This window comes from Mycobacterium sp. NPDC049093, assembly GCF_040704635.1.
Taxonomy (GTDB): Bacteria; Actinomycetota; Actinomycetes; order Mycobacteriales; family Mycobacteriaceae; genus Mycobacterium.
On the sequence record NZ_JBEZJS010000008.1, the window covers coordinates 115,344 to 224,936 of the forward strand.

Here is a 109,593-nt window from a genome sequence, read left to right on the forward strand (position 1 = left end):
ACACGGTTCAGACCCGATAGTCGGAGAGCAGCCGCTTGCTGATGATGTTCTTCTGGATCTCGCTGGTGCCCTCACCGATCAACAGGAACGGCGCGTCACGCATGAGCCGCTCGATCTCGTATTCCTTGGAATATCCATACCCGCCGTGGATCCGGAAGCTCTGCTGGGTGACCTCCGAACAGAACTCACTGGCGAGGTACTTGGCCATACCGGCGGCCACGTCGTTGCGTTCACCAGAGTCCTTGAGCCGGGCGGCGTTGACCATCATCAGATGTGCGGCCTCGACTTTGGTTGCCATCTCGGCCAATTGGAACGCCACCGCCTGGTGCTCGGCGATCGGCTTGCCGAAGGTCTCCCGCTGCTGCGCGTAGCGCACCGCCAGCTCGAACGCACGGATCCCCACACCGCAGGCACGCGCCGACACATTCACGCGACCGACCTCGACCCCGTCCATCATCTGGAAGAAACCCTGCCCGGTGACGCCGCCGAGAACGTCGTCGGCACTGGCCCGATAACCGTCGAAGACCAGCTCGGTGGTGTCGATCCCCTTGTAGCCGAGCTTGTCGAGCTTGCCCGGGATGGTCAGTCCCGGAACCACTTCACCGAAGCCGGTGGGCTTTTCGACCAGGAAGGCCGTCAAGTTGCGGTGCGGCTTGTCGGCACCCTCGTCGGTGCGCACCAGCGCGGCCACCAGGGTGGAACTACCGCCGTTGGTCAGCCACATCTTCTGACCGTCGATCGTGTACGTGCCGTCGTCGTTCTTCTTGGCCCGGGTCCGGATGGCCGCCACGTCCGAGCCGAGTTCGGGCTCGGACATCGAGAACGCCCCGCGAGTCTCGCCGGTGGCCATCCGCGGCAGGAAGTTCTGCTTCTGGGCGTCGGTTCCGTGCTGGCGGATCATGTACGCGACGATGAAGTGGGTGTTGATCACCCCGGACACGCTCATCCAGCCGCGGGCAAGTTCCTCGACGCACAACGCGTAGGTGAGTAGCGATTCCCCGAGCCCGCCGTACTCCTCGGGAATCATCAGCCCGAACAGGCCCATGTCCTTCATCTGGTCGACGATGGCCTGCGGATAGGTGTCGGAGTGTTCCAACTCCTGGGCAGTAGGAATGACCTCTTTGTCGACGAATTGCCGCACGGTCGAGACGATCTCGGTCTGGAACTCGGTAAGTCCCAGGGTCTGGGCAAGTCTGGTCACGATGCCACCCTCTCGAACACAGCGGCCAGCCCTTGGCCGCCGCCGATGCACATGGTCTCCAGGCCGTAGCGGGCCTGACGCCGATCCAGTTCCCGGGCCAGCGTGGCGAGCATCCGCCCGCCGGTCGCGCCGACCGGGTGTCCCAGCGAGATACCGGATCCCCGGACGTTGGTGCGCTCGAAGTCGGCCTCGCCGAACTTCCACTCCTTCATCACGGCCAGCGCCTGGGCGGCGAACGCCTCGTTCAGTTCAATGAGATCGATGTCGCTCAACTGCAGGTCGGCCTTGGCCAGGGCCGCCTCGGTGGCCGGGACCGGGCCGATGCCCATGACATTGGGCGCGACGCCCGCAGAACCCCACGACACCATGCGCACGAGTGGCCGCAGACCGAGCTCGGCAGCCTTCTCCGGGGTGGTCACGATACACATGGACGCGGCATCATTCTGGCCGCTGGAGTTGCCCGCGGTCACAGTCGACTCCGGATCCTGCTTGAGCAGAACGGGTTTGAGCTTGGCCAGGGCCTCGACCGTGGTGTCGGCACGCGGATGCTCATCGGTGTCGATGACGCTGTCGCCCTTACGTGAGCGGACCGTCACGGGAATGATCTCCTCGGCCAGAACGCCGGATTCCTGGGCCGCCACGGCGCTGCGATGCGAGCGCACCGCGAGTTCGTCCTGCTCGGTGCGGGTGATGCCGTATTCACGACGCAGGTTCTCGGCGGTCTCCAGCATTCCGCCCGGCACCGGGTAGAACTGCCCGCCGGCAGTCGTACGTCCGCGCGCGAGCCCGTCGTGAATCTGGACGCCGCTGCGGGCCCCGCCCCACCGCATATCGGTGGAGTAGAACGCGACGTTGCTCATGCTCTCGGCACCGCCCGCGACCACCAGGTCGTTGTCTCCGCTGCGCACCTGTAGGCAGGCCTGGATCACGGCCTGCAGCCCGGAGCCACAGCGGCGGTCGACCTGCATACCGGGAACCGTCACCGGCAGGCCGGCGTCGAGCGCCACCACGCGTCCGATGGCCGGCGCCTCACTGTTGGGATAGCAGTGGCCGAGAATCACGTCCTGCACCTGCTCGGGTGCCACACCGGTGCGCTCCAGCAGACCCTTGAGTGCGGCGACACCGAGTTCCACGGCGGTAAGGGACGCATACATGCCGCCGTAGCGGCCGATCGGGGTGCGGACCGGTTCGCAGATGACCGCGTCGCGGGTCATACGTGCCGACCCCCGGTCACCTCGAGCACGGTGCCCGTCATGTACGACGACAGATCGCTGGCCAAGAACAGCGCAACCTTGGCCACTTCGTCGGGTTCCCCGGCGCGACCCATCGGGATCTCGGCCAGCTTCTGATCCCAGATCCGTTGCGGCATGGCCTCGGTCATCGCCGACCGGATCAACCCGGGCTGGATGGCGTTGACGCGGACACCGAGGTGCGCGAGCTCCTTGGCCGACGCCTTGGTCATCCCGACGATTCCTGCCTTGGCGGCCGAATAGTTGGTCTGGCCGACCAGGCCGACCTTGCCCGAGATCGAGGACATGTTCACGATCGCGCCGCGCTTGTTCTCGCGCATGATCGCCGCGGCCGACTTGGTGCCGTTCCAGGTGCCCTTCAGGTGCACGGCGATGACCTGGTCGAACTGCTCCTCGGTCATCTTGCGCAGCGTCGCGTCGCGCGTGATGCCGGCGTTGTTGACCATGATGTCCAGCCCGCCGAACCGCTCGACGGCGGCCTGCACGAGAGCCTCGACCTCAGCACCCGAGGTCACGTCACAACGCACTGCGGTCGCCACCTCGGGGCCGCCGAGTTCCTGGGCGGCCGCCTCGGTGGCTTCCAGGTTGACGTCACCGAGGACCACCCGGGCGCCCTCGCCGATGAAGCGTTTCGCGATGGCCAGGCCCAGACCCTGGGCACCGCCTGTCACCACTGCAGTCTGACCGGTCAGCAACGACACCTGATCACCTAACTTTCGATCGCGGGGGCTCTGTCTGGCCCAGATCATATTTCATATACGATATTGGAGATTCATCGCCCCCGCGGATTCCGCGCGACGAAATGGAGCTCACCTGTGACCACGACCGCGGCCACTTCCGAAGTCAGCGACGAGGACTTCGCCGAGATCCTGGCGCAGACCCGCAGCTTCATCCGCTCCGCCGTGGTGCCCCGCGAGAACGAGATCCTGGCCACCGACCAGGTACCCGACGACCTGCGCGAGCAGGCCAAGAACATGGGGTTGTTCGGTTACGCGATCCCCCAGCAATGGGGTGGCCTCGGCCTGAACCTGGCCCAAGATGTCGAACTGGCAATGGAATTCGGCTACACGTCGCTGGCATTGCGGTCGATGTTCGGCACCAACAACGGCATCGCCGGCCAGGTGCTGGTGGGGTTCGGCACCGATGAGCAGAAGACCCGGTGGCTGGAGGGCATCGCCTCCGGCGACGTCGTCGCCTCGTTCGCCCTGACCGAGCCCGGCGCCGGATCCAACCCGGCGGGCTTGCGCACCAAGGCCGTTCGTGACGGCGACGACTGGGTGATCGACGGCCAGAAGCGGTTCATCACCAACGCGCCCACCGCGAACCTGTTCGTCGTGTTCGCTCGCACCCGCCCCGCCGACGAAAACGGAGCAGGTATCGCTGTCTTTCTCGTGCCGGCCGACGCTGCCGGCGTCGAAGTCGGAGCCAAGGACGCCAAGATGGGCCAGGAGGGTGCCTGGACCGCAGACGTCAACTTCACCGGCGTTCGGGTGCCGAACAGTGCACTCGTCGGCGGTAGCGAAGACGTCGGCTACCGCGCCGCGATGACCTCCCTCGCCCGCGGCCGGGTCCACATCGCGGCGCTCGCGGTCGGGTCCGCTCAACGTGCACTCGACGAGTCAGTGGCCTACGCCGCCGCGGCCACCCAGGGTGGCCAGCCGATCGGCAGCTTCCAGTTGGTGCAGGCGATGATCGCCGACCAGCAGACGGGCGTGATGGCCGGACGCGCTTTGGTGCGCGACGCCGCCGCCAAGTGGGTGTCCGGCGAGGACCGCCGCATCGCGCCCTCGGCGGCCAAGCTCTTCTGCACCGAAATGGCAGGTAACGTCGCCGATCTCGCGGTGCAGATCCACGGCGGCACCGGCTACATGCGCGAGGTCCCGGTCGAGCGCATCTACCGCGAGGTCCGGCTGCTGCGCCTGTATGAAGGCACCAGCGAGATCCAGCGACTCATCATCGGCGGCGGCCTGGTCAAGGCCGCCCAACGCCAGCTCTGAAACCACACACCCACAAGGAGAATCCATGACCGAGAGGCTCGCCGGAAAGGTCGCCTTCATCACCGGAGCTGCCCGCGGACAGGGACGCGCGCATGCGATCCGGATGGCCAACGAGGGCGCCGACATCATCGCGGTCGACATCGCCGCGCCGCTGCCCCCGAGCGTGCCCTATGACTCGGCGACTCCCGAGGATCTGGCCGAAACCGTGCGCCTGGTCGAGGCCACCGGCAAGCGGATCATCGCCACCGCCGCCGACACCCGCGATCACGACGCGCTGCGCACCATCGTCGGTAAGGGTGTCGCCGAGTTCGGCCGCCTCGATGTCATCGTCGCCAATGCGGGCATCACGGTGCCCGAGCCGTGGAACGAGACCACCCCCGAATCCTTCCGGGACGTCATGGACATCAACGTCACCGGCACCTGGAACACCGTGATGGCCGGTGCCCAGCACATCATCGACGGCGGCCGCGGCGGGTCGATCATCCTGATCAGCTCCGCTGCCGGGATCAAGATGCAGCCGTTCATGGTGCACTACACCGCCAGCAAGCACGCCGTCGCGGGTATGGCCCGGGCGTTCGCCGCCGAGTTGGGCAAGCACAAGATCCGGGTGAACAGCCTGCATCCAGGTGCGGTCAACACTCCGATGGGCACCGGCGACATGCTGGCCGCGCTCAACCGGGCCAACGACACCAACCCCGGCCTGATGCAGATGGTGACCCCGTTCCTGCCGGACTACATCGCCGAACCTGAGGACATCGCCGACGCGGCAATCTGGCTTGCAAGCGACGAGTCACGGTATGTCACGGCCAGCCGAGTCGCCGTCGATCTGGGCTCCACCCAGTTCTAGGCCGACATGTCCAGCCCGACAAGCACGGACTTCGCCGACAGGCTGGCCACCGGGCTGAAGGCGTACGGTGACCGGCCGTTCATCGAATTCGCCCGAAAGTGGTACTCGGGCAATGAGATCACGCAGTTCATCGAACAGATCTCGGCAGCATTGGACGAGGCCCGAGTGCTGCCGGGCGAACCGGTCGGCATCGTCGTGCGTAACCGGATTGCCCACGCGGCGACGATCCTCGGGTTCATCGCGACGCGACGCCCGGTGGTGATGATCTACTCCTACCAGTCCGCCACGGCGATCGCGCGGGACGTCGAGAGATTGGCGCTGCCGGCGGTTCTCGCCGATGTCGATGACTGGACACCGGAGTTGCATGGCGCGGTGGCCTCGTCGGGCTCGGCCGGGCTCGTGCTGTCCGGCGATCCGCTCCGCGTCGGTGTGACGGCGATGCGGCAGCCCGGCAGCCGACACGACCCGACGCTGGAAAAGTCCGGCCTGCACATCCTGACCAGTGGCACCACCGGTCCGCCCAAGCGAATACCGGTCGCCACCAACGTGCTTGAGCACACCGTCCTGAGCATGACGATCGGTGCGGGTACCGAAGTGGTCGGAGCGGACACCCCGCCGGCGTTGGTGTACTGGCCGTTCGGCAGCATCGGAGTCTGCCAGTTGCTGGCCGCGCCGTGCGCCGGTAAGCGCATGGTGTTGCTGGAGAAGTTCAGCGTCCCCGAATGGGTCGACGCGATCAAGACCTACCAAATCACCCGCGCGGGTGTGCAGCCCGCGATCCTGCGCATGCTGCTTCAGGCCGACGTTCCGCGCGAGGACCTGGCGTCGTTGGAGGGACTCTCGGGCGGTTCCGGGCCGTTGGAGCCGGAATTGCGGGCGGAGTTCGAAGGGCGTTACGGGATCCCCTTGTTGTGGGCCTACGGGGCAACCGAATTCGCCGGATCGGTGTGCAGCTGGACACCTGAGCTGCATCGCCGTTACGGCGCGGACAAACCAGACAGCGTCGGGCGACCGCTGCCCGGCGTGCGCGTCCGCATCGTCGACCCCGACACCGCCGCCGAAGTGCCTGCCGGGACCGTCGGTGTGCTCGAAGCCGCCGTCGCCGTCATCGGGCGGGACTGGATACGCACCACCGACCTGGCGTCGATGGACGAGGACGGGTTCGTCACGCTGCACGGGCGCGGCGACGGCGCCATCAACCGCGGCGGCTTCAAGATCCTGCCCGAAACGGTTCGGCGGGTTCTGATCTCACATCCCAGTGTGCTCGACGCCTGCGTCGTGGGAGTTCCGGATGCTCGCCTGGGCGCGGTTCCGTTCGCCGCGGTCGAGCTACGGCGGGATGCGGCGGCACCCACCGAGGCCGAGCTGAAGGACCTGGTGCGCGAGGAACTGCCCAGCCATCACGTGCCGGTGGCCGTGGCGGTGGTCGATGCACTCCCCCGCAATGCCGCCCTCAAGGTGCGGCCGGGCGACGTCGCGGCGCTGTACCGCACGTAACTTCTCCCCGCGAGCAGACAAAAACCGCCCATTTGGCAACGAAATTGGGCAGTTTTATGTCTGCTCGCCGGACGGCATCAAGCCGAACGCAGTGTCCGGTTCAGGAAGCTCAGCTGATCCTCGGCGGCGGTGTCGAACCAGTCGTGCCCCGACCACACGTCGAAGTGGTCGCACGGATAATGATGGACCTGGGCCCTGGCCTGGACGGCCGTCTTCATCACCGAGTTGGCCGGCACGAACCGGTCGAAGTCCGCGATCTGAATCAGCACAGGGCATTTCAGCGCCTTGGCCGCAGCACCGGTGCGGATCTGCACCAGCTCCATGCCGATGGCCGAATCGACCTCGTTGCGCCACGTCGGCCCGGCGATCGCACGGTAGCTTTCATAGGCCCCGTCGAGCGCGAGCGCTCCCGCCTCCCCTGGCTTGGCCGCCAGCGGCATCAGCGTCGGCTGCCGGCCCGCTGCCACGGCCACGCGACTCTTCACGCCGGCCACGGTCCAGCGCAATGCCGACGCGACGTCGCGGTGCGCCACGGCCGCGCGGCTGGCAGCCAGCCCGCTGGTCAACGGAGTCATGCCGATCACCGCAGCCACATCAGTGCACTGCGCGGCCACCCGCAGCACGTGGCTGCCCGAGAACGACGACCCCCACAGCACGACCCGCCGACGGTCCACACCCGGCAGTCGTTGGGCGGCCGCGATGGCCGCGCCGTAATCCGCCATCTGACGTTCGACCGAAACACTCTGCCGCGGTTGCCCTTCAGAGGCGCCGAAGCCCCGGTAATCGAAGGCCACCGCATCCAGGCCGGCGGCACTGAAGCGTTCCGCGAAGGGCTGCAGCCCGGAGTCCTTGGTGCCGCCGAAGCCGTGCGCCATCACCACGACCGGGCGGCCCTCCGGTCCGGCGAAGCCGTCGCCGGCAGCCTGGAAGTGCCACGCACTGCACCGGTCACCGGCCGAGTGGAACGTCAGCTCGGTGTAGGTCATGCGATCGCCCCCGCGGTCACGCCGGCACCATCTGCCGCACGCTTGGCGCCCGCGGGTAGTTCGCGCACCCGGATATCGTGCTCGTAGTAGAAGTAGTCCACCTGCTGGGTGTGTCGGGGCCGGTCCGTGCAGTGTCCGCCGTGCAGTTGCTGATCGGCGTCGATCACCCGCTCCATCTCGGTCGCCGACGGTAGGGCGTAACGGCCGACCGCGTAGGCCGCGAGCAGTCGCGACTGGCACTCGACGAACGGGAACAACGTCGGAATCGCCTGGGCGAAACCCATGAACACCAGATCATCGATACCCGGTTTGAACATCCGCTTGTAGAGGCGGATGTGGTTGCCGGGCGCATCGACGACGTCGGGGTCGAAGAAGGGGAAGGTGATGTTGTAGCCCGTCGCGTACACGATCACGTCGAAGACGTCGCTGGTCCCGTCCTCGAAGTGCACAGTGTCACCGTCCAAACGGGAAACGTTCGGCTTCGGAACGACATCGCCGGACCCGAGTCGTAACGGCAACTCGACCGACTGGGTCGGGTGCGCTTCGAACAGCTTGTGGTTCGGGGCCGGCAGCCCGTACACGGTCGGATCGGTGCCGAGCATCGGCCCGATCAACTGGACCATCTTGCGCTGCCACGACAACGGCAGGTAGGGATTGGTGCGGAAGTATTTGTCACCCGGTTGTCCCGCAATGTATTTCGGCACGATCCAGGCGCTCGACCGGGTGGACAACGTCACCTGGTTCTGCAGCGATTTGGACGACAACTCGACGGTGATGTCGGCGGCACTGTTCCCGATGCCCACCACCAGGATCCGTTTGCCGGTCAGCTCGAGTGGTTCTTTCGGGTCGATGTAGTGGTGCGAGTGGATCTGCTCACCGGTGAAGGTTCCGGGGAACTCCGGCAGTCGGGGGTCCCAGTGGTGGCCGTTGGCGACGACGAGCAGATCGAACTCGCGGCGGGCGCCGGCCTGATCCTCGATCTCCCAGCCGCCCCCGTCGACCCGTTTCGCGTGCACCACCCCGTTGCCGAACTCGATGTTCTCCAACAGCCCGAAGGCATTCGCATAGGCGTCCAGATAGGCCTTGATGTCGGAGTGGTGCGGAAACGACGGGAAGTGCTCGGGGATCGGAAAATCCTTGAACGACAACCGATGCTTGCTGGTGTCGATGTGCAGCGAGCGGTACGCGCTGCTGTGGCCGTTCGGATTGCCGAAGGCCCAGTTTCCACCGATGCGGTCCGACGTCTCGAACGTGGTGTACGGGACCCGATAGTCCTTGAGCATCTTTCCGGCGGTGAGCCCGCTGATACCCGAGCCGATGATCGCGGTCCGCGGCAGTGAACGCTGCAAGACAGTGCTCCTTCACATTGTGATGCAGAACACTAGCAGCGGCCTTTGACGGGCGTCAATGAATTCTGACAACTGTCAGAAACGCCACGAGCAGACGCTTATGTACCCGAAATAGCGAGTTGGCGGGTACGGCAGCGTCTGCTCGGCGAGGAAATGTCAGCGGCAGTAACTCAGCCGATGAAGCGGACGATCGACTCGGCGACCGCAGCGGGCTTCTCGGAGCCCTCGATCTCGACCGTCACCGTCATGGTGGCCTGCACCGCGCCGTCGAGCTGTGCGACGTCGGAGATCGCCGCACGTGCCCGCACGTTGGCCCCGACCCGCACCGGCGTGATGAACCGAACCTTGTTGTAGCCGTAGTTGACCGCCAACTTCACATTGTCGACGCGGTACAGCTGATGGGTGAAGTGCGGCAGCAACGACAGAGTCAGCAGGCCGTGCGCGATGGCGCCGCCGAACGGTCCACCGGCCGCCCGCTCCGGATCGACGTGAATCCACTGATGGTCGTCGGTCGCGTCGGCGAACAGATTCACCCGCTCCTGGGTGATCTCCATCCAGTCCGTCGGGCCGAGCTCGCTGCCCGCTGCCGCCACGAACTCGTCAAGACCATTGAAGATTTTCACGCTCACTCCTCCCGACGCGTGGTCAGAAGACCACGGTCTGATTCCCGAACCGGATTACGCGGTCCTCACAGTGCCACAGCACCGCCCGCGACAACACCAGGCGTTCGACATCGGCACCCAGGCGCCGTAGGTCACCGACCGAATGGCGGTGGTCCACCCGCACCACGTCCTGCTCGATGATCGGCCCTTCGTCGAGGTCACCGGTCACGTAATGCGCTGTCGCGCCGACCAACTTGACCCCGCGCTCCTTGGCCCTGCGGTAGGGCGCCGCACCGATGAATGCCGGGAGGAAGGAGTGGTGGATGTTGATCAGCGGGCAGCCCACGGCATCGAGGAAATCGGGCGTCAGGATCTGCATGTACCGCGCGAGCACCACCAGATCGACGTTGTCACGCAACAACTCCAGCAGCCGTTGCTCAGCCTCGGCGCGGTTCTCCCGGGTCGCCGGGACATAGAGGAACGGCACCCCGAACGCGCGGACCTGATCGGCGAGGTCGGGATGGTTCGAGATGACCATGACCACCGACATGTCGAGCTCACCGCGCCGGTTGCGCCACAACAAATCCAGCAGACAGTGGTCCTCGCGGGAGGCCATCAGTGCCACGCGCTTGGGTTTGGAGGCCTCCGTGAGACGGAAGTCCATCTCGAACGGCTCGGCCACCCGTTGCCGGAAGTCACGCTCGAGTTCGTCGCGCACCGCCGCCAGGCCGGGCAGATGGAAGATCGTGCGCTGGATGAAGGTGCCGCCGGTCTGCTCGGTGGAGTGCTGATCCAGCGACACGATGTTGGCGCCGGCACCGGTGAGGAAGCCGCTGATCGCCGAAACCAGACCGGGCCTGTCCGCGCAACGCAGCAACAGCCGGCCGACGTCCTGAGCCGGCAGAGCGGTGGTTTTCGGATACTCCTGTGTCATCGACACCAGAATCTCATCTCGGCTCACCGGGCCGACACACAACCCGCCAATGCGCGACCGAACCGAATGGCCCGGAGCCCGCCCAGTCGATCGACATTCACCCCCGATGGTCAATCGCACTAAGGGCTGGCTGTGAAGGGTTACAGCAAAAGTGTGCGCCGCCGCCCGGAGCTCACACATTCGGCGTCGACGTCAATTCAAGATTTTTGCCATGCGCGCCCGCAAGGCGCATATTCGGCATGAATGTCGATTGTTGAATTTGCCAAAATTGCATGTACCCGTGAGTTAATCGGTGCTGCCCCCGCAGAATTCACCCCTCGACTGGACAAGATTTCTCAGCTCGCTGGAATTCCACTACACAGCGGCGCAATACTCATCACACGTATTCGCAACACCGTGCCGCACAGACAAATCAGCCGTCCCGTCGGAAGGCACGGCTGACCGACGAAATGGATTCCAGATGACCGCTCCCAAACTCGATACCGTCGCCCGCCGCAGAGTGACGCTGGACGAAAGTCCGACCTGGTGGGACCCCGACAGCGAGTGCACGATCGTCGTGGCCCGCCCGCACGCCGAGCGCGAATTGTGGAACGAATATGTCCGGGGCGCCTGCTCCAACTACCGCAAACATGCAGTGGAGCAGGCGTTGGATCTGAAAGCCCTACGGACAGGCGACGATACGGCGCTGTTCTGTGTCGGGATCAACAGCTCCGGCCAGGTGGTCGGTGGTCTGCGGGCCAAGGGTCCGTATCGGAGCGTCGACGAAAGCCACGCCATCGTGGAATGGAGCGGACAGCCCGCACTCGACGCGGTGCGCAAGATGATTGCCGACCGCCTGCCGTTCGGAGTGGTCGAGATGAAGACCGCCTGGGTGTGTGACGACCCGGAGCAGAGCCGCGCACTCACCGATACGCTGGCGCGCATGCCGCTGCATGCCATGACGCTGTTGGACATTCAGTTCGGTATGGCCACCGCCGCCGCGTATGTGCTGAAACGCTGGCTGTCCTCCGGCGGCGTGCTGGCTGCGAAAATCCCGGCGACACCATATCCGGACGAGCGATACCAGACCAAGATGATGTGGTGGGACAGCACCACTTTCGCCAACCACGCCGATCCGGGGCAGCTGTCACGATTCTTCGCCGAAGCCCAGCGAATCGGCGCGCACCCCCGAACCGGCGGCATCGACGCCGTCACCGCCGCCGGGGCGAGACGATGACCCCCGAAAGTCCCCTGGAAAGCGCCTACACAGACATCGAGACTTCCGAATTGAGTGAATACAACGACCCCGATCAATATCGAGCGATCTTCGTCGAAGGCGAAGGCGAAGGCGAAGGCGAAGGCGACGACAATTCGGACAGCACGCTCGACCAGCTACGCCGGGACCCGCGAATCACGGTCATCGACGAATGCCGTCAGCAACAGGCAGCGCTCCGCACGCTCGTGCCTGCGGTCGACCCGGAAATGCTCGACGAGCCGACGAGGTGGGCGTACTACCCGTGGCGGCGGTCCCTGGTTCACCTTCTGGGACCGGCCGCGTTCAACCGCCTACGCCTGGACCGTAACCGCAACCTCATCAGTGCCGATGAGCAGCAGCGGTTGTCACGCCTGAAAATCGGCGTCGTCGGCCTCAGCGTCGGCCATGCCATCGCCTACAACCTCGCGGTCGAGGGCCTTTGCGGCGAGATTCGACTCACCGACTTCGACGAACTGGAGCTGGCGAACCTCAACCGGGTCCCTGGCACCGTGTTCGACCTGGGTTTGAACAAAGCCGTGGTGGCCGCGCGCCGGATCGCCGAGATCGACCCCTACATCAGGGTTCGGATCGATCGCAACGGCGCGGTGTCCGAGTCCATCGACGAGTATCTGCACGGCCTCGACGTCGTCGTCGAGGAATGCGACTCGCTGGACGCGAAAGTTCTTGTCCGCGAGGCAGCCCGGGCCCGGAGACTGCCCGTGCTGATGACCACCGGGGATCGTGGGCTGCTCGACGTCGAGCGGTTCGACCTGGAGCCCGCGCGGCCGATCCTGCACGGTCTGCTCGGCGACATCGCGGCGCGCGACCTGGCCGGGCTCAGCAGCAAGGACAAGGTGCCGCACGTTCTGCGAATCCTCGACGCGCCGGAGCTGTCGCCCCGGATGGCGGCGTCGCTGGTGGAGGTCGGCAAGACATTGAGCACCTGGCCCCAACTCGCCGCGGAAGTGGTACTCGGAGCGACCGTCGTCGCCAACGCCGTGCGACGCATCGGCCTGGGTGAGCCGATGCCGTCGGGGCGGGTGCGTGTCGATATCGCCGACGCGCTCGACCGCATCGGCGATCCGTTGCGCGACGCGTCAGCACCCCCGCCCGCGTCGGTCCCCGCGCAGACGCCGCCGCCACCGACGGGGATGGCGGACATCCTCACCGAGGCAGCGACGCGCGCCCCCTCGGGCGGCAACGTCCAACCGTGGCACATCGAAGCGAGCGACGACCGGATCAACCTCCGGCTGGCGACGAAATACACCACGGCGATGGACGTCGGGTACCGCGGCAGCGCGGTCGCACTGGGCGCCGCGGCCTTCAATGCCCGAGTCGCCGCGGCGGCTCACGGACTGGCCGGGCACGTGCGGTGGTCCCGCGGCGACGAGGGCACCCCCCTGTACGGGGTCGCGGAGTTCTCCCCCGGCAACGCACCTGAGTTGGCCGAACTCTACGAACCGATGCTGGCCCGCGAGACCAACCGGCTCCGCGGCACGTCGGCACCGATTTCCGTCGGGGTGCTCGACACGCTGCGGGCTGCCGCACGCAACGAAGGTGCCGAGCTGAAGGTCCTCGACACCCCGTCCGATATCGAAACCGCCGCAGGCATACTCGCCAAGGCCGACCGGATCCGCTATCTGACCCCCACACTGCACCGGGAGATGATGTCGGAACTGCGCTGGCCCGGCGATCCAGCGCCCGATACCGGCATCGAGGTCACGACGCTCGGGCTGGATCCGGCCGACATGGTGGTGCTGGACATCCTGCGTCGGCCCGAGGTCATGGCGAAGTTGTCGGACTGGAACGCCGGGGTGGCCCTCGGCGACGACACCTACGAACGGGTCACCTCGAGCTCGGCGCTGGTGGTCGTCTCGGTCCGCGGCCGGCGGCTGACCGATTACGCCCTGGCCGGGTCGGCGGTCGAGGCCGTCTGGGTCGGCGCCCAACGCTGCGGGCTCGCGGTCCAGCCGGTGTCGCCGGTGTTCCTCTACGCCCATGACGACGGGGATCGCCAGGCGCTCTCGCCCGCCCACGCCGACGACCTTCGCGACCTGCAGTACGCTTTTCGCAGGTTGACCAGCACCGAGCGCGACGAATCACAGGCGCTGGTGCTCAGGTTGTCCTACGCGCCGCGTCCGACCGTACGCAGCAGAAGGCGAGCCCGATCGGGTTCGGCGCCACAGTACGGCTGAGAGCCGGTGCAGAGGTATATGCGGAGGTATCTGGTGCCAGGCAGCCTCGAACTGCTCGTCACGTCGGTCGCCACGCAACTGATGGCGGTCGATGCCGCGACCTCGGTTTCGGTGAGCCAACAGGTTCTGGCCGAGCTGGTCTCGTTTTTCGATGTGGACGTGAGCTTCCTGCGTCACAACGATCACGAGGCACATGCGACCCGACTCGTGGCCGAGTGGCCGCCGCGCCCGCAGGACACACCGACCGACCCGATCGCGGTCATCCACTTCGCCGATGCCGACCCGGTGTTCGCGATGGCCGAGCACCTCAAGGAACCGGCGGTGTTCCGTCCCGAGCCGGCCACCGACGACTATCAGCGCACGATCGAGGCCGGACGCCACATCCCCAGCACATCCATGGCATGTGTGCCGCTGCTGTCCGGGGACATCACCACCGGTGTCCTGGGATTCGTCAAGTTCGGTGACCGCGAGTGGCTACCCGCAGAGCTCAATGCACTCAAAGCGATCGCCTCGCTGTTCGCCCAGGTGCAGGCCCGCATCGAGGCCGAGGACCGCCTACGGTACCTCGCAGATCACGACCACCTCACCGGGCTGCACAACCGCAGGGCGCTCATGGCCCACCTGGAAGCCCGGCTGGCTCCGGGCCAGCCCGGCCCCGTCGTGGTGATGTTCTTCGACCTGGACCGGTTGAAGGCGATCAACGACTACCTGGGCCATACCGCCGGTGACGCCTTCATCAGCATCCTGGCCGAGCGGTTACAGCGCGGCGACGACTCGCCCAAGCTCATCGCGCGCCTCGGCGGTGACGAATTCGTCGTCGTCCCCGCGGCGTCGATGACCGCCGAGGCCGCCACCGCGCTGGCCTACCGACTCCAGTCGGTGCTGCGCGAACGGGTAACCATCGACGGCGAGATGCTCACCCGTACCGTCAGCATCGGTTTGGCCGAAGGAATGCCCGGTCGGGACTCCACCTCCGATCTGCTCAACCGGGCCGATCACGCGGTGCTCACCGCGAAGAACTCCGGCGGCAATCGGGTCACGGTGTTCTCCGATGCGATGGCGATGGAGATCGACTTCCGCAACGACATCGAGTTGCACCTGCAGAGCGTGATCGAAAGCGGCGCGCTCGTTCTGCACTACCTGCCCGAGATCGACATGCGTACCGGCGAGGTGCTGGCTGCCGAGGCCCTGGTCCGCTGGCAGCACCCGACGCGCGGCCTACTGTCCCCCGACTCGTTCATCGGCGTGGCCGAATCCATAAATCTGGCAGGCGAACTGGGCCGCTGGGTGCTCCGCAATGCCTGTGCCGAGTTCGCGCGGTGGCGGTCCAACGGTGTCGGCCGCAACATCGTGTTGCGCATCAACGTGTCGCCGGTGCAGCTGGTGACCGACGGATTCGTCGATTCGGTGGCCGGCGTCATGAAAGAGTTCCGCCTGCCCCGCGGGTCGGTCTGCCTGGAGATCACCGAAAGCATCGTGGTGCAGGACATCGAAACCACCCGTTCGACGTTGTCCGGACTGCACAAGGTGGGCGTGCAGGTGGCCATCGATGACTTCGGCACCGGCTACAGCGCACTGTCGCTGTTGAAGTCCCTGCCGGTGGACACCCTCAAGATCGACCGCAGCTTTGTCGCCGGCCTGGGTTCGGACCCGGGCGACCTACCGATCGTGCGTGCGGTGATCGCCCTGGCCGGGGCTTTCGGCCTACAACTGGTGGCAGAGGGGGTGGAGACCGAACGGGCCGCGCTGACGCTGTTGCGCCACGGTTGCTACCGCGCGCAGGGCTTCCTGCTGTCCAAGCCGATCCTCGGCCACGAGATGGCTGCGCTACTGGCCAAAGGGCGGGTACCGGTGCATTTCTCGGCCGCGCCGCGCATGTGAGCGAGCCGACTCGCGCTTCGAGTCGTGCACCCGGCCGGAGTTGCAATAGCCCGATCCCGATCCGTCCAGCTCGAGCTCCAGCAGTTCCAAGCGGCCGAATCTGCTCGCGCTGTAGCCGACCAGACCTACCTGCACAGGCTTGCCCGGCTCGATGAGCTGATCGGCCGCCGAGTCCGAGGCACCATGAGGCTCGGTCGATACGGCAACTCCGTGGCGGGCCCGCAGGGCCAACGGACCGTCTGCGGTGTCGATCACTGCACCCAGTACCTCGCCCTCCTCGAACACGAGGCGCTGGAGCGTGCCGTTGTCCGCGGCCGGGATCTGCCGGTCGCGTGCTTGGGCCGACAACCAGTCACCGAGAACCGAGGTGGTGTCTGCGGCCGTCACGGTCTCCAGTGCGCCCAACAGCTTGACCTGAATCTCCTCACCGGTGCCGGAGCGCATCGAGGTGGTACCCCGGTCCGCCAACCGCGTGTAGAGCACGCCGTAGGGAGAAGTCAGGCAGCGCTGCGCCCAGTCCTGCAGCCGAGAACCGTAGAACGGCGCGATCCGGGCACGCCCGGAAACCGGCGTCCATTCACTGACCGCCCGGACCGTCAGCGCGCTGTCGCACTCGGCGTCGACGAGGGGCGTCAGGTCCGCCGCCAGGGCATCGAAGTACTCGCGGGTCTCGGCATCGTGGACGCCCACACCCAGCCAAGGTGTCTCCGGTCCGAGCATGACCGGTCGAGGATCTCCCGGACGCACGACATGCACGTCGAGCCCGGCATCCGCCGCGGCAACGGCCGCGGCCAACGCCCCGAAGCCCGAGCCACAGCAAACGACGTCGACTTCGTCATCCCACATCGGCTAGTGACACTCCGCCTGAACCACGGGGCGCCTCATCAAGATCGAATTATCTTGGTAGGCACCAGAAATTAAGGTCGCCATGGCCCGCACCGGGATTCGAGGGGGATTGCCGGTGCAGGCCATGGCAACGTTTCCAGGATAGCCCTTGGCTACTGCCGACCGCCAAATGGTGGCGCTCGCCACAGCGCCCGCGACCGTGGCATGCGCCACCGCCGGGCGGGCAGCCCGCGACGAACCAAGAGTTATCACCCTAAGCACGATACATACCTTTAGAATGTTATGCACGTACGGTGAAGACTTTGAGTCTGCTGGCGGTGAGATGAAATCACGAGCTGCCGCCGGCCGATCAGAGTCAGGAAGGCCCCGTGGTGACTGAGCAGCTCGACCGGCGAGCAGAGCTGACACGCCTCCAGATCCTGCAGGCGGCAGCGCGACAGTTCGCGGACACGCCCTACAGCCTGGTCAGCCTCGACGACATCCTCGCCGACGCCAACGTCACCAAGGGCGCGCTCTACTTCCATTTCCGGTCCAAGCACGCACTGGCGGTCTCCATCGTCGAACATCGGACACTGCGTGGCCAGAAGGCCGTCGAAGACGTCCTGGCCCGCAATCTGTCCGGAGCCGAAACCTTGATCGATCTGTCGGCCCTGGTTGCCGCCGAAGACATCGGCGACCCGGTGGCCCGGGCCTGCCTGAACCTCGTCGAATCCATCGGCCGGACCGACGACGTGGGTCCGCGGGTCCTGAACGAATGGGTGCAGGGCTTCGCCGGCATCGCCAAACGGGCCATCGGCGAAGGCGATTTCACGGCCGACACCGACCCCGAAGCGGTCGCCCGCTTGTTGGTGTCGATATACCTGGGCGTACGCCAGACCAGTGACCTCGACGATCCACCGCGGTTCCTCACCGACCTCGAACACAGCTGGCGGCTGGCGATGCCCGGGTTCGTCGAGCCAGAGCGGCTCGGCTACCTGCAACAGTTCATCCGGCGTCGCACCGCAGTGGGCATCAAAAAGGTGGCTCCACTGCACCCCCGCACCAAATGATAGGAACGCCACAATGGCACGCCAGGCTCGATCCGAGCTGACCCGGCAGAAGATCATCACCGCCGCGGTCGACCTGTTCAGCGAGCAGGGCTATCCCGCGACCGGTCTCGGCGACATCATCGCGCGGGCCGAGATGACCAAGGGCGCGCTGTACTACCACTTCGACTCCAAGGAGTCCCTGGCCGAGGCAATTATCGGTGACGGCGGCACCGCCATGCTGACCACATTCCGCGTCATCGCCGAATCCTCTTCGCCCGCTTTGGAAAACACCATCCACGGGTTGTTCGTCGTGGCCGACTTCACCCGTTCGGACAAAGTCGCCCAGATCGGCATGCAGCTGCTGCGAACGTTCAGCGGTATCCACGTCGCCGCCACCCGGGTGTACACCAGCTGGCTCGACGAACTCACTCGACAGTTGACCCAGGCCGCCGAGGAAGGCGATCTACGCGAGAACCTGGATGTCGCGAGCGCCGCCGAGGTGATCCTGGGGTCCATGCTGGGCGCCGAGGCACTCTCGCGCGCCACTGCGGGCACCGAACTCCGTGAACGCGTGGCCCGCACGTGGGATCTGCTGCTGCCCGCGATCGTCAGCCGGGAGTCGCTGGACTACTTCCGCGAGTTCCTGGCACGCGAGTCGCTGCGCCGGGCGAAGGCCGCGGGCTAGCCCTAGAACTCGTCGGCCCACAACTGCTCGGTGAGGTCCTCGAACGTCGCCAAGGCCACCGGATCATCGCCGCGCAACAGCGCCGATTTGCTCATCCGCGCCCGCACGATAGAGCCGTCGCGATGGACGAGCTCCACGAGCAGCCCAGCGTTGGCCCGCATCACCGAGACCGCGGACTCGTCGGCGGGCAGTGAATGGAACACCTCAGCAAACGGCATGTTCTTGACCGCATCGGCGTCGCGACCCACCATCTCGCCGAACGCACTGTTGGCGAACAGGATGGTGCCGTCTTCGGCGATCGCCAACACCGGCACCGGGAACCTCTCCAGCACCACCAGCGCAGGCAGGTTCTGCAGCAGTGCCATCGGAGATTGAGGGTCCTGACCGCTCTGGCGACGCTCCACGCCCTCGATTATCGCCTGTGACCTGGGCCGGGCACCACCGCCGGCCAGCAACATCTGGCGGCGGTGCCCCGGTGTCGGGGACCGAACGCTGAGCGGGGTGGTGTGCGTCACTTGATTAACTAGGTTTACTCTGTGGAGCGACACCAGCAGAAGGGGCAGGCATGGACCTGAAGTGGTCGACCAGCGACCAGGAATTCCGCGACGAAGTTCGCGATTTTCTCGCCAAGAATCTGACTCCCGAGCTCCGCCGCGCGGGCCAGTTGATGACCAGCGTGTATGCCGATCACGACGCCAGCATGGCCTGGCAGAAAATCCTCCACGAGCGGGGCTGGGCCGCCCCGGCTTGGCCGGTCGAACACGGCGGCTGCGATTGGAGTCTGACCCAGCACTACATCTTCAGCCGCGAATCGACCCTCGCCGGCGCCCCGTCGCTCTCGCCCATGGGTATCCGCATGGTGGCCCACGCCATCATCAAATTCGGCACGCAGGCCCAGAAGGAATTCTTCCTGCCCGGGATCCTGACCGGCGAGGTGTTCTTCTGCCAGGGCTACTCCGAGCCCGAGGCCGGCTCGGACCTGGCCGCCCTGTCGATGGCAGCGGTGTCCGATGGGGACGACCTCGTGTGCACCGGCAGCAAGATCTGGACCACCCACGCCCAGGAAGCCAACTGGATGTTCGCCCTGGTGCGCACCACCCGCGGCGCCAAGAAGCAGCAGGGCATCACGTTCGTGCTGATCGACATGACCTCACCCGGCATCGAAATCCGCCCGCTGGTCATGACTTCCGGCGAAGAGGTACAGAACCAGGTCTTCTTCGACGACGTTCGGGTGCCGAAGTCCAATGTGATCGGCACGATCGACGACGGCTGGACCGTGGCCAAATACCTGCTGGAGTTCGAGCGCGGCGGCGGCGCCAACGCGCCGGCATTGCAGGTGCTGGGTGATGAGATCTCAGCGGTCGCCACCGAAATGCCGGGACCGACCGGCGGTCGACTGATCGACGACCCGGCCTTCAGCCGCCGGCTGGCCGACGCCCGGCTCCGCACCGATGTGCTGGAAATCCTGGAGTACCAGGTACTGGCGGCGGTGGCCGAGGGCGGCCATCCCGGTACGGCGTCGTCGATGCTCAAGGTCCTGAGCACCGAGCTGAGCCAGACGCTGACCGAACTGTCGATGGAAGCTGCGGGCCCGCTTGCCCGCGCCTACCAACCGCACGCCACTTTCCCGGGCGGACCGGTGGCCGAATACGACCCGCCCGCCGACGGCTACCACAGCGGAGCCCCCTGGCAGGCGGTCGCCCCACTGCGTTACTTCAACGACCGGGCCGGCTCGATCTACGCCGGTAGCAACGAAATTCAGCGAAACATCCTCGCCAAGGCAGAACTGGGGCTCTAGATGGACTTCAACCTGACCAACGAACAGGAACTGCTGCGCGATGGGCTGACCAAGTTCCTGGGCAGCCGTTACGACCTGGCATCCAGCCGGGCCGCGGCCAAGACCGGCCCCGGCTGGCAGCCCGAGATCTGGCGGGGTTTTGCCGATGAGCTCGGCATCCTGGGCGCCACCCTGCCCGAACAAGCCGGTGGCATCGGTGGCGGCCCGGTCGAAACCATGGTCATCGCTGAGGCTTTGGGCCACGCCCTGGTGATCGAACCGTTCGTGGATACCGTGGTGGTGGCCGGTGGCCTGCTGCACCGGTCCGGCGACACGGCCGCCGCGGCCCTGCTCGAGGAGATCGTGTCGGGTTCGGCCATCGTCACGCTGGCCGCCACCGAGCAGGCCTCCGGGGACAACTGGCGCGACGTGTCCACCACCGCACAACGTGACGGCGACGAGTGGGTTCTCAACGGCGCCAAGGTGATGGCCGTCGACGCACCGCTGGCCACCCACCTCTTGGTGACCGCACGTACCTCGGGGGAACGTGCGGACACCGACGGAATCTCGCTCTTTTTGATCGATATCTCTTCCTTGACAACGGGATTCACCGCGCACCCGTACCGTACGGTGGACGATCGCCGGGCATCGGACCTCACATTTTCCGACGTCCGGTTGCCCGCCTCGGCATTGCTGGGAGCCGAGGGGCAGGCCTGGCCGTCACTGGACCTGGCCCGGGACGAGGGCGCGGCGGCGGTGTGCGCCGAGGCCGTCGGCGGAATGCGCAAGGTGCTGGCCGACACGGTCGAGTACTGCAAGCAACGCCAGCAGTTCGGTATTCCCATCGGGAGCTTCCAGGCGCTGCAGCACCGGATGGTCGACATGCACATGGAAGTCGAACAGGCTTCGGCGGCGGTCTATCTCGCCGTGCTGAACCTCGATGCCGAACCCGCGCAACGGGCCAAGGCGGTATCAGCAGCCAAGGCCACCATCGGACGGGCCGCCCGCTTCGTCGGGCAGAACGCGGTGCAACTCCACGGCGGCATGGGCATGACCGAGGAACTCGCGATCGGCCACTACTTCAAACGTCTCACCGCGGTCCAGTACGAGTTCGGATCGACCGACTACCACGTCGGCCGTTACGCGGAGCTGACCCGGAGCTGAGGGCTCGGCGGTCCGGCTGGACTGACCTGCACGCTGGACCCGCACCGAAATTGAAGCCAGGGACAGAATCGGCGCCGATCTTGTCCCTGGCTTCAGTTTCGGTGTTCTTCGGTATCCCAAACGCGGCCTACTTGGTGTTGATGAGGCGCGCGACTCCACGCATCACCGCCCGGGTGGCCTGATGCCGCACCTGATCCAGCGGTGACGGTGCCGGGGCCGCTGGGGCGGTACCCAGCCGCGGGAAGAGCGCCAGCGCATTGTCACGGTTGATCGCCTGACGGGCAAGGGAATCCAGCCCGCCGTACGTATCCAAGCCGGCGGCGAACAACTGCCCGGCTGCCAACGGCGCGAACGGCCAGTCGGAACCGAACGTGATGTGGCCGGGTTTGGCGAATGCGAGCAGCGTGGGTAGTGCGGCGGCGCTCGACGACAACGCGGTGTCGAAGTAGAAGCTCGCGAAATCGTCGAGGACGTCAGCCGGGCTGCGGCCGGTCTCCCCCGTGATGGCCACCGCCATACGGTGCGAGGCGTACGGCACGAAACCGCCGGCGTGGCTCAGGATGAATTTGATGTTCGAGTACTTGTGCCGGATCCCGTTGCGTACCAACAGGTAGGCAGCACGCGTGGTGTCGAGGAGAAAGTCCGTCGCGAACGGCGGCACACCGGGCACCGTCGGAGCGGGAAGGTCGGCCGGATGGATGAAGACCACGGCGGACCGGACGTCGAGCGCGGCCCACAGTTCGTCCTGTCCGTCCTGCCCTAGGTAGGTTCCGGCGTTGTTGGCCAGGAGCACCACTCCATCTGCACCGAGTGTGTCGAGGGCACGGATGGCCTCCGTTGTCGCCGCCTCGACGTGCGGCATCGGCAGCGTGGCGAAGAATCCGAACCGGTCCGACTGCGACGCGAACAGTTCGGCTCCGAAGTCGTTGAGATCGATGGCCAGTGCTGCCGCATCCGCCTGGTTCGGCAGGAAGGTGGTGCCCGGTGTCGACACCGACAGGATCGCGGTGGCTACCTCGAGCTCAGCCATGGTCTGCAACGAGCCCTCCGAACTCCACTCCGGCAGCGCACGTCCGCCGGCATCATCGATCCCGGCCTTCTGCAACGCCTTTCGATAGTCGGGCGGAATCATGTGGTGATGGGTATCGATTCGATTCATGATCGTCCTTCCCTAACTGTCGGCGATGCCGGCACCGGCCAGCGCCGGGACGCTGTCCTCGGCTCGCAGTAGCGAGCGGGCGCCGACCTTGAACTGGGCGAGTTTGTCGATGACGGTCTGTCCCTCCGGTGTGTGCCCCCAGATGCTGATGCCCTGGTGGGTGGTGGGTTCCCAGGTCGCCTCGTCGACAACCAACGGATTCCACCCCACCTCCCATTCAAACCCGGACGGGGTCATCGCGTAATAGGACAGTTCCCGGTCGTTGGTGTGCTGCCCAACCCCCAGCGCCATGCCGAAACCGAGTTCCCTGATCCGTTGGTATGACGTGGTCATGTCGTCGAGGTCGGCCACCTGGACGTTGAGGTGCTGGATGCGGGTGCGTATCGGGTTGATGGGTAGGCGGTTCACCGAGGCGATGGCCACCGAGTGGTGACGCTGATTGACCCGCAGGAACCGTATCTTGACCTTGACGCCGCTGATCGTCTCATCGATGTAGTCCGACAACCGGGCGTCGAACACGGTGCTGTAGTAACCGCGCACCTGCTGTGGCTTCTTGGTGGTGATCGCCACGTGCCCGATGCCGCAGTCACCCGTCACGAACCCGCCGCGCACCGTCATCTGCAGTGGCGTGACGGCGGGACGGGCCCGGGTGAAGATCTCCTGCGTCAATCCGTTGGGTCCCGGGAACCGCACGAGGCGCTCCACCCCGCGCAGAGCGGCTTCCTCTGCGCTTCCCTCGGTGACCGGCACACCGTGGCCCACGACGCGGCCGACGATGTCGTCGAACGTGGCGTGGTCATCGACTTGCCATCCGAGCGCCGCCACATCCTCGGACGGGCCACGCTGCAGCAGGAAGCGACATTCGTGGTCGTCGAGCCGGAACCGAAGGAAATCCGGCAGGACGTCGTCGAGGTGCATCCCGACCCCGTCGCGCCCGAAACGCCGCCAATCTGCGAACTTCTCGGTCTCGATGACGACGTAGCCGAGGTGGACGTTGCCGAACACGCTAGGCATGAGCGAGCTTCGAATCGGGACCGAGAAACTCGGTGACGAGTTCGTTGAACAATTCGGCGCGTTCCCACTGCATCCAGTGGCCGGTGTGCGAGGTCATCACCAATTCAGCGTTGGGCATGGCGTCGAGCAGCATCGGGCCGCCGGATGGCCGGTTCACCTTGTCGTCTCGGCCCCACAGGATCAGTGTGGGCGTCTGCAGCGTCTTGAGCCGGTTGTCGCGGGTGAGATCCATGCGCCACAGTGTGCGCAACGCTTTCGGTCCCGACGGCCTGGTCAGCGGCGGATCAGCCACCACCTCGGGATCAATGGAGGCCCGGTACCGCAGGTCGATCAGATCCTCCGGCACCGAACTACCTTCATACACAAGGTAATTACGAACGAAGGACGCGAGCTTGTCGCGACTGGGACCGTCGCCGGTGTAATAGGACAGCAGCCTGCCCAGCCCTGCGGTCGGCAGTGCGCGGGTAGTGCCGATTCCACCGGGGCCCATCAGCACCATCTTGTCGACCCGATGCGGAGTGTCCAGCGCCAACCGTAACGCTGCAGCGCCGCCGTAGGAGTTGCCGATCAGATGTGCGGTCTCGATGCCCAGTTCGTCGAGCAGGCCGCGGATCATGTCGGCGAGGAACCCGAACGGATCGCTCTTGTCGATGCCCTTCGCCGAGCGCCCATAGCCGGGCATATCGGGCACGATGACCCGGAAATGTGCTGCGACAGCGTCGATGTTGCGCGCGTAGTTGGACATCCCGGAGGCACCCGGTCCCCCACCGTGCAACATCACCACGGCGGGGCCGGTACCGGCCTCGGCGTAGAAGATCTCCCGACCCGCGACGGTCACTGTGTGTTCAGCAACTTCGGTGGTGGTCATGCGCGGGCTCCAGTCTTGGTCGGTGCCGGCCGGTAGCCGGCCGGAGGTGCGGGTAACGGCTGCCCAGATCGGGCTGCGGCATAGATGAATCCGTCGGGGCGCAACACCACCGTCGCCGCCTTCTTGCGCCGCAACCAGGTAACGAGCGTTCCGTCGAGGTCGCGGACCGCCCCGGGTCGCGTCGTGCCCCGCGGTCCGTCGAGCGCGATCACGGGCGCACCCAGATCGGTCCATGCATGTACGCCCGCCGGTGCCACACCGATGTGGAGCACCGCCCATCGTCCGGCGAGGACGTCATCGAGGCGGACCGTCGCGCCGGTGTCGTCGACGACCCATGGCTGCGGGATCTGCCAGCCCACGGCTCGATTGCCGGTCCGGGCGAACAGACCGCCGTCATACCGGGCATCTGGGATCCAATAGAGCTTCTGACCGCCGCGCAGCACCCCGGGAAGCTTGGTCAGTGCCCTCAGCGCATGGTTGCGCAGCGCGGCGATGACCCGGTTGCGCTCGGTGATCACACGACCGACGATGCAGGCTCGGCGGGTGACCTCGACGACGTGCGGTTTACGTTCGGCCTCATAGGAATCCAGGAGGGTGTCCGGCGCCCGACCGGCCAGCACCATGGCAAGCTTCCAGCACAAGTTCGCTGCGTCGCGCACTCCGGCCGACATGCCCTGACCGATCCATGGCGGCATGGCGTGTGCGGCGTCGCCGGCCAGGAAGATGCGGCCCACCCGCCAGCGATCAGCGACCCGGACATGGTGGCTGTATACCACCGCCCGGAGGATCTCGACGTCGTCGGATGTGATGCCCTGATCCCCCAACACCTTCCAGATTTCGGGCCCGGTGACCAGTTTCTGCTCGTCCTCACCGGCCCGCGCCGGGTACTCCCAGCGGTGGTGCCCCAGCGGCGTCGGACAGTCGACGGTGGGACGGTCCGGATTGCAGTGGAAACGGAGCCGATCGTGAGCATCCCATTCCCTGAGCACCTTGGTGTCGATGACAATCCATCGCTCGGCGTAGGTGTCACCCGCATACCCGATGCCGAGTTGTCCTCGCGTCGGAGAAGAACCGCCGTCAGCGGCGATGACATAGGAGGCCCGGAATCTCTTGAAGGTGTCGGTGCGAAGATCAGCCAGCATCAGCTCGACGTGGTCGGATTTGGCCAGCACGCGCAGACATTCGTGTTCGAGCAGCACGTCGACGTTGCCGAACCGATCCACTCCCTCACGCAGGACATGGTCGACCTCGGGCTGGTAGATGAACTGCTGGGGCGGGTGGCCCGAACCGCGCCCGAAGATCGTCGTCTCGATGAAAGGAACGCCGTCGGCGTCGACGAATGCCGCGGGCCGGTCGGGCAGCATGTCCTGCTGCAGTCGGTCCGCCATTCCGACCGACTGCCAGATGCGCAGCACCTCTTCATCGGTGCTGATGGCGCGGGCTCTGCCGTAGACGTCTGGATCCCGTTCGATCACCACAACAGTCAGGCCGAGCCGGCCGAGCAGGTTCGCCGCGGTGGCACCGGTTGGGCCGTAGCCGATGACCGCGACGTCATAGGTGTCCTGGATGTTCACTGCCGCCTCCGGTTGTTCTGTAGTGATCGATACGGTAATGTAGCGATCACTACAGAGTCAACATCCGGGAGCAGAAGATGTCGGAAGCACCGAAAACTCGCCGCAAGCGCGCCGACGGTGAACTGTCACGCGAACGAATCCTGGACGCCGCCACCGAGATCGCATCCGAGCGCGGTTACGAGGGCACCAGCATCGGGCTGGTCAGCAAGAAGTGCGGACTGCCGGCCAGCTCCATCTACTGGCATTTCAAAGACAAGGACGATCTGCTCGCCGCGGTCATCGAGCGCAGTTTCGGTTCGTGGCTGAACGCATGGCGCCTGCCCGAAGGGGGCGAGCCGCGGGACCGGATCAGCGCCCTGGCCACGCAGATCGCCAAGGCCCTCCTCGACTCCCCCGACTTCATCCGCCTCGGGCTCATGCTGGCCCTGGAACGGCGCCCGGTGGAACCTCGAGCCCGCGAGATGTTCATCCAGGCACGCGAGCAGGCCGCCGCATCACTGCACGAGGCGCTCGGCGAATTCACCGTGGGACTCGATGAAGCACAGATTCACCTGCTGGTGACCTACGCGATCGCCGGTGCCGACGGACTGTTCGTCGCCAAGGAGATCGGCGGCGACTCGATCGACCTGTTGGCGTTGTTCGAAATGCACGCCCAGGCGCTGTACGACACCGCCCTTCGGCTGATCGCCGCTAACTCCGGGGACAGCGCGTCGTGACCGGAACCACCTGGCCGGTGGCCATCATCGGCTCGGGCAACATCGGCACCGATCTCATGCTCAAGATCCTGCGCAGCGACGGCCAGCTGACGATGGGAGCGATGGTCGGGATCGACCCGGCATCCGACGGCCTGACCCGCGCCGCGCGGTTGGGTGTGCCGACTACCGCGGCCGGTGTCGACGGCTTGCTCGCCATGCCGAATTTCGGTGAGATCAAACTGGTTTTCGACGCCACCTCCGCCGAAGCGCATCGGGTGAACTGGGCCAGGCTCGAACCCACCGGGGTGCGGGTCCTCGATCTCACGCCCGCCGCCACCGGCCCGTACTGCGTGCCGGTGGTCAATCTCGATGATCACCTCGGGGCGCGCAACCTGAACATGGTCACCTGCGGCGGACAGGCGACCATCCCGATCGTGGCAGCGGTCGCACGGTCCGGGATGGTGTCGTACGCCGAGATCGTCTCGTCGATCTCCGCCAAGTCGGCGGGTCCCGGTACCCGGGCCAACATCGACGAATTCATCGAAACCACCTCGACGGCACTACAAGTCGTCGGTGGCGCACAGCGCGCCAAGGCGGTGATGATCCTGAACCCGGCCGATCCGCCGGTGATGATGCGCAACACCGTCTACTGCCTGGTCGAGGGCGAGGCTGACCACGCCGTCATCGACAACGACATCGCCGCCATGGTCAAGAAGGTCAGCGGTTACGTACCGGGCTATCGCCTCAAGCAGGCCGTGCAATTCGAGACGTTCGGTAGCCGGGATCCGCTGCGGATCCCGGAAACCGGCGACTTCACCGGCACCCGCGTCACCGTCATGCTCGAAGTCACCGGCGCCGCCCACTATCTTCCCGCCTATGCGGGCAACCTCGACATCATGACGTCAGCGGCCAAGGCGACTGCCGAGCACATCGCCACCATGGCCGAAACCGCCGGAGTGCCGGCATGATTCACAACCTGTATGTCAGCGATGTCACCCTGCGCGACGGTATGCACGCGGTGCGCCACCGGTACAGCATCGATCAGGCCGTCTCGATCGCCCGGGCGCTGGACACGGCGGGGGTGGACTCCATCGAGGTCGCCCACGGAGACGGGCTCGGCGGATCGAGCTGCATCTACGGCTTCGGCGCCCACACCGACCTGGAATGGATCGAAGCCGTTGCCGGCGTCGTCGTCCGGGCCGCGGTGGCGACACTGGTGCTTCCCGGGATCGGCACCGTGCGCAATCTCCGAGAGGCCCACCACGCGGGGGCCACCGTCGTACGTGTCGCCACCCACTGCACGGAGGCCGACATCTCCGCGCACCATCTGACCGCAGCGCGCGAGCTCGGCATGGACGCCGTCGGCTTCCTGATGATGAGCCACCTGGCCTCACCGGCCGGCCTGGCCGAGCAGGCTTCGTTGATGGAGAGTTACGGCGCAACGTGCGTGTACGTGGTCGACTCGGGCGGCGCGATGACCATGCGCGATATCGCCGATCGGGTCGATGCCCTACGCCAGACCCTGTTGCCGACAACCGAAATCGGTATCCACGCCTACCACAATCTGTCGTTGGGAGTGGCCAACTCCATCATCGCCGTCGAGCACGGTGCCACTCGGGTGGACGCCTCGCTGACCGGTATGGGAGCCGGCGCAGGCAATGCACCGCTGGAGGTATTCATCGCCGTGGCCGACAAGCTGGGCTGGGATCACCGTTGCGATCTGCACGGCCTGCAGGACGCCGCCGACGATATCGTGCGGCCACTGCAGGACCGGCCGGTCCGGGTCGACCGGGAGACCCTCACGCTGGGGTACGCCGGGGTGTACTCCAGCTTCCTGCGCCACGCGGAGGCTGCGGCCGCCCGCTACGACATCGACGCGCGCAGCCTGCTCGAAGAAGCCGGCCGCCGCGGCATGGTCGGTGGGCAAGAAGACATGCTCGCCGATATCGCACTGGATCTGACCACGTCGATCGAGCCTGCCGGCACGGGGCGCCCGTAGTCTGAACCGGTGAGCGTGCGGGGATGGCTGCTGCTGGGCGCCATGAGCCTCATCTGGGGCATCCCGTACCTGCTGATCAAGATCGCCGTCGAGGGCGTCTCGGTTCCGGTGCTGGTCCTGGCCCGCACAGCCGTCGGCGCGGCCGTCCTGCTGCCACTGGTGATGTCCCGCGCCGCCTGGGCTCCGGTGCTGCGGCACTGGCGGCCCGTGCTGGCCTTCGCATTCTTCGAGATCATCGCGGCGTGGTTCCTCCTCACCGACGCCGAACGCCACCTGAGCAGCTCGCTGACCGGCCTGCTGATCGCCACCGCCCCGATCGTCGCCGCGGTACTGGACCGGCTGACCGGTGGAGAACGGTTGAGCGCCAAGCGGATCACCGGCCTCGGGGTGGGCCTGGCCGGTGTGGCGGTGCTCGCCGGGCCGGGGCTGGCGGGCGGTCACGCCGGGCCCATCGCCGAAGTGCTGTTGGTGGCAACGTGTTACGCGATCGCTCCGCTGATCGCCGCCCGGTATCTGGGAGACGTGCCGACGCTCCCGTTGACCGCGGCGTGTCTGACGATCGCGGCGCTGATCTACACCACCCCAGCGATCCTGACCTGGCCTGACGAGACGCCGTCACGATCAGTGCTCATCGCACTGGCCGCACTCGCGGTGATCTGCACGGCGCTGGCATTCGTGGTGTTCTTCGCGCTGATCCGCGAGGTCGGCGGCGCGAGGGCGCTGGTGTTCACCTACGTCAACCCGGCCGTCGCGCTGGCCGCCGGCGTCATCGTGCTGGGCGAACCACTCACGGTGTACAACGTCGCCGGCCTGGCGTTGATCCTCGCCGGATCGATCCTGGCGACGCGTACCCCGCGTGATCCCGACCCACAGATCGAGGCCGAGGTCAGCCGCGCAGGCCCGCGCTGAGCATCTCCTCCACCGATACGAACTTCAACCGGGGTCGCGCTACCTGCACACCGCGGTCCCGCTCGGCAGCATCGATGGCACGCCACCCCGACCATCCGAGCGGTTCGGCACCCCGCGCGGCCAACAACGCATCGAGCGACTCGCGGCCCTCGACATCACGGCGCAGCAGGCCGGCATCGAAATCCGCCCACAGCTGAGCCACCGTCTGTTCGGCGCACAACCGGTTGGTGCCGATCACCCCACGAGGTCCACGTTTGATCCAGCCGGTCACGTATGTGCCGGGCACCGGTGAACCATTGACCACGCGGCCTGAATCGTTGGGCACAGTTCCGGAGTCCTCGTCGTAGGGCAGTCCGGCGACGGGCAGGCCGCGGTATCCGATCGAGCGCAGGATCAGCGACGTCTCGATCACTTCGGTGCCGCACCGGTCACTGCCGATCTCGAGTCCTTCGGCGCGTTCGGCGCCCAAGACGGCCGTCGGAGCGACGCCGAACCTGAAGACCACGCGCCGGTTCCCCGGCGCCGGGGTGCGCTGGGCATATTCACGGGCGATGGCGAGTTTGAACGAGGTTTCGACGTCGTCGTGCTCGTCATCGTCGGGAAGGTCCGCGGGATCCACGACGACGTCGACGCCGTCGAGGTGCCCTAGTGCCTGGAACTCCCCCGCCGAGAACGCCGCGTGCTCGATACCGCGCCGTGCCAGGATCACCACTTCCCGAATTGCACTGTCAGCCAAGGCATCCAGCGTGTGCTGTGCGATGTCGGTGGCGGCCAGCGTGTCGCGGTCCATCAACAACACCCGGGCCACATCTAGTGCGACGTTGCCATTGCCGACGATGACTGCGCGTTCGCCCGACAGGTCGAACTGATGGGCAGCGTGGTCGGGATGGCCGTTGTACCAACCGACGAACTCGGCGGCTGCGTGGTGGCCCATCAGATCCTCACCGTCGATGCCCAGTCGCCGGCTGGTCGCCGCGCCCACCGCGTAGATCACCGCGTGGTGATGGGCCAGGAGCTCGTCGTGGTTGACGGTACGGCCGACCTCGACGTTGAAATGGCTCGCAAACCGTGGGTTGGTGAACGCCCGCTCGAAGATGTCGACGACCGACTTGGTGTGTTGGTGATCCGGGGCCACCCCCGCGCGAATCAAACCGAACGGCGTGGGCAGCCGCTCGAACAGGTTGATCTCGACGCCGTCCACATCGATCAGCTCGGCAGCGGCGTAGCAGGCGGCCGGCCCGGATCCGACGATCGCCACCCGCAATGATCCCGCCTCGACCCGCGCGCGAGATGGTGCTGCCGACACGGTCACCGGCTCGAGCGGGTGGCGCTCGAAATAAGCAGCATTGAGGTCCTTGAACCGCTGTAGTTCGCCGGGCAGGTCCTCTTCGTAGTGGATTGCGCCGACCGGGCACTCCTCGAAGCAGGCCCCACAGTCGATGCACGATTCCGGATCGATGTAGAGCATCTCGGCCGACGCGGAATCCAGCCCGCCCTCGGCCGGGCGGATGCAGTCCACCCGGCATACCGGTACACAGCTGGCGTCCTTGCAGCAGTTCTGCGTGATCACGTAAGCCATCGGACCTCCCCTATCGATCTGGGCAGATCGTACTGGACACCTGTCCGGTTTATCGACTCGAAAGCCTCGCCTGCGTGTTGATCGGCGCTCAATCTGCACGAATGACAACCTAGAAAATGTGTAGATACCGGCAGTTTCACCGAACGATTGCCATTCGCGGCACGGCTCTATATCTTGGACACATGTCCAGGCCAGAGGTGGCTACCGTCACCCGCCTACACGACGCGCAGGGTCAGCGCACCCGCACGCAGCGCCGCGTCTTCGGAGCGGCGACACAACTTCTCGACGCGCACAACGACGTCTCGGTGCCGGCACTGGCGGCCCGCGCGAAGATGGCGCCCGCGGCGCTCTACGCGCATTTCCCATCCATCGAGGTGGTGTTCGCCGAGCTGTACCTCGACCGGGTGATTCAGCTGCCGCTCGACATCGATCCCACGGCCAGCACCACCAGTCGGGTCACCGAGCAGCTCACCGCTCTCACACTGCTGATGGCCGATGAGCCTCGCCTGGCGCGGGCCTGCACGCAGGCGCTGCTGAGCACCGACGACGAGGTTGTCGACGACGTGCGTGGGCGGATTGCCGTGGAGATCACTCGCCGGATCTCGACGGCATTGGGCGGCGGCGCGTGGCCCGAGGTACTTGCCACCTTGGAATCAGTGTTCTGGGGCGCACTGCTACAGGCACAGTCGGGCGCGATGAGCTACCGGCAGATGGCCCGCCAGCTAGAGACGATGGTCTCGCTGATCGTGCCTGGGAGCTGACCGCCAATCAGCTTGTCGCTCAATACTTTCCCGGCGCAGCCACCCATACTTGCTCGAAATCCAGTACGGATGCAGCAATCTCAAAATCCGCGTCATAGTGCACCACCGTCAACCGGTGGCAACTTGCGATCACCGAGGTCAACAGGTCGGAGATACCCACTGCGCGATGCCGGCCGGCTTGCGCCAAGCGAAACTGGGCATCGAAAGCCGACTGCCAATGCTCGTCGTCGGTCGGCAGATACTCGTACGCGGCTCGACGATCCGCGCGCAGCTGCGCATACTCCGCCGCCGACCGAGCACTGTAGAGCGCTTCGGCTTCCAGGACCGCGCAGGTGGCCCCCAATCCCGCCTCGATGAGTGGACGCAGCCGATCCGAGATCTCCGGGTGCGCCATCCGTGCCGCTGCGCTCGTGTCGATGAGAAACCGTGCCGTCAGCGCCATACCTCGTCCCTGTCACGCTTGTCCGCCAGCGACGCCAGACCGCCCGACGCGAGCCAATCCGCCTGTCGCACGCGGGCCGATCGCGTTGCCGCGAGCCGCAATGCCGATCGAACCGTGTCCGCAATCCCGGTGGTTTCGAGTTCACGCTGAGCAGCCGCCAGCAACTCGTCATCGATGTCGATCAGGCGCTTCGTCATGGGTACCTCCGATATATACATCAGGCACTTTGAGTATATAGACCGACGTCAGCGCACGCTTCCTCGAATCGCGACCACTCCGCGGTGTTTGGCTGTAACGAAGAATCGGCGATCGCGTCAGCGCCGACCTCGAAGCCGGGCGCCAGTGGTGAAACGAGGCTCGCGATCTGCAGGACCGCACCGGCCGGGGAATCCTCGAAACTCTCGAATACGCGCTTCCGGATCCAGTCTCGACCGATGACGACCCCTGTAGCGGGCTCCAATTCCGGCAAGCGCAGTGCCCCACCACAGTGTTCAACATGTTGCTCATAGCGGTCGTCCCAGCACTCCGTCTGCCAGCCCGCCCACAGCCGCGGCAACCGGTCGAACACATTCTGCGGATCATCGGTATACCAGACGCCAACACGGCGCCGACCGGTGTCAATATGCACCCCACCCACCGGAATCTGACCGAGGCGCAATCGCGCAAAGCCCTTGCCTGGAAGCAATTCCACGAGGGCTGATCCGTGCCGTGCGGAACTCACGCCCCACCACAATGGCCACAATCGAAGCTCGCCGTCGTTGTCGATCACCGACACCACGTGACACGGACCGGTGCCGTGGTTGCGCGCCAGCTTCATGTCAGGGCCGCGAAGATCTTCATCCCACTTGCAGTCGGAACCGACATAGCTCGCGAGTTCGTGCGTCCCACCGTAAGCCCAGCACACCTCGTAGTGCGGCCACATCGCGACCAGGACGACGAGCATCGCACGGCGGATCGGCATGTCGCACATGAGCTCATCGCCGAAGAACAGGAGTCTCTTTTGGTCGACGTCGATAACCGCCCCACCGTCAGCCCACAGCGGACACGTCCAGTCGGTGGGCGGGAGCGCCCTCAGCGCCTTGACGTACCGCAACGCATACTCAGGCCCGAATGCCAGCGCGTCAAGCATCCTGCAACCTGCCCAATGCGAGTAGTGCAGCTGCCACTGCCCGTTCTCGACGATGACGAAATTCGCCCGATTTCCCATGACGCGTTCCCTTTCTCGCAGGACAGTTGTCTCTGCGAGCGTCTAGATAGGGTCCGACAAACCGGAGCCCCATCGACGGGTTATCCCCAAGGCGTCATTCATCCACAGGTGCGCGGCCTCATTTGCTCACGCCATCGCCGCCAACCAACCCCGGTACTCCGTGATGTCACGACCATGAGTGGGAGCGGTGTGATCACAACCGAAGCCGGTGATCCACCGGCCGTCGTCGAGCTCAACCTTGCCGAGCAGCATCGGTGCGGGCAACTCAGCCAGGAACTCACCGAGCGCGGCCGGGGACAACAGCCACCGTTCACCCACGATCGGTGCCCCATCGTCCTCAACCCGCGTCAGACCCGGCTTGGGCGGAAAGGTATCGAGCGCGTAGAGACGGTAATGCGGTGCCGTGGTGATCGGTCCGGCCCAGCGAGCGCCTCGCCCGGTGAGCTGATGCTCCAATGGCTGCCCGCGCAGATGCGCACCGAACACCGCGAGCTCGGCCAGTGGCGCTCCGCCCGACTCGGGCCACGTCTCGGGTGACGGAACGTCGAGGAACCGGGCCGCCAGATCGGCGATGACGCCGTCGTGGAATCCCGGTGCCAGCAGGGTGATTCCGAACTGTGCCCCATCGGCTACCGCCCCTGCCGGAACCGAGATGGCGCACATGTCGAAGAGGTTGCAGAAGTTGGTGTATCGGCCCATCCGGGAGTTCACGACGACCGGGTCCGCCGCGACTTCCTCGATGCGCGGATGCTCGGGCGCGGTCGGCACCATCAGTGCGTGACACCTCTCAAGCTGCGCCAGCGCCTTGCCGCGTAGCTCGTCGACACGTCGCCGGTCACGCAGCAGGTCCGTGGCCGAATATGCGCCGGCCGCAGTGATGATCGCGGCCACGGTCGGATCCAACTCCACGTCGGCGCCCGCCGTGCTGACGAACTCCCCCACCGCATCCCACCGTTCGGCGACCAGGGCACCGTTGTAGAGAAGGCCGGCCGCGGCGAAGAAGTCGTCCATCGGGATCGGGACCGTCTCGAATCCGGCGTCCTTCGCCTGGCGTACGGCGGCGTCGAAGGCGGCCTGCCATTCGTCGTCGAGCCCATCCAGGGTGTCCGGTATCGCGATTCTGGGAGTCACCGGTGCGGCGTAGGGGACGTCGGCCGGCCACTGCCGTTGCGGCGCAACGGCACTCATCACGGCCATTGCCGACTGGGCCGTGGCCAGGTCAGCCGCGAAGATCGTCACACAGTCATAGCTCGCACACGCTGGGACGACACCCTCGGTGGAGACGAGGCCGACCGTGGCTTTGATGCCGACGATGCCCTGCAATCCGGCCGGAACCCGACCTGACCCCGCGGTGTCGGTGCCGATCGCGATGTCGGCGAACCCGAGCGCGACGGCGACCGCGGAACCAGAACTCGATCCGCCGGAGATGTAGTCCGGCCGACGGGAATCCCGCACGGCGCCATAGGGACTGCGGGTTCCCACCAATCCGGTGGCGAACTGATCGAGGTTGGTCTTCCCGATGACGACAGCACCGGCGGCCTTGAGAGCGGTCACCGCCGGTGCGTCGGCATCGGGAATATAGCTGAAATCTGGGCACGCTGCAGTGGTCGGGATCCCGGCGACGTCGACGTTGTCCTTGACCGCCAGCACCAGCCCGGCCAGTGGGCCGTCGGCGGCAAGCGCCGTGCGGTAATCGCTCTCCACCTCAGCCTGCGGACGTAGGTGGATGAACACCTCGTCGCGTCCGCTGGCTTCGATGTTCCGGTAGATCTCGGCGATCTTGCTCACGCAGACTCCTTCCGTACGAATTCTCCTGCCGCCGCCCAACGCTCGCGCTCCTCGGCCCGGGCCGCTTCCATCTTCGCGCGGGTTGCGGCGATGTCGTCGGCGTTCGCGGCCAGGAACTGCTCGTGCTCGGCCAGCGAGAACGTCCCATCGGTGATCTCGACGTGGCCTCGCCCGGCCGCCATGTCGGCGCGTAGATCCAGCAGTTCCTCGGCGGACACCGGGTACCACTGGATCCGGTCGAAAAAGCGCAACAGCCATGGGTGTTCGGGATCGAAACCCTGAGCGACCAGCGGGTGGCGGTGATTCCAGATCTGCGTGGTGCGGCCGACGAACTGGTACCCGCCGGGCCCCTCCATGCCGTAGATGCACAGGTATGCCCCGCCGATGCCGACCGCGTTCTCCGGAGTCCAGGTCCGGGCCGGGTTGTATTTCGTGGTCACCAGGCGGTGGCGCGGATCCAGCGGTGTGGCGACTGGAGCGCCCAGATACACATCGCCGAGCCCGAGCACCAGATATTCGGCGTCGTAGACGATTCGGTGCACATCGTCGACCGAGTCCAGGCCGTTCATTCGCCGGATGAACTCGATGTTCCACGGGCACCACGGCGCATCGGCGCGCACGCCGTGCATATAGCGTTCGATCGCCTCGCGGGTCGACGGATCGTCCCAGCTGAGCGGCAACCGGACGGTGCGACTGGGCACCACGAGATCCTGCGCGGCAGGCAACGAGGCTTCGAGCTCGGCGAGCAGAGGCACCAAAGCCGACTGCGGCAGCCGGGCCGGGTCCACCTTGACCTGCAGGGAACGAATCCCGGGCGTCAGGTCGATGAGTCCGTCGGGCCGGTGCTGCTCCAGCGCGTGGTGCAGGGCGTGGGCACGGGCCCGCAATGCCAGATCCAGCCGCATCTCGCCGTACTCGACCAGGACGTTGTCGTCCCCGATCCGGCGATAGGTGACGTTTGTCGTGCCATCCGATGAGGTTGTGCCGGCGATGATTCCGTCGTCCACGTCTCCACCGGCGGAGAACACCGCAGGGATCGATGCGCGGCGCGCGGGTCCGAAGGTGGCCGGCGCGGGAGCCGCCGTCGCCTTCACCGGGACGAACCGGATGGTGGCGCCGGGGGCGAGTTGGCCCAACTTCCATCGGTCGGCGGCGGTGACGGTGACCGGGCAGACGAAACCGCCAAGGCTCGGACCGTCCGGGCCGAGCAGGATCGGGGTGTCCCCGGTGAAGTCGAGCGAACCCACCGAATAGGCGTTGTCGTGGATGTTCGACGGGTGCAGCCCGGCTTCCCCGCCGTCGGGGCGGGCCCATTCCGGCTTCGGTCCGATCAACCGGACGCCGGTACGGTCGGAGTTGAAGTGCACCTCGTAGTCATGGTTGAGCAGCGTGTCGATGTCGTTGCGCGTGAAGAACTCCGGAGCCGAATGCGGGCCGACGGTCACCGCGATGTACCAGTGGCCGGCGATGGCCGGTTGTTCCTCGGACAGGATGCGCCGACGCGTACCAGCCGGCGTCTCCGCGGTTTCCAGCTTGTCTCCCACCGCCAGCACCCGGCCCTCGTGGCCGCCGAACCGGCCGAGGGTGAATGTCGAAGCGCTGCCCAGGTATTCATCGGCCTGTAGACCGCCGGCCATCGCGAGGTAGAGCCGCAGGCCTGGACCGTCCACCATTCCCACGTCGAGAACCTGACCGGCCTCGACCAGGACCGGCACCCACTGCGGTACGCGGGCGTCGCCGATGCTGACCGGTGCGGGTGCACCCGTCACACACACCCAGGTATCGGTGTCGAAGCGTAGAGCCGGTCCGCCCATGGTGGCTTCCAGACCGGGGGCGCCCTCGGCGTTGCCGACTGCGATGTTGGCCAGCCGGAAGGACACGTCGTCCATGGGTCCCGACGGCGGTACACCGATCTGCCAGTACCCGCTGCGCCCCGGCCAATCCTGGATCGTGGTGGCCATGCCGGGCCGGATCACCTCGATCGCGGTCATGGGCGCGTCACCACCATGCGCACTGCTGTCGGGTCGAATCCGTTGCACGGGTTGTTGATCTGTGGGCAGTTCGACACCAGTACCAGGGTGTCGATCTCGGCGCGCAGCGATACGGTCTTACCCGGTGCGGACAGGCCGTCGACGATGCCCAGCGAGCCATCGGGATCCACCGGGACGTTCATGAAGAAGTTGATGTTGCTGACGATGTCGGCCTTGGTCAGCCCCCACCGGGCGCCTTCGCCGACAAAGTTCTCCACGCAGGCGTGCTGGTGTTTGGTGTGGTGCCCGTAGCGCAGGGTGTTGGATTCCTGCGAGCAGGCCCCGCCGAGGGTGTCGTGGTTGCCGACCTCGTCGTCGATGATGGTCAGCATCGGTGCACCGTCGCTGTCGCGCAGCACCGACCCGGTGGTCAGGAAGATGTTGCCCTGCGCCGCGATCGTGGCGGGTGCGCTGTAGCGCACGGTGTGGTCGTCGGCCCCGTAGAACAGGGTGTCCACAGCCTGGTTTCCGTGCAGGTCGACGATGGTCAGCACGTCTCCGGCGCGCACGACCTTGGACCACGGAGCGCGGGGCGCGACGATCTCGTCGACGATGGTGTGGGTGGCGGTGAGGATCATCGGGCACTCCAGACGTCTTCGGAATTCAGGTAGGCGCGTTGGTATTCGGGGTCACGGTCAGCCACGCTGGCGCCGATCTCTGCCAGGTCGCCCGGTGCAGACCAGGCCAACACCTCCAGCGATCCGACGGTGAACTGTGCTGCCGGATCGAGTGGGTGGGCAGTGTTGGCGATCGCCACGATCAGTGGCAGATGGGTGATCAGTTCGACTGCCCTGCCGGCGCCGGCCGAACCGGTGGACACCAACGTGCCGTCGAGATCGACCCGCACGCCGTGGAAGAACGACACGCTGGGCGCGACGTCACGGCGCGTCAGCCCGTTCTTGAGGGCGGCGAGCGCGAGCAGTTCACGCCCGGCGGGACTGTCCGATTCCACTTCGCCCGCGCCGTATTTGGCCGTATTGCCGGTCAGGGTGCTGGTGCCGCACAGCGCGTCGTGGTGGCCGGACGTGTCCGACACCAGCGTGGCCAGCACCCGTCCCTGGTCGCTCAGCAGGGGATGACCTTCCGAAAGGTACGCCTGCCACGGCACTTTCACGGTGTCGGCGACGTTGAGCCGCTCCCATGGCGCGTCGGCCCGCCACAGCAGCAGGTGAGCGCATGCGGTGCCGTCCAGGTCGCGTAGGCGCAGCCGAGTGCCGCGGGCCAGCACCTTGCTGGTGTAGCGGCCACCCGGAACCGTTTCAGCCCAAGTCAATTGCTCGGGCGCCACGTTCTGCGGCGGTGTGGGCCACGCCGAGGCCGGCACGACCGGCATCGAATCGGTGATTGTCCCGGCCTGGGCCCGAGCATGGTTGCGGGCTCCGGCGGTGGTCGCTGTGGTCATCCTCAGGCTCCGATCGTGACGGGTTTGGGGTGGGTCTTGCCCCGCGGGAAGCACATTGCGCCGAGGACTATCGCGGCCGCGATGCTCAGGGGTCCCGCCCACTGCAGGATCGGCATGTCCCCGGCGGGATTGAAGATCTCGGCTCGGGGCCAGCCGAGGTTGACGATCATCACCGTGCCGTAGAGGACAGCCAGGACGTTGACCGCGATGCCGAACTTGCCGAGCGAGAACAGCGGCAAGCCTTCGGCGTCGACCTGATTGCGCTGGGCGGGCCAGCCTTTGATGCGGCGATACAGCAGCGGCGCGGTCACCATCAGGTAGGCCAGGTAGATCAGGATGATGCAGACACTGGCCAGCGTCGCGAAGATCGCCGAGTTGCCGACGTTGACCAGCAGCACTCCGATGCACAGCAGACCGATGAGCACCGACGGCCAGATCGGTGTGCCGGTGTGGCTGTTGACCCGGGACAGGATCGACGAGGCCGGCAGCCGCCCGTCACGGGCCATCGAGAACATCAGCCGTGAGGCGGCGGTCTGAATTGCCAAGGTACAGATGGTGATCGCGATGCAGACGTCGACCAGCAGCACCGTCCCCCACGGTGAGGACAACACGGTGTCGAGCACGTACGGGAGGCCTTCGGTCGCCAGGCGTCCGTCGGTCAGGCTGGGGGCCGCCATGAGGGCGCCCAGGATCATCAGACCACCGCCGAGTGCTGACACGGACAGCGCCATCCTGATGGTCCGGGGTGCGACGCGCCGGGGATTGCGGGTCTCCTCGGCAAGCTCACCGGCCGAGCCGAAGCCGACCATGACGTAGGCCGCCATCAGTCCGCTCATGATCCAGGCCCAGACGTAGCCGGGTTGTCCTCCGGCGTGCCCGGTGTCGAACACGACCTGCGGACCGCGCTGGGCATGGGTGAAGAACACCCCGATGACGGCGATGACGCCGACGATCTCGCAGATCACCCCCGCGCTGTTGACGCGCGACATCCATTTGACGCCAAGACAATTGATCGTCGTGGTGAGCACCAGCAGGACGGTGCCGAGCAGCACGGCGTTGGCCGCCCCGCTCGGTGAGGTCAACGCCGGGTCGTCGCCGATGATCTGGAAGCCGGACCAGATCGTGGGCAGCACCACCTGCAGCGCGATCGCCGCGGCCGAGGCGGTGACGATCTGCGCCAGGATCATGAACCAGCCGCCAAACCAGCCGATCACCTCGCCCCCCATCCGGCGGGACCACTGATAGATGGCCCCCGAGATCGGATAGCGCGCGGCCAGCTCGGCAAAGCACAGTGCGACGAGGAACTGTCCGAGGAACACCGCGGGCCAGGTCCAGAAGAAGGCGGGACCGCCGAAGCCGAACCCGAGTCCGAACAGCTGGAAGATCGTGGTCAGGATGGACACGAACGAGAAGCCCGCGGCGAAGGATTCGAACTTGCCGAGCCGACGGTGCAACTGCTGGTCATAACCGAACTCGGCGAGGTCGTCATGGTCGCCGAAACGGCCGGACACATCAGGTCCCGCGGTAGCGCTGCTGGTCATAGGCGTTTCTCTCAGGCTCTGGGGCGGTGCCGCCAGCTTCTTAACTGTCACTCGATAGATAAGCCTCTCGGCGTGACCGAGCTGTCACCCACGTGTTTCGTTCATGTAGCGAGCGGTAAGCATTGCGTTGCCGAAACCTCACTGAGCCGCTGTGCTGTCACAATCACCGACATGGCTGTGGCTGCGTTGGACGATGCCTGCCGGCGCATTGCGTCGGCGGACAACGAGCACGACCTGGTGACAGCCGGTGCCCAGGCCCGCGACGCGGTGCTCAAGGTGATCGAAGCGCGGGTCGGTGCGGCGTCGGTCGCCGCGGCGTGGTCGTCGGTCATCCGCGCGGCACTGTCCACCGCGGCGCGACTGGTCGCCCCCGGGCTCGACTGGTATGCCTCGGGCAGCGTCGGCCGCGGAGACGCACTACCCGGATCCGACCTGGAAACCCTCGTGGTCCGCGGCTCCGACGTCACGCCGGATTCCGCCCTGGCCCAGGCAGCGCACGTGCATGAACTGCTGGGTTGTTGCGGGTTCCGTGCCGACGACAACGGCGCGGTCGCCTCGCGGGTGCGGTTCAACCGCACCGCCCAGGACTGGGGTACAGGGATCGGCGGATGGGCCGCGGACCCGTCCGCCGACCGGGGTGTCGTGATGATCGGCCTGCTGGCCGACGCCGTCCCCGTCGGCCCAGCTGTCGGCGACAGCACCGACCTGCGCGAACAAGCGGGTATCGCGGTGCGGGCGCAGCCCACGGCGCTGGCGGCGATGCTGCAGGACGCCACCTTTGCCCGCGCCTACATCCCGTCCCGGTTGCGCACCCTGACGTCCGTCGACGTCCGGGTAGACATCAAACATGCCGCCGTCGACCCGGTGGTCCGGATCGCGCGCTGGGCCGCCCTCAGTTGCGGCTCGGACGCGCTGCTCACCGCCGATCGCATCGGCGCGGCCGCAGGTACCCGCTACCTCGATCCCGACGACGCCAGGGCACTGGCCAAATGTCACGCGATCGGGTCCAGCATCCGCTGGCGGGCGCGGGCCGCACGATGGGACCCCGCCGACTCCGACGACCGCATCGATGAACACGTCGAACTCTCGGATCTGTCACCCCAGGACCGCACCGCTCTGCGCAGCATCGGCCGCGAACTCACCGGCGTGCGACGCAAACTCGACTATCTGGCGTCGACGTCGACGTTCTCCGCATGGTGACTGAGCTCGGCGAGGCCGAGCGTCATGCGTTGGCCCAGACCGTCGCCGCCGAACGGCTCGAAGGCTGGCGGCCCACAGCCGAACAGATCGACTCCCTGACCGCGTTGCTCACCGGCGCAACGACGTACGGCGAGTACCTGGGACGGCATCTCCCCCATCCGCGTCCGCCTTCACGCCGGCGGGTGTTCGCGCGTCGCCGTCCATATTTCATTCCAGGAACATCGTTGCTGCGCAACAACTTCGGCGTGCACGACGCCGCTGTCCTGACGCAGCTGGAATTCGTGGCGACCGCAGGCCGGATCCTGCAGGTGCATCTTCGTTGCCAAGACTCAGATCTGGACGTGCGATCGTTGCACCGACAGGTGTTCGGCGACGTGTACGCCTGGGCCGGCGAGCCCCGAATCGTCGAACTCCGCAAGGGCGACAGCGCGTTCGGGCCGTGCTCACATATTCCGCGGGCACTGGCCGCGTTACAGGCCGAAATCGACCGGCTCGCCGGCGAGGGTGCCGACATCGACGACGGCACACTCTCCTACCGTCTGTCCCGGATCTATGCCGACTACAACCAGATTCATCCGTTCCGAGAAGGCAATGGACGCACCGGAACCCTGCTGCTGCATCTACTCGCCCGCCGGGCCGTACGCCGGCTCGTGCTCGATGGAATGTCCCGTTCGGAGTGGATCGACGCGTCCCGGGACTCGATGCCGTTCCGGCGCGACGGTCGCGCCGACCCTCGGCCGTTCGTGGCGGTGCTGCGCGGACGGCTGCAGCCGGCGAGGATAGTGGAAGCCGATGTCTGACGGTCTTCCCCCGCACGGCCGGGCGATCAGTGCCGACGAGGCCGACCGCCTTTGGGCCCCATGGACACCAACCGAGGTGACAAAGCGGTTGGCCGGCGTCGACGCACCGTGGTGTGTGGCCGCGGGCTGGGCGATCGACCTGTACCTCGGTGATCCACCGCGGCCACACGCCGACATCGAGATCGCCGTCCCCCGCCGCGACTTCTCGCAAATCGCCGATGCGCTAGCCGGATTCGAGTGGGACGTGGCCGGTGACGGCCGGCTGTGGTCGTTCAGCGACGTCGGCGATCATCCCGACCTGCACCAGACTTGGTGCCGCGACCCGGCCACCGGCCGATATCACCTCGATGTGTTCCGCGAACCCCACGACGGCGACCAGTGGGCGTGCCGGCGCGACCCGGCGATCACCCTGTCCTACGACGAACTCATCCGGGTTCGAGACGGGATACCGTACGTGATCCCCGAGGTCGCACTGCTCTTCAAAGCGCATCGCACGGCACCCAAGGATGAAGACGATTTCCGTCGCGTCGCACCGCGACTCGCAATCGACGCGCGGGCACGCCTCATCGGCTGGCTGGCCCGCATCTACCCGGACCACCCCTGGCTGAACCGGCTACGCGCCTGAGCGCCTAGGGATTCGGATCGGTCAGATACCGCTGCACCGTCGGCCCCATCCACGCGACCAGCTCATCGATACTCGCCGAGGCCATCGGTTCGATCTTGAGCTGATAGCGCGCGAACGCCAGACCAACCAGGTGCACGGTCACCAGCTCGACGCGCAACTCGGCATTGTCGACACCGAACTGATCCGCGATCTGCTGGGCCACCGGACCGGCAAGGGTGTCGTGTAAAAGCTTGCGCGCCAAGGGATGGATGTCCGCTGACCGGAACACCGTCAGCAAGAGATCGAACGACGCTCCCGCGTCCCACCGCTGAACGACATCGCGTACCAGCCGTGCGCCGATCTCACCGGGTCCGTCGTCGAGCAGATTCGCCAGTTGATGCAACGGATGCTGCGGGGTATCGAGCACCGAGGCATTGAACAAGCCTTCCTTGTTGCCGAAGTGGTAGTAGACCATCGCAACGTCCACGCCCGCCTCTGCGGCGATCCTGCGCACCGTCGCCTTCTCGTACCCGTCACGCATGAAGTGCTCGCGGGCCGCGTCGACGATCCGCTGCTTGTTCTGTTGGCCCGTGCGCCACCGGCCGCTGCGCCCGGTCTCCGACATGGCCCGAAGTTTAGTTCAACAACCGTTGACCTATGCGGAAGACGAGGCGTAGCGTTTTCTTCAACAGCAGTTGAAGAAAGGAGCTCGACATGGCACAACGGCGACTCTGGTGGCGGCACACCATCTCGGTGCTGATCGCCCCGGCGACGATGACGATCTTCATTCCGGCCTTGATCATCTGGCTCACCGGTGCACAAGCCCCTGACCTGGGCACCACGGCGGGCTGGCTGTGTGCCATCGCCGGCGGCGCGTTGATCGCGTTCGGGTTGTGGTTCCTGGTGTGGACGGTGATCCTGTTCGACCGCATCGGCAAGGGCGCCCTGGCCATCGGATCCCCGGTCAACCTGGTGGTCGAAGGCCCATACCGGCATGTCCGCAACCCGATGATGACGGCGGTGTTCTGTATCCAGCTCGGGACCGCGGTCGCCCTGGCCTCACCGTGGCTGTTCGGCTGGTTCGCCCTGTTCTGCACGCTGACCGTGATCGCGATTCCGGTCTTCGAGGAACCCCACCTCCGCAGACGGTTCGGTGCTCAGTACGACGACTTCCGGCGAAACGTTCCACGGTGGATTCCGCGCCCGACCGCGTGGGTTCCCGCGTACACCGGCCTGGACTCCACACCGGCGCACGGCCAGCCTCGATGACCGCAGAGGTAGTGATCGTCGGCGCCGGTCCGACCGGGCTCACGATGGCGATCGAACTGGCCCGGCGGGGCGTCGCAGTCCGCATCGTCGACGCTGCCGCCGCGCCGACGACCGAAACCCGCGCGCTCGGCGTCCAGCCGAGAACGCTCGAGCTGTTCGACAACTTGGGCCTGGCGGAAGCGGCCGTGGCCGGCGGTGTCCCGGTCACGGAGTTCAATGTCTTCAGTGAGGGAAAACGATTCCTGCACATCGACATCCACGATCTCGCCACGCCGCACCCCTATCTGCTGATGCTGCCGCAACCACAGGTGGAAGCACTGCTGACGGCCCGCCTGGCCGAGTACGGTGTCACGATCGAACACGGCGTCGAACTGACCGCCCTCAGCCAATCCCCCGGCCACGTCCGAGTCACTCTGCAGCACCGCACCGGCCTGGCCGAGCAGACCCACGCGCCGTGGGTCATCGGCTGCGACGGCGCCTACAGCACGGTGCGACACCAGATCCGAGTACCGTTCGTCGGCGCGGCATTCGAGGAGAACTTCGCCGTCGCCGACGTCCACATGGACTGGACCCTGCCGTACGACATCTTCTACTCGTTCCTCAACCGGGGCCGGTTCGTCGCCTACTTCCCGATGCCCGGCAACCAGCACCGGCTCACCATCGCGTACCGACCCGGCCAATCCCCCGTCGGCGACGTGACTTTCGAGGAGCTGCAGTCCGCAGTGGACCGGTGCGCGCCTGCCGGGGCCCGCGTCGCCGAGATCACCTATGCCGGCCGGTTTCGCATCAACCAACGCAAGGTGGCCAGGCATTCTGTCGGTCGGGTGTTCCTCGCCGGCGACGCCGCGCATGTGCATTCCGTGGTGGGCGGGCAGGGCATGAACACGGGTATCCAGGACGCGTTCAACCTCGGCTGGAAACTGGCTGCCGTGGTGCACGGACAGGCTGCGCCCGAGCTACTGGACAGTTACGCCGCCGAACGCTCCCCGGTGGCACACCGGCTGGTCAAGGGCACGCGAAGAGCAACCCGGATGACCCTGTTGCGCAACCCTGTTGCCACGTTCGGCCGCCGTCATCTGGCACCGCACGTCACCGCGCGGCCCGCCGTCCAGCGGGTCTTGGAGCGCGCACTGACCCAGCTCGACGTCTCGTACCGCGACGGAGCCGGCGGCACCAACGACACGCACCTGGCAGTCGGCGACCGCTTCCCGCGCATGGAGGTACTCGACTCAACCAGGTTCACGCTGCTGTACTCCGGTCCGAAGCCACGCGGACTCCACGCAGCCATCGGGGCTCATGCGGAGCTGATCGAAGTCCGGCACGACACCGCCACAGTGGGAGGCGCGGGCCTGACGCTGGTGCGTCCCGACGGCTACCTCGCACTGCTCGACGCCGATGTTCGCGAACTCCGTGACTATCTCGACGACACCTTCACCGCTCCCGCGGCCGGGGAGCACATCGCGTAGGCGGCATGACCCGATGCCGAAGGCCCCGACACCGTGGGCCGCGGCCTCAGTCTGACGGGTCGGAGTCGCGGTGCGCTTCCAGCAGCCGCAGCCACACCTCGCTGATGGTCGGGAAGCAGGGCACCGCATGCCAGAGCCGGTCGATGGGGACCTCGCCGGCGACCGCGATCGTGGCCGAGTGCAGCAATTCGACCACCCCGGGACCGACAAAGCTGGCCCCGACCAGGATTCCGCGTTCGAGGTCGACGACGAGCCGGGCCTGTCCGGTGTAGCCGTCCGCGTAGAAGTTCGCCCCGGGAACGGTTTGACCGATGTTGACATCGACGGCCTTCACACGGCTTCGCTGCTGGGCAGCCTGCGCGTAGGTCAGTCCCACCGAGCCGGCTTCGGGATCGGTGAAGAATGCCTGCGGCACCGCGAGGGTATCTGCCGTGGCGAGATGCGGACCCCAAGGTGATGTTTCGAGCGGAAGCCCTTGTGCGCGTGCGCCGATGACGTTGCCGACGATGCGCGCCTGATATTTACCCTGGTGGGTCAGCAACGCGCGATGGTTCGCATCGCCCAGTGCGTACAACCAGTCGCCTCCAACCTCACGGACAGTGCAGGTGTCGTCGACATCGAGCCATGATCCAGGCGACAGCCCGATCGTCTCCAGCCCGATATCGATCGTATTCGGCGCGCGCCCGGTGGCGAAGAGGATCTCGTCGACAACGAGACGGTCACCGTCACTCAGGATCACTTCCACCGGTTCGTCCGGCGACGGACGCCGCAGCTCGGTGACCGTCACCTCGGTGCGCACATCGACGCCGGAAGCCGAAAGGCCCTGACGGACATGGTCGCCGACGAAGGTCTCCATCTTGGGCAGGAGGCCAGGGGTGCGCACCAACAATGTGACTTCGGAACCGAGTCCCCGCCAGGCCGTCGCCATCTCTACTCCGACTCCCCCACCGCCGACCACCGCCAACCGTGGAGGAACGTCACTACTGTCGGTGGCTTTGCGGTTCGTCCAGGGGTGCGCGTCGGCCACGCCGGGTATGTCGGGTAGCGCCGCCGTGCTGCCGGTACACACCGCCACGGCCTCGCGGGCCGTCAACACTCGGGGCTCCCGGCCGGCCGAAGTCACTGTGACACGGCGTGGGCCGTCGAGACGTCCGTGGCCCCGAATCAGGTCGACACCCATGGCGGCGACCGTTTCGGCCTGGCCACCGTCATTCCACTCGGTCACGTACCGGTCCCGACGGCCGAACACGCCCTTCACGTCGATGGGGTCCGAAACTGCCTCGCGCGCACCGTCTATGCGCTGGGCGTCGGCGATCGCGAGTACCGGGCGCAAGAGCGCCTTGCTCGGAACGCAACCCCAGTAAGAACATTCACCGCCGACGAGTTCGCGCTCGATAACCGCAACGGTCAGGCCGGCGGCATGGGCCCGGGCGGCGACGTTCTGCCCGACCGGGCCGGCGCCCAGAACGATAACGTCGTAGATACCGGTGTCGGAGCCCTCGGCTGGTGTTGATTCGGAGTTCTGGATGGTCAATGGTCAATCCGTTCCGTGTGTAGTCGTTGGGTGGTGGTCACGTTCCTGTAGCACCCAGGAATTGCCGTCGGGATCAACGAAGTCCGCGAAGCTCGCGTAGTCCGATCGATTCGGCTCTACGCCGGGCAGAAACCCACCACGCCACCCGCCGTCGATGTCTTTGTGCCGGATACCGCCGACGGCAACGCCTCGCCCGGTGAGCTCGTCGCGGTAACTCTCGATATCAGACACCACCAGGTAGATGCCGCGCTGGCTGCCCGGCATCGCGTCGGTCAATCCGACTCCGAACTGGATTGAGGTGCCCGACCCGGGCGGCGTCAGTTGGATCACGCGAAATTCAGGCGTCGGTGCGTAGTCCACATCGAGTACGAATCCGAGCTGGTCCCGATAGAACCGCAACGACCGGTCCGGGTCGGACACCGGCACGGTGACGACTTCGAGCCTGGCTTGGATCGTCACCGTTCGTCTTCTGACCGGCCGAGAATCTCTGCGGGGTCCAACCCGCGGTCGACGCCGTGCGGCAGGACGTTCTGTCCGGGTTCCAGTTCCAGTTGCCGTCCGTCGAGGTGGACATCGACCTTGTCCGGCTCGAAAGAGATGAGGTTGCGCACTCTGGCAACCTCTGTCCAGGCCTGTGTATACGACCATGCAGCCCGGCGCCGGTCGCCGATGTCGTAGTAGCTGGCCAAACCTTTGTACGGGCAGAACGTCTGCCCCTCAACAGGTTTCAGGGCGGATTCGTCGATGTCCGCACGAGGCACGTACCAGCGGACCGCGAATCCCGATTCATACAGCGCCAGGGGGTGGCTCGTCTCGGCGATCACCCGGTCACCGTGACGCACGATCAGGTTCCGGGATGTCGAGCGGATGTCGATGCGGTGGTACGCATCTGCCGCGTGACCGACAACGCGTTCATCCTCTTCGAAGAACGCGTCCATCGCCCGCCAGGCGAATGCGAACCGATTCTCGAGTACACCGGCGTACGAAGGAAGAGAACTGAATCGCCAGGCGGCCCGTTTGACCGTGCGCTCTACTGACCGGGCACTGAACCATTGCACCGGCCCCAGCTCGGGGTGCTCGGTGACAACCCCTTCAGCATCAAGAACCTCTGGACTTAGGTCGTCAGCAGGAAAATAAGCGACCGGATAGCGCCCCGGCTCATGCAGCAGGACGACGTTCTGACTGTCGGCAATCCACTTGTCGCCCAACTTCACCCGCATTCGACGCCGTAGTGGCTCAGCGAACAGCAGTCGTTCCGGCAACGGTTGCGGAGTCAGAAACTGGCCGACGGACCCGGAGGCCAGTGGACCCTGTTGCCAAGCCAGTCCCATGGAATTTTCCCCGCTCTTCAAGTAACCGTCCGCATCGACCGATCGCAGTACGCAGACACCACAAGTTCGATCATTGGGTCTAGTAACCCAATATTCTGGGTCACATCACCCACTTTTGTCCAGAGGTATCCCCCATCCGGCCAAAACGCCGGGTCCGATCAGGACTTGGCGCTGCGCCGCGAGATCGCTCGCCTTGAACGCTTCTCAGGGGTCACCGCAAAGGACTCGACATAGTCGACCGCCGCTCCGACCACCGCACAGAATGGCTCCGGGTGACCTGTGGCGAAAGCCAGCATGGTGCCGCCCTGATGCGCAGCGACGAGCGCCACCGCCAGGTGATGCGGATCGGCCTGCTCCACGAGTTCACCCTTGCTACGCATGGCACTCAGCCCCGAGTAGAAAAGGCCGATCCACTTTTCGTAGCCGGCTGCCAGGTCATCGAGGACTTCGGTGTCTTCGAGAAGCTCGCCGGTCAATGAGCCGTAGATGCATCCACCGCGGAGGTAGACCGTCTCGAGTTGGCGCTCACAAGCTTTGGCCCAGGCACGAATCGCTGCGATGCTGCCGAGCTGCGAGAACTCCGGCCGCCGGTGAAACTCAAGGACGTCGTCTGCCCGTGCCGCGATCACCTGCCGGGTCAGATCCCGCTTGCCAGCGAAGTAGTGGGCGATCTGCGATCCGCTCACGCCGACGGCCCGGCGCACATCATCGAGACTGGTGCCGCCGACACCGTCACGGAACATCAGTTCAGCGGCACCGTCGATGATGCGAGCCCTGGTCGCCAGGCCTTTACGCGTGAATCGCTGCGACGCGTCATCAACCACAACCGTCGGCTTGCGCCGGTCGCGTCGCCGACGCGGAGGACGTGCGACCCGCTCGGCGGGATCAGCGGCAAACAGGCGCAGGTAATTGACCACAAACCTGAGCGTGTCACTCAGCGGCCACTCCTGGCGGTAGGCGAATGTGAGTGTGCCCGCACCCTGATGGCCGGCGACGACAACCATCGCCAGCGCCTTGGGGTCCGCCGATGTCACCAGCACCCCGCGATCCAGCATGCGCTGAAACGACTGCTCCAGCTGGGAGATCCATTGTTCATACCCGGCGGCCAGCGCCTGCCGAGTTTGCTCGTCGGACTTCATCAGCTGACCCGCCAGCGCGTGGTAGGTCGGCGTTCCGGTGTAGCCGATCTTGCGCAGGTAGCGCATGTTGAGGTCGAGCCAGCGCTCGAAGTCGTCGAAGGTGTCCAGCCCACCGAGCATCGGCTGGCGGTGGAAACCGAGCACGACCTCCATCTGCCGTTCCATCACCGCCCGGATCAACGCCTGCTTGTCGGCGTAGTAGTGACTGAGTTGCGAACCGCTGACCGCGGCGGCTTGCCGAACCTTGTCGAGGCTCAATCCGGACAGACCATCATCGAGGATGACCCGCGCCGCGGACTGCAGGATGCGTTCGCGGGTGGCACGGCCCTTGGCCGTAAATCCTGTGGAAGGGCCTGCGGTGTACATTTGCCGACCAGTCTACCGCCCTCCCACATTATGAGATTCATGATTAAGGCGGCACGCCGAAGCGCCGCCGCGAGCCCGCTGATCAACCAGCAATTGACGCCGCCCTCCCGCGGTGCAATATTGGGGTCAGAAACCCAAAATTGCCGACCGTCTGTCGTGGCCCTCTGGCGACTCGCCGAGCGCGCAGCACGTCATCGGGAAGGAGCGGCATGCCACGGCTGCTTTCTGTGAATGTCGGAATGCCCAAAGATATTTCGTGGCAGGGCAAGACGATCCATACCGCGATCTACAAAGAGCCCGTCGAGGGACCCGTTCAGGTCCGCCGCCTAAATGTCGACGGCGATGGACAGGGCGATCTCAACGGTCACGGCGGCGAGAACCGGGCGGTCATGGTTTATCAGGCCGAGTCGTATGACTACTGGCGGCGCGAGTTGGGGCGCGATGACCTGTCACCCGGGCACTTCGGCGAAAACTTCACCGTATCCGGACTGCCGGACGACACCGTGTGTATCGGAGATCGATATCGGATCGGCGATGCCGAATTCGAGGTGACTCAACCTCGCGTCACCTGTTTCAGAGTGGGTATGCGCCTCGGAATAGCGGACATGCCGCGACTTCTGGTCGCCCATCACCGCCCGGGGTTCTACTTCCGGGTCGTCACCGAAGGACGGGTCTGCGCCGGCGATCAGATCGTCCAAACCCATCAGGGCCGACACCGATTGTCGGTCGCGGCGGTCGACGCAATGCTCTACCTTCCAGATCCCGACAAACACGGCATGCGCCTGGCCGCCGAAATCCCTGCATTGAGCCCTGGATGGGCGCAGTCGTTCCATGAGCTGCTGTCGGCGGATCCCCCCGCCGAACCCCAACCGGCTTGGCGAGGTTTTCGTCCGATGCGCATCGGCGCCATCCGCCGCGAGACCAGCGACGTGGCGTCATTCGAGTTGCGAGCGGACGGCCTCCTCCCTGCTCCGCTGCCGGGCCAGTATGTGACTATCCGCATCGCTGCACCCGGGCAGCCCCCGGCCCTACGCAGCTATTCGCTATCGGGAGCCCCAACGGGTGACAGGTACCGAATCAGCGTGAAGCGAGAGCCTCACGGCTTGGTCAGCCAATGGTTCCATCACACGGCCACCGTCGGCACCTCTGTGGACGTCGGGGCCCCGCACGGGGATTTCCGGCTTGTCGATGCCCCGGGCCCGCTCATCCTGATGTCGGCCGGCATAGGTGTCACGCCAGTGCTGGCGATGCTGCATCACCTGGCGGCCACGTCCAGTTCCCGACGGGTCATCTGGGTTCACACCACGCATGACGAGTCCTCGCACGCGTTCCGCGACGAGATCGCCACGTTGTTGACGGCACTGCCGAATGCCGAATGGCATGACTTTTACAGTTCGGCGGCGGGCGGACGGCTCGACGACGTGCAGATCGCCGCGCTCGCGTTGCCGGTTGACGCCACCGCATTCCTCTGCGGACCGTCGGCTTTCATGGAAGACATGGCCGCTGCGCTGACCGCTGCCGGAATCACGCGCATCCACTCGGAATTGTTCGGTGCCCGGCAGGCGGTCAATCCAGGATCCCTGCCGACAGCGCAGGTACGTCGTCCGCACCCCCCAGTCGGCGAACCCGGAACCGGCGCTGCAGTGACATTCGCCCGTGCAGGACTGACCGTGCCCTGGTCGCCGCGATACCGCACCGTGTTGGTACTGGCCGAGGCCTGCGACGTCCCCACGCAGTACTCCTGCCGGAGCGGCGTATGCCATCTTTGTGCGACCGAGGTGGTCACCGGCAGCTTCGATTACGTGACCGACCCCCTTGACCCGCCTGCCCCCGGATCGGCCCTCATCTGTTGCGCTGCGCCCAGCGGTGAACTGGTACTGGACCTCTGATGCCCGCCGGTGGATAACCAGCGATCCGAAAGGGCGCTCTCACACTCGGTCGAGCACCTGCCGCTCCTCCTCCTGCACGGGGTCGGGACGCAGATACAGCACCAGGCAGGCACAGATGAGGATCATCGCCGTTAACGGAAACCAGATCGCCACGACAGCGGAAGCGCCGAACACCCCGATCGTGACGACCGAACGCATGCGGAGTAGGCGGCGCAGTCTGGTGGAGGCTGCCTCGTGCGAGGGTTGGTCAACCGCCTCCCAGCACAACCCCACGTATGTCACGTTGACGACAACAAAAATCAATGCGTAGAGAACGACCGGCGCCGACGCCAATCGAGTATCCGCGATCCACTCTGTGGCGAACGGGATCAACGACACCGCGAACAGGTGCAGGAAATTGGACCAGACCAACCGAGGCGTCGTTGACTGCGCATAGCTCAACAGATGGTGATGGTTCATCCACACAATCGCGATGAAAAGGTAACTCACTGCATAGCTGAGCGCTGTGGGCCACAACGGCAGCAGCGCTCCAAATGTGTCAGCGGGCGGGGGTTTCAACTCCAAAACCAGAATGGTGATGAGCACCGCGAACACGGCGTCGGAGAACAGTGCCACCCGCTCCGGGCGCGATCGCTGCACAGTCAATGAAGCACCTCCGCTCGCGTGGGGCGTGTGATGCCCGAATCATAACCCGATTGGGTCATCGACCCCAATACTTTCCGCATCCCGCGTCTTACACGCCGCGACCTAGGCGCATTCCCCCACATCGATGGCTCACAAGCCAGCTACGCCAGCCGCACCGAAGCATCGTATTGGGTTGCATAACCCATTTTCTGGGTTACATTGATCTACACCACCCCCGTGCACGGCCAACTCACAAGGAATCACCATGACGACATCTGCAAACCGGACGAAACTACTTGACACAGTCAATATTTCGACGATCGATGCAATCGCGGCCATCGTTGGCCGTTACGGCCTCGTAGTGGTCATCGGGTGGATCGGCGCCCTCAAGTTCGCGGACTTCGAGGCTCAACAGATTCAGCCGCTGGTTGCCCACAGCCCGTTCATGGGTTGGCTGTACAACTTTCTTCCGGTCTACCCGTTCTCCGCGCTGCTCGGCGTATTCGAGCTGACCGCGGCCGTGCTCATCGCGATCAAGCCGATCGCCCCGAAGCTGTCGATAGCCGGCAGCCTGTTGGCGATACTGCTGTTCCTCGCCACCGTCAGCTTTCTGTTCACCACTCCCGGTGTCACCGAACCCAAGGGCGGCGGGTTTCCCGCGTTGTCACTGACTGGCGAGTTCCTCTTGAAGGACATTCCACTACTCGGGCTTTCCTTCTGGACGCTGTCCGACTCCATCAAATCCGCACGTCAGCGGTCAACCCCTGCTGAGCAGTAGCTTGTTGCGCCCGAACGGCCGGGCCGATCCATCCTCGGCCCGGTCGTTCGCCGCCCGAGGTCCGTCGACAGCGGCCAATCGCACTTTCGCATCACCCTGCGTCGATCTCTTCAGGCAGGTCAGACTGGGTTGGACACTCGCGACGGCTCCCGCCCGGGATTACCCGGGTGTGAGCTCGCGTTGTCGCCAGAGACCGCGACTGAAAGTGAGAACCGTCGATGGGCACCCCACTGCACCTCGCCGTCGCACTCGATGGCACCGGCTGGCACCCGGCTTCCTGGCGCGAGCCGCTGGCCCGCCCTGCCGAAACACTCACCCCGCGGTACTGGACCGACCTGGTCAGCCAGGCCGAACGCGGCCTGCTCGATTTCGTCACCATCGAGGACGGGCTCACCCTGCAGTCCGACCATCCCTTCCGCCGCGATGACCGCACCGACCGGGTGCGCGGGCGCCTCGACGCCGTCCTGATCGCGTCCCGCGTCGCACCCCGTACCCGCCACATCGGCCTGGTGCCCACCGTCATCACCAGCTATACCGAGCCGTTCCACGCATCCAAGGCGATCGCCACCCTCGACTACGTCAGTACCGGCCGCGCCGGGGTGCGGGTCCAGGTGGCCTCCCGTCGGGATGCCGCAGCCCATTTCGGCCGACGCCGCCTGCCCGACGAACGTGCGGTACTGAGCGCAGAGTTGTTCGACGAGGCGGGCGACTACGTGGAGGTGTTGCGCCGGCTGTGGGACAGCTGGGAGGACGACGCCGAGATCCGCGACGTGGCCACCGGCCGATTCATCGATCGGAACAAGCTGCACTACATCGATTTCCAGGGCGCCTCGTTCTCCGTCAAGGGCCCCTCGATCACCCCGCGGCCGCCGCAGGGGCAGCCCATCGTCGCCGCTCTTGGCCACGTCGACCCCGCTTACCGGCTGATCGCCGGCAGCACCGACGTCGGTTTTGTCACCCCCCACAGCGTCGATGAGGTCACCGCCCTGGTTGACGCCATCGCCGCACCGCGAGCTTCCGATGCCGCTGCGGTGCGGGTGTTCGCCGACCTGGTGGTTTTTCTTGACGACACGCTCGACGCGGCACGCGCGCGACACGAACGCCTCGACGAGCTCGCAGGAGCCGAATACCGCAGCGATGCCGAGATTTTCGTCGGTACGCCCGCGCAGCTGGCCGATCTGCTGGATGCCTGGCATACCGCCGGAGCCACCGGCTTCCGGCTGCGTCCGGCCGCACTCCCGCACGACCTGCAGCAGATCACCGATGTGCTGGTCCCCGAGCTGCAGCGCCGCGGCCTGTTCCGCCAGTCTTACGAGGCATCCACCCTTCGCGGTCTGCTGGGTCTACCCCGCCCGGCCAACCGCTACACGACCGTCTGACATCGACAGGACACGCGCATGAGCAAGCCCGTCAAGCAGATTCACCTGGCCGCGCACTTCCCCGGGGTCAACAACACCACGGTCTGGAGTGACCCCGCATCCGGCAGTCATATCGAGTTCGATTCGTTCGTGAAGTTCGCGCAGACCGCCGAGCGCGGCAAGTTCGACTTCATGTTCCTGGCCGAGGGGCTGCGGCTTCGCGAACAGGGCGGCCAGATCTACGACCTCGACGTGGTGGGACGCCCCGATACCTTCACGGTGCTGGCCGCGCTGGCCGCGGTAACCGACCGGCTCGGCCTGACCGGCACGATCAACTCGACCTTCAACGAACCCTATGAGGTGGCAAGGCAATTCGCTTCGCTGGACCACCTCTCCGAAGGCCGGGCCGCGTGGAACGTCGTCACCTCGTGGGACGCCTTCACCGGAGAGAACTTCCGTCGCGGCGGCTTCCTGCCCGAGAACCAGCGCTACGAGCGAGCCGAGAGTTTCCTGGCCGCCGCCCACACCCTGTTCGACTCGTGGCGGGGCGACGAGATCGTCGCCGACAAGGACGGCGGTATCTTCCTGTCCGATGCCACCGCCGGCGAGTTCGCTTACCACAACGATCATTTCGACATCAGCGGTCGGTTCAACGTCCCGCGAAGCCCACAGGGACGCCCGGTGATCTTCCAGGCCGGGGACTCCGACCACGGACGCGAGTTCGCCGCCGCGGCCGCCGACGCCATCTTCTCGCGGTACGGGACGCTGGAAGACGGCCAGAAGTTCTATGCCGACGTCAAGGGTCGCCTGGCCAAATACGGCCGTCACCACGACCAGTTGCTGATCCTGCCCGCGGCCACCTTCGTGCTCGGCGACACCGACCTCGAAGCTGCTGAGTTGGCCCACGAGGTCCGTCTGGCCCAGGTATCCCCCGCCACCGCGATCAAGTTCCTCGAACAGCTGTGGAACCGCGACCTTTCCGATCATGACCCCGACGGGTCGCTACCCACCGTCGACCCGCTGGTCGGTGAGAACACCATCGCCAAGGGCCGCGCCAGTGTGCGTATCCACCGCGACCCGATCGCGGTCGCCAACGAGTGGCGCGCCAAGGCCGAAGCCGAGAACCTGACGACCCGCGAGCTCATCATCGAGGTCACCGGACGACAGAACTTCGTCGGCTCAGCGACCACCATTGCCGAATCCATCAACCATCTCGTGCAGTCGGATGCCAGCGACGGCTTCATCCTGGTCCCCCACGTCACGCCCGGCGGGCTCGACCCGTTCGTCGACCGCGTCGTGCCGCTACTGCAGGAGCGTGGTGTGTTCCGCACCGAATACGAGGGGACGACGCTGCGAGAACACCTCGGACTGGAGCTACCCCAGCCACGTCAGGATCGCACAGCCGCAACAGGATAGAGGCCTACTCGGGGGCGTCGGGCTCGGCGCGGCTCTTGTACTCCCAGCTCGCCCCCGCGGTCAGCGTGCCGGGTTCGAGCTCGGTACGTCCGGCGTCGCGGACATGCACCGTCTGCGCGAGGATCTCGTCGGGCTTGCCGCCGATCACGATGACCGGGTGCTCGTATTCGATGCCGTAGAGCTTGAGCGCGGCGTGCACGGCGTGTGCCGCGGCCTTGCCCCGCGACATCTTCGCGTTCGAGTTGACTCTGATCACCAGCCGGCGTTCCGGCGCTTCGGTTTCCTCGGCGTCTTCGGCATCCATGGCCATCAGCCTACGGCCGCCATGTTGCACGACCCGAACTTGATGCTCCTATTGATGTCAAGCGATTTGGAGCCAGTGTCTGTAGGTCTCGGCGAAGCTGTCGTCGCGCTGTAGGCCGCGTTCGATACGAGAGATGACGGTGGGCCAACCCCGAAGTGGTTGGCAGCGGCGGTGACGGTGATGTTTTTGGCTTGCCGTGCTGGGCGCAGGTCTGCGTAGTCGGGTACGGCGATCTGGCGGGTCAGCAGTTTGAAGATTTCTCGCGCTATGGCCCGCTTGAGTTTGCGCAGGACCTCCATCCGGCTCTTGCTGTCGCCGTTGTTCAGTTGACGCTGGGCATAGTCCTTGGTCGGCTGATGGTGGGACAGTCGCACCAACGCGACGCGATGCAATGCGTTGTTGGCGGCGCGGTCCCCGCCGCGGGAGAGTCGATGTCGGTTGGTCTTACCCGACGACGCAGGCACCGGCGCCACTCCACACAGCGCAGCGAACGCCGCCTCACTGTGCAGTCGGTGCGGGTTGGCCCCGGCGGTGATGAGAAGTTGGGCTGCGGTGTCCGCGCCGACGCCGTAGGCCGCGCGCAGCCCGGGATTCGCCTCTGTCACCAAGGCGTCGATCTGCGCTTCGAGTGCCTCGGCTTGGGTTTCGAGGAACTGCACCCGCTGGGCAAGCAACTTGGCCGCAACGAGCAGCGACTGCGCCCACGGTTCGACCTGTGCGTCAGGGCGGCACCGGGCGAGTGCCTCGATCAACTTCAATGCCGTTAAACCACGGTACTTTTCACGCACCACATCCGGCACCGAGACCAACATGGCCTTGAGCTGATTGATGACTGCGGTACGGTGTCTGACCGCCGAACGACGAGCAATATGCAAAGCCCGCAGCCCCGCGGTGGCATCGTCTTTGGGGATGGCCAGCCCATCGCCGGCCAACGCGGTACGGGCAGCACTGTAGGCGTCCAGCGGGTCGGACTTCCCTTTGAGCCGGCGGGTGGACTTGACCGCCCGGGTGACTTCTACGACCTCGATACCGGCAGCGGTCAGTACCCGGGTGAACCCGGCCCCGTAGCTGGCGGTGCCCTCGACGCCGATCCGCTCCACCTGTCCCAACGAGGTCAGGAATCGGATGGCCGCGGCATAACCGGTGCGCGTGGTCGGGAACTCGCGGTCACCGATCACCGCACCAGTCATCGAGATCGCGGCGACGTGCATGGTATCGGCGTCAGTATCCACACCGGCGACGACGAGCACAGATTCTGTCAAGATGATGGTGTCCCTTCTGACCAGCGTTAGGTGGGGCACACACCGGCCAGGGCGGGCAGACAAGACATTGATGAGGAACGGCCAGGCTCCTGATTAGGTCATGTCCGTCCTGTCCGGCGTGAACAAGACGCGCACCACACAGGCCGGACAAATCAAGCTAAAGACAACCCAGCAGGGCGTCAGTCAGACCCAGAGTCACGACCTGCGCGGTAACGCTCTTCCATCATCAATGTCGGACCCCTCTGCTTTGATGGTGTCATGTCTTCGGGCGCAGCTTCTTTCACTGGTGGGGTGAGCCCAGTGCAGCGGCTGGAGATGTTGTTCGACGAGGTCGCCGAGCTGACCGGCCAACGCAACGCGATCGACGCACGCATCGTGGAGATCGTCGCCGAGATGAATCGCGACGAGCTGTGCGGCGCCACCGGCGCCCGCTCGATTGAGGCGTTGGTGGCCTGGAAAACCGGAATCACTCCACGCAACGCCGACACCGTCGTGGCCGTCGCGCGCCGACTCGAAGAATTCCCCCGCTGCGCGCAAGGAATGCGTGAAGGCCGGCTGTCGCTGGATCAGGTCGGGGTCATCGCAGAGAAGGCCGCCGACGGCTCCGATGAGCACTACGCCGAGTTGGCCGCCGTCGCCACCGTCCGCCAGTTGCGTACCGCGGTCAAGCTGGAACCACGCCCCGAACCCGAGACCCGGCCCGAACCCGAGCGTTCGATCACCAAGATCGTCGAGGACGAGTACACCACCTGGCGGATCCGGTTGCCGTGGTTGGAAGCGGCGAAATTCGACACCGCCCTGCAGTCGCATCACGATGCGGTGATCGCCGACTGGAAACACGATCACGACATCGACGGTGAAGCCGAGCAGGCGCCGCCGTTCCCTGGCCTGGTGGACGCGTTCATGAGCCTGGTGGAGGCCAGCTGGGACGTCGAGGCGGCACGCCGCCCGCACGGGCAGCACACCACCGTGGCCGTGCATGTCAACCTCGACAAAGACGGCGACAAACCAGTTGCTGCACTGCATCTGGGGCCGCTGCTGACCGGGGATGACCGGCGCTACCTGCTCTGCGACGCCACCTGTGAGGCCTGGTTCGAGCGCCAGGGGCAGGTGATCGGCACGGGCCGCACCACCCGGACCATCAGCCGCCGCCTCCGCCGCGCCCTCGAGCACCGCGACCGGTGCTGTGTCGTCCCGGGCTGCGGATCCACCCGTGGATTGCACGCCCATCACATCGTGCATTGGGAAGACGGCGGACCCACCGAACTCCACAACCTCGTGCTGGTGTGTCCATTTCACCACCGGCTACACCACCGAGGCGGCATCACGATCACCGGCCCCGCCGACCGACTCGTGGTCACCGACAGCACCGGCAAACGGTTGCTGGACAGGTCGCTGGCCCGTCCACCCACCACGCCCCTACCCGATGTCCCGCCGTGCCCCGGACCTACCGGTGAGCGCGCGGACTGGTGGTGGTACACCCCGTTCCAACCCAAACCACCGCCTAAAGTCGCTTAGCCCGGCGGGCAGCACGGATGTACTCAGCCCTGGCGGGCAAACACGCTCTGCCGAATGTGCGCAGCAAGCATTTCCGGTGCACTGACCTGTGGGAAGTGTTTGCACATCAGCGGACTGATTGGACACCCCGCCTTGACCGCGAGCACCACGTTGTCGAGAAACGTGACGGCCGGAGTGAGGCCCCCAATGGTCCACGTGATCGGCTTGCCGACGAGGTCCTCCGGTGAGTGCGATGGCAATAATCCCGGCGCCAGGTATCGCCGGACCCACGTCACGTAGTTCTGCGCCAGCCGCGCGTGATACTCATCGCCCAGCGCTTCCCATGCCGCGACGTCGTCGTTCATCATGTTGGCGAACAGGAACTGACAGCGCTCGACGACGGCGGCATCGTCAAGTGTCAAAAGATCCGCCAAAAGTGCGGCTGCCCCGGCCATTGCCACTTCATGGACCACGACGTTCCTGACGAGGTCACCGTGGCCGACCACCAAGTCGAGCACTGCAACGCCGCCGGAGCTGCAGCCGAAAAAGGTAGCGGGATGAGTCCCCAAAGAGTTGACGAGACAAGCGATCTGGTCACCAAGTTTCGATACCGACACATCGTCGGCAGTCTGGACGCGACTCCGCGAGAATCCCGGCATGTCGAACGTGAGCACGGTGAACTCGTTGGCGAGTTGGGCCGCCACCCGGTCGAACGACGCGCAGTCACCTTCACCGGAAGGCACCAGCACGACCGGTGGCCCGTCGCCGCGCATCTCGCAGTACCAGTCAATGCCATCGACCTTTTGCTGGAAACACCGCACTGTCATCACACTCACCCCGCTTGACCACAGGGAACCGGTCATTTGAGTCATACCACTCGCGCCCGCAATTGGTGCAAAAGTTCGCTGATTCAATGCCGCGCAGCGAAACCACCACGCGTCACGGCTCGTCGGAAACCACTTCCCGCAGGAACTCCCCGCCGTGGATCGCGGCCAGCAGTGAGTTCTCCGAGGTGCGGTTGGCGGTGAAGAGCAGCTCGTCGCCGGCTTCGAACACATCGTCGAGCTTGGGCAACCGGACCTTGTTTCCGCGGACGATGGTGACCAGCGCGGTATCCACGGGCAGGTCCAACCGGTCCACCCGTTGACCGACCACCGGGTTGTCTTCCGGCAGCGTGAGTTTGGTCAGCTCGACGCGGCCGCCGCGCAACGTCATCAGCCTCACGAGATGCCCGACGTCGATGGCACCCTCGATGCCGGCGACCAACGATCCCGGCGTCGACACCGCGACATCGATGCCCCAGTCCTGACCGAACAGCCACTGGTTGCGGATGTCATTGATCCGGGCCACCACCCGCGGCACCCCGAACTCGGACTTGGCCAGCAACCCCACCACGAGATTGGACTTGTCGTCACCGGTCGCAGCGATCAGCACGTCGGCGGTTTCGATCCCGGCACCCTCCATGGCCGAGAGCTCGCACGCATCGGCCAACAACCAATCCGCGCCCGGCACCGTGTGCGGTTCGTAGCGCCGGTACAGCTGCTCGATCAGCAGGACCTTGTGGCCGTTGTCGAGCAATTCACGGGCCACGGAACGGCCCACATTGCCCGCGCCGGCAACCACGACTCGCATCTTCCGTTCGCCCACTCGGCCATTTTCCCCTATCGGCACCGCGCACTCGCGGCCCTTCTGCCTGATTAACTAATTCCCGATGAGCCTGAACCAGCTGTACCTGACCTTGCTGACCGGCGGCATCGTGCTGTTGGCGAGCATCATCGGCACGCGCGTGGCGACCCGCATCGGCTTCCCCAGCCTGCTGTTTTTCCTGGCAGTCGGCATGGTGCTGGGCGTCGACGGGATCGGGCTCGACTTCCACAACGTCGAGCTGGCCCGCAACGTGTGCACCACGGCGTTGGCGATCGTGCTCGTCGAAGGCGGCTTGACCACCCGGTTCTCCGATATCCGAGGGGTACTGGCGCCCGCGGGCGTGCTGGCCACCCTCGGCGTGCTGATCAGCACCGCCATCACCGCCGTCGGCGCGCACCTGCTGCTGGGCGTGGACTGGCAACTCGCGCTGCTGCTCGGGGCGATCGTGTCCTCCACGGATGCGGCCGCGGTGTTCTCGGTGTTGCGGATCCTGCCGTTGCCCCGACGCCTGGCCGGTCTCCTGGAAGCAGAGTCCGGCTTCAACGATGCGCCCGCAGTCATCCTGGTGCTGACGTTCAGCGTGGTGCCGTTCGTGTTCCACCCCGAGGGCGCCATCACCGACCTGCTCTACGAACTGGTCACCGGCTCTCTGCTCGGCTTGGGTGTGGGGTTCGCCGGGGCGTTCGCCTTGCGCCGCATCGCACTGCCGGCCTCGGGGCTCTACCCGATCGCCACCTTCGGGTTGGGCTTCATCGCATTCGCCGCCGCAGGCAGCGCCCATGCGAGCGGCTTCATCGCCGCCTACCTGTCCGCAGTGGTGCTGGCCAACTCCGGCCTGCCACACAAGTCGGCCACCCGATCGTTCGCCGAGGGAGTCGGCTGGCTGGCCCAGATCGGACTGTTCGTCCTCCTCGGGTTGCTGGTGAACCCGCACGATCTGGCCGGCGACATCATCCCCGCGATCGTCATCGGGCTGGTGCTGTTGCTCATCGCGCGGCCGGTGTCGGTGATCCTGTCACTGGCCGGATTCCGTATCCCGTTGCGCGAACAGCTCTTCCTGTCCTGGGCGGGCTTACGCGGTGCGGTGCCGATCGTGCTGGCCACGTTTCCGATCGTCGCGGGCGTGCCCGACAGCTACCGACTGCTCAACATCGTGTTCGTGCTCGTGGTGATCTTCACCCTGATACAGGCGCCCAGCATCCGATTCGTGGCCAACGCGCTCGGGCTGATCACCCGCGACGTCACCCGCGAGATCCAAGTCGAAGCCGCACCGCTGGACGTGCTCGACGCCGAGCTGTTGACCATGACAGTGCAGCCCCATTCCCGGCTGCACAACGTCACCATCCTGGAACTGCGGCTGCCCGACCCGGCAGTCATCACGCTGATCATCCGCGACGGCCGTACCTTCGTTCCGCTGCCGGACACCCGCATCGCCGTCGGCGACGAACTGCTCATCGTCACCACGAGCAAGACACGGACGGCCGCCGAGGCCCGGCTGCGTGCAGTGAGCCGGCGCGGCAAGCTCGCCTACTGGTTCGACGAATACGGGCTTGAGGACTGACGTCCGATCAGGCGGGACCGGATACGCATTGTCGCCACGTGGCCGGCCCGACGACGCCGTCGACGTCGATGGCCCGGCTCTTCTGGAACTTGCGCACCGCCGCGTCGGTGATCGGGCCGAAGTCGCCGTCGACATCGATGGGGGTGGCTTGACTCAGGTTCACCCTTACCTGCACGGCCTTGACGGCCTCACCCTTGCTACCCGGGCGGACCGTGATGAACAGCCGAGTCCAGGTAACCGGTCCCACGATGCCGTCGACCTTGACGCCCTGACTGCCTTGGAATACCCGCACCGCCGCATCGGTGAGCGGGCCGAAGTCGCCGTCGACTTTCAGACCGAAACCCCTCGCGCGCAACAGATGCTGCAAGATCTTGACGAAGGCACTGTCGGTACCCAAGCGCAGTTCGATCATCGTGTCCTGTTGCGCGGGGTCGTCGGTGAGTGGGTTGAGCAACTCGGCTCGCCCGTCGAAGGCGAACAGCAGCAAGTCCGTCATGCGGAAGGTGAGCCGATCGGGCCCCAGGTTGGGACGCCAATGTGGTTCACGCACACTGGAATACTTGCTTCCTTCCATCGCCCGGTGGAACACCTCGGCCACAATGCGGCCACCTACGCCGGTGAGCCGCCCTCCACCGAACACCTCGGCTTCCCGCAGGATGTAGAACCACAATGGGGTGTTGGCGACGAGTTCGTTGCCCAACGCGGCAGAAAGACCGTTCAACTGAGCACCCCCGTTGCCCTTGAGGATCTGCTCGGCGTTGAGCGCGGTGACGTTGGCCAGTGCTGCCATCTGCTGGCCGCTGGCGAGCTTGACCATGTTGGCCCGCATGAGGTTCCGGAACGCCAGGTTGGCTTGAAGCGGCGGTACCGGGACATTGGGGTCGCCGCCGAATGAGCCCGGCGGGAGGGTCGCGAGCGGATCGGTCAGTCTGGTGTCGATCCTGAGCGCCCGGTTGAACTTGGCCTTCGGTACCACCAAGTCTGGACGTCCCGCCTCCGCGAAGTCGTACAACCGGCGGAAGTCGGCGATCCACGTGGACGGCAAGGGACTGTTGCCCGATAGTCCACCGCTGGTTCCCGAGAACGCGAACAGCGCCGACAGAGTTCCCTGCCCGTTGTCGAATATCTTGTTCCAGTTGTAGGCCGAGCGAACCATACTGTGGCCCATGCGAAATGCCGCGACGGAGAACTCGATCGGCATGGTGGGGCTATCGCCTGGAATCGGTGATTTCTCGAAGAGCTTGCGACCGTGGGTGAAGACGTCGTGCACGATGCCGGGGTCGACGATTTTCGGTAGATAATCGTGTAGCAACATCCACTGGTAATGCTTGACGACGAGCGCGCGCGCCGTCTCGAACACTGCCGGAGCGGGAACCGGGCCGAGGGTGTCGAGCACCCGGTTGTGGAACCTGATGAAGGCAAGGTGGGTCTGGGCCACCACCAGGTTCTCATCGTTGCGATGGTCAGGTATCACCGCCGTCTTCCGCGCTGGGTCGCGCGGCAGGTCGAAGCCGTCGAACCCAGGCAGGATCGGGCCCTGCCCGATGGTGCTGCCCATCTTCAGGTGCAGCCCGTCGGTGTAGAACTGCGGGTCTTTGACCGGACCGCGCTCGTAGAGCGAATCGAGATCGAGTGTGGGCGAACGGCCCTGGACAAGCTCGTCGACCGTGAGGTCCGATCCGAGCGGAGCGACAGTGTCATCCCTCGTCAGGTCGTGATCGGCGAACTGACCCAGATACGTGTATCCGGCCGGAATCTCACCGTCCTGATCCGACGGCGGTTCGGTCATCGCCTTGGCCAATTCAGTGATCAACCCGACGCTGGCCGGCGTGCCTTTCGGCCCGATGCGCGAGAAGCGGAACTTGCCGAGCAAAGCTGTATCGGATATCCGTGTCACCGCCTCCGCCGCCAGGGTGCGGGTTTCGTCAGCCGTTTCCGGCGTCACCAAACCCTCACCGACGATGTAGAAGCTGTCTCGACCGTGACGCGTCATGATGCCCCCCCGCAATGCGATGACTGTTGGTGATCGCCAGTCAACTCCGGGCACCGCGGCGTTGGCGTGAGTAGTGCGCTACCCGAATTCAGCCCACGCCGGCCGTCCGCCGCCCCAATCCACTTCGCTGTGGCGTCGAGCACATCCACGCTTCTCGATTTGAAACACAACCCTCCCCCAAGGGTAGAGTTCGGCTACGACGCCGAACGTGGCGGCCGCACGTCCGCGCCTGCAGGCCCTGCGACCGTAATCGATTGCATGTTCCGGCAATAGCTTTCACGCAACGACGCGTGTCTCGACTGTGCCCACATCCGCCCTCCGTGTTGGACCGAGGGCACTGAAACGGAGTTGTGTTGAAACGATCGACCGATGCGGTGACGCCGCACGAACAGCAGTCGGTGCTCACTGCGCTCCGTTCGCCGCGCCGGTTGCGCACCGAGGTCCTCGCCGGCCTCGTGGTGGCGTTGGCCCTGATCCCCGAGGCGATCTCGTTCTCGATCATCGCCGGGGTGGATCCGCGGATCGGACTGTTCGCCTCGTTCACGATGGCGGTGACCATTGCGATCGTCGGTGGCCGGCCGGCGATGATCTCGGCGGCGACGGGTGCCGTCGCCCTGGTGGTGGCCCCGCTGGTGCGCAGTCACGGCCTGGACTACCTGATCGCCACGGTCATCCTCGCCGGAGTGCTGCAGCTGATTCTCGGTGGTCTGGGGGTCGCGAAGCTGATGCGGTTCGTGCCGCGCAGCGTGATGGTCGGCTTCGTGAACGCGTTGGCGATCCTGATCTTCCTGGCCCAGTTGCCGCATCTGCTCGGGGTGCCGTGGCTGGTCTACCCGATGGTCGCGGTCGCCATCGCCGTCATCGTGGCGCTACCGAAACTGAGCACCGCGATCCCCGCACCGCTGGTGGCCATCGTGGTGCTCACCGCCGCCACCGTCGGATTCGGCTGGTCGATTCCCAACGTCGGTGACGAGGGGCAGTTGCCGTCGAGTCTGCCGTCTCTGCTGATTCCCAACGTGCCCTTCACCCTGCACACGCTCGGAGTCATCGCGCCCTATGCACTCGCCATGGCGGTCGTGGGCCTGCTGGAATCGCTGATGACGGCCAAGCTGGTCGACGACGTCACCGACACCCACTCCGACAAGTCCCGCGAGGCGCTGGGCCAGGGCGTGGCGAACATCGTCACCGGATTCTTCGGCGGCATGGGCGGCTGCGCCATGATCGGGCAGACCATGATCAACGTGAAGGCATGCGGCGCCCGGACTCGGATCTCGACGTTCCTGGCCGGCGCGTTCCTGCTCGGTCTGGTCGTCGGCCTCGGCGATGTCGTGGCCCAAATCCCCATGGCCGCACTGGTCGCCGTGATGATCATGGTGTCTGTCGGGACCTTCGATTGGCACAGCATCAACCCGAAAACGTTGCGGCGCATGCCCAAGAGCGAAACCGCCGTCATGCTGGCCACGGTCGCGGTCACGGTGGCGACCAGCAACCTGGCCTACGGCGTCGCTGTCGGCACCCTGACGGCTATGGTGCTGTTCGCCCGCCGGGTCGCCCATTTCACCGAGGTGGTGGATGTCGACCATCCCGACGAGGACACCCGGGTGTATGCGGTCCGCGGCGAGTTGTTCTTCGCCTCCAGCAATGACCTGGTCTACCAGTTCGATTACGCCGGCGACCCCGACAACGTGGTCATCGACATGAGCCAGGCTCACATCTGGGATGCGTCCACCGTGTCCACTCTGGACGCCATCACCACCAAATACGCCGCCAAGGGCAAGACCGCCACCATCGTGGGCATGAACGAAAACAGCGCAGAACGGCACGCGCGACTCAGCGGCCATGCCACCGCGGCGCACTGACCGTCACAGGGGGAAGCGTTGAGCAGCCAGGATCACCTACAGATCGGCGAGGTCGCCGCACGAACCGAGTTGTCCATCAAGACAATCCGGCACTACGACGAGGTCGGCCTGGTTGTCCCCTCGGCACGGTCCGCCGGCGGCTTCCGCCTCTACACGGCCGACGACGTCGACCGACTGCTGGCGATCCGTCGCATGAAACCGTTGGGCTTCACCCTCGATGAAATGCGAGAACTGCTCGACACCCTCGATACCCTCAACTCCCCCACCTCGACCGCCGCGCAGCGCGCCGCGGCGACAACCTATCTGGCCGAATGCCATACCCGAGCCCAGGAAGCCTGCGCCAAACTCACCCGGCAACTGGCATACGCACAGGAACTGACCGAGCAACTGGCGCACTACCGCTGAGCCGTTTGATCTGCGGGCAGGCGGGTATACCGCGCGCATGCCGATGTCGAGCCCTTTTGCGGTCCTGTTCGACGTTGACGGGACGCTCGTCGACACGAACTACCTGCACGTGCACGCCTGGGCGCGCGCGTTCCGCGAGGAGAACATCGACGTGGAGTCCTGGCGGATCCACCGCAGCATCGGCATGGATGGCGACAGCCTGGTGGCAAACCTGTCCGGGGATGCGAGTGACGCTGTGCAGCAACGCCTCAAGGACAGGCACGGCAGCCTCTACAAAGACAGCACGGACCTGATCGTCCGGCTTCCCGGAGCCCGCGAATTGCTCCACCATCTCGCAGAGCGAGGGGTGCGGGTCGTGCTCGCCAGCTCCGCGCCGGAAGACGAACTCGCGATCACCCGAAAGATTCTCGACAGCGACGACGCCATCGCGGCAGCGACGTCATCGAAAGATGTCGACACGGCCAAGCCCGACCCGGACATCGTCGAGGTGGCGTTGAAGCGCGCCGGCGTGTCCGCCGAGCAGGCGGTCTTTGTCGGCGACGCAGTGTGGGACGGCGAAGCCGCCACCCGCACCGGCGTACCGTTCGTCGGCGTACGGTGCGGCGGAGTCGCCGACTCTGAGCTCGAAAAAGCAGGTGCACAAGCGGTTTTCGATGATCACCATGACCTGCTCCAGAATCTGGACTCCACCGCCATCGGCGCCCAGATCCGCGAGGCGGAGAGCCCGACACGTTGAACCGGGCGGGCGCGTCGACTTGACGCCGAAGGTCGAACGCGTGTTCTAATGTCTGCGACCGCCAGCCCGCTCTTGCAGACGATGTTGAGAAGGAGTCCGCCGTGACGATGACTGTAGACACTCAGGCGCCAGAAACGTTGACCACCGACTCCGACACCCCTGCTGACTTGACCACCGCGCCCGCGTCCGACGGCGCTGAAACTTCCGTTGACGAGAAGCCTCGGAAGGCCCCGGCCAAGAAGGCGCCGGCCAAGAAAGCCAAGACCATCGAGCTGACGCTCACCGTCACCGGCACCGCCGACGGTGAATGGCACGCCGAACTCAAGCAGGGCACCACCTACCTGGCGCGCAACGTCGCGGTCGCTGCTGCTGCCGTCTCGCGCGCGGCCAAGGAGCTGCACGAGGACCTCTCCACGCCCATCGACGAGGTGATCGAGGAGGCCCGATCACAGCAGGCCGCCAAGGTCGCCGCACTCGAAGCCGAACTCGAAGCTGCGCGAAAGGTCTTGTCCGACTTGGAGTGAGCACCCTGTCCAGTCTGGCGATTTTGCATCCTGTCGGCGTTTCGTACCACCGAGACGGCGTTCAATCGCAGCAGACTCGTCCACGTCAAGGCCTACATCCGGGTGTCGTGGCGTTTCGTCGCTACAACTACCGCGAATCGCAAGGCCAACGGGAGATCAATATGACTGGCGCCAACGGCATTCCATCGGTTCCGCAGGTCTACCCGAACGGCACCTGCTACTGCGGATGCGGCGAAACTCCGAAGCACGGCCGAAGCATCGCCTGCCCTACCGTCTAGTGGCCAGTGACAGTGAGATAGACACGGGCTTCGCCTGGCTGCGACTGTCCCGAAATGACAGTGAGGTTGTCGATAGCGGCGAGTTGGGTTCCACCAATCTGCAGATTCGACAACGTTGCACATGCCATGCCATCCGACAGAGTCGACACCTGGAGTCCTTGGCATGTCGTCGGCCTCATTTTCAATCGCAGCCCGTCGACTTCGACTGGAGATATTGGCAGCGGAGAGGTGAACAATCCTTTATAGCTCGCACTTCCCGAACCGGGCGGTGGCATTTCAATCATCGATACCAGCGAATAGTTATCAGGAACGCCAATCCCCATTTTCTGCAATTGGCTTCGAGTTTGGGGCTCGTCAAGGGACTGCTTCTCGAATTTGACCTCATCTGAACAGCCCACCAGAAACAGCATTGCTATCGTCAAGATTGATGGCATTGTCCGCATCGTCAACGTAAGTACCTCGACTCTTAGCCTAGCCGTAGTTAGGGTATGTCCGAATAGTGCTCGTACCAGTGGCGTCGAACCCTCGTGCCCATCCGATATCGCGCAACGTCGCCAGGCTGTCGATCGCTTCGGTCTTCATGCCATCCATGACGCCACCCCCGCTACTGCGTGGATGAGCGTAGTCGATGTAATCGTAAATGTAGTAGCGCTGATGCACGACCGGATCCTGTCCCGGCCCAGCCTCGACCTGGGTAACGACTTGAACTGAGTAGCGGCCCAGTGCGTAAACATTGTCGGGCTCGCTGGTCCCTACGACAGTCCAACCCGATGCCGCCCCCTCTTGTGCTGGAGATCCACCGAGCACCTCGGTGTACACGGATTGGCCTGACAGGGCAGCGTTTGCAAGAGCGGTCGTCCGGGCAGACTCGAGAACATCCGGTAGCGCCGGGGCCCCCTCGTAGCCGCTAGTCAGGTCCTTAGCGAATGCATCCGTTTGCGCCGTGCTGAACCGAAGCGGTTTGGCCATCGAAGGATCTCGCCCACCCGACTCGTTCGCGAGGAAATGATCGATCACGTCAGCCCCAGTAGCCCAACCGCGCAGGCGCAGCCAAGCAACTGCCCGACTATCCGGCTCTGGCGTGTCTCTGGTGGAGCGGCTAGTGCCTGAGCCTCCGACGGACCGACGGCTCTCGTAGCAGGTAGCCCGGCCTTCCAGCAAAACGCAAAAACCCGCCCCGACCGAAGTCAGAGCGGGTTTTCAAACGTGGAGCTAAGGGGATTCGAACCCCATTTCGACCTGGGCTTTTAGCCCGTGACCTGCATAAACACACCCATGTATTACGTGGCCACACGTGCCCGCGACATGCGCAAACGTGATGAGGTGTTGTTTAAACAACACGGCACCCACCTGGCTATCCGCCCCACGTGCCGGGTTTGCCTGACGGGCAGGCAAATATGGCTCACGGATGTCCCTCACCGGGATTACGCTCAGCGCATGGAAGAGGGGTCCGAGTCGGCCGCGCCCACCGAGCTTGCTGGTGTGGCCGAGGCCGACACCATGTCGGCATACGCCTGGTCCGACGATGAAAGCCCCGAGGTTCTGCCGCCTCGCCGTTGGCCGGCGTGGGTGACGGCGGGCGCGGTCGCGGCGAGTCTGGCAGTCGTCGGCGGTGCGGCCTGGGTGGCAGTGCCACATCTCCGCGGCGCGCAACCTGCTCCGGTACCGCCAGCGCCCGCCGCGCAGCCCGCTCCGATGCCAGCGCCAGCCCCTACCGCAGTGTCGGCCCATCCGGCCGCCCTACCAGCTCCTCCCCCGCGACCGCCCGCGCCCGTGTCCCTCTCGGCTAAGGGGGGCAGCGTCTTTGTGAAAACACGTTCAGGAAAGACCGTCTGCCAGGTGACGGCTGGAACCGTCGCATGCAATGTGGATTTCATGCGACCCACACCCTCTGTTGGCGGGCTTCCAGCCTCCGGCATCAGTGTCACGTCGCGAGGCGGCTGGGAGTGGCTCGTCGGCGATCCTGGGAACCCCGACTACAACACGCTGGCCTACGGGGAGACGTACCGGGCGCTCGGGTGGACGATCACCCCGACAAGTGGGGACACAACGTTTATGAATGATGCGACCGGCCACGGCATGACAGTGAGCGTCGAGGGGTTTTCGACGTTCTGAGCAGGCCCGCCTCGGTGGGAACCGGATAAGCGCGCGCTGCGTCTAATCGTCGTGAGGTCTGCTGAGTCCGTTGACACCGAGTTGCGGGTACTGGTCGCCTACCGGATGGCGTGCGCGGCTGATGGCGATCCGGTGACGTCTACTGCGGTGGTAGATGAGCTGCTTGATGAGCGGTCGCGCGTTGCCGAAGGTTCCTGCGGGCGCTGACTTTTCGGTTAGTCTGCCGGATTTTTCTTGGCCAAACCCCTTGTACTTCACAACGCTAGCGTGCTATAGTCGTATTACCCGAAAGGGGAAGCCGGAAATACCGGCCCGGCCCAACAGCCGGAGGAAGGAGAGCAGATGACAGGAACCGCCTGGATCGCCCTCGTGGCCGTGATCCTCGCAGGAATCCAAACCGGGATGAAGATCAGGGAGCACCTGACCGACTACCCGATACGGAAACCGAAAGAGGAGGAGGACCCCGAGGGCGACTAGAACCGGACCCCGACCCGACTAGAGCCGCTAGCCGGGTCGGGGCACCGGCCCCCAGAATATCCAACCACCAGCAGAAAGGAACACCCGATGATCACCAAGGTCATCACCGGCATCACCATCCCCGCGCTCGCCGCACTCGTCCTGTGGCTCACCGCCGCGCCGGCCTGGATGTGGATCGTTCTGGCCGTCCTCGTCGTCATCGACGCCGGCATTGTGGTTCGGGCGGCCCGGATCGACGCCCGCCAATGAAACCGGTCATCGTCGACGAGGACACCGGTCGCGAGCTCTGGCGGGCGCAGCAATGCGCGGAACACATCGGCGCAACCCCGGTCACGTGGCGCGGCTACGTCAGCCGGGGACAAGCGCCCGGGTCAGTCGGCGAGCTCGACGCCCGGACGCCGTTGTGGGACGCCGACGCGGTGCGCGAGTGGAACGCTGCCCGGCCCGGACAAGGCGCACGCACCGACCTGAGCGACTAGAGCTCGACCACCGTGGCGGGCCCCGCCAGCGGCCGGCACCCAGCGGATAGCGGCGGCCCGTAGATCACCGCGTCGCATTCGCGGCACCGCCACGTGGTGTGGCCACCGCAGTTGCAGGGCTGGTGACCGACGAGCACCCGGTGCCCGCCGAGCTGGTGACCGTTCGGGCAACGCTTGGGCGGCAGGGTCATCCACCGGTCGTCGGTGGTCGGGACCAGGTCACCAATGTCAGGCATCAGGAACCAGGCGGTGCGAGCGGCAGTGTCTCGACCTGGGCGCCATGCTCAGCGGCGTACGCCTCGGCCTCGGCGCGCTGGTCGTCGGTGAACGTTCGGACCAGGGACCAGTGCGGCCGGACGATCAATGTCAGGTCGGCCAGCTCGGCGGTGCCTCGGGGCTTCTGACGTTGAACAAGCGGCTCTGACACGGCCAACACCATAGCCCCCAGCAACGACAGACCTGCCCCGGCCGACGCCCGACGTAATTCTTCTCCCTGTCAATGTGAGGCGACGCTACGATCCGCGCATGAGGAAGATTGCGGTGGTTGCCGCCGTTTTCGCCGCGACGTCGATCCTTGGCGCCGCTCCGGCCGTGGCCGACCCCCCACCGCCCGGCTGTGAACGAGTGCCGATCCTTGGGCTCGACCCGAAGGTGCGAGAAATCTGCGACCTACCGATCCAGCCAGACGGTTCATGGACGAGGTGGCGTTGGTACTGGGCACCCAGGTATGTGGGGAGTCAATGTGTCGCCGGATTCCCGGCCGACGGGCAGCTCGCAAACGGTTGCCCGCCCGGGACGCATCACTCCTTCAGTCCGGAGTATGTGGAACCCAAGGAGGTGTACGTCGTCACCGCCGACACCATCCCGCCTGGCGAGCCGGGGTATATCGGCGGGTGAACGCAAAAGGCCGCCCTCCGCTGGAGAGGCGCGGAGGGCGGCGGGGCTTGCCTACACCGGCCAAGGGGCCGGTTCAGCCAGCAGGTAGATCGTATCGCTACATGAGGACGCGGCAGAGCACGTAAGTGAGCAGCGACGCGCACAGCGCGCACGTGACACCGATGTATACGGCACAGTGACACAGAAGCTGACGGTCAGGCATCACGTGAGCTCTCGCACCGCCGCGATCGCGGCACTGATCGCGGCGTGGTCCTCTGAATCCCACGCCCGCACCAAGGCCCGCAGCACCTTCTTCATCGCCCCGTACTCGGTCTCACACTTCGCGCACTGCTTCTCCAACTTCTCGTAGTCCTGATCCATGCGGTCCAGGCGTCGGTCATACGATGAGGTGATCTTGTCGGTCATGTCCGCGCGTCGACCGCCACGGCCAACGATGGCCTGAATGATGCCACCGATGACGATGCCAGCGACACCAACCACGGCGACAATGACGGACGCGACCGATGGGTTCACGAGTCTTCTTTCTCGGCGCGGCGTAGTGCCTTGCGGGCTTGGGTGATGCGGCGGATGTCGCGCAGTGCGAGGAACGCGGCGCACCAGGCGTAGGCGGCGAACCCGAACACGGCGACCACGGATTTTCCCCACCATGCCATTTGTAGGGTGCCGATGACGTAGCCGGCGAATCCGCCGAACGCGGACACGTCTCCGCCGAGCTGCAGCCACAGGCCGAGGCGGTAGACCCAGAACCGTGTTTTGTCGGGGGCGGAGGATAGGTATTTGCCGATGAGGCAGATGGACATGCCGACGAATAGCCATAGCCACACGAATTCGACGAATGGGCCCATGGCTTGTCCGACGGATTGTGGGACGCCTTGCGCGATGAAGAGGCAGTAGAGGCCGCCGAGGATCATGTGTGCGTAGACGACGATTTGGAAGAGGATGACGCCTTCGCTGTCGAGTGCGTCGAGGAATCGGTCTACGCCGCGGCGGAACCCTCGCAGGATCACGGCTTGGGCCTTTCGTCGACTGCACACGGGCGGCTCATCCCTCGGTGTCCAGCTTCACCGGTGTTGCCGAGTTCGGTGTGCCGATGGGCAGCTTGCCGACGAACCCGGCCTTGATCAACGAGCCGAGTGCGGCAACGACGGTGACGTTGATGGCGGCTTTCCAGTTCACCGACCACAGGTCGAATCCGTCGATGGACACGAGGTATCCGATGAAGGCGAATGCGGCGGTGGACAGGACTCGGTCGGCGGCGTCTTTCCAGAACTGCAGAGTGAACATGAGAGTGCCTTTCGTTTCAGGCGGCTACGCCGCGCATCCACTCCACGTCCCCCGGGGTGGCGAACGTGGAGTAGTGGGGGTTCGGGTTGGCGGCGAGGAACATGACAGCGTCGAATGTCGCTTTCACGGCGGCGAATCCCTCGCCAATCGGGTTGCCGAAGAGGGCCAGCACGCGGCTGAAGAGTGCAGTGGGTCCGCCGACCCATGAGTTCTCGGTGACGATGCGGGCGATGGCGGTCTGATCCCGGCCGGCTTCGTCGTCGTCGACTTCGGCGAACATGTCGTCGTCGTTGGGATGTTCTGCCCAGCGGTCGCCGATGCCCTCAGCGTTGGCGTCGAACAGTCTGTTTGTCATGATTCCGCTAGTGCCCGGGTCCGGTGGGCTTTGGGCCCATGAGCACACGGCGTCTTTGGCGCGACGCGGGTTGCCGAACATGAGGCCGCGGCGGAATGTCTTGAGCCGGTAGTGCAGCGGGGCGTTCGGTGGCAGGACGTACTTCCACATGAACTCGCAGAAGATCATCGCGCCCTGGCTGAATGCGATGCCGCCCCACAAGACTTCGGGGCCGAACCACCACATGACCTTCGGGCCGTCCGGGTTGTTCGGGTCGACGGGTGGGCCTTCGATCCACTGGCTGGAGAGCTGGCGGTACAGCGCCTCGACACCGGTCGCGTTCTTGAAGGGCAGCGCGGTGGTGTCCCAGTCCCCCACCGGTTTCCAGTGGCATACGCCTTGCTGCTCCAATTGGCTGGCCGTCTGCGCGCACGGGCCTTGGAACATGTTGCTCTGGTGCCCCTCAACTGTGAACACGATGGACAGCACCGGATCGGGGCGCTTCAGCAGGCCGACGTCGTACTTGAACTCGACGTTCACCACACCGGGGATGTAGTGCGGGGCGCCCGGTCTGCCCTCGGTGGTGTAGACGCCCTGCACTCGCTTGACCTCGACGGTCAGGGCGGTAGTGAACAGGTCTCCGTCATCGAGGGTGTTGCGGGCCGGGGTGTATAGCTTCTTGAGCCGCGCCTTGAGTTTGACGATTTCAGGGCTACGGTCCCCCTCGCCAAGTCCGACGTACTGCCCGCCGATGTACATCAGGCGCCCGTCTTGCGGATGAGCGCGGCCAGGCCGGCGCGGAGCGTGCGGCGTTGGCCCTGGGCGTTGCGGCCGAGGTCGCCGTCCTCGCCCCACTCGTCGAGGCCGGCGCCGAGCTGGGTGCGGATCTCACGGGCGTCGGCAGCCATCGCCTCCAGCAGTTCGCGGTCGCTGTAGTCCTTCGGGAACTGCTTCGGCTGCTCAACTGGCGGCGTGGTCTGACCGCCGGCGGCCCAGAAGTTGAACCGCTCCGTGAAGTAGTCGACCGGGAACCCACCACCCACATCGGTGTGCGTGCCGTCCTTCAGGACCTTGGTGACGTACTGGTGATCGGTGACGCCCGCGCGCGCAGCCGAGTAGTTGCCGCCGGTGCCGATGACGACGAGGGGGATGCCGTACTTCTTGCAGTCCTGCACCGCGAGATACGCGGCGGCATCGATCGCCTTGGACTGCTTCATCCATTCGGCCCGCGACCAGGACGCGCGAGACCCGGCGAAACACAAGTTGATCGACCGCCCGTTCGCGGACAGCACTGACCAGGATGCGTAGTCGGTGTCCACCACGTCGACGACGGTCACGCCGCCGTCAGATGCTTGGCCGACCGTGTAGTGGTACGAAACCCCGTTGCCCTGCAGGTACTTCGCCAGATCCTCGGCGGCAGAGTCACCGCCGCCGCCCTCTTGGGTGTGCAGGATGAACAGGTCGACCTTGGTGCCGTTGCGGCTGGAGTTGTTGGGGCTCCACATCGGCCACTCGTTGAAGTCAGGGCGGTTGTCGGCCACGGGTTCTCCTCCGGTGGTGGGCCAGTACTTGTCGAGGTAGGGCGTCACGACGGCGATGCGTGACTTGATTTCGGTGAGGTATGCGCGGCGGCCGTTGGCGTACCAGTAGTCGGCGGACGGCCAGTTCGGGGCTTGCTGCAGCCAGCAGATGTTCAGCCAGATATCCGCGCTGGCACCGGGTTTGCGCCGCTGAGTGTCGAGCCGGTCGTAGAACGCGGCGATCTGCGCGGCGGCACCGTCGAACCGGTTCGGATATGAACCGTCCTGTTGCGCGACACCGTAGGTGGTGTGCGTCGGATCCCAGATGGTGTCGGACCACCCGGACTCTTGGTAGAGGCAGGACATCTCAGCAAGGCACTCATTGCGGGTGTGGCCGCGCTTCTGGGCTTCGCCGACGATGAGCTGCGCGACCTGATCCTTGGTCGTCATCGGATGCCGAACTTGCCCAGCAATGAGACGAGCTGGTCAACACCAGGGATCTTCAGGAACCCGGCGATACGGGATGCCAGGCCATCAAGCAGGTTGTCATCCCAGGTTCCGGGGATCGCGTCGGTGAGCTTGTCGATCAGCCAGTTGCCGACCTTCTCGGCGTCGTCGCGGTTGGCGGGATCTTTCAGCCAGGCGACGGCGGCCGCGAAGATGGCTTCACCGAGCGGCTTCATGAGCGGGGCAAGGATGTTCACGGCAAGTCCTTTCACGACAAAGCCCCGGTCACCGAATCGGCGCCAGGGCTTCGGAAGACGAGTGGTTAGTGGTGATGGATGGTGTCGCGGTCGACGATCGCGCTGACCGGCCAGATGCCGTAGTAGAAGACGGCGAACGCTGCAGCGAACAGGGACAGGCCGATACCCACACCCGCAGCGAGCGGGCGGATCACCACCACACCCCAAGCCCGATAGCGAACCCGATGATCGACACCGGAACCAACACAGCAGCGAGGACGGCGGCCAAATTCACGCGCGGCTGAGACGGCGGATTCGACACCCCTCCACCGCCGCCGGACCCGGCGCCGAGCACGATCGCATCGATCCACGGTTGCGCGACCATGTCAGACCCCTTGCGGCACATTGAACTCGGCGCGGTACTCCGCGTCGGACAGAACACGAATCACACCAGTGGAGACGACGACGATCCACGCGCCCGTGTCGGCAACCATCTCCGGGCTACCGTCAGGGCGTTGCAGGCGGATGCGCCAGTGCACCGTGTCGCCCTCGCGGAAGCCCTCAACCGTGGCGCGGATGAGCAGGTTGCCCTGCAGGCCGGAGTCGATCGCGAAGACGATTTCGGCGGCAGCGGCGGCGGTCCCGTCGAACTGCATCGACTGATAGGTGGGCTGGATGATGGGATCTGCTGGCATGAAAGGCACAACTCTCCTTAGGGTTTCGGTTCGACGATGAGGTGACGATCAGAGAACGTCGCAGTGGCGGCACTGGCCTTGTAGACGGCCTTGATAGTGGTTGTGCCGGGATTCAAACCGGTGAGGTGGATTGGGCGGCCGATGGTTCCGACCAGGCCGCCGGTGGACACGCCCCAACCTGCAGCCGCGCGCGCGTCACTCGCGGCGAGCGTGTTCGCGCCGGACAGCACGAACGTCATGTATCCGCGGACGTTCAGGTTGGTCGACGTCGTCAGGTAGGCGGAGAAGTCGACGACGATCTCCCCGGACGGGGGCACGTTCAGCGTCACGGACGGGCCGGTGGTGGCTAGGTCGGTGTAGCTGGTGCTGCTGGTGCCCTGTGACGTGGCGACCGTATTGGACACGATCCGCGACGGCGTCCCCGAGTCGAGGAACGCGAACTGAATGATCGACCCGGGCAGCGCGGAATCCGACGATGCCCAACCGCCGGACCGGTAGGTGGCACCCATCGAGGAGCCGTGCGCGGTGTCGTCGTACGAGTCGAACGGGGTCCCGTTGACGGCGATCGTATAGATGTAGCCGTCATCGGAGGTCAGGGAGAACGCGTTGAACGGCACAGCTTCGGCGATGGTGCCAGTTTTTCCGGGGAAAACCGTCTTGACACCGCTGGACACTCGGCCCATTTCGTAGTTCGTTACGCCGCCAACGGTTTTCACCCACAGGTACACGTACGTCGTGAAACCGGTGTTGGCGCGGATGATCAGGATGTGCCCACCCGACGCGCCACCGGGCGGCACCCGGCTCCACGTCGCCGCCGCCGTCATCGCATCAGTCAGCGCCACACCAGTATTCAGCCGGAACGTCGGCAACAGCAACGTGCCCATCGAAGTGAACGCCGCAGGCATCGCGGGGCGCGCCCGCAGCCACCCGCAACCATCAGCACCGTCAGCCGCATTGAACAGGTTGATCCCCGCGCCGCCCGCGCCGACCGTGAGGGATAGCGCACCACTCGCCTGCCCGGGGGCGAGCGTGATGCTGTCCCATGAGCCCGCGTTGCCGCCCTTGCCGAGGTTGCTGAACCACTCGCCTGAACCGCCACCGCCACCGGGCGGGTTGCCATCCTTTGTTGCCGAAGCCGCCGCGCCACCGACGTACAGGATGTCGAGGTGCGTCAGGTTGCCGGGGCTGGCGCCGAAGCCGCTACCGAATCCAGGCCCCTGCGCCGCACCACCCGTGCCAGTTGCCTTGGTAACACCCGCCACCTTGAAAACAGAATCGGTACCCGCAGTCGACGAGTCAGTGAAACCACCGCTACCGCCACTGCCGGCGCCCACCGTGATGACATCCGCCGAGTCTGTGGCGTGGTTGAACCACGCTGGCAGTACCGGGGTGTAGTTGCCTGCCACGTCGAATACTTGCGTCTCAGGTTGCCGGAACGGGACCGACGCAGAGAATCCGTTCGCGCCCTCCAGAATGTTCTGCAACGCGTTGATCGCCGCGCCCTGGGCGCTGATCGTCGAAGCCAACGCCAACATCACCGCATTCGCCTGCGACTGAGTCGCGGAGCCCGCATTGTTGCCGCCGAGCTTGTTGAAAATCTGAGTGATCACACCCTGCGCCTGAGACTGCGCCGTCGTCGCAGTCGACTGGGCACCCGATGCCGCTGACTGCGCATCAGCAGCATCCGACAGCGCCGTTGTGGCGTCCGTCGCTGCGGTGTTCGCCGTCGACTTCGTGCCAAGGAAGTCGGCCACCGACGCGCCGACACTGCCCCACGCGCCACCCGACAACCACGACGTCCAGTTGTTCTGGGCACTCGTAGCGTCGCCCTGGATCGATGTGATGACCGGCGACGTACCCGTAAGCCACTGAGCTGCAGCGGCTTTGATCGCCAAGAAGATCGGGCCCGAACCCGTGTAGGTGCCGTTGAGAGCGTCCTTCATGTTCCCGAGCGCCGCGTTGATATCAGCCTGCACATCATCCGGGATCGCGAACAGATTCAGCGGGGCCAGGAACACGGTCGCGACCAACTGCCACGCCTCAGCGGCGGTCGGCAGGTCGTCGAAGTCCAAGCCATTGAACAGCGCCGACAGAAAATCCAAACCCGCCTTCAGTAACGGCAGGTCAATGCCTTTGCCGTCCGCCAGGCTGGCCACGAAGTCATCCCAAGACGCCAGATTGATCCCAGCCGCGGTGTAGATGAACGACGTGATCTGAGCGCCCAGATTTTCAGCCCAGTCCTTCAACTGCTCGAACGAAGAGACACCCGGGATGAAGAACCCGACCACGGCCATGACGACCTGCTCAAGGGCCTTCTCCAGGAAACGCTTGACGAACTCGCCGAGGTCCGGCAGCGATGGCAGCGGCACGTCCTGCTTGTTGTAGCCACCCCACGGAACGTCCGGGAGATTGTGCAGCGACTCCAGATTCGGTGTCGCCCGGGCCCACTCCGGTAGCGGATCGGTCACACGTACTCCACGTCAATGCTGAACCACGGCTCCGTCGTCGAGAACGTCGCCGCACCAGACTTCTTCTCCGCCATCAGATAGATGGTCGCCGCAGCACCGGCCGCAACGAAGTAGTCCGCATTCGACGCTGCCGTGCCTGCAGGCGGCCCGGAGACAATGCTGGTGCGCTGGGTCTGCACTCCCGAGACTCCATGCCCGTAGCCGATGATCGGACCGTCAGCGGCGCCTAGGCGGGCCACGATGTCGACCTTCAGATCCGAGCTGGAACCGATGACCGTTGCACCGGCGTTGGGGCGGAGCCGGATCGGGGCCTGATAGATTCCGGCGGCGATAGAGATCACGCCGAGCTGATACGTCGCTGTCGTGCCCGCAGGCGCGTTGTTCAGACTGCCGGCCCAATGCGACCGACTAGCCTTCTGCGGAACCAGGTCGAACCCGTCGCCGGCAGAGTTCACCGCCGGCACGGTGCCCGACACAGGGGTCGGATTCAGGTCGGTGGGATCCCATGTCGCATCACCGTCGTTGCCGTCCTTGCCGGTACGCAACGCCAGGCTGAGTTGCACCCGCTGAGGAGTGCCCGGACCGCCCGGCTGAGTCACCGTGATCCCCGCGCCCATCGGTGTCGGATCGTTGTTCGCCAGCTCAGTGACCGGCACCTCTTCCAGGAACTCTGTCCACGGGCCCGGATCGCCCTGCACCAAGCCCGCAATTCCCGACGTTCCATCGAGCGGCTTCGCGAAGAAAATATATGCGCCGCGCTCCGGGTCGGACTCCTTCGGAACCAGGCAGGGAACAAGCCAATACTCTTCCCCGTCAACGACCTTCGTGGGATAGGGCTCTGTAGGCACGATGCGCTCCTAGGATCTCGGGGCCAGAGTTGCGACATTGAAGGCTTCGAACAGCCCGGTGATAAATCGCTGATGCTTGGCGATGGATGCTTCTTCGGCCTTGCCGTCACCGATCTGCACCAGCAACTCCCTGTCTTTCGGGCTGAATCGCCAAGGGGTGTCTTCGACGTAGTCCGTGTACATCTCCCACCCACCACCGGGCACCGGGTAGATGAGGGAGAACAGTCCGCCCTTGAAGAAGTCGCGGCCCAACGCGAGTGGGCCGTATGGGGCGTTCTTCAGCACTGCCTGCGCGGAGGTGTACCCGCGGGTGTCGAACAGTGTCGTCAGGAACGTGAAGATCGCTTCGACGTTGTACGGGGCCGCCTGAGTGGGCACGACGACCTCGATGTTCGGGTGCATCGGCCCCATGTCCGAGCGCCGGCCGTAGTGCTGCAGCATCTGGAACGCGAAGAACGCATCGTTCATGAACCCGTCGAGCAGATTGCTTGGGATGCCTGTGAATCCAAGGACGATGGAAATCGAGTCGATCAGCCAGGACAGCGTGGCGTTGATCAGATCGTTCAGCCACTTCGGAGACTTACCGCCGATGATGATCTGCCACGCCTTGGGGCTGTGGTCAGTGACCTTGCACGACACCAGAGGCGAGTCCCCGCCGTGTTCGGGCGCAACCACAACCGCGTACGGTTCGTGGAAATTCACCCCCAACTTCGGTGCGACATACACGCCCGGCATCGACTGGACCTGCTGAATGATCGGCGAGAAAATATCGCCCAGCGACCCGCCGAGGTCCACGACCGTGCGGAAGATCGAATCCACCACAGTGCCGGTAGGCCCCGTGATCTGGCTGCGGTCCTTCACCGTCACCACATAGGTGGGCTTCGTGAGATTCGCCCACCGGTCCGGCTGCGGATCCCCCACCTCCCACAAGGACACGCTCACGTCGACGCCGTACGCCTTCGTCAGATCCTTGATGACCGTTCCGCACGACTCCATGCGAACCGTCTTGGCCACCAACGGAGAACCGTCGAAGAACGGGTTGGTGCGCACCACATACATGGGCGTCTTGAGCATCTCCAGGAACGTCTCCGGCGACAGCCCGTCACGCTCGATCGCCGACAGGATCGTGCCGAACCACGCCCGCACATCAGGATTCAGCGAGAACCCGTTGTTGACCATCTCCCAGATGCCGGCCTGGATACGCAACGCGCACTCGGAGATCATGTTTTCGATCACCGTCACGATGGGGCCCACGAAGATCGCGTGAGAGAACGGCTGAGCCTGGATGGGAAGCCACCATGACGGAAATATGGTCAGGTAGTTCAAAATGTCCCAGATGCCCAGGCAGCGAGCGGTTCCCGTCCACGCGGCCTTCTCATATGCCCAGTCGTGAGTGTCGACGTAGTAGGGCATCTTGACGCCGGCCGTCTCGACGATGACCCCGACCATCTCTTTGCGGCACAGCTTCATCGCCGCGATGTGGTCGCTGTCGCCCTTCAGTTTGAAGGTGGCGGCACCCTTGTCGTTGCGTGGATCGTTGCCCGACGACTCCATGAGGTCGGCGCCGAACCCCAGTTGCCGCGTCCAGAACTTGTCGGTCCGCGTGAAAATCCAGTCGGTGTCGGCCTCGTCCTGCAGCTTCGCCAACTTCTCCGCGGCCATGGCGCGCATGGAGATATCGCCGTGCAGCAGGTTGTCGTTCAGGCGCGCGAGGTCCGCGGTGGTCGTCATGACCCACCGCCCACAAAGCCGACCATCAGACCGGGTTTCTCCGCAGCGGGGTTCCGCTCACCAGGATCTTCGAGTCGGCATTGCCGCCCTCGATGGACACCTTCACGAAGTAGTCCGGCACCAGGGAATCTGGCGTACCCGGGGATTTCGCGGGGATCGCCGAGTCCTTGTTCCACCGCCCTTTCAGCAGCGACAACAGGTTGCCCTGCGGCGGGACGATGCCGAACGCCGATTCGATCTGCTGCAACAACGGCGGAACATTGTTGGCGTTCGCCCAGTCGATGAAGTCTTTCAACGCCTGTTGCCAAATGTTGAGTTCCTGCGGCGTCGGCGGCACCGACGTCAGATCCTTGACCTTCGGTGACTGCCGCGACGTGTCGATATGCACCACCTGGTTCGGCAGCAGCGGCCCGAACTCGACCATCTCCGAACTCCCCGGGGCGACAGCGAACTTGAAGGTGCCTGGCCCGAAACAGGTGTACTTGTCGGGCATTGGCTGATCGCCAATGTTTCTCCGGCGCAGAAACCCTGACTGTGTGACGGTGGCGTTGTCGCCGGCGGACAGCTTGCTGATCGGTGACGGGGTGGCCTGAGTGATCAGCGCCGCGGCGGCGAACATGCCGTTGCCGACACCGCGGTGATCCGGGCCCAGCTTCGAGCCCGTCCCCAGCTCGGCCGCCGACAGGATTACAGCCCCGTTGCGCAGAACTTTGAACATCCGCTCGTCACCCTCATAGCCGCAGACGAGGGTGAACTTCTCCCCTAGTGTCGGCGGGAACAGGAGCGGCAGGGTTCGGATGATGCCGACCTGCTCGAAGTTGACGAAGTACGACAACAGGATCGCGCCGTTGCCGTAGTAGCAGCGCACCCCGTCACCGGCCCACGTGCCGTCGGGGTTGTGGTTCATCCGGCCCCACAGAGTGTTTCGCGCCGACTCGGGCACCGACCACTCCTGGAATCCGCCATGCACCTGGGAGATCACCTGGTTGTTGGTGTCGGTCTCAAACCCGGGCCAGGGACCGTTGACCACCTCACGCGATTCAGTGGTGACCGGATCCGCGGGGTCATCCCACCAGAACATCTGACCGTTGTACGAGGTGCAGAACCCGCCACCATCGCCCGTGTAGTACTGCGGGATATCCCCCAGATCCTGAGTGGCACGGTTGTCTTCGGTGAAGCTGTCCGTCATCGCCTCGTAGGCGAACTCGAACATGTCCGTGTCGGGATAAGTGCGCCAAAACCCGTTGTCCGCCCGCAACACCAGAGTGATCTCCTGCGAGACCGCCTCGCCGATCTTGTCTGCCTCGGGCGGGCCCTTGAACCAGCGGACATCGGACCACCAGCGGCCACAGTCCTGGTCGATGAACGACAACTCCGATGTCAGTTTCTTGTCGATCGCAGCGAACAGAAGCCGCCGAACCTTGCGGAGATGCTTGGGATCCCGGCCGTGGCAGATCACCTTGATCTCCACCTCAGTCGGGCCCTGCAGAGCGTCGACGAACGTAACCCCGTCCTCCGTGGCGCCCTTCTGGTCGATGAAGTCCCACGGCGCGATCAGACCCTTGATGCCGTCTTTCTTGATCTGCACGTACTCGGGGTTGGCGTGCCGATCCGGGTGGGACTGGCCGCCCATCATGGACACCTTGATCGAGTCGTCGTACGCCCACAGCGTCACCGTGGGGATACGGCCCTTGAGGTGGTGGTAGGCGCCGTGCGGGACGATGTCACCGCTGGGGATGCTGATCACCGCTTACCTGCCGGGGAATTCGTGGCTTCAAGGTGGCGGCTAATGTCTGCGCCGGCGCGGTCCTCAGTGGCCTGCTGGTTGGTGTAGTTCAGCTCAATGTTGGTGTCGCCCTTGCCGCCCTGCTGCTGTCCGGCGGCTTGTGCGTTCGGGTTCGGAGGGGCTTGCTGCGCGGCCGTATTCGGCAGTGCGGGACGTGCGGAAGCGATAGCACCCGCGGCCTTTCCGAACCACGAATTGCCGATGCTGCCCAGCGGGGAACCCGATGGCAGGAACGTCTCCATCAACCCGGACACACCGATGCCAGCGACCTGGGAGCCGAACTGGATCGCACGGTTCGCCAGCTTCATCCCGGTCTGCGCGGCCTGCCCCGCCCCGGGTGCGAGCATGTCCAAACCGCCAGCGGCCATCATCGCGCCCTCCATCAAGCCGCCACCGGCGCCTATGCCACCACCGCCAGGCATCGCGGGATACGCGATACCACCGGTGGCCGTCGACGCGAACGGAGCAGCCTGCGGAGCGCCAACCCCGGGCATCATCCCGCCCGGCATCGACGGCACCCCCGACAGCGCGGGTGCGCCAGTGGTCAATCCGGGGTCCTGGTTGGCGGGGCTGTAGATGTCCGCGTTGCTCGGGGTAGGCAGCGCGATCAGGCCAGGCGAGGTGCCCACTGCCGCCGGAGCGGTAGGCGTGGCGGCTGGCGCGGATGCTGCTGCAACACCACCACCACTGGGCCGGTAGTAGTGCGATGTGAATGACGGATCGTACGCGCCGGAGCCGCCGTCCATGCCCCGTTGAGCAGCCGAGGAATCACTGCCCCAGTTGAAGTTTGTTCCGCCCGGCAGCGTGGCCTGCATGTGTCCGCTGTTGTAACCGACGCGGAAGTCACCCGGACCACCCATTCCCGGCACGAAGCCGCGAGCGGTCAACCACTCGGCCGCGTTCCCGGTGGACATCGATCGGCCCCCAGTCGGACGACCATCCAAGATGTTGACGAGATCCTCAACCGCACTGGAGCAGTCACCGATCCCCCTTGTCAGGTCGGCGATACCAGTCTGCGAATAGCTGCCTGACGGGACATTGGCCAACAGTGCTGCATCGCTGTATCCGCCATAGCCGCCTGGGGCGCGCAGCATCGCCGGGCCCATCGCCGATGTGGCGTATTGGGATTGGGTGTACCGCGGGCCGAACGCGCCTTGAGCGCCCATGATTCCGGCCAGTCCATAGCCGCCCTGGATCGGGTTGTACTTCGAGATCGCCGCCAACTGAGCTTCAAGCGGTGCCGCCGCGAGACTCCCCACGAATTTCACCAGGTTCTCAGCCAACCCGGGCAGGCCCTTCGAGATACCAAGATCGTTGTCGAGCGCGACACCGATCTGATCCATGCCCTGGCCAAAGCTCTTGGCCGCGGATTCCATCTTCTTCCACGTACCCTGCTGCGCCTCAGCCAGTTTCGTCTGAGCCGACACATACTGCCGCTCAGCCATCGTCACACCGTTACGGGCCTGGGCAAGCTCTTGCGCCGTCGCGGTCCCCTCGGCCTCCAACTCCAAGACGCGAATGCGGGCCTGCTCCACACTGTTCCGCGACGACATCAGCGACGTCTCCGCGTCATAAACCTTCTGCGGGTCCACCTGCCCGATCGCCGCCACATTCGGCATCCCCGGCATAGCACCGGGAACTGGGATCGCATCCACCGAGTACTGCGACGGATCGAACGACGGCTTGGCCTTGTCGCCTCCACCGGCAGCATCGGCGCCGGGGATCGGGGTGCGATCACCGGGTACTGGCGCCGGCGGACCTGCTGCCACAGGCTGCTGCGGGTACAGCCGCTTGTAGTAGTCACCAGACCCGGGCGGGACGAGTTGCGGCCCATTGAGAGCCGGAGGCAACCCACTATCAGTGGGCCCAACTCCGGGGCTGAGAAGGTCACCCAACCCGCCACCCATCGGAGGGCCCGTCACCGGCAGCGGATTCGCAGGCCCGTACACCCTCGGCGCAGTCGGAATCGGCGGACCCTTATAGTCCTCACCCACACCCAAAAGGCCAGGCACAGCCCGCAGCAACTCACGCAGCCCCGGGATGCTGGAAAACCAGTCCGCAATCTCAGTTTTCAGATTCGAGAACGCCTGACTGACAGCCCTGGTAGCGGCCTCCCACTCCGAGATAAAGTTGTCGGTCGCCGTCTTCGTCGCAGTCTCCGAAGTGCCCTGCAAATCCCGAAACTCGTTCTTCGCCGGATCCAGGCTCAGCCGATTGATGGCGTCACCCATGTCTTCCCACTGGGTGCCGAACAACCGCTGCCAAATCAGTGCCTGCTGCTGCGCATCACCGGTGGAACGCAACGCCTCCAGGACAGCGCCGAACGCAACCTTTGCAGTCTCACCACCCGCCGCGAACCGTCGCCCCATCTCGTCAGCGTTGAACCCGAGAGCCTCGAAACCTTCCTTCGTCGACTTCGACCCGTCGACAGCGCGAATGCTGAACTCCTTCAACGAGTCAGCCACCTTGTCGGTGTCCCGAGCGCCACCCTCAAGTCCCTGATGCAGCAGCGTCATGAACTCGCCAGCATCCAGACCGAGCTTGCGGAACTGGGTGGAGTACTCGTTGATCGTGTCCAGCCAGTCCTGAGACACATCCATGCCCTTTTGGAAGCCCGCGGTGATGACATCCAAAGCCTCAGACACCGACCCTGCGAACCCCGTACGCATGAGCGTCGTGACCGACCGGGACAACTCCTGCGCAGACGCACCCGTAACCGACGAGACACCCTGCACCTGCTGGATGACGTTCTGCACGTCAACATCCGAAGAGGTGGGCTCGATCAGGCCCGCCTGCAGCGCAGACCGTGCAGTGGCCAGGTTGTCCGCGAGGGACTCACCGAAGTTGTTCGCGTACGCCTGCCCCGCCGCGTTCGCAAACCGCGACATCGACGCCTCATCGAGCCCCATCGACGCCTGGAACTGGTCCTGCAGTTGGATCGTCGCCAACCCATCCGCGATGCCACTGGCCAGCAGCTTGCCAGCGCCAACGCCAAGCACTGCGACACCAGCCAAGGCCAGACCGATCGGCCCACCCGCGGCACCCAGTCTCGTCAGTGTTGACGCGCCGGCGAACCCGCTGACGAAGTCCCCTGCAGCGTCACGCCCAGTGGTACCTGCGCCAGAGATGGAGTCCCGCAGGCTGTCCATGAATGACTGGCCAGCACCGTTCGCAGCGTTCTCGTAGTCGCGGTATGCGTCGGTGGCGTCCCGTAAGGCACGCGCTTCGGCACGTCGAGCGCGCTCCAAAGCCTCGGCACGCGAGACGATCTGCGTGTGGTTTCCGGCGTTGCGGGCCTGATTCAGCTTCTCTTCAGCCTCACGGGTCCGGCCGGCCGCGTCGCTCATCTTGTCGTAAGCGTCGGTGACCTTGTCGGCTGACTTCTTCAGCTCAGCGTTGCCGGTGTTCATTCCGACAGCCATCGCCTCGGAGAACTTCCGGCCAGCGTTGTCGCCTGCATCAGCGAATACCCGTACGGCGCGTTGAGCTACAGCGGTGGCGGTCCGCTCATCGAGCTCAGCACCGACCGGGATCGCAACAGCCACTACTCACCTCCGATTTATGTGTCGCCGAATTCGGCCGCCAACTTCTCGATCTCGTCGTCGTAGAAGTCCTCTTCGGCCTGCGCCTCTTCGGCGCGTTCCCGCGCCTCACTGGGCGACTGGAACACCGTGTACTCGTACTCATGCTCGGTGCCCGCATATTTGCTGGCCCGATACGCCGCGACCTCTTTATGCAGGGCCGCAGTCATTCTCTTGAGAATCGACCAATCGCCATCACGTCCGAACGGCGCACCGGCCTGGGTCTTGAATTCCGACTCTTCGGGGAACCCGCGAATCAGACTGAGCAGAAGTCGACTTGAAAGCTTGAGGCATCCATATTTGTCTCGGTCGCCGCGATGCCACTGCCTGATATCTATGCCGTGATAGTGAGCAAGTAGCCCGTTCGCGATTTCGTCGGGGTAGCGGCACCAAAGTGCCGCTGCCTCAACGACTTTTCGAGTCTTGTTTCAGACGCTCCTGGAACTGTCGGTTCATCATCTGCCATGCGGTTGCGATCTGTCCGGGCACACCGCCGGCCTTGAGGAACTTCTTGTACGTCGCATCCCCCATCAGCGCGACAGCCAGCAGTTCTTTGTCGTTGATCAGTTCACCCTTGTGGCGCAGCGGGAACTTCTGCACGGGCCGCTCTTCCCCGGTGATGGGGTCCTTGCGGTTGTCGGTGTCGAGGTCCTCGGTCATGAACCGGAGGTGCTCGTTGTAGCGGGCTTCCATGTCCGGTGGCATGAGCTGCGGGTTGGGAAGCTCCCAGGTGTCCCCACCGCCGAGGTCGTAGACCTCGCTGCCCATGAAGCCGAGATACTCGGTGGCCTGCTCGCGGGCCTCCCGGGGCTTTACGGGGTGCTTGACTTCGGGTGTGGTTTCGTCGGTGTCCGGCATGGGGCTATTTCCTTTCGGGCTATTGGGCTTTGGGCTATGAGGGGTGTAGCTCGCGGGGCGGGCGTAGCCCGGCGCCCGCCCCGCGAGGTCTTGTTAGGTGGTGATCGCGAACGTGCCGCCAGTCAGGCCCGAACCTGAGCCGGTCAGCGCACCACCTGGCGTAGTGACCACCCACGGACCCGTGCCGGTGACATTCCAGTCCGCGGCGGTGAACCCGTCGTCCAGCGCCACGAGAGCCGTCTTCACCGCGGACGCCGTGGCGTTGTAGGCGATACCTGCGGTGGTGTTGCCGCGGAACGTCAGCGTGAACGTGCCGGCCGACGCGGCACCAACGGCCACGTTGTAAACGGACGGCACCGGAACGCCGAAGCCCTCCCAAGCGTCGCCACCGATGAATGTGTGCTTGATGATCTGCACATACTCACCGTCAACCATGGCCATGAAGTACCCCGACGGGGCAGGGTCGAATGTCAACTCAGCTGCGGTGCCCTTTTTGCCGAACTTCCGCTCACCGATGTTCGAGAGGGTGCAGTAGTCGTACGCATCGATCTCGTAGACGTACTTGCCTTCGCGCTTGCGGATGCCGTACAGCAGGAACTGGCGCGCGGGCCCGCCTGGCTCCAGCTTCTGAGAGACACCAAAGTTGGCCTCACCGGGGGTTTCCACCAGCAGGTTGCCGTTGGAGTCCGACAGGGGAAGGTTGTTGCGCAGCCGCAGGATTCCGGGCCACAGGTTCTGCAGGGCCTGGAAGGTGAATGGTTCCTCCTGCTCGGTGACCTCCTGCTCGAACGGCCAGGCTGACTGCTCGATGCGCTGCTTGTCGGTGGTGATGTTCGGCTTCTGCGAGGGGCCATTGCCGTCGCCGAACGCGCCGGCCTGAATCCAGCCCTCGTTCGGATCCGTATTGGGCACCCAGGTGCCGTTTACGCGCTTGAATGCGCGCAGGTCGTCGCGCAACTTCCCGTCGAGGGCGAACGGCGAGAACTTCACGCTGCCATTGGGGTTGTGCGGGGAGATGTCGGTGTCGGCGCCACGGAAGTCGCGGAAGAACACCGCGATCAGGCCAGTGCGGTGACCGCCCTGGAACCGGTTGTCGACGTCGAGGTAACCACCGGCCGAGGGGGTCGTGCCGGTTGCGGGTTGCGTCATCTGACGCTCCTTTCGGATCGGTGATGAACCGGAAAGCAATCCGGCAGTTTGGAGATGGGCTAGATGCGGCCGTGGCCGCGCACCGCCACTCAGGCGATGACGTAGGAAAGGCTGAGCTCGTACACCGCTTTCACGCGGAACACGTTGTCGGCCTTGTAGTCCCGCAGCGCGGGGTATTGCTGCACGTCGAGCCAGTCAGCGTTGACGATCCCGCCAGCCATGGGCACGTCGAACAGTTCGGAGTCGAGCAGCAGGATGCGGCGGTGGGTGATGTCGCCCTGCCGGATCGCTTCGCTCGGGTCCGAGGCGAACGTGTGCACCGACAAGATCGCCCGATCGCACTGCGAATTCAGGTCGTCGGCACCGTCGATGCGGTTGACCTGGCGGAAGATCGGCGCCGGCTCGGTTTCCTTCCGGATCAAGCCGCACGGCCCGAGGGGCGCGAGGTGCGCCAGCATGAACGCCTGGGCGTTCGGAACCGTCAGGGGGTAGAGGGGGACGGTCATTCTGGCCTGTTGATCACGTCTTCGGCGGTGCCACCGAATGCGATGGCAGTGCGCGCACCCACGGCGTACTCGGGTGTCGGTGTTTCGCCGCCAGTGCCGTCTTCGATCCAGTGGGCCTTGAAGTTCTCGTTGACGACACGGGTTTCGCCGTCGAAGCCCTTGCCCTGGTCGACCTTCCAGTCCTTGGCGTAGTCGCCGTGATCTACCGGTGAGATGGACTTCGCATGGTCAGCCATCTGCTGTGCCACACGCTTCTTCTCGGCCTTCACCTCGGCCGACTTACGCAGCTCCTCGTCGATGGCGGCCTGCGGCACACCGAGCTCCACGAGCGCGTTCTTGCGTCTCGCCATTAGCCCAGCCGCCTCTCACACAGGCAGAACACGTGATCCTCACGCCCGTCGAGGTCAATCTCGAGGACCGCGGGACCGATCATCTCGAATTCCCGGCCGCGCTCGGTCAGCCGCGTCACCGAGGTGAAATCATCGACTGTGATGGGTGCGGGTGTGTTCGCGTCATCGACCGCGGGGACCTGTCCACCGGCGACCGGCATGAAACACCACGCCTGCTCACGCGTTGTGGTCGTGATCGCGGTGGAATCCTCAGCCGTCGACTGGGTTTCGAACAGGCAGTTGTCCACCCACACCGTCAGTTCGGTGGTCTGCGGCACCATGAACTCGTCGAGCACCGGGTGCCCGGCGCCGTCGAGCACCGGGACATTCCGAACAATCCCGACCCGTTGACCACCGAGACGCATCAGTAGTCACACTTCGGGAAGTGCCCGCGCGGCGCCGCCTTGATCGGCAGCCCGAGCATCCGCTTATGCCGGTCGGTGATGAACTTCTCCACCGCGGCCCGGTCGATCGCCGCGGTCTGCTGCCGGTGCCCGACAATCTTGGTGAAGGAGGTGACAGGCCCGAATTCGCCGTACAACATGGCGTCCCGGGTCACCTCGAACGTGACGACCTTCGCCGCCTGGTCGTCGTCAGCGATGGCGGGAATGCGGTCCCGGATCCAGTCGGAGACGACGGTCAGCAGCGACGCCGCCAACGGGTCAGTAGCCCACGCGGGATTCTTGGCCCAGTTGGCGAACGTCACTGCGTCCAGGAAATCGGCCACTGGCCTAGTCCGTGGCCTCGATCAGAGCCCAGAGCTCGTCCTTGGTCTGGTCTTCCAGCTCGTCACGGTCATAGGTGCCGTGCTCCATGAGCCAGTTGACCAGGACGGCCTTGTTGGCGACCTTGACTGGCTTGCCGCCGGATTCCGGGCCTTCGGTTTCCGGCTCGTCGACCTCGACGGCCGGCGCGCCGCCAACTTCGTGCACCATGCCCAGATCGAGCAGGTGGGTGGCCAGATCCTTCGGAAGCCACGGAATGACCGCACCCTGATAGCAGTGATGGACCTTGCCCTCCTGGTCCCGGGCGAGAACCAGGGGGGCGTCCACGACGTACGACATCAGGCGTCGACCCCGTTGATGAGCCAACCGGCGCCCGGCTCCAGCACGATCGGCACGGTGATGCGGCGGGCGCGCAGGCGCCAACCGTCCACGTTCTTGTCCCGGATCGACTGGACCTGCAGGCCGTTCTCGGTCTGCACGTAGTCCGGGGACGCCAGCCGCTCATCGGTGAAGCCACCGAACACCGTGGTGTCCAGCATGAGCGCCTTGCCGGTCGACGGGGCGTTCGGGCTGGTGAGCCAGGTGAACCCGCCGATCTGACGCATGAACATCGAGTTGAGGCCCTGACGCACCGGGGTGGACTCCACGCCGGGGTACTCCTTCGGTAGGAGCTTCATCAGGTCGTCGTCGGACACGATGTTGGCGAACACCTGCGGCTCGACGAAGATCGCGTTGGGCATGTAGCCCTGCTTCAGGTTGATGATGCTGGTGGCTGCCCGCATCACGTCCCGCAGGATCTTCGAGGTGCCGCCGCCGGTCTTCCACGAGGCGATTGCGTTGGTGTTCTGGGTGACCGCGGAGACGGCAGCCGACAGACCAACGGTGTCGATGGTCTGGATGTGGCTGTTCATCAGCTTGCGGAACGCCCGCTGAACCGCGTTGTACCGCTCGCGGCTGATCCGCTCGTCGGTCAGCAGGGTGTCGTTGCCCCACTTGACGGTGTTCGCCGTCGATGCCGGCCCGGTGCTCACGTTCGTGATCGGGTACTCACCGCCGGGCGGGACAGCCTTGGGGGCGTTGTCGGCGTAGATCGACTCGTTCTGCTCGTAGCCGATCGACCCCGATTCGGTCCAGAACTGCCCGGTGAGGATCTTGTCGGCGACGAACTGCTCGTCGGCGACCGAGCGCAAAGCCCGTGCGACCCAAGGGGTGTCCTTGAGGAACCGGTTGATGGAAAGGACGTCGCCCGAGATGGTGGGTGCGCCCGGAGGGTACTGAGGCATGGTGACCTACTTTCTGTGAGTGTTCCCGAGCCTCAGCGGCCCAGCTTGATGACGACCTTGGAGTTGGCCGCCGCCGACAGGGCGGTGCCGACGATCTGTTCCGGCTTGTCGGTGCCGGTGGTGAATGCGGCCACTGCGCCTGCAGCGGCGGCGATCACAGGCTTGCCGGCGGCGATCGAGCCGGAAGCCGGGACCTGGTGCACGCCCACGGTGTAGACGACCACCTGGGCGCCGCTGGCGGCGTCATGGCCGGCGACACCGAGCCACGCCTCATTCGCCGCAGCACTCGGCGCGACGGTGTCGTTGCCGGACACGACGAGCACCTGACCGCCTGTCACGCTCGCGGAAGTGGTGCGCGGCAGCCGATCTGCCGGGAAGTACGCGGGAGTCTGCTCAGCCATTTCAGGCATCCTTTCCGTAGGTGTGGCCGGTGATGCTGGCGAACACCGTCGCCATCTCGGCGTCCTGGGTGTTGTCCTCGCGGCTCACGCCGTGACCGAGCTCGTTGACCGGAACGGCCTTGTTGGCCGGCAGGGTGTTGAGCAGCGCCAGGGTGCCGTCTCGGTTCTTGTCGATCTCGGCACGCCAGGTGTCGGCGCTCGCGGCGTCGATACGACCCGTGTTGAGCGCGTTGGTGATCGCGGCTTCGTTCTCGGCCTTGATCGCGGCGTCACGGCGGGCGGACAGGTCAGCCACGGTGGCCACCATCTCGTCGTGGGATGCCTTGTTGACGGCGACCATGCCGAGCTTGGCCAGCACCTCGGCCGCCTGCTCTGCCGTGGGAGCACCGTCGGACGGCTCGGGGCGTTCGGCGATCTTGTTGATCGCCTCTTCGATCGCGCTGTCGTCGGCGTCGGCGTCGAGGCCGAGCTTCTGGAGCACGCTTTCACTCAAGGTTGCCATAGTGGCCTCCTCCTTCTTCTCGGTTACCTCGGCCGCCTTGTCGACGGGCCCAGGGGTCTCGTTGTGCGCCTGCGGCTTCCGCGGCGCTGGCGCATGAGAGCGCCCGGCATGGTTGAACACCGACAGATCGATGCTGTTCTTGGCCGCGCCACTGGCCGCCGACTTGCTGCGCTTCGGCGCCTTCAGCACCCGATCGGCGATCCCGGCGTCCACCGCTTCCTGTGCTGACCACCAGGTTTCGGCGGTGAGCACGTCCATCCACTCATCGACGGTGCCGCCAGCCCGCTCGGAGAAGATCGAGGCGATGTTCTTGCCGATCTGCTCCAGCCGGTCGACGGTCTTGCGCAGATCGTTCGCGTCACCGATCGCCATCACCCACGGCAGATGCGCCATGAGTTCGGCGTTCTCGGCCACGACCAGTTCATCGCTCGCACCGACTGCGATGAACCCGGCCGCCGACGCTGCGACGCTGTCGACGGTGGTCACCACCTTGGCCGAGTGCTGCCGCAGCGTGTTCATGATGGCGACAGCCTCGTAGACGTTGCCGCCGCGCGAGTGGATGTGCAGGTCGATCGTCTCGATGCCGTCGCCCAGCGCCTGGAGCTCGTTGCGGAAGTCGACCGCGTTCACCCCGTAGAACGGGATGATGTCGTCGTAGATGTCGACCGCTGCTGTCTTCGGGTCATCGGCCTTGTTCTGCACCGAAAACCACTGGCGTGGTTCGGCGTCCTCGGTCTGATACCAGTCAGTGACGTTCACCAGAGCCCCTTCTGTTGGTTCTTCGGATGCTCACGACGCTGCCGGGCTTTCGCCGAGGCGCTGCGTGACGACGACGGTGGCGGAGGCGGATCCTGTTCGGGGCCTTCGTCGTCGGCCTCGTCTTCGCGAGCGGAGTCCGGGTCGCGTGTTGGCAGCCCTGCGGCCGAACGTAGGAACGCCTCAAGCGGCGCGTCCGGGGTCAGCAGCTTGGCGTTCACGAGCATCTGCAGTGCAGCGGCGATGAGCTCCTGGCCGATCTTGTCGAACACCAGCAGCGGGGCGGGCTCGTCCTCGCCCCAGTTGCGATTCACGATGTCCTCGACAACGAACGCCTGAGTTATCTCGCGAATATCCTCGGCGACCGCGTCCACCGATTGGTCGAATGTGCCGGCCTGCACGTTGGCCAGCGCGTAACTGCCGCCCTTGCCGTCCAGGTTCAGGAAGTTGGCCAGCACCACCAAGGCCATTGCGTGGTCGTGGTATTCGATCGCGCGCCTCGGATCGATCGGCGTACCGGTCGGCGAGACAATGTTGAAGTCCTCACCCTCGGTGAGCGCCAGGCCGGCCGACTCACCACCGCCATAGTTCGAGGCGATGTCGAGCAGCTCCTCCATGCGGTCTTCGTCTTCTGAATCCGCCGAGTTGCCGGTGATCTTCGGGACACCGATGCCGTGCCGGCGGATCGCCGCGGCCTCGATGCGCATCAACTCGTCTTTCCAGACCCAGTGCTTATACGCCGGGCGCAGCAGGCTGTTGCCGACCCACACACCGGGGTCCATGTCGTGCGCGTACACAACCAGGCGATCCACCGGGATCGCCGGACCCATCGACGTCGGCGCCATCACCACCATGCCCGGGCCGCCGAACGTGCCGGCGGGCCACTGCTGCACCGAGATCAGGCCGCCGTCGCGGTCCACGTTCCAGTACGCGATCGACGACTGCGGCCGCGGCGCGAGCTTGCGCAGCGGGAACAGTCCGTTCACCGGCGCCCCGTACACGATCTCGAACACCGCGTGCCCGAACTGCAGATACCGAAGCGTCTGCTGGAGATGGCGAGCCCACGAGAAGTTTCCGCGCGTACGCGGTGTCGGCTCATCCTCGGCAGCACCCTCGATGGGCAGTCCCATGCTCGCGGCGACGTGCTTCACGACCTCCGGGCGGGCGCCATTGGGTCGAATCCGCCACGGTGTGCGCCGGATTGGAAGCCCGACCGCCCGAAACACGGACGCCACGCGGGCGTCTTCGCGGACCATCCGGCCGTACGTGAACACCGAATTCGGCCAGGTGCAGTCCGGATTCTGCTCGAACTGGTCCAGCATGGGCAGGCCCCAAGCAGTGAATGAGCCCGGAATGGGGTTGACGTAGCCCTTTTCGGTGCGCGGAGCGGCGGTCTTGGGTGCCAACGTCGCTCCTCTCGTTAGAACGCGGTTGTCATCGCGTTGAACTGGTCATGTGTGCGTCTGCTGGCGCGCTTGGCGGCCGTACGTGGCGCCACCGTCTTCCCTGCTGGCTTGGCGCCGAACTTTCGGAGCGCCCAGTGCGCCATCGAGGCCCCCACCAACGGGATCGCCACGCCGGCATCGTCCTCAGCCCACAGCGAGTCACCACCAGGCAGCTCCCGCAGCGATGCACTCACCACCGCGTCGTTGAGGATCTGCTGATCACTGTGCGACAGCAGACCGGCCAGGGCGTCGGAGTAGAAGCCGTTGAACGACAGAGCCATATCCGCGGTGTTCATCACCACCGGCTCGATCCCCGCGGCAATCAGCAGCGGCTCAAGCACGATCGCGCCGTTCTTCCGGTCCAGCACCAGCGCCACCGGATTCCACTCAGTGACCTTCGTGATCAGATACTCAGCGATCTCCGTGTGATGACCGTGCCGCAGCGGACCCACCTCGACGTGAATCCTGGTGCCGTCGGCCGTTGTCTGCCCCGCCACGATCGACCAGGTCCGCTTGTTGCGGGACTGCCGCACCGCGATCGTCCGAGAACCTGCCAGCCGCGCACCGGGATTGGCCATATCGGTCCACACCGCCTCAGGGATCGGCGAACCGATCTCGTCCTCATCGGGCGGGTAATCCCCCCAGCCCAAATAGTCCGCGTCGAAGATTGCCCGCTGATCAACCGTCTTGGCTTTCTGCTGCTTCGAGCGAATCTCACGCTCATTCGTGGCCACCCCGTAAGACGGTTGCGCCAACTCCCACGTGGCCGGCTCTGTCCGATCAGCATCCCGCGGCGCCGCATACATCGCGTAGTACAGATCAGGGGCCAGCTTGTGCCCCAACCGATGCAGACCGGCCAACGTGTGACACTTCGGATGCACCGAAGCCACCGGCGCCGTCGAAATGTAGATCGTCTGCGGGTTCTTCGCCGCCGACTGCGCGCCCGTCAGGTTCGCCTCTTCTCCCGGGTCGATGTCGTACGCCTCATCGATGATGAGCAGATCAATCTCGGTGTAACCGCGACCGAAATCCTGCGACCGCGGACCGAACTCGGCCTCACACACGATCTCGCCGGTACGCGGATGCTTCAGCTTGATCGAACCGCGGTTGCCCGCCTTCGATGGCTTCTCCGCCAACCGCGACTTCAACCACGGCACCCGATCGATCACCGCACACACACGCTTGAACACGTCGTACGCCGTCGACCACCGCTGCGCCGTGTAGATGATCCGCCCAGAGCGCAGCACGAACATGTGAAACAAGATCAACAGCACGATCAGCAGCGTCTTGCCCTGCTGCCGAGTGCATTCGATGCACACGTCGCGGTGCGTCCACAGGCTCACCGGGGCCCGGCCCTCGCGGGCCGCATCCTCCAGCTCCTCGTCCGTCGGCGGCTGCACCGACGTGATCGCCTGAATCGACCGCCACTGCCACGGCATCGGCCGCAGCCCCACCGCAAAACCGAACTTGCCGCACCGATCCGCCTGTGCCGCCTCATCACCCGGATGCTTCGACTCAAACTCTGGTGTCTGCCGGCCCTTCAGCCGCGGCCAGGACCCCACCCACTCGGGCCACTGCACACGATCCGACTTCCGTGTCGGCGGTCGCTTCGGCGCCGGCCGCTTAGAACTTGTCGAGAGGGTCGCTGTCATCGTCAGGCCCGGTCGAAATCCCCGCACGCTGCCGATGAATGTCGGCTAGGTAGTGACGAAACACCGTCGCGCACTGTCTCGCCTCCTGGAGCACCTTGTCCACCTGGACCTCAACCACCTCGTCACGAACCCGCAGCCGCATCCACGCGTCCTGCTTGCCCGACAGAAGTGCGTCGAACTGCTCCAGCCGATCCGCCATCCGGCATGCCTCGATGATCATCAGCGTTAACGGATACGGATCCGTATCGCGCGCCAACTCCGCCATCAGGCGCTGCCCAGCGGTCGTCGCTTCCGAGTTAGCTGGGTCCGGGTCGGAGTTTGCTGGAGCCTTCGCCGTCACCGGACACCGCCGGCGATCTGATTCGTTTTGGCCGGATCGAAAAAAAACTGACCGGTGCCCCGGGGGTCAGGGAGGGCGCCCCGCCTGGATATTTTCTGGGGGGTGGGTCGCTGGTCGCGTTTCCGCTGGTCAGAGCGTTGCCGATGGCCGAGTCGCAGGCCTCTGACCTGCAGCGATGGCGCGTAGCTAACGATCACCATCCCATCACCACCTGCTCATGTTTGCTGGCCGTCGCTGGTTGTTTGCTGGCAGCGTGCTGGTCGTACCAGAGTTTGGCCGCTTGGTGCATTCGCCATGGCCGTTCGGCTTTGCATCGGGCAAGGACCACGCTGCGGCCTGGGTCGATGGTGATGACCTTGGCGCCGTGGGCCTGGTAGCGGGCGATGAGTGAGGCGCTTGGCATGGAGTGGATGACGTACACGTCGTGCTCGTGGCTCAGGGTCAGGGCTGTGTCGATGGCTGCTTGTCGTGCTGCCTTGGTCACTGCCTTGACGTGTTGTGGTGGGTCGTGTGGATCGTGGCCTGGTGGTGTGAGCACTGAGGCAATGGCGTCGTAGTCGATGGTGATGTCGCCGGGCTTTGCGTGTTGCCGCACATAGGTGGACTTGCCGGATGCTGGTGGGCCAGTGATGAGGTAGAGCATCACCAGTCCATCGCGAGTGCGTCGGTGTCCACCATCGGTGTGGTGGTGATGCCGAGCTTGGCGAGTGCTGCTGTCCATTCGGATGGATGGACGCCGAGCACTGCGGGGCGGCGGGTGTCGTGCCGGCCGTCTTGGCGTTGGCTGTTGCAGTTGCCGTGGAGTAGTCGGTCTGCGCGTTGGCCGCCGAATGCTCGGGCTTGGCTGTGGTCTGCGGCGAGTTGCTTGCCGTCCCAGTTGCGTGTGAGCAGTGGGGCTTTGAACATGGGGAGTGAGCACCACCAGCAGAGGGTGCCGTCGATGTGGCGGCGTTGGAGTCCTTCGGCGTGTTGTTGGTGTTTCCAGCCGAGGCCGCGGTCTGTGGTGTTGGACTTACGGCCGGGCCTTGGCATCACGCGCCGCCTGCGCCAGGTCTGCGGCGATGTCGTGCTCCGGGTCGGACCACGGCTGCGTCGTGCCCTTCTTCTTGGTGAGTGTGAACTCGCCGTCGTCACTGGTGGTGAGTTCGAGGCTGTATGCCTTGTCGCCGGTGGCGCATTCGCTCATGGCGGTGATGAGTTGGATCATGCCGGGGCGTGCGGCGCGGGGGTTCTTCATGGCTTGGACGAATTGTTCGGGTTGTTTCTGTTGCCATTCGCCGAGGTCGCCGTTCATCCATGTTTCGCCGTTGACGACGATGTGCAGGCTGGGCATCAGACGAGCTCCGTACCGCAGTTGGGGCAGGGGCATCCCTTGGTTTGCCTGCCGTAGACGGAGATGCCGCACTGCTTGCACACAGCGGTTGGCTTCCTGGCCTCGATTGACACATCGCCGACGAATAGCGTGATGGTGAGCAGGTTCCGCTTGTGGAGGCGCTCAACCTTGACGCTGTCCTCAACGATCGGATAGGGGAACTCGTCCTCACCGATGAACACTTCACCTTTGGCGGTGACACGGACGGGCTTCTTGCCGTTCTCGCGGAATGTTGAGGTGTCCATCAGGCTTTCCTCCGATGTTGGGCTGAACATTCGGGTTCCATCTTGGACAGGGCCCGGATGAGTGCTGGGCCGTTGATGGTGGGTTTGTCGGCGTCGATGTTGACTTCGAACAAGGCTGTGCCGCAGGTGCAGTGGACTGTGACTGTGCGGTGGCGTTCCACGCCGGCTGCTGCGTCGGCGCGGAGTTGGGCGACCTCTGTCTTGGTGATGGTGAGGTCGTAGCCCTTCTCGTCCAAGAGGTGTGCGATCGCTTCGCCGGTGAGTTTGGCGATGTCGAACGACGGTAGGCCTGCCTCGTCTGCCATTTGTTTCGCCATGTCCGCGGGGATGTGGGTGTTGCGGAACATGGGCAGCGGCAGCGGGATGGGGCCTTTGTCGTCGCCGGGGTGGATGAGGGCTGGGAGGTTGTCAGCGATGAGCTGGGCTACAGCGATCACAGCGGCCTGAGCTTCGGTGCCACGTAGATGCCTCGCGCTTGGTCTCGGCGGGCCTTGGCTAGGCGTTCCTCTGCGGCGGCCACGGCGATGTTGGCTGCGAAGGCCTTCCCGGCAGCATGTCCGATCGCAACGTGCACGTGGCCGAGGTGCGGCGGATCCAGCTTGTTGGACTGTCGGATGAGCATTCGCGCCGTCCGACGCAACACGTGAGCGACCTTGCGTTTCACGGTGTCTCCCTGCGCGGTAGGCGATCCAACAAGCCGTTGAGTACGCGTTCGGCGGCTTCGATCAGTGGTTGTTGGCCGGATGCGCGTGCTTCGTTGAGGCTGCGTTTGGCGTTGGTGATGCGCTCGGTGAGTGGCGTGGGGGTGGCGAAGGTAGGCATTGGATACCTCCCGGAAGCAGAAACGCCCCGCATGTCTCGGGGCGTTTGCGCTGAAGGGCTCTGGGCACACTTCTAGCGCGCACTTGTCACGATACCGTGTTTTGCCTGGACGGCAAGCAGGGTTGCCGGTGTGTCAAGCACCGATAGATCCGCCTTACGTCAACCTGGGCGGGTGATACGCCGAGATGAAGAAGTGCGATTCCGCGCCTGGCGTCGGGCACTTGCTGTCGGGAACCAGGTGCTCACCGAGGCTTTTGCCGCAGTGGTCGCACACTTCCGCTAGCGTGTAGCTCATCGCGCCTCCGATCCGATAATCATGCGTTGTGTCAGATTCCGGTGATGCCTGCGGGGAGGTCGAAACCCAGCAGTTTGCACAGGAACAGGTAGTTTTCCGGCGGCCAGAACGCTTTGCACGCATGGCATGTGCAGCCGGTACTGGTGACGAGTTCAAGGGCTGGGGTGCGGACGTTTTCGCCGGTGTTGTCACGCCTGTAGGTGTGGGTAGCGCCGCACGATGGGCAGGGCGCGGAGACGTGTTTGACGTGGGCGGGGTTGAACAGGCGGTCGATGTCGATGGCCCAGGATTGGATGATGTTGGTCATCTTCTCGATGAGTTTGACGTCTTGCGGCCGCCACGACTGGTCTTGCAGGAAGCGGAGTCTGGCGATGGTGGCGGGGACACCCGAATAGCCGGGTTGCCACACCGACACCATCAGATCGATGTCTTGGAGGAGTACGAGGGCGTCGGTCCAAATTGGGGGTTTGGATTTGGATCCGCCGCCGTTGCCGGTTTGGGATTGTTCGCCTCCGACTGCGTTGAAGAGTTGCATGTAGAGGCTGGGTGCGTAGAGCATTTCGCCTTGGTGGAGGGTGGGTACGGGTTCGATGAAGGCGTTGATGGCGCCTTGGAATTCGGTTTTGGCGGCCGGGAGGTTTCCGTCGATGGGTTGGCTCACTGCTGGTCCCCGCTTCCAAGCTCAGGCTGAACTCCGGGCCGTGGGATGAATCGCATGTCGTCGACGTCCTCCAGGTGGATGAGCACTTCGTTGTCGCTGACTTGCTCGAAGACGGGTAGGGCGGTGAATGTCCTTCGTCCGAGCGGTGTGTCGATGACGTACTGGCGGCGCTTGCTCACTGGTGGTCCTTTCCGTGCTGGCATTCGGTGCGTGGTTGCCAGCAGGCGGGGCATGTTGGGGATTGGTGGATGTAGGTGGCTTGGGCGTGGTGAATGTCAGCGAGCTTCACGAGCGGCCTCCGCGTCGTGGTAGTCCTTGATCTCAACCGTTGTCATTTGCTTGCCGCATCCGCAGGTCCACGCACCGTCCACGACTTCCCAGTCGAATCCGCCGCAGCGGGAGCAGGTGACGTTCGATGTCCAGCTCATTGGGATGCCTCCGCAGCGGCAAGGAGCGCGGCGGCGAGTGATCGGGCTTCGTCAACGCTGAGCGGTTCGCCTGGTTCGTTGTTGTAGGCCACCTGAACCTCGCCCGGACATTCTGGCCAGACCGTCACGCCGTACATGCCCATGCCGCGCAGCCACGCCAGGCGGTCGGCGGGCGGAAACTCCGCATCCTCACCCTCGTCATAGCGGGTGGAGTCTGCCTCGTTCAGTTCCACGACGGCTATACGGGCCGCCTTGAGAGCAGCGAGGATGGTCCGAGCATTGGCAACAAACTGATCCGGCGTTTCCCCAGCCTTGCTATAGATGGCCCACAACACGTCGGCGAGAGTGTTCCCGATGTGGTCGGTCATGCGGTCTCCTCGAATCCGTAGCTGTGCCCACAGAATCCGCAGACGGTGTAGGCAGGGATGGTGATGTTGTTCATGTGTTGCTCGGGTACGCGGTCGGTGGGGGCGAATCGGAGGCAGTTCAGGCAGTGGCGGATGGTCACTTTCATGCGGGCCTCGCAACGTCTTGGTGCCAATGTCCGCACGGTGGTGGTTGGCCTCGCTGGTACTTGTCGCCGTTCGGGTCTGGGTAGCCGAAGCAGCAGTGACCGGTGTGTCCTGTGGGTGAGGTTTGGAGCCAGCACTGACAAGGCTCTGATTGCCCCTGTGCCGGATCCAGGGTCCGCACACACGCGGGAGGTGGTTCTGGTGCGTCTCCGTCGATCCTGGGCTGGTCTGTCATGCGGTCCTCCTCGATGCCGTGATGCGTCGGATATGAGCGGGGAACTTCTCGAGTGGCTTTCCGTCGAACCGCACACACGGGGTGTCCGCCGCGACATGGCAGTCCGGGCAAGGAACTTTCAGGGCATCGAGGTAGACAGTGGTCCCGGTCCAGTCAGGCATGGCGTGCCGCCTTGTGGTCACACTTGCGGACCGAGTCATCGAGGGTGATGTCCCCGAACTCGTCACAGATCAGGCAGTCGTCGATCGCCTTCTGGCGCTCGGTCGCCCGCTGCCGCTTCTCCGCGGCCTTCTGACGCTCGAAGTAGTCCGGGTGCGCCTTGTCCCACTCCCGCCGACGCTTGCACGGAAGGCAGGCGCCGCCTTCGTAGTTCGTTTCATGGTCGGGGCATTCGGGGCGGGGGTCCTCCCCAACTGAATTACCTACAGAGGTGAGATGACCTACTACTGGTACTGATCTGGGGGGTTCCGAATGGGATTGGGATGGGTTATCCCCTTCCGATGGGTTAGGGATGGGGTTGCGATGCGGTTCGGATGGGTTTGGATTGGGGTCGATTTCAGCGGCCAGAGCATCAGCATCCGACCGCCTGATCCTCCTGAGCTCCACCGCCAGTTCGTGGCGAATCTTCTCCGACACCACCAGCCGAGCTGACTTGAACGCCGACTTCCACGCGTTCGGCGACTTCACGCTCACCAGCCGCACATACGACCGGATCAGCAGTTCGTCAGTGTCGTAGTCCACGAACAGGAACCGGGCATTCTCCAGCGTCGAGAAGTCGGCCTCGAGTTGGTCGACAGTCAGCTCATTGCAGCCCTTGGCCAGCAGCTCCAGGTAGAGCGTGAGCACGCCGGCGCAATCCAGATCCTTCTGCGACAACACCTGCAGGAACGTGCACTGAGCCAGCCGCGGAAGCGCCTGGAACGCCTTGTCTTTCCTCCACAGCCCCTCGTTTATGAGAGCAGCAGCGTTAGCCATCTAGCGCCGCCTCTCGCACCTGATTGATGCACGAGATGAGCACCGCAGCGGAAGTCACCTGGCAGATGACATCGGCGCAGCCGTAACCGTGCCCGCATTTCTCACCGAGTGAGTCACGCGTGAACTCGGGGCGCGCCTGTTGGGCGAGCGCGACAGCTCCGTCGATGACGGTGTCGAGATCGTCGTGAGTCCAGGTCGTCGCAACCGTCAGAGTGGCGCACGGTTGCGGATCACCCCGGGTGATTTCGGCCGCCCGCTCTTGAATCTTGCGGATGCGTGTCCAGCAGCAGCCGCAGAAGTACCGCCATACGTCATCTGCGCGTGAGTCCATGGCGACCCGAACCAGTTCAAGCAGGTCACCCATCTCAAGACCTGCATCCAGCAGTTGGTCGATGGTTGCGCGCCAACTCGGCGGGCGTGATAGTTCACCTCCTGCCATGCTTGTCCACTGCCCCCACTCGGTGGAGAACTGGGCGTACAGGGCGTCGGATTCAGCTCGGGCGGCAGCACGTTCGTCGGCGGCCTGCTTCATCGCGGCAGCCCACCGCAAGGCGTCGTCGGCCACCGTGTCGACCAGCGGGGCGTCCGGGTTGGATGATGTCTTGCCGGCGTTGCAGTCCTTGCACGCCGCAACCAGGTTGGACGGATCGTCAGACCCGCCCAGCGATACAGGGATGACGTGGTCGACGGTGAGGATCACGTCGGGTGCGGCACCTCCGCAGTAGCGGCAGGTGTGGTTGTCGCGGCGCAGGATCTCGAACCGCAGACGTTTCGATACGGCCATCTAGTCCTCCTTTGGGCTTGGGCAGTCGGGTTTGCATCCTGTATTGGGGTGGCAGCCACAGTCGGGGCATCGGCCGCGTGCGATCAGTTCACGGCGCGGGAAAGGCAACCAGGGCTCACCCATCAGCCACCTCCGGGTTCGGGTTGTGGGTGGTGTCCGGGTGGAACTCGTCAAGACCAGACGGGGTGTAGCTGTCGCCGAGTAGGCAGTGAGGGCACACCGTCCACGGTTTGGCGTGTTCAACAACCACGGTGAACTGGCGGCCGCAGATGCACTCCCTGACTTCGGTTGTTTCGCCGCGTGTGCTCATCGGGCACTCTCTTTCAGGATCTTGTCTGCTTCGCGGCACAACGCCCGGGCTGCGCGTCGTGATTCGATGGCGTCGGTGATGTCGTCCCATCGCATGCACGCCCAGCCGCCGCCATAGATGGCCGCGTTGATGGCGCCGCAGATGACCCAGCCGAGCGGGACGGCAACAGGTTTCGGAAGCTGACGCGTCACGACGCCTCCCAGAGCGTGCGTTGCACGTTGTGTGCGGTGCTGTCGTCGGCTCGCGGACGTGATGGCATGTCCCAGCCGGGGCGGGCGCGACGCTCAGCGACAATGCGCCATCCCGCCGCCCGCAGTGATGAGCCAGATTCGCTGGCGAGGGTGTAGGTGATCAGGCGGCGATAGCCGAGCGCCTTGGCCGCGCGCCACGCGGCGCCGTAGAGCATCGAGTTGGCATTCGGGAATCCGTCTGTGCAGCTGCGCGACACCTCCAGCGTCCACCCGTCATCGAACATCCGAGCAACAGGACGCGACACTATGGCCACACCAACGAGCTTCCCGCCAGCTTCGACTGCCACGGTGAACTTCATTCCGACAGGGGCCTTGTGGTGGCGGTGCTTCCGCCGCACGAACTCGCAGGCCTCGCCGAATGAGATGGGGCACAGATTGAGTCGACTCGCGTCGTCGCTCATCGTCTTGTCCTCCACATTGATCCGTACAGGGCGCGCTGGGTCTGGCACCAACGCACAAACTCAGGACTCATCACGCCACCTCGAAACAGTCGACGCACACAAGCCCAACAGCCCGGCACCGCTTGAACGAGATCCCGCACCGCGAGCAGTACTGACGCTCCAGCCGCAGCGACAGCGACTCCGGTACGCCGTAGCTGTCCCGCCGGCCGGAACGATCCCGGCGTGGCGGCACAGGGGTGTTCAGCAGGTCAGTGATCAAGCGCTCATCCGCGGTGCGCGGTTCGTATCTGCGCGGCGGCCGAACCATGTCGACAGTGACATCGAAGATGCTGACGGCGGTCACGGTGCCACCTCGAACAGATGCTCGTCAGTGATAGGTGTGATCCGCCATGTTTCGACCACTGCGACCCGGTCCTTGATCTTCCCGTAATGCTGCAGGTCATCGAATTCGACAGTCACGAACGGGAATCGACCGTCACGCACAACGGTGGCTGTCCGTTGTCCGCCATCGAGCACCTGGACACGCTGACCTTCGCGGTACTCGGCAGTCGAGGGCTCGCTCACTGCTCCTCCTGGATGTCTGCTCTGTGCCCTACAAGGGCGTGATGCCGGCGAACAAACGCCACGGCGCCGTCTTTGTCGGGGTATTCGGATCGGACGGGGCGGCCGATCTTGCGCGCACACTCAACACAACTCACGATCACCATCACTGCGCCGCCTTGATGGCTGCCTGCCGTTCACTCCACGCCGCCATGAGTGAATCCCTGTGCGCGCCGAGGTTCAGCGTCTTGAGTTCGTCGGCAACCGTTTTCAGGTCGTCCAGGGTCTTCGCCTGAGTGATGCGGACCTGGATCGCCTTGACCTCGTCTGTGGTGATGGAGGCGGGCGCATCGGGCAGGGGTTGCACCGTGTGGTTCTGGCGCCGACCGCGTTGCTTCGTCAGTTTCACAGTGAGCGGCTTGTTTCCGGGCAGATGGCTCATGTGGGAGATCCGAATCCCGCCGACCTCGTCCGGACCGAAGCGAATCGACTCATCGCGATACAGGGTGACGCGGCGGCCGACCCAATCGTCGGACTCATCACCCCATGCGTGCATGAGAAGCCGCAGCATCGTGAGGGGTGGCCTCCATGCCCGCTCTTGGCCTTCTAGCTCGATGTCGTACTTTTGTTCCGCGGACCCGACCCGGACGTCGGAGATGGTGAACGTCTTTGCGCCGCCGATGAAGTCGTCGGCGTTCCATTGGTCGGAGCGTGGTTCGGCTGTGATTTTCATGCGCCCAGCCCCAACAGGTCGATGACTTCGATGCGTTCGGTGGGGTGCAGGCCGACAATGTTCTCGTCGTAGATGCGCATCATTTCGGCGGCGTTGTCCTCGAACATGCGGACGGCGCTGATGATGGCGGCGAACCACTGGGGTTGTGGGTAGACACGTTTCGGATACATGGGCATTCCGCCGCACCAGGACACGTAGTCGATCCACTTGCGGCCCGAAACGAGTAGTGCGCACTGCAGTTGGGCCATGTTCTCAATGGGTACGGCGTCAGCGAGAATCGTGGTGAGCTGCGCCTTCTGCCTTCGACTCTTGATCTCGATCAGGCCGTCATCCCCCACGAGGCCGTCGGGTGAGTAGCCGATTTTGAATTCCCAGTCGTCACGGATCATGAACCCGACTTCGGTCACTGGTGCGTAGTGCTCGGCGTACTTGTCGCGGGCCAGGGGTTCATCGTCGATGCCGCGCTGCATGTCGTCGTTGATGAACGTCGGCTCGGTGAATCCGGTGATGCGTTCAGCGACAAGTAGCGCGGTGAGGCCACGTGAGGTGTCGTTGCTCGCCGGCTCGATGACGGTCGACGAGCTCTGGTTGCGTGCGTACTCGGCGCGCTCAGGGTGCAGCGTCTTGATCGGCGCAAACGGATCACGTAGACCTCGGCATGGATCAATCGCCGCTACACCGCATTTCGGGCAGTCGTAGTCGATCGCGCCGAGCTTCCTTGTGGCGATCAACTGGCCAACCATCGACGCGGTGACGATGCCGCGCCTCTGCTCGTACCACTCTGGCGACCTTTGTTCGAGGTTCGGGAGGATCTGCAGTGTCATTCGTGTACCGCTTTCAGGTTTTGGATGCCGGTCCAGCAGGCGCGGCAGTTGGAGGTAGTGGCGTGTTGGGCGGCTTCTCGTGGCGTGAGGTTGTCGAGTGCCATGTGTGGTGTGTCCCAGAGGTGTTCGGGGATGCCGGTGAGGAGTGGTTCGATGGGTTTGGTGCGTTCGACGGCGGGGCGTTCGAAGCTGGTGCGAGGAGTCCAGAACTTGCGTTCACTCCTGGTCGCTTTCGGCATCCGACACCCCCTGACCAGTGAGGGCGAACCAGTCTTCGTCCGAATACTCGTAGCGCATCACGAGGCGCCCCCAAGCCTGTCCCGCAGGATGTCTCCGAGAAGCCTTGAGGCATCGGCCATGATCTTGTGGGACTCGTCGCACATCGCTGCGATCGATTTGAGTTCGTCAGCGAGGTCGGGCGGGAGTTGGTTGATCCAACCAGCGGGGAACGGCGTGTAGGCGCTGGCTGCACGTTCGGCGGCGTGCTTCCAGGCCGCGATCAGGTCGGCGGCGCTCATATCAGCCGCCTTCTCTTCGCCCGGTACTCACGGTCCCGCCGCAACTCGTTCGTCCGGCGGCACTCTTCGGAGCAGTACCTGTGCCATCCGCCACGTTTGACGAACTCCGCCGAGCACTCGTTGCATTTTGCGAACGCCTTCACGGGTCGCCCAGACTTCAGGCCGGCGCGTTCCTGTTCCGTTAGCGCACCCCAGATCCCGGGTTCTTTCGGATGGTCCAGGGCGTACTGGAGGCACGTTTTCCGGACTTCGCAGCCCACGCATATGGCGCGCGCTTCGATCGTCTGCTCGGGTGGCGCCTTCTTGTCTGGGAACCAAATGTCGGGCGTCTTGGATCCTCTGCAAGCACCTTTCGCTTGCCATGATTCGCGGTTGACGATGCCGATCGCGCCGGCCCCAATGACTCCACTCATGACGCCCTCCTTGGTTCGATGCCGTACCGCCGGAGCTTCGTGTCTAGGGATTGGCGGTGGATGCCTTCACGCTTGGCGATCTGCGCATCCGATAAGCCGAGGTGGTCGCGCATTTCGATGTAGAGCTCGGGGTACGGCGTCTTCTGCTGGCCGTCGAGTTCTGGTGTCTCGTCAGGGTTGTCGATGTCGTCCCATGCCAGGGGTGGCAACCAGCCTTTGGCGGCCGCGCGTACCCGAGTCGCCTGGGACGGTCCAACGGTCATTGCCAGCCGGTCGAACACTTCCCGAACGGAGAACGCGACCTGTGCCGTCACGCCGTCTTGATAGGTCATCGCGCGCACTCGGGATTGGACAACGCCCAACTCCCGGCCGATGAGCTGCTGCGTCCATCCGATGGCCACTAGTGCCTGCAGGCGTCGGCGTGTGCCGATGCCGTTGATGTAGGCGCCGGTTGGGATCAGTTCGGTCGGCACGGGGATGCCGAGAACCTTGGCCTCGGTGGATCGCTGGACTCGCTCGTTGGTTTCGATGAGGCGCTGGCCCCATTTTGAGATGCCGCTCGCCGCGAGCATGTCGATGGTTACGCCCCGGGATCGAAGTAGGGCGAGGCGTTCGCGGGTTCGGTCGACGGGGACGTATCCGCGTAGTGGTGATAGCTGGTAGTGCTTGGAACACAATCCCTGGTCTCTGCCGGGTTTCACGTTGTTGGGGCAGTTGGGCCTGGCGCATTTCATACGGCCATCCCCTTGCCGGCGTTGCGGGCTTGCTGGCCGGCGAGCTGCAGCAACGGCCACCACTGGGAGCACTGCGAGGACACGGTCGCGTTCACCACATCCACCGCGTCATCGAGAGCGAAATGGCCTGTGTTGGCGACTCCTTGGACTACCCCGTACACGCCGCCGGTTGTGGGGTAGGTGGCGATGGTGTCGCAGATGATCCAGCCGTAGTCGTTGACGTAGAGGGTTTCGCCGGGTGTGAGGTAGCCGTCTGCTTTGGCGTGGGGTGGGTTGAGCAGTGGGATGAGTGCGAGGCTGGCGATGAGCAGGGGCGCGAACACCCAGTCGCGGAGGCGGGGTTTCGGTTCCACCCGTTGCGCGTCCTCGACGAGACGGCGAGTGTCGTGCGGGCACCAAACGGGGCGCGGCCTCGGGGCGGTCATGCTGGCACCTTCGCGGCCGTACGGCTGGTGGGCTTCTTCGCCCGCGGCTTCCTCGCCGTCGGGGTGGTCTTCTGCGGCTCCCGAAGCCATTCCGGTGCCGCCCAATCCATCGACACCTCGTCTGGCATCCGAACCGGCATGACCAGGCCGACAAAGCTGTCACCGACCGACACCCTGATCGGCTTCGCGTGCCCGAAGAAGTGCATTCGCATCCGCGATGCCCGCGCGCCCTGCAGCCGGGCGAACTTCGCCACCAGTTGCGGGTTGACGTCCATCGCCTTCGACGGCTCGCAATCCGGCACCGAGTCCAACAGCTTCAGCCATGCTGTGTGCGCGCCGCGTTCCACTTCAGCGGGCAGGGTGAGGGTTTCGCCGCTGCTGAACGCGACTTTCACCTGCTTGTCGTCGGCGTCGATCGCGACCGTCGAGAAGCACTGTTTGCCCGCGCCGGCCAGTTGGGTGATCGTCTTGACCTGCCGCAGCGACAAGGCCGCGAGGAACTGTCCCGGTTCGTCGAGTTCGGTCTTGGATGCACCCAAGACGAATCGGTCGGTCGCAACTGCGACCAGTTGCCCGCCGCGCGCTTCCACGTGCACCGCGTTGACCACCGGAATGTCTGGGCTGCCATGGGCGAACAGCGCCGCCTCTTTCAGGACGCGTACCAGCTCGTTGGTCTGCAGTTTGATGGTCATGCTGCCACCTCGGACCTGGCTGCGGGGAGTTCGTCGCACAGGGCTTCCATCAGCTCGATCGCGGAATCGACCAGCGGGCAGTCGATCGAGTGAGCCTCGTTCAGCAGCGCGATAGCCCTTGTGAGCCTCGTGTCGGATAGAGTGGGTTCTGGCATTTCCTTCTCCTTCTTGGGTTGTGATGCTTGGCCTCGCCGGATGCACCCCGGCGAGGCCGATTTACTTACTGCTCGATGTCGCG

130 protein-coding genes (2 of these 130 running past the window's edge) are annotated in these 109,593 nt (G+C 65.0%); 34 read left to right on the forward strand and 96 right to left on the reverse strand.

Annotated elements, in window-relative coordinates; translation table 11 throughout:
- The 4 genes in view from AB0876_RS28255 to fabG are tightly spaced (at most 3 nt apart) and all read right to left on the reverse strand, a layout consistent with a single transcriptional unit that may run on beyond the window.
- Nucleotides 1-4, reverse strand: partial view of a GntR family transcriptional regulator gene (locus AB0876_RS28255; RefSeq protein ID WP_491838441.1) — the beginning only. Its footprint begins 665 nt before the window's first position; 4 of the gene's 669 nt are visible here — the first part of the coding sequence; its start codon is at nt 2-4; its stop codon lies beyond the left edge, outside the window.
- 3 nt (nt 5-7) lie between these two features.
- Nucleotides 8-1,201, reverse strand: coding sequence for an acyl-CoA dehydrogenase family protein (locus AB0876_RS28260; protein WP_491838440.1), 1,194 nt, complete (start codon nt 1,199-1,201; stop codon nt 8-10).
- On the reverse strand, nt 1,198-2,415 hold the full coding sequence (locus AB0876_RS28265; protein WP_526043519.1) for a thiolase family protein: 1,218 nt from the start codon (nt 2,413-2,415) through the stop codon (nt 1,198-1,200). The genes AB0876_RS28260 and AB0876_RS28265 overlap by 4 nt, the downstream gene beginning before the upstream one ends.
- Nucleotides 2,412-3,200 (reverse strand): 3-oxoacyl-ACP reductase FabG, encoded by a 789-nt coding sequence (fabG, locus tag AB0876_RS28270; RefSeq protein ID WP_064886168.1) that lies wholly within the window; start codon nt 3,198-3,200, stop codon nt 2,412-2,414. The genes AB0876_RS28265 and fabG overlap by 4 nt, the downstream gene beginning before the upstream one ends.
- 66 nt (nt 3,201-3,266) lie before the next feature.
- Between fabG and AB0876_RS28275 the strand changes: the two genes are divergently transcribed.
- From AB0876_RS28275 to AB0876_RS28285, 3 genes are read left to right on the forward strand one after another with little or no spacing between them, the layout of a single operon-like run.
- Entirely contained in the window at nt 3,267-4,448 is a 1,182-nt protein-coding gene (locus AB0876_RS28275) for an acyl-CoA dehydrogenase family protein (protein WP_491838438.1), read from the forward strand.
- Nucleotides 4,449-4,473: 25 nt separating this feature from the next.
- Nucleotides 4,474-5,295, forward strand: coding sequence for a mycofactocin-coupled SDR family oxidoreductase (locus tag AB0876_RS28280; RefSeq protein ID WP_055112423.1), 822 nt, complete (start codon nt 4,474-4,476; stop codon nt 5,293-5,295).
- A 6-nt stretch (nt 5,296-5,301) separates the two neighbouring features.
- Nucleotides 5,302-6,792 carry a class I adenylate-forming enzyme family protein gene (locus AB0876_RS28285; protein WP_491838437.1) on the forward strand — a complete coding sequence of 497 codons (1,491 nt, stop codon included), beginning with the start codon at nt 5,302-5,304 and terminating at the stop codon, nt 6,790-6,792.
- 77 nt (nt 6,793-6,869) lie between these two features.
- Here AB0876_RS28285 and AB0876_RS28290 read toward each other — a convergent pair whose 3' ends face one another.
- From AB0876_RS28290 to purU, 4 genes are all read right to left on the reverse strand, one after another.
- Nucleotides 6,870-7,778 carry an alpha/beta hydrolase gene (locus tag AB0876_RS28290; protein ID WP_526043520.1) on the reverse strand — a complete coding sequence of 303 codons (909 nt, stop codon included), beginning with the start codon at nt 7,776-7,778 and terminating at the stop codon, nt 6,870-6,872.
- Nucleotides 7,775-9,127 carry a flavin-containing monooxygenase gene (locus AB0876_RS28295; RefSeq protein ID WP_526043521.1) on the reverse strand — a complete coding sequence of 451 codons (1,353 nt, stop codon included), beginning with the start codon at nt 9,125-9,127 and terminating at the stop codon, nt 7,775-7,777. The genes AB0876_RS28290 and AB0876_RS28295 overlap by 4 nt, the downstream gene beginning before the upstream one ends.
- 170 nt (nt 9,128-9,297) lie before the next feature.
- Nucleotides 9,298-9,750: a MaoC family dehydratase gene (locus AB0876_RS28300; RefSeq protein ID WP_491838434.1), complete on the reverse strand. Its 453-nt coding sequence runs from the start codon at nt 9,748-9,750 to the stop codon at nt 9,298-9,300.
- A gap of 22 nt (nt 9,751-9,772) precedes the next feature.
- Entirely contained in the window at nt 9,773-10,663 is an 891-nt protein-coding gene (gene purU, locus AB0876_RS28305) for a formyltetrahydrofolate deformylase (RefSeq protein WP_491838433.1), read from the reverse strand.
- Nucleotides 10,664-11,123: 460 nt separating this feature from the next.
- On the opposite strand from purU, the gene AB0876_RS28310 reads away from it, so the two are divergent.
- Genes AB0876_RS28310 through AB0876_RS28320 form a run of 3 tightly spaced genes read left to right on the forward strand, consistent with a single transcriptional unit; the run spans nt 11,124 to nt 15,973 of the window.
- Nucleotides 11,124-11,879 carry a hypothetical protein gene (locus AB0876_RS28310; RefSeq protein WP_491838432.1) on the forward strand — a complete coding sequence of 252 codons (756 nt, stop codon included), beginning with the start codon at nt 11,124-11,126 and terminating at the stop codon, nt 11,877-11,879.
- Nucleotides 11,876-14,092, forward strand: coding sequence for an Rv1355c family protein (locus tag AB0876_RS28315; RefSeq protein WP_526043522.1), 2,217 nt, complete (start codon nt 11,876-11,878; stop codon nt 14,090-14,092). Before AB0876_RS28310 ends, AB0876_RS28315 begins: the two co-directional genes overlap by 4 nt.
- A gap of 18 nt (nt 14,093-14,110) precedes the next feature.
- The gene (locus AB0876_RS28320) at nt 14,111-15,973 is read left to right on the forward strand and encodes a putative bifunctional diguanylate cyclase/phosphodiesterase (RefSeq protein ID WP_491838430.1); all 1,863 of its coding nucleotides are present in this window, start codon (nt 14,111-14,113) and stop codon (nt 15,971-15,973) included.
- Here AB0876_RS28320 and AB0876_RS28325 read toward each other — a convergent pair.
- Nucleotides 15,920-16,819 carry an FAD-binding protein gene (locus AB0876_RS28325; protein ID WP_526043523.1) on the reverse strand — a complete coding sequence of 300 codons (900 nt, stop codon included), beginning with the start codon at nt 16,817-16,819 and terminating at the stop codon, nt 15,920-15,922. The two genes, AB0876_RS28320 and AB0876_RS28325, sit on opposite strands and share 54 nt — an antisense overlap.
- Nucleotides 16,820-17,187: 368 nt before the next feature.
- Between AB0876_RS28325 and AB0876_RS28330 the strand changes: the two genes are divergently transcribed.
- Both AB0876_RS28330 and AB0876_RS28335 read left to right on the forward strand, forming a co-directional pair.
- Nucleotides 17,188-17,868 (forward strand): TetR family transcriptional regulator, encoded by a 681-nt coding sequence (locus AB0876_RS28330; protein ID WP_491838428.1) that lies wholly within the window; start codon nt 17,188-17,190, stop codon nt 17,866-17,868.
- A 13-nt stretch (nt 17,869-17,881) separates the two neighbouring features.
- A complete protein-coding gene (locus tag AB0876_RS28335) occupies nt 17,882-18,532 on the forward strand; it encodes a ScbR family autoregulator-binding transcription factor (protein ID WP_491838427.1) in 651 nt (216 codons plus the stop codon).
- A 2-nt stretch (nt 18,533-18,534) separates the two neighbouring features.
- Here the strand turns inward: AB0876_RS28335 and AB0876_RS28340 are convergent, their stop codons facing one another.
- Nucleotides 18,535-18,897 (reverse strand): PAS domain S-box protein, encoded by a 363-nt coding sequence (locus AB0876_RS28340; RefSeq protein ID WP_491839313.1) that lies wholly within the window; start codon nt 18,895-18,897, stop codon nt 18,535-18,537.
- A gap of 200 nt (nt 18,898-19,097) precedes the next feature.
- Here AB0876_RS28340 and AB0876_RS28345 point away from each other — a divergent pair, with 200 nt between their 5' ends.
- Nucleotides 19,098-20,330 (forward strand): acyl-CoA dehydrogenase family protein, encoded by a 1,233-nt coding sequence (locus tag AB0876_RS28345; protein ID WP_491838426.1) that lies wholly within the window; start codon nt 19,098-19,100, stop codon nt 20,328-20,330.
- Nucleotides 20,331-21,473 carry an acyl-CoA dehydrogenase family protein gene (locus tag AB0876_RS28350; protein WP_491838425.1) on the forward strand — a complete coding sequence of 381 codons (1,143 nt, stop codon included), beginning with the start codon at nt 20,331-20,333 and terminating at the stop codon, nt 21,471-21,473.
- 127 nt (nt 21,474-21,600) lie between these two features.
- Here the strand turns inward: AB0876_RS28350 and AB0876_RS28355 are convergent, their stop codons facing one another.
- Genes AB0876_RS28355 through AB0876_RS28370 form a run of 4 tightly spaced genes read right to left on the reverse strand, consistent with a single transcriptional unit; the run spans nt 21,601 to nt 26,088 of the window.
- Nucleotides 21,601-22,632: an amidohydrolase family protein gene (locus AB0876_RS28355; protein ID WP_491838424.1), complete on the reverse strand. Its 1,032-nt coding sequence runs from the start codon at nt 22,630-22,632 to the stop codon at nt 21,601-21,603.
- A 12-nt stretch (nt 22,633-22,644) separates the two neighbouring features.
- On the reverse strand, nt 22,645-23,646 hold the full coding sequence (locus AB0876_RS28360) for a VOC family protein (RefSeq protein ID WP_491838423.1): 1,002 nt from the start codon (nt 23,644-23,646) through the stop codon (nt 22,645-22,647).
- Nucleotides 23,639-24,514 (reverse strand): alpha/beta fold hydrolase, encoded by an 876-nt coding sequence (locus AB0876_RS28365; protein WP_491838422.1) that lies wholly within the window; start codon nt 24,512-24,514, stop codon nt 23,639-23,641. Before AB0876_RS28365 ends, AB0876_RS28360 begins: the two co-directional genes overlap by 8 nt.
- Nucleotides 24,511-26,088: a bifunctional 3-(3-hydroxy-phenyl)propionate/3-hydroxycinnamic acid hydroxylase gene (locus AB0876_RS28370; RefSeq protein ID WP_491838421.1), complete on the reverse strand. Its 1,578-nt coding sequence runs from the start codon at nt 26,086-26,088 to the stop codon at nt 24,511-24,513. Before AB0876_RS28370 ends, AB0876_RS28365 begins: the two co-directional genes overlap by 4 nt.
- A 77-nt stretch (nt 26,089-26,165) precedes the next feature.
- Here AB0876_RS28370 and AB0876_RS28375 point away from each other — a divergent pair, with 77 nt between their 5' ends.
- Genes AB0876_RS28375 through AB0876_RS28390 form a run of 4 tightly spaced genes read left to right on the forward strand, consistent with a single transcriptional unit; the run spans nt 26,166 to nt 29,691 of the window.
- On the forward strand, nt 26,166-26,804 hold the full coding sequence (locus AB0876_RS28375; protein WP_491838420.1) for a TetR/AcrR family transcriptional regulator: 639 nt from the start codon (nt 26,166-26,168) through the stop codon (nt 26,802-26,804).
- Between the two features lie 17 nt (nt 26,805-26,821).
- Entirely contained in the window at nt 26,822-27,751 is a 930-nt protein-coding gene (locus AB0876_RS28380; protein ID WP_491839312.1) for an acetaldehyde dehydrogenase (acetylating), read from the forward strand.
- Complete coding sequence (gene dmpG / locus AB0876_RS28385; RefSeq protein WP_526043524.1) at nt 27,748-28,782, forward strand: 4-hydroxy-2-oxovalerate aldolase; 1,035 nt, start codon at nt 27,748-27,750, stop codon at nt 28,780-28,782. Before AB0876_RS28380 ends, dmpG begins: the two co-directional genes overlap by 4 nt.
- Nucleotides 28,783-28,791: 9 nt before the next feature.
- Entirely contained in the window at nt 28,792-29,691 is a 900-nt protein-coding gene (locus AB0876_RS28390; RefSeq protein ID WP_491838418.1) for a DMT family transporter, read from the forward strand.
- Here AB0876_RS28390 and AB0876_RS28395 read toward each other — a convergent pair.
- A complete protein-coding gene (locus AB0876_RS28395; protein WP_526043525.1) occupies nt 29,669-31,270 on the reverse strand; it encodes an FAD-dependent oxidoreductase in 1,602 nt (533 codons plus the stop codon). The two genes, AB0876_RS28390 and AB0876_RS28395, sit on opposite strands and share 23 nt — an antisense overlap.
- A gap of 182 nt (nt 31,271-31,452) precedes the next feature.
- Here AB0876_RS28395 and AB0876_RS28400 point away from each other — a divergent pair, with 182 nt between their 5' ends.
- The gene (locus AB0876_RS28400; protein WP_491838416.1) at nt 31,453-32,031 is read left to right on the forward strand and encodes a TetR family transcriptional regulator; all 579 of its coding nucleotides are present in this window, start codon (nt 31,453-31,455) and stop codon (nt 32,029-32,031) included.
- 19 nt (nt 32,032-32,050) lie between these two features.
- Here AB0876_RS28400 and AB0876_RS28405 read toward each other — a convergent pair whose 3' ends face one another.
- From AB0876_RS28405 to AB0876_RS28440, 8 genes are all read right to left on the reverse strand, one after another.
- The gene (locus AB0876_RS28405) at nt 32,051-32,473 is read right to left on the reverse strand and encodes a PIN domain-containing protein (protein WP_526043526.1); all 423 of its coding nucleotides are present in this window, start codon (nt 32,471-32,473) and stop codon (nt 32,051-32,053) included.
- Entirely contained in the window at nt 32,464-32,670 is a 207-nt protein-coding gene (locus tag AB0876_RS28410; protein WP_491838414.1) for a DUF2191 domain-containing protein, read from the reverse strand. The genes AB0876_RS28405 and AB0876_RS28410 overlap by 10 nt, the downstream gene beginning before the upstream one ends.
- Before the next feature lie 20 nt (nt 32,671-32,690).
- Entirely contained in the window at nt 32,691-33,680 is a 990-nt protein-coding gene (locus tag AB0876_RS28415; RefSeq protein ID WP_526043527.1) for a hypothetical protein, read from the reverse strand.
- Between the two features lie 126 nt (nt 33,681-33,806).
- Nucleotides 33,807-35,468 (reverse strand): allophanate hydrolase, encoded by a 1,662-nt coding sequence (gene atzF, locus AB0876_RS28420; protein ID WP_526043528.1) that lies wholly within the window; start codon nt 35,466-35,468, stop codon nt 33,807-33,809.
- Nucleotides 35,465-37,459, reverse strand: a complete 1,995-nt coding sequence (locus AB0876_RS28425; RefSeq protein WP_526043529.1) for a 5-oxoprolinase/urea amidolyase family protein — start codon at nt 37,457-37,459, stop codon at nt 35,465-35,467. The genes atzF and AB0876_RS28425 overlap by 4 nt, the downstream gene beginning before the upstream one ends.
- Nucleotides 37,456-38,076, reverse strand: coding sequence for an urea amidolyase associated protein UAAP2 (locus AB0876_RS28430; protein ID WP_491838410.1), 621 nt, complete (start codon nt 38,074-38,076; stop codon nt 37,456-37,458). Before AB0876_RS28430 ends, AB0876_RS28425 begins: the two co-directional genes overlap by 4 nt.
- Nucleotides 38,073-38,900 (reverse strand): urea amidolyase associated protein UAAP1, encoded by an 828-nt coding sequence (locus AB0876_RS28435; RefSeq protein WP_526043530.1) that lies wholly within the window; start codon nt 38,898-38,900, stop codon nt 38,073-38,075. Before AB0876_RS28435 ends, AB0876_RS28430 begins: the two co-directional genes overlap by 4 nt.
- Nucleotides 38,901-38,902: 2 nt before the next feature.
- Nucleotides 38,903-40,441, reverse strand: a complete 1,539-nt coding sequence (locus tag AB0876_RS28440; RefSeq protein ID WP_526043531.1) for an amino acid permease — start codon at nt 40,439-40,441, stop codon at nt 38,903-38,905.
- A gap of 171 nt (nt 40,442-40,612) precedes the next feature.
- Between AB0876_RS28440 and AB0876_RS28445 the strand changes: the two genes are divergently transcribed.
- The 3 genes from AB0876_RS28445 to AB0876_RS28455 are packed head-to-tail and all read left to right on the forward strand — an operon-like array spanning nt 40,613 to nt 43,066.
- Nucleotides 40,613-41,641: a putative nucleotidyltransferase substrate binding domain-containing protein gene (locus AB0876_RS28445; RefSeq protein WP_491838407.1), complete on the forward strand. Its 1,029-nt coding sequence runs from the start codon at nt 40,613-40,615 to the stop codon at nt 41,639-41,641.
- The gene (locus tag AB0876_RS28450) at nt 41,635-42,441 is read left to right on the forward strand and encodes a Fic/DOC family protein (RefSeq protein ID WP_526043532.1); all 807 of its coding nucleotides are present in this window, start codon (nt 41,635-41,637) and stop codon (nt 42,439-42,441) included. The genes AB0876_RS28445 and AB0876_RS28450 overlap by 7 nt, the downstream gene beginning before the upstream one ends.
- On the forward strand, nt 42,434-43,066 hold the full coding sequence (locus tag AB0876_RS28455; RefSeq protein WP_491838405.1) for a nucleotidyltransferase domain-containing protein: 633 nt from the start codon (nt 42,434-42,436) through the stop codon (nt 43,064-43,066). Before AB0876_RS28450 ends, AB0876_RS28455 begins: the two co-directional genes overlap by 8 nt.
- A 4-nt stretch (nt 43,067-43,070) precedes the next feature.
- Here the strand turns inward: AB0876_RS28455 and AB0876_RS28460 are convergent, their stop codons facing one another.
- Nucleotides 43,071-43,670: a TetR/AcrR family transcriptional regulator gene (locus AB0876_RS28460; RefSeq protein WP_491838404.1), complete on the reverse strand. Its 600-nt coding sequence runs from the start codon at nt 43,668-43,670 to the stop codon at nt 43,071-43,073.
- Nucleotides 43,671-43,759: 89 nt separating this feature from the next.
- On the opposite strand from AB0876_RS28460, the gene AB0876_RS28465 reads away from it, so the two are divergent.
- Both AB0876_RS28465 and AB0876_RS28470 read left to right on the forward strand, forming a co-directional pair.
- Nucleotides 43,760-44,314, forward strand: coding sequence for a methyltransferase family protein (locus AB0876_RS28465; RefSeq protein WP_526043533.1), 555 nt, complete (start codon nt 43,760-43,762; stop codon nt 44,312-44,314).
- Nucleotides 44,311-45,780 carry an FAD-dependent oxidoreductase gene (locus tag AB0876_RS28470; RefSeq protein WP_526043534.1) on the forward strand — a complete coding sequence of 490 codons (1,470 nt, stop codon included), beginning with the start codon at nt 44,311-44,313 and terminating at the stop codon, nt 45,778-45,780. Before AB0876_RS28465 ends, AB0876_RS28470 begins: the two co-directional genes overlap by 4 nt.
- Before the next feature lie 46 nt (nt 45,781-45,826).
- Here AB0876_RS28470 and AB0876_RS28475 read toward each other — a convergent pair whose 3' ends face one another.
- From AB0876_RS28475 to AB0876_RS28490, 4 genes are all read right to left on the reverse strand, one after another.
- Complete coding sequence (locus AB0876_RS28475) at nt 45,827-47,314, reverse strand: dihydrolipoyl dehydrogenase family protein (protein WP_526043535.1); 1,488 nt, start codon at nt 47,312-47,314, stop codon at nt 45,827-45,829.
- Nucleotides 47,315-47,317: 3 nt separating this feature from the next.
- The gene (locus AB0876_RS28480; RefSeq protein ID WP_526043630.1) at nt 47,318-47,767 is read right to left on the reverse strand and encodes a VOC family protein; all 450 of its coding nucleotides are present in this window, start codon (nt 47,765-47,767) and stop codon (nt 47,318-47,320) included.
- 2 nt (nt 47,768-47,769) lie between these two features.
- Entirely contained in the window at nt 47,770-48,645 is an 876-nt protein-coding gene (locus AB0876_RS28485) for a DUF427 domain-containing protein (RefSeq protein ID WP_055112366.1), read from the reverse strand.
- Nucleotides 48,646-48,803: 158 nt separating this feature from the next.
- On the reverse strand, nt 48,804-50,150 hold the full coding sequence (locus AB0876_RS28490; protein WP_526043536.1) for a TetR/AcrR family transcriptional regulator: 1,347 nt from the start codon (nt 50,148-50,150) through the stop codon (nt 48,804-48,806).
- Nucleotides 50,151-50,359: 209 nt separating this feature from the next.
- On the opposite strand from AB0876_RS28490, the gene AB0876_RS28495 reads away from it, so the two are divergent.
- Nucleotides 50,360-52,039, forward strand: a complete 1,680-nt coding sequence (locus AB0876_RS28495; RefSeq protein WP_526043537.1) for an MOSC domain-containing protein — start codon at nt 50,360-50,362, stop codon at nt 52,037-52,039.
- 39 nt (nt 52,040-52,078) lie between these two features.
- On the opposite strand, the gene AB0876_RS28500 is transcribed toward AB0876_RS28495, so the two are convergent.
- Nucleotides 52,079-52,678, reverse strand: coding sequence for a TMEM175 family protein (locus tag AB0876_RS28500; RefSeq protein ID WP_418007992.1), 600 nt, complete (start codon nt 52,676-52,678; stop codon nt 52,079-52,081).
- 250 nt (nt 52,679-52,928) lie between these two features.
- On the opposite strand from AB0876_RS28500, the gene AB0876_RS28505 reads away from it, so the two are divergent.
- From AB0876_RS28505 to AB0876_RS28515, 3 genes are all read left to right on the forward strand, one after another.
- Nucleotides 52,929-53,441 carry a YkgB family protein gene (locus AB0876_RS28505; RefSeq protein WP_055112362.1) on the forward strand — a complete coding sequence of 171 codons (513 nt, stop codon included), beginning with the start codon at nt 52,929-52,931 and terminating at the stop codon, nt 53,439-53,441.
- Nucleotides 53,442-53,659: 218 nt separating this feature from the next.
- Nucleotides 53,660-54,820, forward strand: a complete 1,161-nt coding sequence (locus AB0876_RS28510) for an LLM class flavin-dependent oxidoreductase (RefSeq protein ID WP_526043538.1) — start codon at nt 53,660-53,662, stop codon at nt 54,818-54,820.
- Between the two features lie 18 nt (nt 54,821-54,838).
- Nucleotides 54,839-56,215, forward strand: a complete 1,377-nt coding sequence (locus tag AB0876_RS28515) for an NtaA/DmoA family FMN-dependent monooxygenase (RefSeq protein WP_526043539.1) — start codon at nt 54,839-54,841, stop codon at nt 56,213-56,215.
- Between the two features lie 4 nt (nt 56,216-56,219).
- On the opposite strand, the gene AB0876_RS28520 is transcribed toward AB0876_RS28515, so the two are convergent.
- Nucleotides 56,220-56,519 carry a hypothetical protein gene (locus AB0876_RS28520; protein WP_055112357.1) on the reverse strand — a complete coding sequence of 100 codons (300 nt, stop codon included), beginning with the start codon at nt 56,517-56,519 and terminating at the stop codon, nt 56,220-56,222.
- Nucleotides 56,520-56,524: 5 nt separating this feature from the next.
- On the reverse strand, nt 56,525-57,781 hold the full coding sequence (locus tag AB0876_RS28525; protein ID WP_526043540.1) for an IS110 family RNA-guided transposase: 1,257 nt from the start codon (nt 57,779-57,781) through the stop codon (nt 56,525-56,527).
- Between the two features lie 258 nt (nt 57,782-58,039).
- Here AB0876_RS28525 and AB0876_RS28530 point away from each other — a divergent pair, with 258 nt between their 5' ends.
- Nucleotides 58,040-59,299 carry an HNH endonuclease signature motif containing protein gene (locus AB0876_RS28530; RefSeq protein WP_526043541.1) on the forward strand — a complete coding sequence of 420 codons (1,260 nt, stop codon included), beginning with the start codon at nt 58,040-58,042 and terminating at the stop codon, nt 59,297-59,299.
- A gap of 23 nt (nt 59,300-59,322) precedes the next feature.
- On the opposite strand, the gene AB0876_RS28535 is transcribed toward AB0876_RS28530, so the two are convergent.
- The gene (locus tag AB0876_RS28535) at nt 59,323-60,141 is read right to left on the reverse strand and encodes an alpha/beta fold hydrolase (RefSeq protein ID WP_491838394.1); all 819 of its coding nucleotides are present in this window, start codon (nt 60,139-60,141) and stop codon (nt 59,323-59,325) included.
- A 76-nt stretch (nt 60,142-60,217) separates the two neighbouring features.
- On the reverse strand, nt 60,218-60,910 hold the full coding sequence (locus tag AB0876_RS28540) for a potassium channel family protein (RefSeq protein ID WP_064961168.1): 693 nt from the start codon (nt 60,908-60,910) through the stop codon (nt 60,218-60,220).
- 79 nt (nt 60,911-60,989) lie between these two features.
- Between AB0876_RS28540 and AB0876_RS28545 the strand changes: the two genes are divergently transcribed.
- The gene (locus tag AB0876_RS28545) at nt 60,990-62,486 is read left to right on the forward strand and encodes a potassium/proton antiporter (protein WP_491838393.1); all 1,497 of its coding nucleotides are present in this window, start codon (nt 60,990-60,992) and stop codon (nt 62,484-62,486) included.
- Nucleotides 62,487-62,493: 7 nt separating this feature from the next.
- Here the strand turns inward: AB0876_RS28545 and AB0876_RS28550 are convergent, their stop codons facing one another.
- Nucleotides 62,494-64,479, reverse strand: coding sequence for a peptidoglycan-binding protein (locus tag AB0876_RS28550; protein ID WP_526043542.1), 1,986 nt, complete (start codon nt 64,477-64,479; stop codon nt 62,494-62,496).
- A 353-nt stretch (nt 64,480-64,832) separates the two neighbouring features.
- Here AB0876_RS28550 and AB0876_RS28555 point away from each other — a divergent pair, with 353 nt between their 5' ends.
- The 4 genes from AB0876_RS28555 (at nt 64,833) to AB0876_RS28570 (ending at nt 68,003) form a co-directional block, all read left to right on the forward strand.
- Entirely contained in the window at nt 64,833-66,338 is a 1,506-nt protein-coding gene (locus AB0876_RS28555; RefSeq protein WP_491838391.1) for a SulP family inorganic anion transporter, read from the forward strand.
- Nucleotides 66,339-66,356: 18 nt separating this feature from the next.
- Nucleotides 66,357-66,743: a MerR family transcriptional regulator gene (locus AB0876_RS28560; protein ID WP_491838390.1), complete on the forward strand. Its 387-nt coding sequence runs from the start codon at nt 66,357-66,359 to the stop codon at nt 66,741-66,743.
- 43 nt (nt 66,744-66,786) lie between these two features.
- Entirely contained in the window at nt 66,787-67,479 is a 693-nt protein-coding gene (locus AB0876_RS28565; protein ID WP_491839309.1) for an HAD family hydrolase, read from the forward strand.
- A 101-nt stretch (nt 67,480-67,580) separates the two neighbouring features.
- Complete coding sequence (locus AB0876_RS28570; protein ID WP_526043543.1) at nt 67,581-68,003, forward strand: DUF6319 family protein; 423 nt, start codon at nt 67,581-67,583, stop codon at nt 68,001-68,003.
- Between the two features lie 274 nt (nt 68,004-68,277).
- On the opposite strand, the gene AB0876_RS28575 is transcribed toward AB0876_RS28570, so the two are convergent.
- On the reverse strand, nt 68,278-68,715 hold the full coding sequence (locus AB0876_RS28575) for a hypothetical protein (protein ID WP_491838388.1): 438 nt from the start codon (nt 68,713-68,715) through the stop codon (nt 68,278-68,280).
- 37 nt (nt 68,716-68,752) lie between these two features.
- Nucleotides 68,753-69,298, reverse strand: a complete 546-nt coding sequence (locus AB0876_RS28580; protein ID WP_491838387.1) for a hypothetical protein — start codon at nt 69,296-69,298, stop codon at nt 68,753-68,755.
- A gap of 1,440 nt (nt 69,299-70,738) precedes the next feature.
- Here AB0876_RS28580 and AB0876_RS28585 point away from each other — a divergent pair.
- The 3 genes from AB0876_RS28585 (at nt 70,739) to AB0876_RS28595 (ending at nt 71,352) form a co-directional block, all read left to right on the forward strand.
- A complete protein-coding gene (locus tag AB0876_RS28585; RefSeq protein WP_526043544.1) occupies nt 70,739-70,873 on the forward strand; it encodes a hypothetical protein in 135 nt (44 codons plus the stop codon).
- An 87-nt stretch (nt 70,874-70,960) separates the two neighbouring features.
- Nucleotides 70,961-71,122, forward strand: a complete 162-nt coding sequence (locus AB0876_RS28590) for a hypothetical protein (protein ID WP_526043545.1) — start codon at nt 70,961-70,963, stop codon at nt 71,120-71,122.
- A complete protein-coding gene (locus tag AB0876_RS28595) occupies nt 71,119-71,352 on the forward strand; it encodes a helix-turn-helix transcriptional regulator (protein ID WP_526043546.1) in 234 nt (77 codons plus the stop codon). The genes AB0876_RS28590 and AB0876_RS28595 overlap by 4 nt, the downstream gene beginning before the upstream one ends.
- Here the strand turns inward: AB0876_RS28595 and AB0876_RS28600 are convergent.
- A complete protein-coding gene (locus AB0876_RS28600; RefSeq protein WP_526043547.1) occupies nt 71,349-71,588 on the reverse strand; it encodes a hypothetical protein in 240 nt (79 codons plus the stop codon). The two genes, AB0876_RS28595 and AB0876_RS28600, sit on opposite strands and share 4 nt — an antisense overlap.
- Nucleotides 71,588-71,779 (reverse strand): hypothetical protein, encoded by a 192-nt coding sequence (locus AB0876_RS28605; protein WP_526043548.1) that lies wholly within the window; start codon nt 71,777-71,779, stop codon nt 71,588-71,590. The genes AB0876_RS28600 and AB0876_RS28605 overlap by 1 nt, the downstream gene beginning before the upstream one ends.
- 98 nt (nt 71,780-71,877) lie before the next feature.
- On the opposite strand from AB0876_RS28605, the gene AB0876_RS28610 reads away from it, so the two are divergent.
- Nucleotides 71,878-72,249 (forward strand): CDGP domain-containing protein, encoded by a 372-nt coding sequence (locus AB0876_RS28610; protein ID WP_526043549.1) that lies wholly within the window; start codon nt 71,878-71,880, stop codon nt 72,247-72,249.
- Nucleotides 72,250-72,450: 201 nt separating this feature from the next.
- On the opposite strand, the gene AB0876_RS28615 is transcribed toward AB0876_RS28610, so the two are convergent.
- The 58 genes from AB0876_RS28615 to AB0876_RS28900 all read right to left on the reverse strand — a co-directional run.
- A complete protein-coding gene (locus AB0876_RS28615; RefSeq protein WP_526043550.1) occupies nt 72,451-72,762 on the reverse strand; it encodes a hypothetical protein in 312 nt (103 codons plus the stop codon).
- The gene (locus AB0876_RS28620; RefSeq protein WP_526043551.1) at nt 72,759-73,256 is read right to left on the reverse strand and encodes a hypothetical protein; all 498 of its coding nucleotides are present in this window, start codon (nt 73,254-73,256) and stop codon (nt 72,759-72,761) included. Before AB0876_RS28620 ends, AB0876_RS28615 begins: the two co-directional genes overlap by 4 nt.
- A 34-nt stretch (nt 73,257-73,290) precedes the next feature.
- Nucleotides 73,291-73,533 carry a holin gene (locus tag AB0876_RS28625; RefSeq protein WP_526043552.1) on the reverse strand — a complete coding sequence of 81 codons (243 nt, stop codon included), beginning with the start codon at nt 73,531-73,533 and terminating at the stop codon, nt 73,291-73,293.
- A 16-nt stretch (nt 73,534-73,549) separates the two neighbouring features.
- A complete protein-coding gene (locus AB0876_RS28630; protein ID WP_526043553.1) occupies nt 73,550-74,626 on the reverse strand; it encodes a hypothetical protein in 1,077 nt (358 codons plus the stop codon).
- Nucleotides 74,626-75,837, reverse strand: a complete 1,212-nt coding sequence (locus tag AB0876_RS28635) for an N-acetylmuramoyl-L-alanine amidase (RefSeq protein ID WP_526043554.1) — start codon at nt 75,835-75,837, stop codon at nt 74,626-74,628. The genes AB0876_RS28630 and AB0876_RS28635 overlap by 1 nt, the downstream gene beginning before the upstream one ends.
- Nucleotides 75,834-76,091: a hypothetical protein gene (locus AB0876_RS28640; protein ID WP_526043555.1), complete on the reverse strand. Its 258-nt coding sequence runs from the start codon at nt 76,089-76,091 to the stop codon at nt 75,834-75,836. The genes AB0876_RS28635 and AB0876_RS28640 overlap by 4 nt, the downstream gene beginning before the upstream one ends.
- Nucleotides 76,092-76,156: 65 nt before the next feature.
- A complete protein-coding gene (locus AB0876_RS28645) occupies nt 76,157-76,285 on the reverse strand; it encodes a hypothetical protein (protein WP_526043556.1) in 129 nt (42 codons plus the stop codon).
- Nucleotides 76,282-76,455 carry a hypothetical protein gene (locus AB0876_RS28650; RefSeq protein WP_526043557.1) on the reverse strand — a complete coding sequence of 58 codons (174 nt, stop codon included), beginning with the start codon at nt 76,453-76,455 and terminating at the stop codon, nt 76,282-76,284. The genes AB0876_RS28645 and AB0876_RS28650 overlap by 4 nt, the downstream gene beginning before the upstream one ends.
- A gap of 1 nt (nt 76,456) precedes the next feature.
- Nucleotides 76,457-76,765: a hypothetical protein gene (locus tag AB0876_RS28655; protein WP_526043558.1), complete on the reverse strand. Its 309-nt coding sequence runs from the start codon at nt 76,763-76,765 to the stop codon at nt 76,457-76,459.
- A gap of 17 nt (nt 76,766-76,782) precedes the next feature.
- Nucleotides 76,783-79,233 (reverse strand): hypothetical protein, encoded by a 2,451-nt coding sequence (locus AB0876_RS28660; protein ID WP_526043559.1) that lies wholly within the window; start codon nt 79,231-79,233, stop codon nt 76,783-76,785.
- Entirely contained in the window at nt 79,230-80,081 is an 852-nt protein-coding gene (locus tag AB0876_RS28665) for a hypothetical protein (RefSeq protein WP_526043560.1), read from the reverse strand. Before AB0876_RS28665 ends, AB0876_RS28660 begins: the two co-directional genes overlap by 4 nt.
- Before the next feature lie 9 nt (nt 80,082-80,090).
- Nucleotides 80,091-81,812: a Gp37-like protein gene (locus AB0876_RS28670; RefSeq protein WP_526043561.1), complete on the reverse strand. Its 1,722-nt coding sequence runs from the start codon at nt 81,810-81,812 to the stop codon at nt 80,091-80,093.
- A 25-nt stretch (nt 81,813-81,837) separates the two neighbouring features.
- On the reverse strand, nt 81,838-83,559 hold the full coding sequence (locus AB0876_RS28675) for a DUF7257 domain-containing protein (RefSeq protein WP_526043562.1): 1,722 nt from the start codon (nt 83,557-83,559) through the stop codon (nt 81,838-81,840).
- Nucleotides 83,556-87,143 (reverse strand): phage tail tape measure protein, encoded by a 3,588-nt coding sequence (locus AB0876_RS28680; RefSeq protein ID WP_526043563.1) that lies wholly within the window; start codon nt 87,141-87,143, stop codon nt 83,556-83,558. The genes AB0876_RS28675 and AB0876_RS28680 overlap by 4 nt, the downstream gene beginning before the upstream one ends.
- Before the next feature lie 14 nt (nt 87,144-87,157).
- The gene (locus tag AB0876_RS28685) at nt 87,158-87,349 is read right to left on the reverse strand and encodes a hypothetical protein (protein ID WP_526043564.1); all 192 of its coding nucleotides are present in this window, start codon (nt 87,347-87,349) and stop codon (nt 87,158-87,160) included.
- A 235-nt stretch (nt 87,350-87,584) separates the two neighbouring features.
- Entirely contained in the window at nt 87,585-88,037 is a 453-nt protein-coding gene (locus AB0876_RS28690) for a hypothetical protein (protein ID WP_526043565.1), read from the reverse strand.
- 93 nt (nt 88,038-88,130) lie between these two features.
- Entirely contained in the window at nt 88,131-89,186 is a 1,056-nt protein-coding gene (locus tag AB0876_RS28695; RefSeq protein ID WP_526043566.1) for a hypothetical protein, read from the reverse strand.
- An 89-nt stretch (nt 89,187-89,275) separates the two neighbouring features.
- Nucleotides 89,276-89,692, reverse strand: a complete 417-nt coding sequence (locus AB0876_RS28700; protein ID WP_526043567.1) for a hypothetical protein — start codon at nt 89,690-89,692, stop codon at nt 89,276-89,278.
- Nucleotides 89,689-90,042: an HK97 gp10 family phage protein gene (locus AB0876_RS28705; RefSeq protein ID WP_526043568.1), complete on the reverse strand. Its 354-nt coding sequence runs from the start codon at nt 90,040-90,042 to the stop codon at nt 89,689-89,691. The genes AB0876_RS28700 and AB0876_RS28705 overlap by 4 nt, the downstream gene beginning before the upstream one ends.
- Nucleotides 90,042-90,446 carry a hypothetical protein gene (locus tag AB0876_RS28710; RefSeq protein ID WP_526043569.1) on the reverse strand — a complete coding sequence of 135 codons (405 nt, stop codon included), beginning with the start codon at nt 90,444-90,446 and terminating at the stop codon, nt 90,042-90,044. The genes AB0876_RS28705 and AB0876_RS28710 overlap by 1 nt, the downstream gene beginning before the upstream one ends.
- Nucleotides 90,446-90,808 carry a hypothetical protein gene (locus tag AB0876_RS28715; RefSeq protein WP_526041270.1) on the reverse strand — a complete coding sequence of 121 codons (363 nt, stop codon included), beginning with the start codon at nt 90,806-90,808 and terminating at the stop codon, nt 90,446-90,448. Before AB0876_RS28715 ends, AB0876_RS28710 begins: the two co-directional genes overlap by 1 nt.
- 4 nt (nt 90,809-90,812) lie before the next feature.
- On the reverse strand, nt 90,813-91,145 hold the full coding sequence (locus AB0876_RS28720) for a hypothetical protein (RefSeq protein WP_526043570.1): 333 nt from the start codon (nt 91,143-91,145) through the stop codon (nt 90,813-90,815).
- Complete coding sequence (locus tag AB0876_RS28725; protein WP_526043571.1) at nt 91,145-92,089, reverse strand: phage major capsid protein; 945 nt, start codon at nt 92,087-92,089, stop codon at nt 91,145-91,147. The genes AB0876_RS28720 and AB0876_RS28725 overlap by 1 nt, the downstream gene beginning before the upstream one ends.
- Before the next feature lie 32 nt (nt 92,090-92,121).
- Complete coding sequence (locus AB0876_RS28730; RefSeq protein ID WP_526043572.1) at nt 92,122-92,490, reverse strand: capsid cement protein; 369 nt, start codon at nt 92,488-92,490, stop codon at nt 92,122-92,124.
- A 1-nt stretch (nt 92,491) separates the two neighbouring features.
- A complete protein-coding gene (locus AB0876_RS28735; RefSeq protein WP_526043573.1) occupies nt 92,492-93,751 on the reverse strand; it encodes a head maturation protease, ClpP-related in 1,260 nt (419 codons plus the stop codon).
- Entirely contained in the window at nt 93,748-95,154 is a 1,407-nt protein-coding gene (locus AB0876_RS28740; RefSeq protein WP_526043574.1) for a phage portal protein family protein, read from the reverse strand. Before AB0876_RS28740 ends, AB0876_RS28735 begins: the two co-directional genes overlap by 4 nt.
- A gap of 14 nt (nt 95,155-95,168) precedes the next feature.
- The gene (locus AB0876_RS28745; protein WP_526043631.1) at nt 95,169-96,641 is read right to left on the reverse strand and encodes a terminase; all 1,473 of its coding nucleotides are present in this window, start codon (nt 96,639-96,641) and stop codon (nt 95,169-95,171) included.
- 175 nt (nt 96,642-96,816) lie between these two features.
- Entirely contained in the window at nt 96,817-97,185 is a 369-nt protein-coding gene (locus tag AB0876_RS28750; RefSeq protein ID WP_526043575.1) for a hypothetical protein, read from the reverse strand.
- 193 nt (nt 97,186-97,378) lie between these two features.
- The gene (locus AB0876_RS28755; RefSeq protein ID WP_526043576.1) at nt 97,379-97,828 is read right to left on the reverse strand and encodes an AAA family ATPase; all 450 of its coding nucleotides are present in this window, start codon (nt 97,826-97,828) and stop codon (nt 97,379-97,381) included.
- Entirely contained in the window at nt 97,828-98,217 is a 390-nt protein-coding gene (locus tag AB0876_RS28760; protein ID WP_526043577.1) for a hypothetical protein, read from the reverse strand. Before AB0876_RS28760 ends, AB0876_RS28755 begins: the two co-directional genes overlap by 1 nt.
- Nucleotides 98,198-98,518 carry a hypothetical protein gene (locus tag AB0876_RS28765; RefSeq protein ID WP_526043578.1) on the reverse strand — a complete coding sequence of 107 codons (321 nt, stop codon included), beginning with the start codon at nt 98,516-98,518 and terminating at the stop codon, nt 98,198-98,200. The genes AB0876_RS28760 and AB0876_RS28765 overlap by 20 nt, the downstream gene beginning before the upstream one ends.
- Nucleotides 98,518-98,802, reverse strand: a complete 285-nt coding sequence (locus AB0876_RS28770; RefSeq protein ID WP_526043579.1) for a hypothetical protein — start codon at nt 98,800-98,802, stop codon at nt 98,518-98,520. The genes AB0876_RS28765 and AB0876_RS28770 overlap by 1 nt, the downstream gene beginning before the upstream one ends.
- Nucleotides 98,802-99,239 carry a hypothetical protein gene (locus tag AB0876_RS28775; protein WP_526043580.1) on the reverse strand — a complete coding sequence of 146 codons (438 nt, stop codon included), beginning with the start codon at nt 99,237-99,239 and terminating at the stop codon, nt 98,802-98,804. Before AB0876_RS28775 ends, AB0876_RS28770 begins: the two co-directional genes overlap by 1 nt.
- Complete coding sequence (locus AB0876_RS28780; RefSeq protein WP_526043581.1) at nt 99,236-99,466, reverse strand: hypothetical protein; 231 nt, start codon at nt 99,464-99,466, stop codon at nt 99,236-99,238. The genes AB0876_RS28775 and AB0876_RS28780 overlap by 4 nt, the downstream gene beginning before the upstream one ends.
- The gene (locus AB0876_RS28785; protein ID WP_526043582.1) at nt 99,463-99,624 is read right to left on the reverse strand and encodes a hypothetical protein; all 162 of its coding nucleotides are present in this window, start codon (nt 99,622-99,624) and stop codon (nt 99,463-99,465) included. The genes AB0876_RS28780 and AB0876_RS28785 overlap by 4 nt, the downstream gene beginning before the upstream one ends.
- A 326-nt stretch (nt 99,625-99,950) precedes the next feature.
- The gene (locus AB0876_RS28790; protein WP_526043583.1) at nt 99,951-100,580 is read right to left on the reverse strand and encodes a DUF7341 domain-containing protein; all 630 of its coding nucleotides are present in this window, start codon (nt 100,578-100,580) and stop codon (nt 99,951-99,953) included.
- Nucleotides 100,577-100,759, reverse strand: a complete 183-nt coding sequence (locus tag AB0876_RS28795) for a hypothetical protein (RefSeq protein ID WP_526043584.1) — start codon at nt 100,757-100,759, stop codon at nt 100,577-100,579. Before AB0876_RS28795 ends, AB0876_RS28790 begins: the two co-directional genes overlap by 4 nt.
- On the reverse strand, nt 100,756-100,869 hold the full coding sequence (locus AB0876_RS28800) for a DUF7419 family protein (protein ID WP_526043585.1): 114 nt from the start codon (nt 100,867-100,869) through the stop codon (nt 100,756-100,758). Before AB0876_RS28800 ends, AB0876_RS28795 begins: the two co-directional genes overlap by 4 nt.
- A gap of 135 nt (nt 100,870-101,004) precedes the next feature.
- On the reverse strand, nt 101,005-101,376 hold the full coding sequence (locus AB0876_RS28805) for a hypothetical protein (RefSeq protein WP_526043586.1): 372 nt from the start codon (nt 101,374-101,376) through the stop codon (nt 101,005-101,007).
- Nucleotides 101,373-101,522 (reverse strand): hypothetical protein, encoded by a 150-nt coding sequence (locus AB0876_RS28810; RefSeq protein ID WP_526043587.1) that lies wholly within the window; start codon nt 101,520-101,522, stop codon nt 101,373-101,375. Before AB0876_RS28810 ends, AB0876_RS28805 begins: the two co-directional genes overlap by 4 nt.
- A gap of 229 nt (nt 101,523-101,751) precedes the next feature.
- Nucleotides 101,752-101,916, reverse strand: a complete 165-nt coding sequence (locus tag AB0876_RS28815; protein WP_526043588.1) for a zinc finger domain-containing protein — start codon at nt 101,914-101,916, stop codon at nt 101,752-101,754.
- Nucleotides 101,909-102,730 (reverse strand): hypothetical protein, encoded by an 822-nt coding sequence (locus AB0876_RS28820; protein WP_526043589.1) that lies wholly within the window; start codon nt 102,728-102,730, stop codon nt 101,909-101,911. The genes AB0876_RS28815 and AB0876_RS28820 overlap by 8 nt, the downstream gene beginning before the upstream one ends.
- The gene (locus tag AB0876_RS28825; RefSeq protein ID WP_526043590.1) at nt 102,723-103,514 is read right to left on the reverse strand and encodes an HNH endonuclease; all 792 of its coding nucleotides are present in this window, start codon (nt 103,512-103,514) and stop codon (nt 102,723-102,725) included. The genes AB0876_RS28820 and AB0876_RS28825 overlap by 8 nt, the downstream gene beginning before the upstream one ends.
- Nucleotides 103,515-103,629: 115 nt before the next feature.
- Nucleotides 103,630-103,824 (reverse strand): hypothetical protein, encoded by a 195-nt coding sequence (locus tag AB0876_RS28830; protein WP_526043591.1) that lies wholly within the window; start codon nt 103,822-103,824, stop codon nt 103,630-103,632.
- Complete coding sequence (locus AB0876_RS28835; protein WP_526043592.1) at nt 103,821-104,015, reverse strand: hypothetical protein; 195 nt, start codon at nt 104,013-104,015, stop codon at nt 103,821-103,823. Before AB0876_RS28835 ends, AB0876_RS28830 begins: the two co-directional genes overlap by 4 nt.
- Nucleotides 104,012-104,476 (reverse strand): XF1762 family protein, encoded by a 465-nt coding sequence (locus AB0876_RS28840; RefSeq protein WP_526043593.1) that lies wholly within the window; start codon nt 104,474-104,476, stop codon nt 104,012-104,014. The genes AB0876_RS28835 and AB0876_RS28840 overlap by 4 nt, the downstream gene beginning before the upstream one ends.
- A gap of 70 nt (nt 104,477-104,546) precedes the next feature.
- Nucleotides 104,547-104,819 carry a hypothetical protein gene (locus tag AB0876_RS28845; protein ID WP_526043594.1) on the reverse strand — a complete coding sequence of 91 codons (273 nt, stop codon included), beginning with the start codon at nt 104,817-104,819 and terminating at the stop codon, nt 104,547-104,549.
- The gene (locus tag AB0876_RS28850; RefSeq protein WP_526043595.1) at nt 104,816-105,040 is read right to left on the reverse strand and encodes a hypothetical protein; all 225 of its coding nucleotides are present in this window, start codon (nt 105,038-105,040) and stop codon (nt 104,816-104,818) included. The genes AB0876_RS28845 and AB0876_RS28850 overlap by 4 nt, the downstream gene beginning before the upstream one ends.
- Before the next feature lie 142 nt (nt 105,041-105,182).
- A complete protein-coding gene (locus AB0876_RS28855; protein WP_526043596.1) occupies nt 105,183-105,749 on the reverse strand; it encodes a hypothetical protein in 567 nt (188 codons plus the stop codon).
- The gene (locus AB0876_RS28860) at nt 105,746-106,573 is read right to left on the reverse strand and encodes a lambda exonuclease family protein (RefSeq protein WP_526043597.1); all 828 of its coding nucleotides are present in this window, start codon (nt 106,571-106,573) and stop codon (nt 105,746-105,748) included. The genes AB0876_RS28855 and AB0876_RS28860 overlap by 4 nt, the downstream gene beginning before the upstream one ends.
- Entirely contained in the window at nt 106,570-106,812 is a 243-nt protein-coding gene (locus tag AB0876_RS28865; protein ID WP_526043598.1) for a hypothetical protein, read from the reverse strand. Before AB0876_RS28865 ends, AB0876_RS28860 begins: the two co-directional genes overlap by 4 nt.
- A gap of 57 nt (nt 106,813-106,869) precedes the next feature.
- Entirely contained in the window at nt 106,870-107,091 is a 222-nt protein-coding gene (locus AB0876_RS28870; protein ID WP_526043599.1) for a hypothetical protein, read from the reverse strand.
- A complete protein-coding gene (locus AB0876_RS28875; protein ID WP_526043600.1) occupies nt 107,088-107,504 on the reverse strand; it encodes a WhiB family transcriptional regulator in 417 nt (138 codons plus the stop codon). The genes AB0876_RS28870 and AB0876_RS28875 overlap by 4 nt, the downstream gene beginning before the upstream one ends.
- Nucleotides 107,501-108,076 carry a hypothetical protein gene (locus AB0876_RS28880; RefSeq protein WP_526043601.1) on the reverse strand — a complete coding sequence of 192 codons (576 nt, stop codon included), beginning with the start codon at nt 108,074-108,076 and terminating at the stop codon, nt 107,501-107,503. The genes AB0876_RS28875 and AB0876_RS28880 overlap by 4 nt, the downstream gene beginning before the upstream one ends.
- A gap of 158 nt (nt 108,077-108,234) precedes the next feature.
- Entirely contained in the window at nt 108,235-108,663 is a 429-nt protein-coding gene (locus AB0876_RS28885) for a hypothetical protein (RefSeq protein ID WP_526043602.1), read from the reverse strand.
- A complete protein-coding gene (locus AB0876_RS28890) occupies nt 108,660-109,355 on the reverse strand; it encodes a hypothetical protein (protein WP_526043603.1) in 696 nt (231 codons plus the stop codon). The genes AB0876_RS28885 and AB0876_RS28890 overlap by 4 nt, the downstream gene beginning before the upstream one ends.
- On the reverse strand, nt 109,352-109,510 hold the full coding sequence (locus tag AB0876_RS28895; protein ID WP_526043604.1) for a hypothetical protein: 159 nt from the start codon (nt 109,508-109,510) through the stop codon (nt 109,352-109,354). Before AB0876_RS28895 ends, AB0876_RS28890 begins: the two co-directional genes overlap by 4 nt.
- Nucleotides 109,511-109,575: 65 nt before the next feature.
- Nucleotides 109,576-109,593, reverse strand: the 3' portion of a protein-coding gene (locus AB0876_RS28900) for a hypothetical protein (RefSeq protein WP_526043605.1). 375 nt of this gene lie beyond the right edge of the window; the window shows 18 of its 393 coding nt (coding positions 376-393); the start codon falls outside the window, past its right edge; its stop codon occupies nt 109,576-109,578.

Coding starts and splice junctions, on each gene's coding strand:
- AB0876_RS28430 (WP_491838410.1), bottom strand. CDS start 38,076: ATGATCCTCACCGCCACCCACACCATCGTCGACGAGATCGTCGCGCCC.
- AB0876_RS28875 (WP_526043600.1), bottom strand. CDS start 107,504: ATGAGTGGAGTCATTGGGGCCGGCGCGATCGGCATCGTCAACCGCGAA.
- AB0876_RS28880 (WP_526043601.1), bottom strand. CDS start 108,076: ATGCTCGCGGCGAGCGGCATCTCAAAATGGGGCCAGCGCCTCATCGAA.
- AB0876_RS28520 (WP_055112357.1), bottom strand. CDS start 56,519: ATGGATGCCGAAGACGCCGAGGAAACCGAAGCGCCGGAACGCCGGCTG.
- AB0876_RS28545 (WP_491838393.1), top strand. CDS start 60,990: ATGAGCCTGAACCAGCTGTACCTGACCTTGCTGACCGGCGGCATCGTG.
- AB0876_RS28530 (WP_526043541.1), top strand. CDS start 58,040: ATGTCTTCGGGCGCAGCTTCTTTCACTGGTGGGGTGAGCCCAGTGCAG.
- AB0876_RS28495 (WP_526043537.1), top strand. CDS start 50,360: ATGCCACGGCTGCTTTCTGTGAATGTCGGAATGCCCAAAGATATTTCG.
- AB0876_RS28435 (WP_526043530.1), bottom strand. CDS start 38,900: ATGACCACAGCGACCACCGCCGGAGCCCGCAACCATGCTCGGGCCCAG.
- AB0876_RS28865 (WP_526043598.1), bottom strand. CDS start 106,812: ATGCCGAAAGCGACCAGGAGTGAACGCAAGTTCTGGACTCCTCGCACC.
- AB0876_RS28510 (WP_526043538.1), top strand. CDS start 53,660: ATGGGCACCCCACTGCACCTCGCCGTCGCACTCGATGGCACCGGCTGG.
- AB0876_RS28630 (WP_526043553.1), bottom strand. CDS start 74,626: ATGTACATCGGCGGGCAGTACGTCGGACTTGGCGAGGGGGACCGTAGC.
- purU (WP_491838433.1), bottom strand. CDS start 10,663: ATGACACAGGAGTATCCGAAAACCACCGCTCTGCCGGCTCAGGACGTC.
- AB0876_RS28360 (WP_491838423.1), bottom strand. CDS start 23,646: ATGCCTAGCGTGTTCGGCAACGTCCACCTCGGCTACGTCGTCATCGAG.
- AB0876_RS28575 (WP_491838388.1), bottom strand. CDS start 68,715: ATGCCATCAATCTTGACGATAGCAATGCTGTTTCTGGTGGGCTGTTCA.
- AB0876_RS28700 (WP_526043567.1), bottom strand. CDS start 89,692: ATGACCGTCCCCCTCTACCCCCTGACGGTTCCGAACGCCCAGGCGTTC.
- AB0876_RS28285 (WP_491838437.1), top strand. CDS start 5,302: ATGTCCAGCCCGACAAGCACGGACTTCGCCGACAGGCTGGCCACCGGG.
- AB0876_RS28340 (WP_491839313.1), bottom strand. CDS start 18,897: ATGGCACTGCTGCAGAACCTGCCTGCGCTGGTGGTGCTGGAGAGGTTC.
- AB0876_RS28670 (WP_526043561.1), bottom strand. CDS start 81,812: ATGACGACCACCGCGGACCTCGCGCGCCTGAACGACAACCTGCTGCAC.
- AB0876_RS28655 (WP_526043558.1), bottom strand. CDS start 76,765: ATGCCAGCAGATCCCATCATCCAGCCCACCTATCAGTCGATGCAGTTC.
- AB0876_RS28350 (WP_491838425.1), top strand. CDS start 20,331: ATGGACTTCAACCTGACCAACGAACAGGAACTGCTGCGCGATGGGCTG.
- AB0876_RS28485 (WP_055112366.1), bottom strand. CDS start 48,645: ATGGGACTGGCTTGGCAACAGGGTCCACTGGCCTCCGGGTCCGTCGGC.
- fabG (WP_064886168.1), bottom strand. CDS start 3,200: ATGATCTGGGCCAGACAGAGCCCCCGCGATCGAAAGTTAGGTGATCAG.
- AB0876_RS28685 (WP_526043564.1), bottom strand. CDS start 87,349: ATGACTGCGGCCCTGCATAAAGAGGTCGCGGCGTATCGGGCCAGCAAA.
- AB0876_RS28650 (WP_526043557.1), bottom strand. CDS start 76,455: ATGGTCGCGCAACCGTGGATCGATGCGATCGTGCTCGGCGCCGGGTCC.
- AB0876_RS28345 (WP_491838426.1), top strand. CDS start 19,098: ATGGACCTGAAGTGGTCGACCAGCGACCAGGAATTCCGCGACGAAGTT.
- AB0876_RS28770 (WP_526043579.1), bottom strand. CDS start 98,802: ATGGACACCTCAACATTCCGCGAGAACGGCAAGAAGCCCGTCCGTGTC.
- AB0876_RS28415 (WP_526043527.1), bottom strand. CDS start 33,680: ATGGGAAATCGGGCGAATTTCGTCATCGTCGAGAACGGGCAGTGGCAG.
- AB0876_RS28505 (WP_055112362.1), top strand. CDS start 52,929: ATGACGACATCTGCAAACCGGACGAAACTACTTGACACAGTCAATATT.
- AB0876_RS28455 (WP_491838405.1), top strand. CDS start 42,434: ATGTCTGACGGTCTTCCCCCGCACGGCCGGGCGATCAGTGCCGACGAG.
- AB0876_RS28760 (WP_526043577.1), bottom strand. CDS start 98,217: ATGCCAAGGCCCGGCCGTAAGTCCAACACCACAGACCGCGGCCTCGGC.
- AB0876_RS28460 (WP_491838404.1), bottom strand. CDS start 43,670: ATGTCGGAGACCGGGCGCAGCGGCCGGTGGCGCACGGGCCAACAGAAC.
- AB0876_RS28440 (WP_526043531.1), bottom strand. CDS start 40,441: ATGACCAGCAGCGCTACCGCGGGACCTGATGTGTCCGGCCGTTTCGGC.
- AB0876_RS28310 (WP_491838432.1), top strand. CDS start 11,124: ATGACCGCTCCCAAACTCGATACCGTCGCCCGCCGCAGAGTGACGCTG.
- AB0876_RS28325 (WP_526043523.1), bottom strand. CDS start 16,819: ATGTGGGATGACGAAGTCGACGTCGTTTGCTGTGGCTCGGGCTTCGGG.
- AB0876_RS28830 (WP_526043591.1), bottom strand. CDS start 103,824: ATGAGCACACGCGGCGAAACAACCGAAGTCAGGGAGTGCATCTGCGGC.
- AB0876_RS28490 (WP_526043536.1), bottom strand. CDS start 50,150: ATGTACACCGCAGGCCCTTCCACAGGATTTACGGCCAAGGGCCGTGCC.
- AB0876_RS28610 (WP_526043549.1), top strand. CDS start 71,878: ATGAGGAAGATTGCGGTGGTTGCCGCCGTTTTCGCCGCGACGTCGATC.
- AB0876_RS28805 (WP_526043586.1), bottom strand. CDS start 101,376: ATGACCGACCACATCGGGAACACTCTCGCCGACGTGTTGTGGGCCATC.
- AB0876_RS28785 (WP_526043582.1), bottom strand. CDS start 99,624: ATGCCTACCTTCGCCACCCCCACGCCACTCACCGAGCGCATCACCAAC.
- AB0876_RS28840 (WP_526043593.1), bottom strand. CDS start 104,476: ATGAGCGACGACGCGAGTCGACTCAATCTGTGCCCCATCTCATTCGGC.
- AB0876_RS28540 (WP_064961168.1), bottom strand. CDS start 60,910: ATGCGAGTCGTGGTTGCCGGCGCGGGCAATGTGGGCCGTTCCGTGGCC.
- AB0876_RS28600 (WP_526043547.1), bottom strand. CDS start 71,588: ATGCCTGACATTGGTGACCTGGTCCCGACCACCGACGACCGGTGGATG.
- AB0876_RS28320 (WP_491838430.1), top strand. CDS start 14,111: ATGCGGAGGTATCTGGTGCCAGGCAGCCTCGAACTGCTCGTCACGTCG.
- AB0876_RS28355 (WP_491838424.1), bottom strand. CDS start 22,632: ATGAATCGAATCGATACCCATCACCACATGATTCCGCCCGACTATCGA.
- AB0876_RS28290 (WP_526043520.1), bottom strand. CDS start 7,778: ATGACCTACACCGAGCTGACGTTCCACTCGGCCGGTGACCGGTGCAGT.
- AB0876_RS28705 (WP_526043568.1), bottom strand. CDS start 90,042: ATGGCGAGACGCAAGAACGCGCTCGTGGAGCTCGGTGTGCCGCAGGCC.
- AB0876_RS28335 (WP_491838427.1), top strand. CDS start 17,882: ATGGCACGCCAGGCTCGATCCGAGCTGACCCGGCAGAAGATCATCACC.
- AB0876_RS28280 (WP_055112423.1), top strand. CDS start 4,474: ATGACCGAGAGGCTCGCCGGAAAGGTCGCCTTCATCACCGGAGCTGCC.
- AB0876_RS28410 (WP_491838414.1), bottom strand. CDS start 32,670: ATGACGAAGCGCCTGATCGACATCGATGACGAGTTGCTGGCGGCTGCT.
- AB0876_RS28635 (WP_526043554.1), bottom strand. CDS start 75,837: ATGACGACCAAGGATCAGGTCGCGCAGCTCATCGTCGGCGAAGCCCAG.
- AB0876_RS28690 (WP_526043565.1), bottom strand. CDS start 88,037: ATGCCGGACACCGACGAAACCACACCCGAAGTCAAGCACCCCGTAAAG.
- AB0876_RS28400 (WP_491838416.1), top strand. CDS start 31,453: ATGTCCAGGCCAGAGGTGGCTACCGTCACCCGCCTACACGACGCGCAG.
- AB0876_RS28855 (WP_526043596.1), bottom strand. CDS start 105,749: ATGAAAATCACAGCCGAACCACGCTCCGACCAATGGAACGCCGACGAC.
- AB0876_RS28265 (WP_526043519.1), bottom strand. CDS start 2,415: ATGACCCGCGACGCGGTCATCTGCGAACCGGTCCGCACCCCGATCGGC.
- AB0876_RS28550 (WP_526043542.1), bottom strand. CDS start 64,479: ATGACGCGTCACGGTCGAGACAGCTTCTACATCGTCGGTGAGGGTTTG.
- AB0876_RS28365 (WP_491838422.1), bottom strand. CDS start 24,514: ATGACCACCACCGAAGTTGCTGAACACACAGTGACCGTCGCGGGTCGG.
- AB0876_RS28885 (WP_526043602.1), bottom strand. CDS start 108,663: ATGACCGCCCCGAGGCCGCGCCCCGTTTGGTGCCCGCACGACACTCGC.
- AB0876_RS28815 (WP_526043588.1), bottom strand. CDS start 101,916: ATGCCTGACTGGACCGGGACCACTGTCTACCTCGATGCCCTGAAAGTT.
- dmpG (WP_526043524.1), top strand. CDS start 27,748: ATGATTCACAACCTGTATGTCAGCGATGTCACCCTGCGCGACGGTATG.
- AB0876_RS28625 (WP_526043552.1), bottom strand. CDS start 73,533: ATGTTCACTCTGCAGTTCTGGAAAGACGCCGCCGACCGAGTCCTGTCC.
- AB0876_RS28710 (WP_526043569.1), bottom strand. CDS start 90,446: ATGCGTCTCGGTGGTCAACGGGTCGGGATTGTTCGGAATGTCCCGGTG.
- AB0876_RS28860 (WP_526043597.1), bottom strand. CDS start 106,573: ATGACACTGCAGATCCTCCCGAACCTCGAACAAAGGTCGCCAGAGTGG.
- AB0876_RS28585 (WP_526043544.1), top strand. CDS start 70,739: ATGACAGGAACCGCCTGGATCGCCCTCGTGGCCGTGATCCTCGCAGGA.
- AB0876_RS28720 (WP_526043570.1), bottom strand. CDS start 91,145: ATGTCGTACGTCGTGGACGCCCCCCTGGTTCTCGCCCGGGACCAGGAG.
- AB0876_RS28565 (WP_491839309.1), top strand. CDS start 66,787: ATGTCGAGCCCTTTTGCGGTCCTGTTCGACGTTGACGGGACGCTCGTC.
- AB0876_RS28870 (WP_526043599.1), bottom strand. CDS start 107,091: ATGAGCGCCGCCGACCTGATCGCGGCCTGGAAGCACGCCGCCGAACGT.
- AB0876_RS28465 (WP_526043533.1), top strand. CDS start 43,760: ATGGCACAACGGCGACTCTGGTGGCGGCACACCATCTCGGTGCTGATC.
- AB0876_RS28595 (WP_526043546.1), top strand. CDS start 71,119: ATGAAACCGGTCATCGTCGACGAGGACACCGGTCGCGAGCTCTGGCGG.
- AB0876_RS28825 (WP_526043590.1), bottom strand. CDS start 103,514: ATGGCCGTATCGAAACGTCTGCGGTTCGAGATCCTGCGCCGCGACAAC.
- AB0876_RS28470 (WP_526043534.1), top strand. CDS start 44,311: ATGACCGCAGAGGTAGTGATCGTCGGCGCCGGTCCGACCGGGCTCACG.
- AB0876_RS28375 (WP_491838420.1), top strand. CDS start 26,166: ATGTCGGAAGCACCGAAAACTCGCCGCAAGCGCGCCGACGGTGAACTG.
- AB0876_RS28810 (WP_526043587.1), bottom strand. CDS start 101,522: ATGAAAGTGACCATCCGCCACTGCCTGAACTGCCTCCGATTCGCCCCC.
- AB0876_RS28395 (WP_526043525.1), bottom strand. CDS start 31,270: ATGGCTTACGTGATCACGCAGAACTGCTGCAAGGACGCCAGCTGTGTA.
- AB0876_RS28725 (WP_526043571.1), bottom strand. CDS start 92,089: ATGCCTCAGTACCCTCCGGGCGCACCCACCATCTCGGGCGACGTCCTT.
- AB0876_RS28535 (WP_491838394.1), bottom strand. CDS start 60,141: ATGACCGGTTCCCTGTGGTCAAGCGGGGTGAGTGTGATGACAGTGCGG.
- AB0876_RS28890 (WP_526043603.1), bottom strand. CDS start 109,355: ATGACCATCAAACTGCAGACCAACGAGCTGGTACGCGTCCTGAAAGAG.
- AB0876_RS28405 (WP_526043526.1), bottom strand. CDS start 32,473: ATGGCGCTGACGGCACGGTTTCTCATCGACACGAGCGCAGCGGCACGG.
- AB0876_RS28730 (WP_526043572.1), bottom strand. CDS start 92,490: ATGGCTGAGCAGACTCCCGCGTACTTCCCGGCAGATCGGCTGCCGCGC.
- AB0876_RS28820 (WP_526043589.1), bottom strand. CDS start 102,730: ATGGCTAACGCTGCTGCTCTCATAAACGAGGGGCTGTGGAGGAAAGAC.
- AB0876_RS28425 (WP_526043529.1), bottom strand. CDS start 37,459: ATGACCGCGATCGAGGTGATCCGGCCCGGCATGGCCACCACGATCCAG.
- AB0876_RS28450 (WP_526043532.1), top strand. CDS start 41,635: ATGGTGACTGAGCTCGGCGAGGCCGAGCGTCATGCGTTGGCCCAGACC.
- AB0876_RS28895 (WP_526043604.1), bottom strand. CDS start 109,510: ATGCCAGAACCCACTCTATCCGACACGAGGCTCACAAGGGCTATCGCG.
- AB0876_RS28695 (WP_526043566.1), bottom strand. CDS start 89,186: ATGACGCAACCCGCAACCGGCACGACCCCCTCGGCCGGTGGTTACCTC.
- AB0876_RS28765 (WP_526043578.1), bottom strand. CDS start 98,518: ATGCCCAGCCTGCACATCGTCGTCAACGGCGAAACATGGATGAACGGC.
- AB0876_RS28445 (WP_491838407.1), top strand. CDS start 40,613: ATGGCTGTGGCTGCGTTGGACGATGCCTGCCGGCGCATTGCGTCGGCG.
- AB0876_RS28515 (WP_526043539.1), top strand. CDS start 54,839: ATGAGCAAGCCCGTCAAGCAGATTCACCTGGCCGCGCACTTCCCCGGG.
- AB0876_RS28315 (WP_526043522.1), top strand. CDS start 11,876: ATGACCCCCGAAAGTCCCCTGGAAAGCGCCTACACAGACATCGAGACT.
- AB0876_RS28590 (WP_526043545.1), top strand. CDS start 70,961: ATGATCACCAAGGTCATCACCGGCATCACCATCCCCGCGCTCGCCGCA.
- AB0876_RS28755 (WP_526043576.1), bottom strand. CDS start 97,828: ATGCTCTACCTCATCACTGGCCCACCAGCATCCGGCAAGTCCACCTAT.